The organism is Pantoea eucrina (assembly GCF_002095385.1).
GTDB lineage: Bacteria > Pseudomonadota > Gammaproteobacteria > Enterobacterales > Enterobacteriaceae > Pantoea > Pantoea eucrina.
The window spans coordinates 1-84,798 of sequence record NZ_MIPP01000011.1; the positions used below are offsets into that span (position 1 = coordinate 1).

Consider the following 84,798-nt stretch of genomic DNA (forward strand, 5'->3'; position numbering starts at 1 on the left):
AGCGCCATCAGAGCGGTCACACCGCGTCGCGCCTGCGCTGCGGCCCAGGCCTCAAGCCGCTCACCGATTAAAAACAGCAGCAGCACCATCGCAGCTTCGGCATGAGCGCCCGTTACCAGCGCGCCGGCTGCAGCCGCCGTCATCAGCGTTTCGATTGAGAAAGGCGAGCCGCTGCGGATCCGCTGCCAGGCGCTGTGCGCGACCGGCAGGAGAGCGGCCAGCGCGGTCGCGACAAACAGGCGATCGCCCCAGATCGGTGACTGCTGACTTATCAGCCAGCTCGTCAGCATCAGCAGTGCCAGCAGCAGCAGCGCGGCGCGATCGCGCCAGCGTGAATCAGCCGGCGGGGGAGCGGGGGCATCAGCAGCGTGCAGCCTGAAGCCCGCCTGTTTTACCGCCTGTTCTATGGCGGCCTGCATGGCGGCGGGGGCACAGACTTCCAGCTTTTCACTGGCAAAAATCACGCGCGCCTGCGTGACCTGCGGCAACTTTTGCACGGCGGTTTCGATAGTGCGCGCGCAGCCCGGGCAGTCCATCCCGGTAATTCGCCAGCGCAGTGCAGGCTGCCCGTTAGCAGAGTCTCTGTTTTCATCCGCGTCAGCTGACGCGGCGCTTCCGGCACAGCAGGCGGCGCCGGTCGTGACGGGCGTGGTCAGACGGGTGAAGCGGGCCGCGGGCAGGGGGCGCACGGCAGCGTGTGGCTGCAGTTTGCTACCCGGCCGGTCACAGCCGCAGGGGGAAATCTGTTGATGCATGAAGCCTCCGGTATCAGTAACGGGCAGCTGCCCGTTACTGAAGGCTACACTCTGGAGTCAGCTCCAGAGTCAAGCCCGGAATGGCCGGTGTATCAGGAGAGCCAGAGTGAACGCACGATCATAAAATGACCGGCAAAATAGCAGGCGGCGACAATGGCGCTGTCAGCGCTGAAGCGGCGGCGATAATGTGAAATAAACCAGATAATATTGGCCAGCAGCAGCAGGCCCGCACCAATCAGCAGCGAGAAACTGTAGTCGGTCGGACGGAAAAAGTAGTTTTCAGCCGCCATCCAGTTCATCACCAGCGTCATGCCAATCAGGGTACAGATGGGCCAGCGCAGCTCCTCCAGCCGCGTCCAGAGCAGCGCAATGACCGCAACGCCGATAATCAGAAACGTCAGCGGAATAGGCCAGTAGAAGCTCATGGTCATATGGGCGGTAAAACTGATGGTGTAGAGCAGATGCGAAAGGAAAAACGCGCCCAGCGCATAAAGCATTTGCTGTCGGGGCAGCAGCATCAGCGCATCGCCTGCCAGCGTGGCAATCAGTCCGGCAAGGATCAGATAGTCAGTGGTGTTCACGGCCGGTGCCTGCCAGGCCCAGGCAACCAGCAGCAGCAGGGTAACAGGTTTAAACAGCCAGCGTTGCCACTGCGGACCGCGATAGGAGGCATCCACATAAAGCCAGCCGGAAAAAAGTACTGCAAGGAAAGACCAAAGCATTTTTTCTCCCTTTTGTAGACCAGATGTCCACACTGTTGAAATATCCCAGACTCTCTTTGAGTTTAAGTTACCGCTGGCAAATGTGACAATCGGGCAACTCTGGTTGTATGCTTTAGCTTCTTTTTTAATGATCAAATGAAGTGAAGTGCGAGCAAAAACATGAGCAAACCACCGCTAATCTTTTTTATCGTCCTGGCGATTATCGCCATTCTGGCGACCCGGCAGTTTATCAAGCAGCGGCGGGAAGCTGCGGTTAACGACGCCTCCCCGGTACGATCGCTGACCGTGCAGGTAAAAACCAAGCGTGAATATCCGGCACCGAATCGTCGTTCGCGTCAGCGCGAAGAGATTGCTGGTGAAGAGATGAAATATGAAGCCTGGTTTCATCCGCTGAACGGGGCGAGCGACATTAAAACCGCGGTCAGCGCCAGCGATTATCACCAGATGGATAAGGGCGTAAAAGGCGAGCTGAAGATGCAGGGCAGCCGTTTTGTCAGCTTTACCCCCGCGCGCTGAAACCGGAGCACCGGCAAAGGTGGTCCGGTTAGCGCCGGATCACATCTTCGGATAGTGCTTTTTCTGCCAGGCGAGCAGTTCAAATACCCCGAAAAAGAAAATCTTAGCCTGCGTGGCGCCGCTCAGCTTCGGCGCCTCTTTGGGCTGGGTGGCGCGCAGCAGCACCAGCTGCAGTCCATGCATAATCACCATGAAAAACAGGGCGACATGCACAAAATAGCGCAGCGGTGTGGGGAAAGGGTGCACCAGATTAAGCAGCAGAAAAGCCCAGACGCAAATCATCAGTAACCGTCCCAGATTAAGCCACATCATGCGCCTCCTGTTGGCGTTGATAGAGTCGATAGGCGACCTGACCGGCGATCTTCTCCCGGTAAAGCTGCCAGCTGGCGGGCACGTCAGGGGCCCCCTGTTCCACTTCACTTTCCACATAAATCAGCGCGTCTGCGCTCAGCCACTGATTGCGCTCCAGCAGCGCCAGTGTCTCCGCCAGCAGCCCTTTGCGAAAGGGCGGATCGACAAATACGATATCAAAAGCTTCGCCAGGCTGCGCCAGCCACTGCAGCGCGCTGGTCTGCACCACCGTCGCCTGCGTGGCGCGCAGCGTGTCGACATTGCGCGACAGCTGCTGCGCTACGCTGCGCTCCAGCTCCAGCAGCGTGACTGAACCCGCATAGCGCGACAGCGCTTCGAGACCCAGCGCACCGCTGCCGGCGAAGCAGTCGAGGCAGCGCGCCTGCGGAAGGTCGGGTGCCAGCCAGTTAAACAGGGTTTCGCGTACGCGATCGGTCGTGGGGCGCAGGCCTGCGCTATCCGGCACCGGAAGTTTACGGCCGCGCCACTGGCCGCCAATGATGCGGATCTGGCCAGCGCCGCCGCCGCTGCGGGGTGATTTACTCATTTTGCTCACAACTCGTCATAATTTGTTGCGTAGTTTAACGGGCGCGACAGGCAGAAGAAACGTAAAAAAGGGTGCTGTGGTGCGCTGGCCGGAAAGTGTTAGACTATTGAACGATACAGGCGTGCGTAATTCGCTGATTTTACGCCGCAGAAAGCTAAAAAACTGAATTTATATCCCCTGGGGACAGCGTGCTACCGGGAATAAGCCATCGAGGAGTGTAGTTACACAATGGCAAAAGAGAAAAAACGCGGCTTTTTTTCCTGGCTGGGATTTGGCAAGGAAGAGCAGGCACCCGCCCCGGCTGAAGAGCAGGTAAAAGAGCAGCCTGCAGAGGAGGCTCAGCCCGCTGCCGCTGAAGAGAGTGCGTCAGAGCGTGCCGAAGCGCAGGCAGCAGAAACCGTTGCGCTGACGGAGCAACTGGCGAAAGAGCAGGCGGCAGCAGATCAGGCAGCCCGGCATGCGCTGCCACCTGAAGAGGCCATCATCACCGCTCAGCCGGAGGAGATCCTGCTGGAAGAGGAGCCTGAGCTGACGCCGCTGCCGGTCAATGAAGAGATCCTGCCGGAAGAGGAGCCCGGGCTGGCGCCGCTGCCGGTTAATGAAGAGATCCTGCCGGAAGAGGAGCCTGAACGGGCGCCGCTGCCGGTTGCTGAAGAGACCCTGCCGCAAGAAGAACCTGAACTGGCGCCGCTGCCGGAAGAGATACCGGCTGCCACTGCCGGGGAGCCACCGCTGACAGCCGCCGTCGCGCCGGAACCGGTTCTGCCCGGCGATGAAAGCCAGCTGGCGGAAGCGGAACCTCTGGCAGATGAGGATGCGCCGCTCAGCGATGAAGAGCTGGAGGCACTGGCGCTGGCGGAAACCTACGCTGAAGACGCCGCTGCAGACTCTGCAGACTCTGCAGACACCGTAAGCGATCTTCCGCTGGCGGCCGCGCCTATTGTGGCGCAGGAGCAGGAGCGCCCGACTAAAGAGGGCTTTTTTGCGCGCCTCAAGCGCAGCCTGGTTAAAACGCGCACCAACCTTGGCTCAGGTTTTATCAGCCTGTTTCGCGGTAAAAAGATTGATGACGACCTGTTTGACGAGCTGGAAGAGCAGCTGCTGATTGCGGATGTGGGCGTGGAAACCACTCGCCGGATTATCACCAGCCTGACTCAGCAGGCGAGCCGCAAACAGCTGCGCGATGCTGAAGCGCTCTATGGTCTGCTGAAGGCGGAAATGGCCGGCATTCTCGATAAAGTCGATGCGCCGCTGGATGTCAGTGGCAAAACGCCGTTTGTGATCCTGATGGTCGGCGTAAACGGCGTTGGCAAAACCACCACTATCGGTAAACTGGCGCGCCAGTATCAGGCGGAAGGCAAATCGGTGATGCTGGCTGCCGGCGATACCTTCCGTGCCGCTGCGGTCGAGCAGCTGCAGGTGTGGGGAGAGCGCAATCATATTCCGGTTGTGGCACAGCATACCGGTGCGGATTCCGCCTCGGTGATTTTCGATGCTATTCAGGCGGCGAAGTCGCGCAATGTGGATGTATTAATTGCCGATACCGCTGGTCGCCTGCAGAACAAATCGCACCTGATGGAAGAGCTGAAAAAAATCACCCGCGTGATGAAGAAGCTGGATGAGGATGCGCCGCATGAAGTGATGCTGACGTTAGATGCCAGCACCGGACAGAATGCGGTGAGTCAGGCAAAACTGTTTAATGAAGCGGTAGGACTAACAGGTATCGCCCTGACCAAGCTGGACGGCACGGCGAAGGGGGGCGTTATCTTCTCTATTGCCGATCAGTTCAGCATTCCTATTCGCTATATCGGTGTCGGAGAAGGCATCGAAGATTTACGGCCATTTAAGGCCGAAGACTTTATTGAGGCACTGTTTGCCCGAGAGGAATGATTGGCATGATTCGCTTTGAAGAAGTCAGTAAGGCTTATCTGGGAGGACGCCAGGCGCTGCAGGGGGTCGATTTTCATCTGCGTCCCGGCGAGATGTCCTTCCTGACCGGACACTCCGGCGCGGGTAAAAGTACCCTGCTAAAGCTGATTTGCGGCATTGAGCGTCCGAGCGCCGGGCAGATCTGGTTCAGCGGGCACGATATCTCCCGCCTGCGTCACAGCGAAGTGCCGTTTCTGCGGCGCCAGATTGGCATGATTTTCCAGGATCACCATCTGCTGATGGATCGCTCTGTTTATGACAATGTGGCTATCCCGCTGATTATTTCCGGCGCCAGCGGCGAAGATATCCGCCGTCGTGTTTCAGCGGCCCTGGATAAAGTCGGCCTGCTCGACAAAGCGAAAAGTTACCCGATTCAGCTCTCCGGCGGTGAACAGCAGCGCGTAGGTATTGCGCGCGCGGTGGTTAATAAACCCGCCGTACTGCTGGCAGATGAACCCACCGGTAACCTCGATAATGCACTGTCAGAAGATATCCTGCGCCTGTTTGAAGAGTTTAACCGGGTCGGGGTAACGGTACTGATGGCAACCCACGATCTGGGGCTGATCGCGCGGCGCAACTATCGCGTGATGACGCTGAATCAGGGACGTCTGCACGGAGGCCACGATGGTCAATAAACGCAACAAGCGCCCGGCGGCGGCCAGAGCGGCAAAGCAGCCTAAAACCCCGTCAAAGCGCAAGGCGCTGAAAGGTGGCTGGCAGGAGCAGTGGCGCTACGCCCTGCGCAGTACGCTGTCTGATATGTGGCGCCAGCCGCTGGCAACGCTGCTTACCGTTATGGTTATCGCGATTTCACTGACGCTGCCCAGCGTCTGTTACATGGTGTGGAAAAACGTCAGCCAGGCGGCCACCCAGTGGTATCCGGCGCCGCAGCTGACGGTCTATCTCGACAAGACGCTGGACGACAGTGCGGCAGAAAGCGTCACCGCACAGCTTAAGCAGCTGGAAGGCGTCGACAGTGTGAACTACCTGACGCGCGACGAGGCGCAGAGTGAGTTTCGCAACTGGTCTGGCTTTGGCGGCGCGATGGATCTGCTGGAGCAGAATCCGCTGCCGGCGGTGGCTATCATCACGCCGAAGCTTAATTTCCAGAACTCCGACACTATGGCAAGCCTGCGCGATCGGGTGGCAAAAGTGCAGGGCGTGGATGAAGTACGGATGGATGACAGCTGGTTTGCCCGTCTGGCGGCGCTGACCGGTCTGGTCGGGCAGGTGGCCTCTATGATCGGTCTGCTGATGATTGTGGCAGTGTTCCTGGTGATTGGTAACAGCGTCCGGCTCAGCATCTTTGCCCGGCGTGACACCATCAACGTCCAGAAGCTGATTGGCGCAACGGATGGCTTTATCCTGCGGCCGTTCCTCTATGGCGGTGCGCTGCTCGGTTTTGCCGGTGCGCTGCTGTCGCTGGTGCTGTCTGAAGTACTGGTGCTGCGACTGCAGTCGGTGGTGGCGCAGGTCGCGTCGGTGTTTGGCACCGCCTTTACGCTGGAAGGTTTTGCGTGGGACGAAGGCCTGCTGCTGCTGCTGATTGCCGCCATTATTGGCTGGATTGCTGCCTGGCTTGCCACTGTACAACATTTACGCCGATTTACGCCGCAGTAACCCATGGCAACGATTTTTTGATATACTCTTCCTCTGCCGCCAGCGATGCAGGCGCAGAGGAATGCTCCGATTTTCCCCGCTGTCACCTGTGTGTAAAATATTCACTGCTATAATTGAACTTGTGGATAACCCTGGCGTCTAATTAGCACAGATTGCTGTTGGTTTTCGCCTGACGTTGACATACTGTAGCGTCTGCGTAAGGACACGCGCAGCAACTCCATTGAATTTGTGAGGGTTTGAATGACCAAAGAAATGCAAACTTTAGCGATTGCTCCTCTGGGCAACCTGGAATCTTACGTTCGGGCTGCCAACAACTGGCCGGTATTGACGGCAGAAGAGGAAAAAGCACTGGCTGAGCGGCTGCATTACCAGGGCGATCTGGATGCAGCGAAAACGCTGATCCTGTCACACCTGCGCTTTGTTGTTCACATCGCACGTAACTATGCAGGTTATGGTCTGCCACAGGCGGATCTGATTCAGGAAGGCAACATCGGCCTGATGAAAGCGGTGCGCCGTTTTAATCCGGAAGTCGGCGTGCGCCTGGTCTCATTTGCAGTGCACTGGATCAAAGCAGAGATCCACGAGTACGTGCTGCGCAACTGGCGCATTGTCAAAGTCGCTACCACCAAAGCGCAGCGTAAGCTGTTCTTTAACCTGCGTAAAACCAAGCAGCGTCTGGGCTGGTTTAATCAGGATGAAGTTGACATGGTGGCGCGTGAACTCGGCGTCAGCACGAAAGATGTGCTGGAGATGGAGTCGCGTATGGCGGCACAGGACATGACCTTTGATATGTCCTCTGACGATGAGACGGGCGACGGCAAGCCAATGGCTCCCGTACTCTACCTGCAGGATAAAACATCAGACTTCGCTGACGGTATCGAAGAGGATAACTGGGACGCCCACGCAGCGGATAAGCTGAGTGATGCGATGCTCAGCCTGGATGAGCGCAGTCAGCATATCATCCGTGCCCGCTGGCTGGATGATGACAATAAAACCACGCTGCAGGAGCTGGCCGACCGCTATGGCGTTTCAGCGGAGCGCGTGCGTCAGCTGGAAAAGAATGCGATGAAAAAGCTGCGCATGGCGATTGAAGCCTGACAGTTCGCAGACGGTAATAAGGGCAACCTCAGGGTTGCCCTTTTTTATGTCCGCCGTCCGGCCGCGCAACGCTACTCTGCCACTTTTACCCAGCCATCTGCCTGCGCGCGGAAGCCACACGCCTGCATAAACGCTGCCCGGATCCCCTGGTCAGCATAGCCATCATCCGCAATCCACCAGTGATCCTGCGAACCATTCTGCGCCAGAGTCTCCTCCAGTAAGTAACGCCCGACGCCGCGCCGGCGCGTAGCCTCACGGACTTCAAAGTGCGTGATTTTGCCGTGGGTACCGCGGATTTCCAGCTGCAGCGCGCCCAGCAGCCGATCGTTAAACCGCGCGGCATAGAGCCGCTGCGTATCACTCAATGTCTTTTCCAGCTGCGCAATATCCTGCTGTGGCCAGATTTTAGCGAGATCGATGCGATCCTGCGGCGTAAGTGAAACGATACGCTGAATAGTGAGTTTCATAACCCGTACCTGTACTGGCAGAAAGGGCATAGTGTAGCGAATTTATACAGTCAGAGCGCTGTCACTTTTTTGCGATAAAAACAGGTCAAATGGCAGACACTTTGCCAGGATTGTGGAGTAAGCCCGCAACGATTGCCGAATAAGCCAGCATAACGCGCTACCCTGGTGCACAAATTACGGCCATAACCTCCAGAGTATTATGCTGTTCAGGCCGCTCATTACTGAATATGTCAGTTGATTTACAGCAGAAAATTCCTGTTTAATAACCTGAAAATAAAGCTGTTTTAACAAAAAAAGCCAGATAAGAACGCTAACTCCTTCTATCTGAATCAGTTTCCTCTTTCACTGGCTGAAATAAAACCAATCACAACAGACACGACATAACAGATGGGGAAGTACGCATGAAGATGAGTAAAGGACGCGCGTTACTGGCGGGCTGCGTTGCGCTGGCAATGAGCCATGCCGCGCTGGCTGCCGATATTAAAATCGCTATCGTGGGTGCAGCAACCGGCCCGGTGGCGCAATATGGTGATATGCAGTTCACGGGTGCAGCGCAGGCGATCAAAGATATTAATGCCAAAGGCGGCGTAAACGGCGACAAGCTGGTTGGCGTGGAGTATGACGACGCGTGCGACCCGAAACAGGCGGTTGCGGTGGCGAACAAAGTGGTTAACGACGGCATTAAATATGTTATCGGCCATCTCTGCTCCTCTTCTACGCAGCCTGCATCTGACATCTATAACGATGAAGGCATTCTGATGATTACGCCGGCCGCCACTGCCCCTGAGCTGACCGCGCGTGGCTATGCTGACGTCATGCGTACCACCGGCCTCGACTCCGATCAGGGCCCGACAGCAGCGACCTATATTCTGGAGCAGATCAAGCCGAAGCGTATTGCCGTCGTGCATGACAAGCAGCAGTACGGTCAGGGTCTGGCGGAGTCCGTGCAGAAAACCCTGAAGGCCAAAGGTGGCAACGTGGTGCTGTTTGAGGGCATCACCGCCGGCGATAAAGATTTCTCCACGCTGATTGCCCGCCTGAAGAAAGAGAACGTCGATTTTGTTTACTACGGCGGCTACTACCCGGAGCTGGGGCAGATCCTGCGCCAGGCAAAAACTGCCGACCTGAAAGCGGGCTTTATGGGACCAGAGGGCGTGGGTAACGCCTCACTCTCCAATATTGCTGGCGATGCGTCAGAAGGGCTGTACGTCACGCTGCCAAAGCGTTATGACCAGCTGCCGGAGAACAAAGCGATCGTTGATGCCATTAAGGGCAACAGCGCTTCAAACCGCAAAGATCCGACCGGCCCGTTTGTCTGGACCACCTATGCCGCAATCCAGTCGCTGGTGGCGGGCATTGAGCGCAGCAAAAGCGATGAGCCCGATGCGATTGCCAAAAACCTGAAAGAGGGCGCACCGGTGCCAACCGTGATGGGCAACCTGAGCTGGGATCAGAAAGGCGATCTGAAAGGGTTCGAGTTCGGCGTGTTTAAATGGCACAAAGATGGCTCATCAACCGCAGTGAAATAAGCGCTGTTAACCGGTTCTACCGCATAGCGTAACTATCTCCCCCTCCCGTGCGCGGGCGGGGGCAGGGAGCTGGCAGACGCGCCGCGAGCGGTTTGCTGCCCTGACCCTTTCTTACCCCAGAGAGGGAATCTCTGATCCACTTGCAGGTCCTCATTATGTCCGAGCAGTTTCTCTATTTTATTCAGCAGATGTTCAACGGGGTCACCCTCGGGAGCACCTATGCGCTGATCGCGATTGGCTACACCATGGTCTATGGCATTATCGGCATGATCAACTTCGCCCACGGCGAGGTTTACATGATCGGCAGCTATGTCTCTTTTATTGTCATTGCCGCCCTGATGATGATGGGCATTGATACCGCGTGGCTGATGATCGCCGCCGGTTTTATCATGGCAGTGATCATCTCCAGCGCTTACGGCTGGAGTATTGAACGCGTTGCCTATAAGCCGGTGCGCTCTTCCAAGCGGCTGATTGCGCTTATCTCCGCCATCGGGATGTCTATTTTCCTGCAAAACTACGTCAGCCTGACCCAGGGCTCGCGCGATCTGGCGCTGCCGAGCCTGATCACCGGCCAGTGGACATTGGGTGAAAGCAACGGCTTCGCCGCCACGCTCACCACCATGCAGCTGGTGATCTGGGTAGTGACGTTTCTGGCAATGCTGGCGCTGACGCTGTTTATCCGCTATTCGCGTATGGGTCGCGCCTGTCGCGCCTGTGCGGAAGATCTGAAAATGGCCAGCCTGCTGGGCATCAATACCGATCGCGTTATTTCGCTGACCTTCGTGATCGGCGCGGCGATGGCAGCGGTCGCGGGCGTATTGCTGGGGCAGTTCTACGGCTCAATCAACCCGTTTATCGGCTTTATGGCCGGCATGAAAGCATTTACTGCAGCGGTGCTGGGCGGTATCGGCAGTATTCCGGGCGCTATGATTGGCGGGCTGGTACTCGGCATTGCGGAAGCGCTGACGTCAGCTTACCTCTCGACGGAATATAAAGATGTGGTCTCCTTTGCGCTGCTGATCGTGGTGTTGCTGGTGATGCCAACCGGTATCCTGGGTCGCCCGGAGGTAGAGAAAGTATGAAGCGTCTCGGTCTGCTTAACGCCGTGCTCTCTGCGGCAATGCTGCTGGTGCTGGCCAGCTTCTTTATGGGCATGCGTCTCGACCTGGATGGCACCCGGCTGATTGTGGTCAGCGCGGGCGAGGTTCGCTGGAACTGGATCTTCGCCGGCTGCGCGGTGGTCTTTATCTTTCAGCTGCTGCGTCCGCTGTTTTCAGGCCGGTTTCGCCGCAGCGGTAAAGCCTTTGTGCTGCCGGCGTTTGATGGATCTACCGCGAAGCAGAAACTGCTGATGGCGCTGCTGATCGTCGCTGCCGTTGCGTGGCCGCTGTTTGCCTCACGCGGCAGCATCGACATTGCTACGCTGACGCTGATCTACGTCATGCTGGGACTGGGGCTTAACGTGGTGGTTGGCCTCTCCGGACTGCTGGTGCTGGGCTACGGCGGTTTTTATGCCATTGGCGCCTATACCTTTGCGCTGCTGAACCACTACTACGGTTTTGGCTTCTGGGAGAGCCTGCCGCTGGCGGGCATCGTGGCGGGCGCCTTTGGCCTGATGCTGGGATTTCCGGTGCTGCGCCTGCGCGGCGACTATCTGGCGATTGTCACGCTCGGTTTCGGTGAAATCGTGCGTATTCTGCTGCTGAACAGTACGTCGATTACCGGCGGGCCGAACGGTATCGCGCAAATCCCCAAACCCGGCCTGTTTGGCATTGAGTTTGGCCGCCGCGTCAGCGAAGGGGGCTGGACGACGTTCCACGAGCTGACCGGGCTTGCCTACAACCCCAATCACCGCGTGATTTTCCTCTATCTGGTCGCGCTGCTGCTGGTGGTACTGACGCTGTTTGTGATCAATCGCCTGCTGCGTATGCCGCTGGGGCGCGCATGGGAAGCGCTGCGCGAAGATGAGATCGCCTGCCGCTCGCTGGGGCTGAGCCCGACGCGCATCAAGCTGACCGCCTTTACCATCAGCGCCGTATTTGCCGGTTTTGCCGGGACGCTGTTTGCAGCGCGCCAGGGCTTTGTCAGCCCGGAGTCGTTTACGTTTGTTGAATCCGCTTTTGTGCTGGCTATCGTGGTACTGGGCGGGATGGGGTCTCAGCTGGCGGTGATCCTCGCGGCGATCCTGCTGGTGGTATCGCGTGAACTGATGCGCGATCTTAATGAGTACAGCATGCTGGTGCTGGGCGGCCTGATGGTGCTGATGATGATCTGGCGTCCGCAGGGGTTGCTACCGATGAAGCGTCCGCATCTGAAACTGAAAAAGAGCAAACAGGGAGAGCAGGCATGAGTCAGCCTTTATTAGCCGTTGAAGGCCTGATGATGCGTTTTGGCGGCCTGCTGGCCGTCAACAATGTGGCACTGGCGCTGCATCCGCAGGAAATTGTTTCGCTTATCGGACCCAACGGTGCCGGTAAAACCACCGTGTTTAACTGCCTGACCGGCTTCTATAAGCCGACCGGCGGCACCATTAAATTGCGCGATCGGCCGCTGCAGGGCCTGCCGGGACAGAAAATCGCGCGCATGGGCATTGTGCGCACGTTTCAGCACGTGCGGCTGTTCCGTGAGATGACGGTGATTGAAAATCTGCTGGTGGCGCAGCATCAGCATCTGAAAAGCGGCGTCTTTTCCGGCCTGTTAAAAACACCGGCGTTTCGCCGCGGTGAGAGCGAGGCGCTCGATCGCGCAGCCATCTGGCTGGAGCGTATCGGCCTGCTGGAGCTGGCAAACCGCCAGGCGGGTAATCTGGCTTACGGCCAGCAGCGCCGGCTGGAAATTGCCCGCTGCATGGTCACGCGCCCGGAGATCCTGATGCTGGACGAACCGGCCGCGGGCCTTAACCCGCGTGAAACGCATGAGCTGGATGCGCTGATCGCCGAGCTGCGCAGCGAGCACAAGGTATCAGTACTGCTGATTGAACACGATATGAAGCTGGTGATGGGCATTTCCGACCGCATCTACGTGGTCAATCAGGGAACGCCGCTGGCGAACGGTACACCGGAACAGATCCGCAACAACCCGGACGTGATCCGGGCTTATTTAGGTGAGGCGTAAGATGGCAAACCCGATGTTAACGCTGCAGGGTGTAAGCGCCCACTACGGCCCGATCCAGGCGCTGCACAATATTAATCTGCATATCAGTCAGGGGGAGATTGTCACGCTGATTGGTGCCAACGGCGCCGGTAAAACCACGCTGCTGGGTACGCTGTGCGGCGAGCCGCGCGCCAGCAGCGGCACCATTGTGTTTGACGGAAAAACCATCACCGACTGGCAGACAGCAAAAATTATGCGGGAGGCGATCGCGATCGTGCCGGAAGGGCGTCGGGTGTTTTCCCGCATGACGGTCGAGGAGAACCTGGCGATGGGCGGTTTCTTTGCCAGCCGGCATGAGTATCAGACGCGTATTGAGCGGGTTTACCAGCTGTTTCCCCGGCTGGCAGAACGCAAAGTGCAGCGTGCCGGTACCATGTCCGGCGGTGAACAGCAGATGCTGGCGATTGGTCGTGCGCTGATGAGCCAGCCGCGTCTGCTGCTGCTGGATGAACCCTCGCTCGGGCTGGCGCCTATCATCATCCAGCAGATTTTTGACACCATCGAGCAGCTGCGTAAAGAGGGGATGACCATCTTTCTGGTTGAGCAAAACGCCAATCAGGCGCTGAAGCTCGCCGATCGCGGTTACGTGCTGGAGAACGGTCACGTGGTGCTGGAGGACAGCGGCGAGGCGCTGCTCTCTAACGAAGCGGTGCGCAGCGCCTATCTCGGCGCCTGATCGACCTGCGGTCCGGTATCCTGCCGGGCCGCGGTTTTCCTGCCTGCCGCTTTTTTTGCTGAAAAATGTGCACAGCGTTCACGTTTTACCGTCTGGCTGGCGCGTTTCTGTGTGTCATATCTCTGTCATATTTCGGTTATTTTTCTATCATCTTCCCGTGTCATGTTACTCCGCGAACAAAAAATGCGTGATATTGCGCGTACCTAACAGCACAGGAAAACTTTATGACCGCTTTAACGCTTCGTCCCCGTCTGATGAGTGTGTTGCTTGGTCTGGCGCTCAGCGGTAACGCGCTGGCTGCGACCGAAATCCCTTTCTGGCACTCAATGGAAGGGGAGTTAGGCAAAGAAGTTGACTCTCTGGCACAGCGTTTTAACCAGGCGCATCCCGATTACAAAATTGTGCCCACTTACAAAGGTAACTACGAGCAGAGCCTGGCAGCGGGGATCGCAGCGGTACGCACCGGTAAAGCGCCTGCGCTGCTGCAGGTCTATGAAGTCGGTACGGCAACCATGATGGCCTCGAAAGCGATTGTGCCGGTGCATGACGTGTTCAGCCAGGCTGGCGTGCAGATGGATGCGAAGCAGTTTGTACCAGCCGTGGCGGGTTACTACAGCGACAGCAGCGGTCAGCTGATCTCTCAGCCATTTAACAGCTCAACGCCGGTGCTCTACTACAACAAAGATGCCTTTAAAAAAGCGGGGCTGGATCCGGAGCAGCCGCCGAAAACCTGGCAGGAGCTGGCAAAAGACGCTGCTGCGCTGCGTAAAGCCGGCATGAGCTGCGGCTATGCCAGCGGCTGGCAGGGCTGGATCCAGATTGAAAACTTCAGCGCGTGGCATGCGCTGCCGGTAGCCAGTAAAAACAACGGTTTCGACGGCACGGATGCGGTGCTGGAGTTCAACAAGCCGGTGCAGGTGCGGCATATCCAGATGCTCGAAGAGATGAACAAAAAAGGTGATTTTACCTACTTTGGACGCAAGGATGAGCCGACCGCCAAGTTTTATAACGGCGACTGCGGGATCACGACCGCCTCTTCCGGCTCGCTGGCGGATATCAAGCACTACGCCAAATTTAACTTCGGCGTAGGCATGATGCCGTATGACGAGACCGTGCCTGAAGCACCGCAGAACGCCATCATCGGTGGCGCCAGCCTGTGGGTGATGAAAGGCAAAGATGCGGCCACCTATAAAGGGGCGGCGGAGTTTATGAAGTTCCTCGCGCAGCCGGAGATTGCCGCCGAATGGCATCAGAAAACCGGCTACCTGCCGATCACTACCGCCGCCTACGAGCTGACCAGAAAGCAGGGTTTCTATGAGAAGAACCCGGGCGCGGATATCGCTACCCGGCAGATGCTCAACAAAGATCCGCTGCCATACACCAAAGGGATGCGTCTCGGCAATATGCCGCAGATCCGCACGGTGGTAGATGAAGAGCTGGAAGGCGTCTGGACCGGCAAGCAGACGCCGCAGGCAGCGCTGGATAACGCGGTTAAGCGCGGTAATGCACTGCTGCGCCGCTTTGAACAGCAGGTGAAATAAATCCGATCCACCGGGAGCGACGCTGGGTCGCTCCCGCTTTCAGCGTGAGTTCGCTATGCCCTCATCGTCTCGTCCGGTCTTTCGTGCCCGGCTGCTGCCCTATTTGCTGATGGCACCGCAGCTGATTATCACCGCCATCTTCTTTCTCTGGCCTGCCGGAGAGGCCCTCTGGTATTCGCTGCAGAGCATCGATCCGTTTGGCATCTCCAGCACCTTTGTCGGGCTGGAGAACTTCAGTCGTCTGTTCAGCGATCCCTACTATCTCGACTCCTTCTGGACCACGATAGTGTTCAGCCTGCTGGTCACGGTGCTGGGGATGCTGTTCTCGCTCCTGCTGGCCGCGCTGGTTGACTATGTTGTGCGTCTGCAGAAGCTCTATCAGACCCTGCTGCTGCTGCCGTACGCGGTGGCGCCGGTGGTCGCCGCAGTGCTGTGGATGTTCCTCTTTAATCCAGGGCTTGGGCTGCTCAGCCATCTGCTTAATCAGATGGGCTATAACTGGAACTATGCGCAGAACAGCGGTCAGGCGATGTTTCTGATCGTGCTCGCCTCTATCTGGCAGCAGATGAGCTACAACTTTCTGTTTTTCTTCGCGGCGCTGCAGTCGATTCCGAAGTCGCTGACTGAGGCGGCCGCTATCGACGGGGCCGGGCCGGTACGGCGCTTTTTTCATCTTTCTCTGCCGCTGATTACGCCGGTGAGCTTCTTTCTGCTGGTGGTCAACCTGGTCTACGCCTTCTTTGACACCTTCCCGGTCATTGATGCCGCCACCGGTGGCGGGCCGGTACAGTCCACCACCACGCTTATCTACAAAATTTATCGGGAAGGATTTACCGGTCTCGATCTCTCCTCATCTGCTGCGCAGTCGGTCGTGCTGATGCTGCTGGTGATTGGCCTCACTATTCTGCAGTTCCGCTTTGTTGAGCGTAAGGTGCAATATCAATGATTGAGAACCGACGCGGGCTGGATATTTTCAGCCACACGCTGCTGATTCTGGGCGTGCTGACCATTCTGTTTCCGCTCTATGTCGCCTTTGTCGCCGCCACGCTGGATAACACTGCGGTTTATCAGGTGCCGATGACGCTGTTGCCCGGCACGCATCTGTGGGAGAACATTTCGCGTATCTGGACGCAGGGCGTTAACGGCAGCGCGGCGTTTGGCATGATGTTGCTGAACAGCTTTATCATGGCGCTGGCGATTACGATCGGCAAAATCAGCGTCTCTATGCTCTCAGCTTTTGCGCTGGTCTGGTTTCGCTTTCCGCTGCGCACGCTCTTTTTCTGGCTGATTTTCATTACGCTGATGCTGCCGGTTGAAGTGCGTATCTTTCCGACGGTTGAGGTGATCGCCACCCTTAACCTGCTCGACAGCTACAGCGGGCTGACGCTGCCGCTGATGGCGTCGGCAACGGCCACCTTTCTGTTCCGCCAGTTCTTTCTGTCGCTGCCGGACGAGCTGATTGAAGCCGCGCGCATTGACGGTGCCGGGCCGATGCGCTTCTTTTGGGACATTGTTCTGCCGCTGTCAAAAACCAACCTTGCCGCGCTGTTTGTGATCACCTTTATCTACGGCTGGAATCAGTATCTCTGGCCGCTGCTGATTATCAATGATGCCAGCCTGAGCACCGCCGTAGCGGGGGTAAAAAGTATGATCAACACCAGCGGCGGCCCGACGCAGTGGAATGAAGTGATGGCGGCGATGTTATTAACCCTGATCCCACCGGTTGTGGTGGTTCTTGTAATGCAGCGCGCGTTTGTGCGTGGCCTGGTGGAGAATGAGAAATAGATGGCAGGCGTAACCTTACAGAGCGTGACGAAATCGTATGACGGCAAAAATGCGGTGATCCAGCCGCTGACCATCACCATCAACGAGGGCGAGTTTATGGTGATGGTGGGGCCCTCCGGCTGCGGCAAGTCGACGCTGCTGCGCATGGTGGCCGGACTCGAGCGCGTCAGCTCCGGCGACATTTTTATTGCTGAGCAGCGGGTCACGGAGATGGAGCCGAAAGATCGCGGCATTGCGATGGTGTTTCAGAACTACGCGCTCTACCCGCATATGACGGTAGGCGAAAACATGGGCTATGGCCTGAAAATCCGCGGCATGGGCAAAGCGCAGATCGCCCAGCGCGTGCTGGAGACCGCGCGTAGTCTGGAGCTTGACCACCTGCTGAACCGGCGACCGCGTGAACTCTCGGGCGGGCAGCGGCAGCGTGTGGCGATGGGACGCGCTATCGTGCGTGAACCGGCTGTCTTCCTGTTCGATGAACCCCTCTCCAACCTGGATGCGCGCCTGCGCGTGCAGATGCGTCTTGAACTGCAGCAGCTGCACCGCCGCCTGAAAACCACCAGCCTTTACGTCACGCACGATCAGGTTGAGGCGATGACGCTGGCGGAGCGGGTGATGGTGATGAACAAAGGGATTGTGGAGCAGGTTGGCACGCCGGTAGAGGTTTATGAGCGTCCGGCCAGCCAGTTTGTTGCCGCCTTTATCGGCTCCCCGGCGATGAACCTGCTGCCAGGAGAGATCAGCCGCGACGGCCTGCACTTTACGCTGGATGCGCTGAACAGCCTGCCGCTGGGCGAGAGACGGCCGCAGTGGGCTAACAGGCCGCTGACGCTCGGCATCCGTCCTGAGCATATTCATCTCTCTTCGCGTGAAGCAGGCGGCGTGCCGCTGGTGGTCGATACGCTGGAGATCCTCGGCGCAGATAACCTTGCGCATGGCCATCTGGGCCAGGCGCGGCTGGTGGTCCGGCTGCCGCACAGCGAACGTCCGCAGGCGGGCAGCACGCTGTGGCTGCATCTGCCGCCGGATGCGTTACACTTCTTCGATTCTGTTCATGGAAAACGTCTGGAATGAGTAACCACAACTGGCCCTACCCGAAAATTGTGGCCCATCGCGGCGGCGGTAAACTTGCCCCGGAAAACACGCTGGCGGCAATTGATACCGGCGCGCGTTATGGCCATACCATGATTGAGTTTGATGCCAAACTCTCGCAGGATAAACAGATCTTTCTGCTGCACGATGACACGCTCGATCGCACCAGCAGCGGCTGGGGCGTGGCTGGCGAACAGACGTGGGCGCAGCTGGCACAGCTCGATGCCGGCGACTGGTTCAGCGGGGCGTTTACGGGCGAGCCGCTGGCGCTGCTGACGGACGTGGCGGCGCGCTGTCGTCAGCACCGGATGATGGCGAACATCGAAATTAAACCCACCACCGGCACCGACGCGGAGACGGGCGCTGCCGTGGCGCTCGCCGCCCGTCAGCTCTGGCAGGGGCAGACACCTCCGCTGCTCTCCTCATTCTCACCTGAAGCGCTGGCGGCAGCACAGCAGGCTGCGCCAGAGCTGCCGCGCGGTCTGCTGCTCGATGAGTGGGATGACGCATGGCAGGCGCTGACCAGCCGGCTGGAGTGCGTGTCGATTCACCTGAATTACCGGCTGCTCGACGCGGAGCGCACTGCGCTGCTGAAGGCAGCCGGGTTGCGTATCCTGGCCTATACGGTTAACCGGCCCGCGCGTGCCCGCGAGCTGCTGAGCTGGGGTGTGGATGCCATCTGCACCGATCGCATCGACATTATCGGTCCCGATTTCAGTTAGTTGTTATTCGGCATGGTGCCGTTCTGCTGCGTATTCTGACCCGGCTGCGACTGCAGTACCTGCTGCCGGGTGCTGTCGCGTTTTTCCTGCAGCTGCCGCTGCATATTTTGCGTCTGCCGCTGCTGATCCTGGTGCAGCAGGCGCTGCTGCTGCTGCTGCTGGGTCTGCATCTGGGTCTGCATACGCTGCTGGCTTGGGTTATAGCCGGGCTGATTCACATTATTGTTATTCAGCGTATTTGCCATACCGCTCAGCGGCAGCAGGGCTGCCAGCGCAATAAGCCATGTTTTCATTATTCCCTCCGATCGTCTGACCTGCTGTGTAAACAGGCGGCCCGCAGGTCGTCTGCCTCTTAAGCATAAGTTTATGCGATATCACAAAGCCTGAAATCGGGCGTGCGTGCAATTTGCGTTAAGTGTTATGTTTTTACTGCTTTAGCAAACACTTGCATCGATAAATAACAAATGTAAACAACTGAAAAGGATGGTGGCAGGATGAGGACAGCAGGCAGGTTGCGCCAGTTTAGCTGGGCGATGTTAATGAGTTTTACCGTGGTGCAGGGGGCTGCTGCGGCGCCCGCAAGCGCGCCGCCGATCTCCTATGGCGTTGACAGCGACACCTTTCATCCGGTAAAGGCGCAGCACGGCATGGTCGCTTCGGTGGATGCGATGGCAACGCAGGTGGGCGTGGATATTCTCAGACAGGGCGGCAATGCGGTGGATGCGGCGATCGCCGTGGGCTTTGCGCTGGCCGTTACTCATCCGCAGGCGGGTAATCTCGGCGGTGGCGGCTTTATGCTGCTGCGCACGGCGTCCGGGCGGACTGCTGCTATCGACTTTCGTGAAATGGCGCCGGCGCGCGCCTCGCGCGATATGTTCCTTGATAAGCAGGGCAATGCGGATAGTAAGTTATCACTTACTTCTCACCTGGCGTCTGGCACGCCGGGTACGGTTGCGGGATTTGCGCTGGCGGCAAAGAAGTATGGCACGCTGCCGCTGCGCACGCTGCTGGCCCCGGCTATAAAGCTGGCGCGTGACGGCATTATCGTCAACGATGCGCTGGCGGACGATCTCGCCACCTATGGCAAAGAGAACCTGATCAATCACGCCACCAGCCGGGCAATTTTTTACAAAGCGGATGGCAGACCTTACCAGAAAGGCGATCGGCTGGTGCAGAAGAACCTGGCGCGCAGCCTGCAGCTGATTGCGCAGCAGGGAGCAGACGCATTTTATAAAGGCCGCATCGCTGATGAGATCGCCGGCGAAATGGCACAGCACGGCGGGCTGATTGGCAAAGCGGATCTCGCCGCTTACCGTGCCGTGGAGCGTAAACCGGTCAGCGGCACCTACCGCGGCTATGAAGTGTTCTCCATGCCGCCACCCTCATCGGGCGGGATCCACATTGTGCAGATCCTGAATATTCTGGAGAATTTCGATCTGGCGAAGTGGGGCTTTGGCAGCGCAGACGCCATGCAGGTCATGGCAGAAGCGGAGAAGTACGCTTACGCCGATCGCTCAGAGTATCTTGGCGATCCCGATTTCGTTAAAGTGCCGCAGCAGGCGCTGACCAGCAAAGCCTATGCCAGGACCCTGGCGCAGCAGATCGATGTCAGCAAAGCGCGGCCGTCGTCAGAGATCAAACCGGGTAAGCTGGCACCGTACGAGAGCAATCAGACCACCCACTTCTCGGTGGTGGATAAAGCGGGCAACGCTGTGGCGGTAACCTATACCCTGAACACCTACTTTGGCAGCGGGATCGTGGCAGGCAACAGCGGCATCCTGATGAACAACGAAATGGATGATTTCTCTGCGAAGCCGGGTACGCCAAACGTTTACGGTCTGGTCGGCGGCGAGGCGAATGCGATTCAGCCGGCGAAGCGTCCGCTCTCCTCCATGTCACCGACGATTGTGGCCAAAGAGGGGAAAACCTGGCTGGTCACCGGCAGTCCGGGCGCAGCCGGATCATCACGACCGTGCTGCAGATGGTGGTTAACAGCATCGATTTCGGGATGAACGTGGCGGAAGCGACTAACGCGCCGCGTTTTCATCATCAGTGGCTGCCCGATCAGCTGCGCGTGGAGAAAGGCTTCAGTCCCGATACGCTGCGCCTGCTGGAAGCGAAAGGCCAGCACGTGAAGGTGCTGCCGGCAATGGGCAGCACGCAGAGCATCATGATCGGTCCTGATGGCATGCGCTACGGCGCCTCCGATCCGCGTTCGGTTGACGATCTCAGCGCCGGTTATTAATCGCCGGTAAGTCCGATACTGCTCACGGTATTGTTTAGCCAGCCTGCGTGCTGGCTTTTTTTATTGCCGATCAACCCATCCGGCGTGCGGGCGGGCATCAGACGCGGAAGCGGTAAAAATAGTGATAAACTCAGCCTATCTCTGGCCTCAGGTGCATACGATGAAGAAGAAAAGACCGGTATTACAGGACGTCGCCGATCGCGTCGGCATCACCAAAATGACCGTCAGTCGCTATCTGCGCGACCCGGAGCGGGTCTCTGCCGCGCTGCGTGACAAAATTGCCGTCGCGCTGGATGAGCTGGGCTATATCCCTAATCGTGCACCCGATATGCTCTCAAACGCCACCAGCCGCGCCATTGGCGTGCTGCTGCCTTCCCTGACCAACCAGGTCTTTGCTGACGTGCTGCGCGGCATTGAAACCGTGACCGATGAGGCGGGATATCAGACGCTGGTCGCGCACTTTGGTTACAATCCGGAAAAAGAGGAGCGGCAGTTGCGCTCGCTGCTGGGCTGGAATATTGACGGCGTGATCTTAACCGAACGCACCCACACCACCGGTACGCTGCGCATGCTGGAGGTAGCCGGGATCCCGGTCATTGAGATTATGGACAGCGTCACGCCGTGTCTGGATATGGCGGTGGGATTTGATAATGTCGAAGCGGCGCGACAGATGACGCAGGCTATCCTGAAGAAAGGGCATCGCCATACGGTCTACCTGGGGGCGCGGCTCGATGAACGTACGCTGCAGAAGCAGCAGGGATATGAACAGGCAATGCGCGAGGCGGGGCTGACGCCGCACAGCGTGATGATGGAAGACGCCTCTTCCTTCAGCGCCGGCGCGCAGCTGCTGTGCGAGGCGCAAAAGCGCTATCCGGCAACCGACAGTCTGTTCTGTACTAACGATGACCTGGCCGTAGGCGCCATGTTTGAATGCCAGCGTCAGGGGCTGCGCGTGCCGGAGCAGATGGCGATCGCGGGCTTTCACGGCCACGATATTACGCAGGTCGTGACGCCGCGGCTGGCAACCGTGCTGACGCCGCGCGAACGGATGGGGAGCGCGGCGGCTGCCATGCTGCTGGCGCGCATTGGTGGCGATCGTTCATTTAGCGGCCCGCTCGATATCGGCTTTGAGATTGCTGAAGGTGACAGCATCTGATTTTGGCGATTGTATGAGCCACTTCACACTTTTACGCTTTTCCGGCTGGCGAGGGTTGTCAGCATCGGGACGCACTCCGACAATGAATGACAGATTTGTTATCGGTAACATTGGCAGAATAAGCTGCCGGAGCGCAAAACTATGATCACGCCATCTTCATCACATCACGTTTTTATCCTGATGGGTGTATCCGGCAGCGGAAAGTCTGTCGTTGCTAATCGGGTATCACACGAACTGAATACCGCTTTTCTGGATGGAGATTTCCTTCATCCGCGCAGCAACATCATGAAAATGGCGGAAGGCCACCCGCTGGATGACAACGATCGCCAGCCGTGGCTGCAGGCGCTGAACGACGCGGCTTTTGCCATGCAGCGCACTCAGGCGGTGTCGATTATCGTCTGCTCGGCGCTGAAAAAGTCCTATCGTGACATTTTACGCCAGGGCAATCACAACCTGAAATTTATCTATCTGAAAGGCGATTTCGAAACCATTGAAACCCGCCTCAAAGCCCGTAAGGGTCACTTCTTCAAGCCGCAGATGCTGGTAACGCAGTTTGCCACGCTGCAGGAACCTGGCACAGATGAGGCAGATGTCCTGATGGTGGATATCAATCACTCGCTGGATGACGTTGTTGCAGCTACGGTTGCGACCATCAGGGATGCAATCAACAAGGGCGAGTAATGAGTACCGCAACGCTGGTGTTAACCGCAGCAGGCTCTGTCCTGCTGCTGCTGTTTCTGGTAATGAAAGCGCGGATGCACGCCTTTGTCGCCCTGATGTTAGTTTCTATTGGCGCCGGACTTTTCTCCGGTATGCCACTCGATCAGATCGCCGATACGATGCAGAAAGGCATGGGCGGCACGCTGGGCTTTCTTGCTATCGTCGTAGCGCTTGGCGCAATGTTCGGCAAAATTCTGCATGAAACCGGTGCGGTGGATCAGATCGCTATCCGGATGCTGAAAACCTTTGGCGAGAGCCGGGCGCACTATGCGATGGGGATCGCCGGGCTGATCTGCGCGCTGCCGCTGTTTTTTGAAGTCGCGGTGGTGCTGCTGATCAGCATCGCCTTTGCGGTGGCACGCCGCACGCATGACAACCTGGTGAAGCTGGTGATCCCGCTGTTTGCCGGCGTAGCGGCGGCGGCGGCGTTTCTGCTGCCGGGACCTGCGCCGATGCTGCTGGCGGCACAAATGCACGCTGATTTCGGCTGGATGATCCTGCTGGGACTCTGTGCAGCCATTCCGGGGATGCTGATCGCCGGGCCGCTGTTTGGCAGCCTGATCGCCCGCCACGTCAGCTTCAGCGCGCCGCCGGAAGAGCATCAGCCGGATGTGGATGAGGGCAGGCTGCCCTCATTTGGTTTCAGCCTCTCTCTGATCCTGTTTCCGCTGCTGCTGGTCGGGCTGAAAACCATCGGTGCGCGCTTTACCACGCCGGATACCCGGCTCTACGAATGGCTGGAATTTATTGGCCATCCGTTTACCGCGATTCTGCTGGCGCTGCTGGTGGCGATCTATGGCCTGGCGTACCGGCAGGGCATGGATAAAGAGAAGGTGATGCAGGTGTGCGGCAGCGCGCTGCAGCCCGCCGGCATTATTCTGCTGGTTATCGGTGCCGGCGGCGTCTTTAAGCAGGTGCTGGTTGACTCCGGCGTGGGGCCGGTGCTGGGTCATGCGCTGACCGGCGCTGGTATGCCAATCGCGCTGGCCTGCTTTATTCTGGCAGGCGCTATCCGGGTTATTCAGGGCTCTGCAACCGTGGCCTGTCTGACCACCGTAGGGCTGGTAATGCCGGTGATCGAACCGCTGCACTACAGCGGCGCACAGCTCGCGGCGCTCTCAATCTGTATCGGCGGTGGCTCTATTATTATCAGCCACGTCAACGATGCCGGCTTCTGGCTGTTTGGCCGCTTTACCGGTGCCACCGAGGGCGAGACGCTAAAGACCTGGACGCTGATGGAGACCATCCTCGGCACCACCGGCGCCATCGTCGGCATGATTGCGTTTAGTTTGTTATCGTAAATAACCCAGGGGCGCATAAATGCGCCCCCTACATCGCCCTCGTAGGGGCGTCATTAATGACGCCCTGGCCGATGTCCACACCGGATCCAACGACGCGGTTTATGGCGGTTGATACGGTGCCGCATCACACCAAGAGCGCATAAATGCGCCCCCTACATCGCCCTCGTAGGGGCGTCATTAATGACGCCCTGGCCGATGTCCGCACCGGATCCAACGACGCGGCTTATGGCGATTGATACCGTGCACACCCTAAACCAGGGGCGCATAAATGCGTCTCTGGTTCCTTACCTTAATCTACTTCCCGCTCATCATCTGGCTGGTCGAGAACGGTATAAGCCACCGCGCAGAACAGGGAATTGAGGCGCTTCATATCTCCCAGCAGCCCCAGATGCAGCGAACTGGTCTCAATGCTCTGTACATTATTCAGATGCAGCCGCTCCACGTGCGAGTGAGAGAAGCGGCGGATCAGAATACGGAAGCGATGTTTGGCCCGCCGCAGACGTTTCGCGCTGGTGATATCATGCGACAGAAATACTGAGAGGCTCAGGCGCAGGTTATTCAGCACCTGCTCCTGCAGCGTATTCAGCTCTTCCAGCCCTTCTGCCGAGAAGGCCCGCCGCGCCTGTAACGATTTATCCGCAACGTCACCGCTCATGCGCTCAATGATGTCACCCGCCTGTTCAAGATTCAGCGCCATCTCAATAATTTCAGCCCAGCGCCGCGCATCCTCCTCCGCCAGATCTTCGCGCGGCATGCGGGCCAGATAGAGTTTGATGGCGGTATAGAGCACGTCAACATCATCATCCAGCTGCCGCACCCGGTGCGATTCACGCAGTTCGCCCCGGACTACGCGGCTGAACGACTCCAGCATCTGCTCCAGCACGTCGCCCATGCGCAGGGTCTCACGCGCGGCATTGACCAGCGCCAGCGCAGGCGTATCCAGCGCGCTTTTATCCAGATGTCTGGGCTTGAGGTGCGCCTGATGCTCTGCATCGTCAGAAATCATACGCTGGCAGAGTCGCGCCATCGGTGCGGCAAACGGCACCATGATCAGGCAGCGTGCCAGGTTGTAGAAAACGTGGAAAAAGATCACCAGCTCTTCATCATTCACCGGCAGGCGATCCAGCAGCTCAGCAATAAAATCAACAAACGGCAGTACCGCAATGCTGCCGATAAGCTTGAACAGCAGGCTGCCGAGCGCCACCCGCTTGCCAGCCGCATTGGAACCGCTGGCGTTGATCATCGCCAGCAGGCCGCTGCCGAGATTGGCACCAATGACCAGACAGAGCGCCACCTTAAATGAGATCACGCCAGCGGCCGTCAGGGTCGCGGTGATTAGCACCGCCGCCAGGCTGGAATAGCTGATGATGGCAAAAACAGCGCCAATCAGGGCGTCCAGTAGCGTATCGCCGGTCAGGGTGGAGAAGAGCACCTGTACGCCCGAAGCCTGCGTTATCGGACGTGCTGCGGTGACAATCAGCTGCAGTGCCAGCAGGATCAGCCCGAGACCAATGGCGGCCCGGCCCATCTGTCCGACGCGCGTCTGTTTGCGGCTGAGAAAAAAGACCACGCCAAAAAAGATAAACAGCGGGGAGAGCCAGGAGAGATCGAAGGTCAGCACGCGCGCCATAATGGCCGTGCCGACGTCAGCCCCCAGTACCACCACCAGGGCAGGCGTCAGGCTGACCAGGTTTTGCGCCACAAACGAGGTGACCAGCAGCGTGGTGGCGTTACTGCTCTGTACCAGAGCGGTAACGCCAATGCCGGCCAGAAAAGCCATCGGTTTTTTTTCCACGCTGCGGCTCAGTACCCGGCGCAGATCGGCACCGTACACGCGCATGATGCCGGTGCGCACAATGTGGGTGCCCCAGACCAGCAGTGCGACAGCAGAAAGCAGATTAAGCAGAGTTAGCACGGTCGCAGGCTCCTGTATGCCAGGCAAAAAGCAGCCAGCTGCCTGCCTGGCAAACACGGCAGCGGGGGAAGACCGGTAGCGCACCGCATGAATTTTTCGTTAGATATAAATAACCTGAAGCGGTGTCGACCTGTTAACTGTAGCTGAATCCGGTTCACCGCGATGAGATATCCGCGGCGTTTACGCTGCCCCTGACGGAGAACCGCCACCTTAACGTCATATTGTGATTCAGATCACATTGCAGCATGATAGCGCTCTTCTTATTTGCGCATTAAGGACGCAGCAATGACAGATAAATCAGCCGCCGGTCAGCTCATCGCGACGGTGCTGCAGTGGGTACTTAACATCGGCCTGTTGATCCTGGCCGTGATCCTGGTAGTGTTTCTCGGCAAGGAGACGATTCATCTGGCTAACGTGCTGTTCAGCACCGGTGAACAGGCGTCATCCTATCTGCTGATTGAAGGCATTGTGATCTACTTTCTCTACTTTGAATTTATCGCGCTGATTGTGAAATATTTTCAGTCGGGCTATCACTTTCCGCTGCGCTACTTTGTTTATATCGGCATCACCGCCATTATCCGGCTGATTATCGTTGATCACAAAAATCCGTTCGACACGCTCTGCTATTCCGCTGCGATCCTGATTCTGGTGGTCACGCTGTGGCTGGCAAACAGCAACCGGCTGAAGCGCGAATAAACGGCTCTTATATCTCCGGCGTTCGCGGCCGTGCCAGCGGCCGCGCTCTGCGGTAAACTAAGGCAACTTTTTTGCCGGAGATCGCCTGATGTCGCACGATGCGCTGCGCCAGTTATATGCCTTGCAGTGGTTACCCGCCTCCTCGCTGCTGCCCGCACCGCTGACCGACTGGCTGATGGAAGAAGATTCCATGACGCGCCGTTTTGAGCAGCACTGCCGGCAGGTTACCGTTCAACCCATCCGTGAAGGCTTTGTCAGCGCGGCGGAGGTCGCAGCAGAAGCGGCTTTTCTGCCGGACAATACGCGCTTCTGGCTGCGCGAAATCGTGCTGTGCGGCGACGGCGAGCCGTGGCTGCTGGGCCGCACCGTAGTGCCCGAGAGTACGCTGCAGGGACCGGAGCAGATGCTGCAGCAACTTGGCACACGCCCGCTGGGGCGCTATCTTTTTGCCTCTTCAGCGCTGAGCCGCGATTTTATTCATCCCGGCCAGGCCGGCGATCTGTGGGGACGGCGTTCGCGCCTGCGCCTGTCGGATAAGCCCCTTCTGTTAACTGAACTTTTTTTACCGGCATCGCCGCTTTACCGCGCGCTGCAGCAAGGATGAGACCCGTGCAAAAATCATTATCCGTAAGCAAATGGCAGGCTTACAGCCGCCTGATGCGCATCGACAAACCTATCGGCACGCTGCTGCTGATGTGGCCTACGCTCTGGGCGCTGTGGCTGGCTGGCATGGCGGTGCCGCCGCTGCCGGTGCTGATTGTGTTTGTGCTTGGCGTCATCGTTATGCGCGCTGCCGGCTGCGTCATTAATGATTACGCCGATCGCAAAGTGGATGGTCACGTTAAACGCACCGCCGGCCGGCCGCTGGCGAGCGGGGCGGTTTCAGAGAAAGAGGCAAAGCTGCTGTTTGCTGCGCTGGGCCTGCTGGCGTTTATGCTGGTGCTGACCATGAATCGCATGACCATCCTGCTCTCTTTCGGCGGGCTGGCGCTGGCTTGGGTCTACCCCTTTATGAAACGCTATACCCATCTGCCGCAGGTGGTGCTCGGCGCAGCCTTTGGCTGGGCGATCCCGATGGGGTGGGCTGCAGTAAGTGAGTCCTTACCTTTAGTTTGCTGGCTGGTGTTCTTCGCTAATATCTGCTGGACGGTGGCCTACGATACCCAGTACGCCATGGTGGATCGCGATGACGATTTAAAGATAGGCGTTAAATCTACGGCGATTCTGTTTGGTCGTTTTGACAAGCTGATTATTGGCCTGCTGCAGCTGGCCACGCTGGGGCTGATGGCGCTGGTGGGAAGTATGCTGAATCTGAACGGGGCATTCTACTGGTCACTGCTGGCTGCCGGCGCGCTGTTTGTCTATCAGCAGAGCCTGATCGCCCGCCGCGAACGCGACGCCTGCTTTCAGGCCTTTCTGAACAATAACTATGTGGGACTGGTGCTGTTTGCTGGCGTGCTGCTGAATACGCAGCCGTTTCTGGCGCTGTTCTGAACCGGCAGGGACGCATCCTGCGTCCCTGCCTTGCCTTACTCGTGTGCGACCGCACTCTCTATCGTCAGACGCACATCGCTGGTGACCAGCTCTGCCAGCATCTGCCACATCGCGTGCGTGCGCTCCGCATCGGCATCACCTGAGTCGCTGATATAGCGCTCATCGCGCAGCGTCAGCACCAGCGTGGTAAATACCGCCTTATCAAAGAACTCCGGCGCATTGATACCGTGCAGCACTGACAGACGCTGCGCCAGCGTGCGGCTCTCTTTCTCCAGCGTGCCGCGGTTGATCGTCGGTTTGGCACTGAGAATGGCGAAGGTGATCGCAAAGCGCTGCAGCGTTTCGCGAATACCGGCTGCCAGCAGCTGCAGCGTGCGATAGCGCGCGGCGCTCAGCTTAATCTGCCCATCCAGCTGCGTTACCAGCCCCTGTCGCGCCATCTCCGCGCACAGCGCGCTAAGCAGCGCCGGCAGTTCGGCACTTTCCCAGCGCAGGAACAGTTCACTTTTCAGCATCGGGTAGACCAGGCTTACCTGACGCAGAAGCTCTGCTTCGCTGATTTCGCGGTGCTGCTGCACAATCGCGGCAATCAGCGACGGCATCACCAGCATGTGCTGAATGTTATTCCGGTAGTAGGTCATCAGCACGGCCTGCTCGCGCGGCAGAATAATGATATCGCCGATGCTGTCCTGCTCGGTTTCAAACTTATTCATGCCCATCGCGTGATCCAGCAGCGCTTCGGCGCTCAGATCGGGCACCGTCGCTTCCGGTGAATAGGGCACGTTGCGCAGCAGCTGGGTGTAGCACTCCAGCTGCTCCGTCAGCTGCTCACGCGTCAGCGAGCGCTGACGGGACGCAAGCAGCGCGGTCACACACAGATTCATGGCGTTGGCCGCACCCGCTTCGTTAATGCGCACCATCAGGCGGGCAGCGATATCGTTTACCGCTGGCGTCATCCACGCGGGGCGCTGCGGATCGATCGGGTCGATCGCCTCGCGCCACTCGGGAATATGCTTGTTCAGGTAGTTAACCAGCGGCAGCGGTTCGCCAAAGTTAACGTAGCCCTGACCGAGATTGCGCAGCTTACGCAGGCCGCGCACCATCTGCACAAAGCCCTCTTTCTCTTTCGCTGCGCCGCGCAGCTCTTTGGCGTAAGTACCCACTTCCATTACGTGCTCATAGCCGATGTAGATCGGTACAAACGTAATCGGACGGCTGCCGCCGCGCAGCAGCGCCTGCAGCGTCATTGAAAGCGTGCCGGTTTTGGGATCGAGCAGGCGACCGGTGCGCGAGCGTCCGCCCTCAACAAAGTACTCAACCGAGTAGCCGCGGCTGAACAGCTCGCCCAGATATTCGCGGAATACGGTGGAGTAGAGTTTATTGCCCTTAAAGGTACGGCGAATAAAGAAGGCCCCCAGCCGGCGGAAAATGGGCCCGGCTGGCCAGAAGTTAAGATTGATACCGGCAGCGATGTGCGGCGGCACCAGCCCCTGATGATAAAGCACGTAGGAGAGCAGCAGATAATCCATATGGCTGCGGTGGCAGGGCACATAGACTATTTCATGACCATCCTGCGCCAGCTGACGCACGCGCTCGCCGCCGTTGACGCTAATGCCCTGATAGAGGCGGCTCCAGAGCCAGCCCATGATGCGGTCGGTAACGCGGATCGCCTCATATGAGAAGTCTGCCGCGATCTCTTCCATCATCTCAACGGCGTTTTGCTGCGCTTTTTCATGCGAAATCTTTTTGCTGCGCGCTTCATCTTCAACCGCTTTTTCAATCGCCTTCGACTGCAGCAGCTTGTTGAACAGATCCTGACGGGCGGGCAGGCTTGGTCCCACCGCGGCGAGACGCTGGCGGGCAAAGTGAATACGCGCCACGCGCGCCAGCTTCTGCGCAATCGACTTATCCGTGCCGTGTTCGGTCGCCATCTGGCGCAGCGAGACGGTGGAAGAGAAACGGACAAAGCTGTCGCGACCGTGCCAGAGAATGGCGAAAAACTTCTGTACGCCATTCAGTACGCGCAGATGCGGCGTAGGCTCGCCCTGAATTTCACGACCCGGCGCACGGCCAAACATCACCGCCACCGGCAGCATCTGGACATCCAGCTGCGGGTTATTACGATGCAGATCCAGATAGTCGTGAAACAGTTTCACTGACTCCGGGTTCGCCACGTAGTAAGGAAAGACACGCGGGCCATCATGGATAAACACATGGCGCGGCAGCAGCGTGCCGTCAATCTCCAGCGGCGCGAGCGGATCGGGCAGATCAAGCCGCAGACACTGGTTGCGTAATGTAAGCAGGTCCGCCTTTGAATCATAAGGCAAAACATACATCACGGGACGAGTGGGATCGATACCGTGCTCCGAAACCGGATCGGTCGGTATGACCTTACTTTTTACCAAAATAGAGAGTGGTAAATTCAATAATTTGTAATAGAGTTTACGCCAACCTGACATAGACAACTTGAAGCCTCTTGTTAGCAAAGCGCGGCAAGCATACCAGAAAGTGCAGCGGAGATCTGTGGCTGTGCCATCGCACGCTGCGCACTCATTGACGCCAAAATTACTCAAGGGTTCCCTATTCATGGCAAATAACGTTACCGGCCTGCTGCGTATTATCAAAGCGGCGGGCTACTCCTGGCAGGGAATACGCGCAGCCTGGCAACATGAAGCGGCCTTTCGTCAGGAGGCAGTTGCCGCGGTGATTGCGGTAGTTGTCGCCTGCTGGCTGGATGTGGACGCAGTGACGCGCGTACTGCTAATTGGTTCGGTGATACTGGTGGTGGTGGTGGAGATCCTCAACAGCGCGATTGAGGCGGTGGTCGACCGAATCGGCCAGGAGCGTCATCCGCTGGCGGGCCGCGCTAAGGATATGGGTTCTGCCGCCGTACTGCTGACGATCCTTCTCGCGCTGTTTGTCTGGATAACGCTGCTCTGGCCGCACGCATATTAAGGCCGCCCGTACCGATATATCGCTGATTTTTGCCGCAGCTGCGGTTTTCATTTCGCCAATACCTGTATATACTCACAGCGACTGTATAAACAACCAGGGGGCGGGATGAAAGCGTTAACCAGCAGGCAGCAGCAGGTCTATGACCTGATTCGCGACCATATTAATACAACCGGCATGCCGCCAACGCGTGCTGAAATCGCTTCACAGCTGGGCTTCCGCTCACCCAATGCAGCTGAAGAGCACCTGAAAGCGCTGGCGCGTAAAGGGGTCATTGAGATTGTCTCTGGCGCCTCGCGCGGCATTCGCTTGCTGATGGAAGAAGAGACAAGCGGCGGACTGCCGTTAATCGGGCGTGTCGCTGCCGGCGAGCCGCTGCTGGCTCAGGAGCACATCGAGACCCACTATCAGGTCGATGCTAACCTGTTCAAGCCGAGCGCGGATTTTCTGCTGCGCGTTAGCGGCATGTCGATGAAAGATATCGGGATTATGGATGGCGATCTGCTTGCCGTGCATAAAACCCAGGATGTGCGTAATGGCCAGGTCGTGGTGGCGCGCATTGACGACGAGGTCACCGTAAAACGCTGGAAAAAGCAGGGTGCTATCGTGCATCTGCTGCCGGAAAACAGCGATTTTCAGCCTATCGAAGTGGATACGCGCCAGCAGTCTCTGACCGTTGAAGGTCTGGCTGTCGGTATTGTCCGTACCGGTGAATGGCTGTAATACCTGGTTAGTCCCCCCGCTGCGGTCTGTGCCTGCACAGGCCGCGGTCTGCTATATTACCCCTCTGCTTCCAACCGTGGCGCCGTGCAGCTGCATGAGGCGCGTTGCCCGCAATAACAGGACTGGCTGATGCCGCTGTTTACCTCTTCTGATCGCACGCTCTGGCGCCTGGCGCTGCCCATGATCCTCTCTAACATCAGCGTACCGCTGCTGGGCATTGTGGATACGGCTATCATTGGCCACCTCGACAGCCCGGTTTACCTCGGCGGCGTAGCGTGGGTGCAACGGCCACCAGCTTTGTCTTTATGCTGCTGCTCTTTTTGCGGATGAGCACCACTGGCCTGACGGCGCAGGCGTTCGGCGCCCGCGATAAGCCAGCGCTGGCGCGGGCGCTGATCCAGCCGATGCTGATTGCGCTGACGGCAGGCGTGCTGTTCATTGCGCTACGAACGCCGGTCAGCGAGCTGGCAGCCGCGCTGATGGGCGGCAGCGAGGCGGTGCAGCAGCAGGCACAAACCTTTATCGCTATCCGCTGGCTCAGCGCGCCTGCCACGCTGGCAAATCTGGTGATCCTCGGCTGGCTGCTCGGCGTACAGTATGCGCGCGCGCCGATGGTGCTGCTTATTACCGGCAACGTCGTGAATATCCTGCTCGATCTGCTGTTTGTTCTGCAGTGGCACTGGGGCGTGGCGGGTGCCGCAGCGGCCACCGCCGTCGCGGACTATGTGACGCTGGCCGTGGGGCTATGGATGGTGGCGCGGGTGCTGGCGCTGCGCGGCATATCATTTTCGCTGCTTAAAGCCAGCTGGCGCGGCGACGCCGCGCGCCTGTTCCGGCTTAACCGCGACATCATGCTGCGTTCGCTGCTGCTGCAGCTCTGCTTCGCCTCGCTGACGCTACTGGGCGCGCGACTCGGCGCTGACGTGGTCGCCGTCAATGCGGTATTGCTGATGTTCCTGACTTTTACTGCCTATGCGCTGGATGGTTTTGCGTATGCGGTGGAAGCCTGCTCCGGTGAGGCGACCGGCGCAGGCGATCGCAGCCGGCTGCGGCTGATCTGGTATGCCGCCTGCCGGCAGGCGGGCATTGTGGCGCTGCTGTTCGCTGTGATTTACGCCCTCTGCGGTCCGGCAATTATCGCGCTGCTGACCTCGATTGAGTCGCTGCGTGAGGCGGCTGACCGCTATCTGATCTGGCAGGTGATCCTGCCGCTGGCTGGCGTCTGGTGCTATCTGCTGGATGGGATGTTTATCGGAGCCACGCGCGGCCGGGATATGCGCAACAGCATGCTGCTGGCGGCGCTGGGCTATGCGCTGACGCTGCTGACGCTGCCGTGGCTCGGGAATCATGGTTTATGGCTGGCTATTACCGTATTTCTCGCGCTGAGAGGCATTACGCTCGGGCTGATCTGGCGTCATCACTGGCAGCGCGACAGCTGGTTCAGCGTGTGATAGCAGCCGGTCAGGCGGTAGCCCACAAAACTGGCAGTTTGTGCTGCAGCGGTTAACCTTAACGTGACAGCACGCGGGTTATACGGCGGTTCAGCCCGCGCTGTGGTGGCATACCGTCTGGCTCAGCAAACCGGGGAGAGATGCAATGAACAAAGATGAAGCGAGTGGCAGCTGGAAACAGTTTAAAGGAAAATGCAAAGAGCAGTGGGGCAAGCTGACCGATGATGACCTGAGCGTGATCGAAGGCAGACGCGAGCAGCTGATCGGCAAAATTCAGGAGCGCTACGGCTATGCCAGAGCAGAAGCGGAGCGCGAAGTAAACGAATGGGAAAGCCGGCACAACGATCCACCCAGCTAGTGCCACCCCGCTTCAGAGCATAACCCGCCCGCATGCCTTCAGGCGTGCGCTCAGCCCTTTTTGCCGCGTTTTTTACTCATCGCTTCATGATCGTGCGCGCAGCTGGCGTGCTGTGTACAGGCAGCAATTTCCGCACAGTTTTCGCACAGGCCGTGCGCTTCAATTACCGTATGGCGCAGGCTGAAGTTTGCCTGGTCAGCCAGTCCCGCAATGATTTTTTCCACGCCGTGCGCCTGCTGTTCACTCACTGCGGCACAGCTGTCGCAAACCAGCATGACAGAGCTGTGGGCCGGCTCATTGAAATGATGGCAGACCACATAGCTGTTGTTGGACTCCACGCGGTGGATAAATCCCTGCTCCAGCAAAAAGTCGAGGGCGCGGTAAATCGTGGGCGGCTTCGCCTGAGGCTCACTCATACGCAGCTGATCCAGCAGATCGTAGGCGCTGACAGAACCTTTCTGCTCAGCCATCAGGCGCAGTACTTCGGCACGCTGTGGCGTAAGACGCACGCCGCGATCGAGACAGAGCGCCTCGACCTGGGTCAGCAGCTGCGCTGGGGTAAGAGTTGACATAATGTTCTCCGGCTAACAGGTGATGTTATTTTATCACACTCCATCCGCCCATGCTGTTTTTGCCTGCCCTGGCCGAAGCGTGCTGTCGATCACACTTATCCGGCAATTTTAAGCGTGTTTAGCGCGCTATTTTTGCTTTGCAAGTGACCAGATTCCCGATATGGTTCAGGCAGGCTAAAGTTATCACTGGCCTTATAAGAGCAATAATTCGCCTGAGTGGCTAAAAAAAGCGCAGTGTGACGCAATCGTGTCCAATTCTGCGAACAGCAGTGCTTATCCCTTTCAGTTCACAGCAATGAAGCGTTAGCCGCCATTCAGAATAGCGGTTAACACCATTATTTCGCCTACGCGACACTCAATAATTTTTTAAGGTGATAGCAGCCTCATGATGACAACACGCTTTACGCTGGCCCGGGTGGCTTATTTTGCTGGTTTAAACGCGCTGCTGGTTTCCTCTTCAGCGCTGGCCGCGGGAACCTGGTATGATGCGCGCAATGATGCGATGGGCGGAACCGGTGTCGCATCGTCGCACTGGAGCTCTGCCGTGCTGGCTAACCCCGCGCTGATGACACGCGCGCAGCCGGAAGAGAACGCCGGCATTATTTTTCCCTCTGCCGGGTTACAGGTGACGGATAAAGACAAGCTGGTCGATCGCATTGATGACATCACCGATACGGTTGATCGCTATCGCGACGTGATTGATAACATCAACGCGAATCTCATCTCGGATCCGTTTGCCGCCATCAATGCGGTACCGCAACTGCGTGCCGCAGCCGGTGATATGGCCGATCAGCTGCGCGGGCTTAAAGGTAACAAAGCGGATGCCACCGCTGGCGTTGCGCTGGCCGTCACCGTTCCCAATGCGACGCTGCCGTTTGCTTTTATTACCAAAGCCTATGGCACCGCCCATATCCGGGCCAATGTGGCTCAGAGCGATATCGATTATCTGGATAGTCTGGCAAACGGGGCGTTTCCGCAGCCGGGCGATCAGGATAACCTGCGCTCCAGCGCGAACGGACTGGCAGCGCTGGTCACCGATTATGGTATCGCCATGGCGCATGAGTTCACGGTTGCCGGTCATCCGGTCTCGCTCGGTATTACGCCCAAGCTGCAGAAGACCTGGCTCTATAACTACAGCGCCAGCGTCTATAACTACGATAAAAACGATCTTAAAAACGGACGCTATCGCAGTTCAGACACCGGCTTTAACGTTGATGCCGGTCTCGCAACCGCGTTTGCTGAAAACTGGACGTTTGGTCTGACCGGGCAGAACCTGATCTCACGCGATCTGGAAACCAAAGTCGTCAATGGCTATCGTGATACCTATCAAATCCGTCCGCTGGTGACAACCGGACTGGCATGGGAGCGCGGGCCGGTTACCCTGACCGGCGATGTGGACCTGACGGAAACCAAACGCTTTAAGTCGCAGGAGAGCAGCCAGTATGCGGGCGCAGGCGCGGAATATCGCGTGCTCGACTGGCTGGCACTGCGGGCAGGCTATCGCGCCGATCTGAAATCAAATGACGTTAACGTGGTTACCGCCGGCCTCGGGCTGTCGCCGTTTAATAATGCGGTGCATCTGGATCTCGCGGCTCCGCCGGTAAAGATCGTACCTGGGGTGCGATGGTACAGCTCGGCTTTAACTTCTGACGGGTCTGTCACGGGCGGCTGTGTCGTCCGTGACGGCTGTGGTATCATTGCGCAGTTTCTCATCATTTAACTCCGGATCTACTGCGCTTCATGACTGATAACTTCTCTTCGCAACGCTTCTCTATCGCGCCGATGCTCGACTGGACCGATCGTCACTGCCGCTATTTTCATCGCAAGCTGACCGGCGATACGCTGCTCTATACCGAAATGGTGACGACCGGCGCGATTATTCATGGCAAAGGCGATTACCTTGCCTATAGCGAAGAGGAGCATCCGGTTGCGCTGCAGCTGGGCGGCAGCGATCCGGCGGCGCTGGCGCAGTGTGCCCGACTGGCTGAAGCGCGCGGTTACGATCAGATCAACCTTAACGTGGGCTGTCCTTCCGACCGCGTACAGAACGGTCGTTTTGGTGCCTGCCTGATGGCGGATGCGAACCTGGTGGCTGACTGCATTAAAGCGATGCGCGATGTGGTTTCTATTCCGGTCACGGTAAAAACCCGCATCGGTATTGATGAGCAGGACAGCTACGCGTTTCTGCGCGACTTTACCGGCACCGTGGCAGAGCGGGGCGGCTGCGACACCTTTATCATTCACGCTCGCAAAGCCTGGCTGTCAGGCCTGAGCCCCAAAGAGAACCGGGAGATCCCGCCGCTGGACTATCCGCGCGTTTATCAGCTAAAACGTGATTTTCCGGCGCTGACCATGGCGATCAACGGCGGGGTAAAAACGCTGGAAGAGGCCAAGACGCACCTGATGCATCTGGATGGCGTGATGATGGGCCGCGAAGCGTATCAAAATCCTTCCGTGCTGGCGCAGGTTGACCGCGAGCTTTTTGGCCGCACAACGCCGGCAGTGGATCTGGTCGCCGCTGTGCGTTCAATGTATTCCTATATCGAAGCGGAACTGACGCAGGGCACTTATCTGGGGCACGTCACCCGGCATATGCTGGGGCTGTTTCAGGGTATTCCGGGTGCCCGTCAGTGGCGACGGTATCTGAGCGAAAATGCCCATAAACCGGGTGCTGATGTGCGGGTGCTGGAAGCCGCGCTGGCGCTGGTGGCCGATCGCATCCCCCAGGAAGCGTAATCCGCGCTCTCTGAAAACCGCAGCAGAAATGGTGCGGTTTTATTTTGCCTGAAACCTGGTTTTTCTCACCACTTCTACAGCAGCGCCCTGAATAAATACTTTTCAATCAATATCTTATAAATTAACCAATCTGGCACGAAAATTGTATCTGTCAGCAGAGTCCTGACAGAGGAGAATAGACGTGGAAATTGTATTTGTGCTTGGGTTCTTTGTAATGCTGTTGCTGACCGGCGTTTCCCTGCTGGGGGTGATTGCGGCTTTAGCCGTTGCCACCGTGCTGATGTTTTTAACCGGCCTGTTTGCCTTTGTTATAAAACTGTTACCCTGGCTGCTGCTGGCCGTGGTCGCCGTCTGGGTCTGGCGCAGCGTTACCACACCGGGTAGCAGCACCAGACTGAACCGGCTCAGGAGAAAAATCAGCAGGATGGAGCGACGCGGCTGGTAAAAAATGCGGCTCAGATCACAGCGCTGAATTGCGCTGGCGCTAAATAAAACGTAAACATATTTTTTACTTATGTTTTCTGCCACTATACGTATACAGATTCAGTACCGCTGTCCCTACACAGCGCGAACTAAAAAAAGAATCAGGGGCTTCCTTCAGGAAGCCCTCTTTTTTTGCCTGCATCAGGGCAGCAGCAGGCTGGAGCCCTGGGTCGCACGACTCTCCAGTATCTGATGCGCGCGCATGGCATCGCGCAGCGGGAACTTCTGCTGCTCCGGTACGTTTACCTGAATGGCGCGGCTGGCTATCAGGGAAAAGAGTTCACTGCTCGCCTGCTCCAGCTCCTCACGGTTTGTGATATAGCCAAACAGCGACGGGCGGGTGACAAACAGAGAGCCTTTCTTATTAAGAATCCCTAAATCCACGCCGGTTACCGGGCCGGAGGCGTTGCCAAAGCTGACCAGCAGCCCGTGGCGCTGCAGAGAATCGAGCGATGGTTCCCAGGTATCCTTACCGACAGAGTCATACACCACGGCCACTTTTTTCCCCTGCGTCAGTTCGCTGACGCGCTGTGCAATATCCTCTTCGCGATAGTTGATGGTGGCCCATGCGCCAGCCGCTTTGGCAATCTGCGCTTTTTCGGCAGAACCCACCGTGCCGATAAGATGTGCACCCAGCGCTTTGGCCCACTGGCAGGCAATCAGACCCACACCGCCTGCGGCAGCATGAAACAGAAACGTCTCATCCGCTTTGACTTTCCAGGTTTGTCGCAGCAGATACTGGACCGTCAGCCCTTTAAGAAATGAGGCAGCCGCCGTTTCAAAAGAGATACTCTCCGGCAGCAGCGCCAGCCGCTCTTCCGCAACGTTGTGAAGTTCACTGTAAGCGCCCAGAGCGGCCTGACAGTAAACCACCCGATCGCCAGGCTGAAAACGCGTGACCGCTGCGCCCACTTTGCTGACCACGCCTGCCGCTTCGGTACCGAGTCCGGAAGGAAAGGCTGAAACCGGGTAGAGCCCGCTGCGCACATAGGTGTCGATATAGTTGATGCCTATCGCCCGGTTTTCTACCTGCACCTCATGCTCAGCCGGATCGGCAGGATCAAAATCTGCCCACTGCAAAACCTCCGGACCACCGTGCTGACTGAACTGAATACGCTTTGCCATGCTGACTCCTGTGAATGTTCATCCGGGGGCGGTATACTTGCGCGTCCCTTTCACGATCGGTAATGCATTCACTATGGCAGGAAACAAACCCACCAACAAATCGAACGAACCCCGCGATCGGCAGCTGGAAGGCGTAAAAATGCCGCCGCACTCCATAGAAGCGGAGCAGTCGGTGCTGGGTGGGTTGATGCTGGACAACGAGCGCTGGGACAACGTCTCTGAGCGCGTTGTCGCAGACGATTTTTTTAACCGCTCACACCGCATGATTTTTGCTGAGATGCAGCGGCTGCTGGAGCTGGGCCAGCCTATCGACCTGATCACGCTGTCAGAGTCGCTGGAAACGCGCGGCGAGCTGGAGATGGCGGGCGGCTTTGCCTATCTGGCCGAACTCGCGAAAAATACGCCAAGTGCGGCTAACATCGGCGCCTATGCAGATATCGTGCGCGAACGTGCGGTAGTGCGTGAGATGATTGCGGTTGCCAATCAGATTGCCGACGCCGGTTACGATCCGCAGGGGCGGAGCAGTGAAGATCTGCTCGACTTTGCCGAATCCAACGTCTTTAAAATCGCCGAGCAGCGCGCGAATAAAGATGACGGCCCGCAGAACATTGAGCAGATCCTTGAAGCCACCGTGTCCCGTATTGAAGCGCTGGTCTCAACGCCGCACGATGGCGTAACCGGCGTAGATACCGGCTATCAGGATCTGAACAAAAAAACGGCTGGCCTGCAGGGGTCCGATCTGATTATCGTGGCGGCGCGTCCCTCAATGGGTAAAACCACGTTCGCCATGAACCTGTGCGAAAACGCCGCGATGCTCAATGAGAAACCGGTGCTGATCTTCAGTCTGGAGATGCCCAGCGAGCAGCTGATGATGCGTATGCTGGCATCTCTGTCGCGCGTGGACCAGACGCGTATTCGTACCGGCCAGCTGGAAGATGAGGACTGGGCGCGCATCTCCGCCACGATGGGTATTCTGCTGGAGAAGAAAAACATCTTTATTGATGACTCTTCCGGCCTGACGCCAACCGAAGTACGCTCGCGTGCCCGCCGCGTGTTCCGCGAAAATGGCGGTCTGAGCATGATCATGATCGACTATCTGCAGCTGATGCGCGTGCCGTCGCACTCCGAGAACCGTACGCTGGAGATCGCCGAAATTTCGCGTTCATTGAAAGCGCTGGCCAAAGAGCTGAATGTGCCGGTCGTGGCGCTGTCGCAGCTAAACCGTTCACTGGAGCAGCGCGCCGACAAACGTCCGGTTAACTCCGATCTGCGTGAATCAGGATCGATCGAGCAGGATGCTGACCTGATCATGTTTATCTACCGCGATGAGGTTTATCACGAAAACAGCGATCTGAAAGGCATCGCTGAGATCATCATCGGCAAGCAGCGTAACGGGCCGATCGGTACCGTGCGTCTTACCTTCAACGGCCAGTGGTCGCGCTTTGACAACTACGCCGGCCCGCAATACGACGACGAATAAGCCTTTGCCTGCCAGTGCATGCACGTTTTGTGCATGCATCTCACGTCATCAGAAAATAGTGTTGGACAAGGCGACCCGCTATCAGGTTATCTGTGCCAAAGCGAATGTGACAACGCTGTGGGATCAGAATGACGCAGGTAGATGATTACGATCTTAAGATATTGACGCTATTACAATCTAACGGCCGTCTTACCAATCAGGAACTGAGCGATCTGGTGGGGTTATCCGCATCACAATGCTCACGCCGCCGCATCAACCTTGAACAGGCGAATTTAATCCTTGGCTATCATGCCCGGCTGTCGCCTGATGCGGTGGGTCTCGGCATGGTCGGACTGATTGAAGTGCGGCTGAAAAACCATACGCCTGATTACGAAGATAATTTTTTGCAGATGGTGGAAGCGGAACCCGCCATTGTTGACGCGTTTAAAACCACCGGAGACGCTGACTATCTGCTGAAAGTGGCGGTGGCCGATCTCGCCTCGCTGAGCACGCTGATCAGCCAGCTGGTGGCGGGCCATCAGAGCGTGTCGCACGTTAAAACGGCGGTGGTACTCAACCGGCTGAAAGAGAATGGCCTGATGATGAAGCCTGCGCACAAAGTGCGCCATAAAGGTGCATAATGCGCCATAAAAGTGCATCAGACTCCCTCTCTCTGCTTATTTCTCGCGATTAATACCGAATTTGTGCATGAATCAACGGTTTTATTCTGATTCATGCATAAAACTGTGCAATAAAGCGCCTTAGATATCAATGGGATATTCGCTGGCACCCTCCGGCTAAGCAGCAGCGAGGCCGGAGTGGTGCGTTTTTTGCAGCTATATCGCTTTTATTTGCACAGAGAACTCCTGATGGACAACATCGCTCAGCCAGTGGCGGCTCCTCACTCCCGTATCGAAGATGCGCTGGCTATCGTGCTGGGAACGCTGATGGTCTCATTTGGCGTCATGCTGCTGAAGCAGGCGGGCGCGCTGACCGGCGGAACGGCCGGTATCGCGTTTTTAATCAGCTACCTTTCATCCTCCTCTTTCGGCGCCGCCTTTTTTGCCATCAATCTGCCGTTTTACTGGCTGGCGATACGCCGCATGGGGTGGGAATTTACCTGCAAAACCTTTGGTGCCGTGGCGCTGGTTTCCCTGTTCACACAGCTGCATCCGCTGTTTATCCACTTTTCGGCATTAAATCCTTTTTATGCGACACTGTTCGGTAACGTGGTCATGGGGATCGGGTTTATAGTGTTGTTTCGTCACAAAGCCAGTTTGGGTGGTATCAATATTCTGGCGCTCTGGCTGCAGGATCGCACCGGTCTGCGTGCCGGGAAGCTACAGATGATGGTTGATACCTGTGTGGTATGCGCCTCGCTGTTTGTTGTACCGCTACCGATGCTGCTGGCCTCTGTTGCGGGCGCGGCGATCCTCAACCTTATCATTGCGCTGAACCATCGTCCTGGCCGCTATCAGGTATAAAAGCGCCGTCTTACGCTTACTCATGCATTTTTATGGAGATCTGCACCGTGTTTCAAAACGTTGATGCCTACGCCGGCGATCCGATTCTGTCGCTGATGGAAACCTACAAACAAGATCCGCGCGCGCATAAAGTCAATCTCAGTATCGGCCTGTTCTACAACGAAGCAGGGATCGTTCCGCAGCTGCAGGCCGTTGCGGCAGCTGAAGAGCGTCTGCAGGCGCAGCCGCATCAGGCATCACTCTATCTGCCGATGGAAGGTTTAGGCCCTTACCGTAACGCCATTGCGCCGCTGCTGTTTGGTCACGAACACCCGGTGCTGAAAGCGGGACGCATCGCGTCTATTCAGACGCTGGGTGGTTCCGGTGCGCTGAAAGTGGGGGCTGATTTCCTGAAGCGCTATTTTCCGCACTCAGAGGTCTGGGTCAGCGATCCGACCTGGGAAAATCACGTAGCGATTTTTAACGGCGCGGGCTTCGCGGTAAACACCTACCCCTGGTACGATGCTGAGACCAACGGCGTTAAGTTTGACGCATTTATCCGCTGCCTGAAATCGCTGCCGAAGCATGCCATTGTGCTGCTGCATCCCTGCTGCCATAACCCGACCGGCGCCGATCTCACTGACGCCCAGTGGGATGAGACCACCGCCGTGCTGAAAGCGCAGGAGCTGATCCCGTTCCTCGATATCGCCTATCAGGGCTTTGGTGCAGGAATGGAAGAGGATGCTTACGCCATTCGCGCTATCGCAGCCGCGGGTCTGCCGGCGCTGGTGAGCAACTCATTTTCCAAGATCTTCTCGCTCTATGGCGAGCGCGTGGGCGGGCTCTCTGTGGTCTGCGACAGCGCTGAAGAAGCGGGACGGGTGCTGGGTCAGCTGAAAGCCACCGTGCGCCGCAACTACTCCAGTCCGCCAAATTTTGGTGCGCAGGTAGTCTCCTGCGTGCTGAATGATGCCGTACTACTGAACATGTGGCTGGCAGAAGTTGACGCGATGCGCCTGCGTATTGCGGAGATGCGCCAGGCGCTGGTCAGCGAGCTGCAGGCAATTCTGCCGGGTAAAAATGTCGACTATCTGCTGAAGCAGCGCGGTATGTTCAGCTATACCGGTCTCAGCGCACAGCAGGTTGATCGCCTGCGTGATGAGTTCGGCATCTATCTTATCGCCAGCGGACGTATGTGCGTTGCTGGTCTGAACCACGGTAACGTTAAACGCGTTGCAGAGGCGTTTGCTGCCGTTATGTAACCGCCGGACGCGAAACCAGAAACCATCCGTTTTCATGCGGATGGTTTTTTTTTGCGTCTGCCAGGCAGGCTGATGCTTTTTCCTGCGGCAGGGTTTACCTTTCGCCAACATGCTGCACACTTAAGAGACCTGTTTTTTTAGGACTTTGCTATGTGGCAGCAACAGACCCTCACCCTGAGCGCAAAAGCGCGCGGGTTTCACCTCATTACCGATGAGATCTTAAGCCAGCTTAACGGCCTCAATGGCGTGCGCATCGGCCAGCTGCATCTGCTGTTACAGCATACCTCCGCGTCGCTGACGCTGAATGAAAACTGCGATCCCACCGTGCGCAGCGACATGGAGCAGCATTTCTTACGCCAGGTGCCTGAAAACGCAGGGTGGCAGCACGCTTATGAAGGCGCAGACGATATGCCTGCCCATATCAAGTCGTCACTGCTGGGCGTTTCACTGCTGCTGCCGGTCAGTCGCGGGCGGCTGATGCTGGGGACCTGGCAGGGCATCTGGCTGGGCGAACATCGCATACAGGGCGGTGCCAGACGCATCGTCGCGACTTTACAAGGGGAATAACCAATGACGATTTCTGAGCTATTGACCTACTGTATGAGCAAACCCGCCGCAGAACAGGACATTAAAGAGGCGTGGGATGCAACGCAGATTAAGAGCCACGGTGTGCTGTTTGCCATGCTTTATGAGAAAGCAGGGCGGCCGGCGGTGACGCTGAAAACCTCTCCCGCACTGGCTGAACTGTTGCGTGAAGAGCACAGCGACGTCTTTCCCAGCGAATACCTGAATAAATCCTGCTGGAGCACGCTGTGGCTGGATGGATCGCTGAAGGATTCGCAGATTTACTATCTGGTTGACGCCTCTTACCAGCAGGCCGACGCCACGCACGCGGCGGGCGCCAGCCAGCACAGCGCCTGAGCCGTTACGCCGCAGGCGTATCGCGCAGGGTATTGATATCGATGACAAAGCGATATTTTACATCGCTTTTCAGCATGCGCTCATACGCCTCATTAATTTGATCCATGGCAATCAGTTCAATGTCTGAGGTGATGCCGTGCTTGCCACAGAAATCGAGCATCTCCTGCGTTTCAGCGATGCCGCCGATCAGCGAGCCAGAGACACTGCGGCGTTTGAAAATCAGGTTAACCACCTGAGGTGCCGGATGATCGTGCTCGGGCACACCGACCAGCGTCATATTGCCATCACGCTTCAGCAGGGTGATAAACGGGTTGAGATCGTGCTGTGCGGCTACCGTGTTCAGAATAAAATCGAAACTGTTAGCGTGGGCCGCCATCTGATCGGCATCTTTAGATATCACCACTTCATCAGCGCCAAGACGTTTGCCATCTTCGACTTTTGATGGCGATGTCGTAAACAGCACGACCTGCGCGCCCATCGCATGGGCAATTTTCACCCCCATATGGCCCAGGCCGCCGAGGCCTACGATACCCACTTTTTTGCCCGGCCCGACATTCCAGTGGCGCAGCGGCGAATAGGTGGTGATCCCCGCGCACAGCAGCGGCGCAACGCCTGCCAGGTCGAGGTTTTCCGGCACGCGCAGCACAAAATCTTCGTTGACCACCATGCTGGTGGAGTAGCCACCGTAGGTGACCGCGCCGGTTTCGCGATCCTGGCCGTTGTAGGTGCCCGTCATGCCCTCTTCGCAATACTGCTCCAGCCCTTCGTGACAGCTCGGACAGCTGCGGCAGGAGTCAACCATACAGCCAACGCCCACCAGGTCACCGGGCTGATATTTATGGCTGTGCGCGCCCACGGCGGTTACGCGACCGACAATTTCATGGCCCGGTACGACCGGAAAAATTGTGTTGTTCCATTCGTTGCGCGCCTGGTGCAGATCGGAGTGGCAGACGCCGCAATAGAGCACTTCAATCTCCACATCATGCTCACGCAGTTCGCGCGGTTTGTAGTCGAACGGGGCGAGTTTTGATTTGGCGTCCTGTGCAGCCAGGCATGGGTAATATTCATGGTGTCTCCAGTCGGATGTGTCGTGAGTAGGGTATGCAAACGCCTTACGGAGTTCGAAAGGCCGCAACGCTGAGGCAGCGTTGCAAGCAGACCGCTATAAGCGTAGTCAGCTCGCCTGGATGCGACCATGCCTGAAATTGTCTGATTCTTGCCTGTTTCTGCATTTTGTTGCGTAATCAGGCACGTCTGAATAACCGGCAAATAAAAAGCCGCCCCGGAGGGCGGCCTGATAATGGTAAAGGCGCAGACAGAAAAGCCTTACTTCTTCAGCATCGGTTTCAGGAAGCGTGCGGTATGTGACTTTTCACACTCTGCCACGGTTTCCGGCGTACCGGCGACCAGGATCTCACCGCCGCCGCTGCCGCCTTCGGGACCCAGATCCACGATCCAGTCTGCGGTTTTAATCACATCCAGATTATGCTCAATCACCACAATGGTATTGCCCTGATTACGCAGCTGATGCAGGACTTCCAGCAGCTGCGCAATATCGGCAAAGTGCAGGCCGGTGGTCGGCTCATCCAGAATATAGAGCGTCTGTCCGGTACCGCGCTTCGACAGCTCACGCGCCAGCTTGACGCGCTGCGCCTCACCACCAGAGAGCGTGGTGGCGGACTGGCCGAGACGGATATAGGAGAGGCCGACATCCATCAGCGTCTGCAGCTTGCGTGCCAGCGCCGGGACCGCTTCAAAGAAGTCGCGCGCTTCTTCAATCGTCATCTCCAGCACTTCGTGAATGCTTTTGCCTTTGTACTTGATCTCCAGCGTTTCGCGGTTATAGCGTTTGCCTTTACACTGATCGCACGGCACATAGATGTCGGGCAGGAAGTGCATTTCCACTTTGATCACGCCATCACCCTGGCACGCTTCACAGCGTCCGCCGCGCACGTTAAAGCTGAAGCGGCCCGGATTGTAGCCGCGCGAGCGCGACTCCGGCACACCGGCAAAGAGTTCACGCACCGGCGTAAAAATGCCGGTATAGGTCGCCGGGTTAGATCGTGGCGTACGCCCGATCGGGCTTTGATCGATGTCGATCACTTTATCGAAGTGCTCAAGGCCGGCGATCTCACGATAAGGTGCCGCTTCACCGCTGGTTGCACCGTTAAGCTGCTGCTGCGCGATCGGGAAAAGCGTATCGTTGATAAGCGTTGATTTCCCGGAGCCGGAGACGCCGGTGATGCAGGTAAACAGGCCAACCGGCAGCGTCAGCGTCACATCCTTCAGGTTATTGCCGCGCGCGCCGGTGAGCTTCAGCACTTTAGCCGGATCGCCTTTCACCCGCTCGGCCGGCACTGCGATTTCGCGCTTGCCGCTCAGGAACTGGCCGGTCAGCGACTCTTCATGCGCCATAATGGCGTGTACATCACCTTCAGCCACTATCTGTCCGCCGTGCACGCCCGCGCCCGGACCGATATCAATGATATGGTCAGCCGCTCTGATCGCGTCTTCGTCATGCTCTACCACAATCACGGTATTGCCGAGATCGCGCAGGTGGATCAGGGTCGAGAGCAGGCGTTCGTTATCGCGCTGGTGTAACCCGATAGAGGCTCATCAAGAACGTACATGACGCCAACCAGGCCCGCGCCAATCTGGCTGGCCAGACGAATACGCTGCGCCTCGCCGCCGGAGAGCGTTTCAGCCGAACGTGACATGGAGAGATAGTTCAGGCCGACGTTGACCAGGAAACTCAGCCTATCGCCGATCTCTTTCAGGACTTTCTCAGCAATTTTTGCGCGCTGGCCGCTCAGTTTAAGGTTGGTGAAAAACTCCATCGCATGACCAATACTCATTTCAGAGATGGTAGGCAGGTTAGTATCTTCAACAAACACGTGGCGCGCTTCGCGGCGCAGGCGGGTACCGTGACAGCTGGTGCAGGCGCGGTTGCTGATAAACTTCGCCAGTTCTTCGCGCACCGCATTGGACTCCGTCTCTTTATAACGGCGCTCCATATTATGCAGCACCCCTTCAAACGGATGACGCCGCACGGAAGTATCACCGCGATCGTTGATATATTTGAATTCAATATTCTCTTTGCCCGAGCCATACAGGATCACCTGACGCGCTTTGTCGCTCAGGCTGCTGAACGGCGCCTCCACGTCAAAATCGAGATGCTCAGCGAGCGAGCGCAGCATCTGAAAATAGTAGAAGTTGCGGCGATCCCAGCCGCGAATCGCACCGCCCGCCAGCGACAGCTCAGGGTTCTGCACCACGCGATCGGAATCAAAGTATTGCTGCACGCCAAGGCCGTCACAGGTTGGACAGGCGCGGCCGGGTTGTTGAACGAAAACAGGCGCGGTTCCAGCTCACGCATGCTGTAGCCGCAGATCGGGCAGGCGAAGTTGGCGGAGAAGAGCATCTCTTCGCTGTCAGGATCGTCCATGTCCGCCACGATCGCGGTGCCGCCGCTGAGTTCAAGCGTGGTTTCAAACGACTCCGCCAGACGCGTGGCGAGATCGTCGCGCACGCGAAAACGATCGATGACGACTTCAATAGTGTGCTTTTTCTGCAGCTCAAGTTTCGGCGGATCGGAGAGATCGCACACTTCGCCATCGATGCGGGCACGGATGTAACCCTGCGCCGCCAGGTTTTCCAGCGTTTTAGTGTGCTCACCTTTGCGATCTTTCACCACCGGCGCCAGCAGCATCAGGCGGCGACCCTCTTCCTGCGCCAGCACCTGATCCACCATCTGGCTTACGGTCTGCGCCGCAAGCGCGACGTCGTGATCGGGACAGCGCGGCTCACCCACGCGGGCAAACAGCAGGCGCAGGTAGTCGTGGATTTCAGTAATAGTACCCACCGTCGAGCGCGGGTTATGCGAAGTCGATTTCTGCTCAATGGAAATGGCGGGCGACAGGCCTTCGATATGATCGACATCCGGCTTCTCCATCAGCGAGAGAAACTGGCGCGCGTAAGCAGAGAGGGACTCTACATAGCGCCGCTGACCTTCGGCATAGAGCGTATCAAACGCCAGCGATGACTTCCCGGAACCTGAGAGACCGGTGACAACGATCAGCTTATCGCGTGGAATGATCAGGTTAATATTTTTCAGATTGTGGGTGCGAGCACCGCGGACTTCGATCTTATCCATTCACCTTTCCCGGATTGAACTACACCCGCTATGCCAGCAAAGCATAACGGATAGAAACGCATCATTATGGCACAAAAAATAACCTGAATAAATATCCAGTAGTTTTATCCTTTGGTACACTAGAGGCGCAAAACTGGAAGCACGCTCCAAAGTATCCATCATAGATCAGGACGTGTTAAACTTTGTCGTTTAGACTTATAGCATCAACTCATCGGGAGAGAGCAACATGGCCAGTCGTGGCGTAAACAAAGTGATTCTTGTCGGGAATCTGGGTCAGGATCCGGAAGTGCGTTTCATGCCAAACGGTGGCGCTGTAGCCAACTTTACGCTGGCCACGTCTGAAAGCTGGCGTGACAAGCAGACCGGTGAAAACAAAGAGAACACCGAATGGCACCGCGTTGTGCTGTTTGGCAAACTGGCTGAAGTTGCCGGTGAATATCTGCGTAAAGGCTCACAGGTCTATATTGAAGGTCAGCTGCGTACGCGCAAGTGGCAGGACCAGAGCGGCCAGGAAAAATATACCACCGAGGTTGTTGTCAACGTAGGCGGCACCATGCAGATGCTGGGCGGACGTCAGCAGGGCGGTGCGAATGCAGGTGGCGCACCGATGGGCGGCCAGAGCGGCGGCGGAAATAACAACGGCTGGGGTCAGCCACAGCAGCCGCAGCAGCAGCAGTCTCAGGGCGGCAATCAGTTCAGCGGCGGCGCGCAGCAGCGTCCACAGCAGCAGAGCGCACCGGCGAACAACGAACCGCCAATGGATTTCGACGACGATATCCCGTTCTGAAGCTGACTGATCAGTCACCTTTAAAAATATGTGCGCAAGCCCCTGTTAATACAGGGGCTTTTTATTTTGTACTTTTGGCACTCATCAAATATCAATTCATATCCGTTTTTTGATCCAAAGATCCTGCATGACAGCCAGGAGAAAAAAGAGTGGCATATTTTATCTGTATGGACGCGCCAGCTGATGCAAAGCAGAAAAGACCAATATTAGCCTTAAACTCATTATTAGCTGCGCAGCTAATAACGGGCTGGAAATGAATGTCATGAGCCATTACCCACATTATTCAGAATTCGAACAACAGATGCTGGATGCACTGAGGGAAGCTATTGCTGAAGCCTTCGGCTCCGAAGCTTCTGTACTGAATGCCTCACACGAGCTTCCCGAAGCTGGAGTTGAACTTGATGGCAAGATTGTGATCAAGACTCCGGGTAAAACCCTGCAGGTATTCGTCGAGGTCAAAAAACAGGTCTACCCAAGAGACCTGAGAAATGCTGTCTACCAGCTTCGCAGAGGCATAGATGAAACCAGTGATTGTCACGAAGCGATTGGACTGCTTGCTGCAGGTGAGTTGAGTCCCGGGGCTAAACAGGAGCTCAGGAATCAAAATATCGCCTCATTCGAGCTGGGGGGTAGCCTTTATCTGAAGCATGAAGGCTGGTTCATTAACATCGAAAAGCCTTCCCACCGTAGCAAAAAGAACACTCATGGCATTGAGCTTTTCACTGAGGCTCGGGAAAGTGTAATACATGCGCTTCTGATGAATAGCCATAAGTGGTTGACCGGCGCAGAACTGGCCGAAAAAGCCGAAACATCTCCATACACCTGCTCTCTCGTCCTGCAGGAGCTGACATTGCGTGAATGGGTGGAGTCTACTGGTAGAGGACCGGGCAAGCGCAGAATGCTCACTCACCCTGATAAGCTTTTGGACGCCTGGTCTGAGCAGTGGCAGGGACGTAAAGAAAAGAGGTCAAAGTGGTACACCTTTGTCGAAACGCCCGAGCATCTGCTGGCTCACCTGGCGGAAGAGATAGACCGTCAGAAAGTGGATTATCCGTGGGCATTTACGGGTGCTGCTGCAGCGAATGTTTATGCTCCACTGCTGACCAGTACTGAGGGAGCAGAAATTATTGTGCCCAGGGGCTACGCGGATAAGATGGCTGATAGATTAGGCCTGAAGCCAGTGAGCAGAAGGGCAAACGTTACGCTCATTGAGCGCGAACCTGCGAGTTTGCTTTATCGATATATGCGCTCGGATCAGCCTGTCTTTTTTGCCAGTCCTTACATTCTGTATCTGGACTTATTAGATGGTCGGGGCCGCAACAAGGAACTGGCGCAACATATCAGAGAACGATTGGAGTCTTTATGGCAACGGAATTGAAACCTCGTACAGCGGCTGGATACGATCAAAATGTCACACTGGCATGCGAGAGGACGCTGCTTACACTGTTAAGCGCCTTTGGAAATTTGAGAGAAACTCTGAGACTTGTCGGTGGTTTGGTCCCCCGTTGCCTATGCACGTTTCCATAGCGGGAACGATGAAGACGAAGATGAGCTTGTTAGCCGACAGCGTTTTGCTGCAGGGTTAGTCCAGAAGTTACTGACTGAGATTGAGAGGCAACGGACAGCCTGACGAAAACAGAAGTGCCGTAGCGTCAGCCCGGCAGGTTTACGCTGCGATATAGCCCGCCAGCAGTGACGCGCTTTTTACAGCCAGAGGCGTGCCGGTTTTGCTCTGCGTATTATGTCGCTAACAGCTTTTGCTGAGGTTTCCGGACTCTCTGTTCTTCACGCCTCCTCATTCTGTGGCTACGACCAGCGATGTTCAGGCAGCGTTGATCTGCAGCGTTATACCGGCGTTTTTAAGAATTTAGCCCACCCGTTTTTGCCTGGTTTGCCCGTCTTACCGCCTGAACATTCGCCGCTATATGCTCCTGAGCAGGCAGACAGGTTGTCTTTTAATCACCTTTTGACATAACGCCCGGCTGCTATAGCGTGCTTACCCCGGTGATAGATGTGTCTTGGCGTCTGTTTTTTATGCAGAACAGAGCAGCAGTTGCATATTGATGAGACGAAATGAGAATAAAAATTGGCTGTAACCGCTCTGCGGCCCCCGGTTTTAATCAGAGAGTGGCCCTGTTTAGTGGTAAGAAAAACCATTCAGGTATCAAGCGAGGGCGCTGCGGTTAAGAATGATCCCGGTCACATTCCGCATAAAAATATTAAAACCCGCGACAAATAACCGAATGTTATTTATCGATCATATCGCTTTTTATCTTACATAGTTTAAAGCTCATTACGTTTTTGGGCGGGAAAATTCCTGGAGAAATTAAATCATAAATTGTTTATCCCACGCGACGCGCCGATTTTTAAGCGCAACCGTCAGGGCCAGGATAAATGAGAGGAGAAAAGTGGTGCAGCCGGAGGAGATGTTCAGTTGTGCTAACTAAAAACAACTGTGATTTAAGGTCAGCAACAGCGGCGTTAATGCAATAAACGAAGCGCCAATCTCACCGCAATGAGATTGGGCAACGTCTAAATGACTTAAAATACAAGACTTTTGCTGGTGTGAATCAATTTTACCGCAAAAAAAGAAGCATTTTCCTGCCATTAATCATCAGGAAAAAGAGGTGCGAATTGTTATATTGTGAACGCCGGATTAAATGATCTTCATCTCTTCTGGTAAGAACAAATCTCAGCATTTAGTCAAATAACAGCGGCCTTACAACTATTAGCGATTTTCCGATCCTGACGGATAGTGGTAAACGCTGCGGCTGATGTCGAGCAAACGACAGCTGCGGCGGGTTCCAATATCAAAGGTTGTCTGCAAAAAGTTGACTGCCTGACGCTTTTCATTGGTGGTAAAGAAGTTTTTGAGCACGCTCTGCAGCATCTCTTTATCGGAACTCAGCGTTTGCAGTTCGCGGGTAAGGTTCTGTAGTTTGTCCTCTAACTCTTTGATCTTTCTTCCTTCTTCAGAAGAAAGGCCTGAAAATTTCTTCTTCCAGCTGTAGAAGGTAGCCTCTGAAATGCCGAGCTCTTCACAAATCTCCCTGACTTTTACTCCTGTTTCAGAAGCTTTAATGGCATTTGTGATTTGCTCTTCGCTATATCGTGACTTTCTCATAAATGCTCTTACCTTTCTTATCAATTAGTGGATGAGAATTACTGTATTAATATCTGGTACTGCAAAAACGGTATTAATGCAGTATTAAAGTGCGCGATTTGAATTGCGAGGGATAAATTAAGATATTTAGAATAAATATCATCATGGGATAAATCTTATTTTATTATGAATGCCAATGAACATCTTCCTGGTATTGGCTTTTTGATATAGATTCATTCCATCCCAAATGCAGAAAAATACGACAAACATTGGATATTCGGTACAGCTTTCTTGCAAAAAAGAGAGGGCGTGCCAGTAAACTTTTGTCTCGAATTCGGGTTGAAATCGTTTACATCCGCTGAAATTCGCACCAGATTTAATCAGAATTTTCCTGAATTTCTCTTCTAAATCCTGACGCGAGTCTCATTTTTCGGACCAGCCTGGTTTGAAGTTATTAATTTTTGTCAGGCCCACTGAGCGCTTGTTAATTCATTTCAAGGACGTTTTACCGCAAGGCAGTTGCTGTAAGTAATACTAAGGACCAGTCAATGAAATTGAGCGTAATGTCTAATGCCGTCTGGATGATGTCTGAAAAAGTCGTCTCGGTGTTCGGCGTCATCTTTGTCACCTCCTATGTGGCAAAATCGTTTGGCCCGACCATATTTGGCCAGATGGCATTTTCAGCTTCGCTATTCTCCATGGTGCAGACCGTGGCGATTTTCGGTACCGAAACCATCCTGTTTAAGCGCATCAGCAAAAGTGCGCCTAAAGGTCTGCGTCTGATGGCCGTGGCGCGCACCATGCGCCTCGCGCTGCTGCTGCTGACCTCCATTCCGGTCTTGATTTGGGTCTGGTACAACATGCAGGAGAATTTTCTCGCATTTGCGCTGGCCTCATTTATCTCCTCGGTATTTGTAACGCAGGACACTTTTAGCGTCTACAACAATGCGCGTCTCGCGTCGCGGCTCAATACGCTGGCTAACTCAGTGGGACTGCTGCTTGGCTTCGCGCTGAGCTTTACCATCGCGTGGCTGCATCTCAATCCGCTGTGGCTGACCGTATCCATCGTGGCGGTAACGCTGGTGCCTTATCTCATCAAGCGCATCAATTTTTACCGTGAGCATCAGGACATTGCGCCGCCGCAGCAGAAACGCACTACCTATCTGCGCTACCTGATGTATGCCGGTCTGCCGCTGGCTATCTCCAGCATTTTTATCTCCGTGCAGGTAAAAGCGGCGCAGATGTTTCTGGCCGGTATCGCTTCCGCCCGCGATCTGGGCCTGTTCGCCGCGGCCAACACCATTTCGGCTTCCTGGATTTTTATCCCGGTTGCCATCATCACTTCCTGCTTTTCGGAAATTTTCCGTGAGCGTGGAGCAGCCGCAATCAAACTCACCGCGCGGCTGAACGGCTATGTCATGGGAGTTTCATTGCTGTTATTGGCGGTGATCGCCATGTTTGGCGAGAAGATCATCATCGCGTTATATGGTCACGAGTACACACAATCGGGAAGTCTCGTTACGTTACTGTCGTTAGCAACCTGCTTTTCGGCAATGGGGACCGTAGCTTACCGCTACATGGTCAAAGAGGGCGGGTTTAACTATCTGCTGAAGAAGATCCTCTGCCTGATGGTTATCAGCCTGCCGCTCTCATGGTGGCTGATCCAGGGGTACGGCATTATGGGTGCCGCCTGGAGCGTCTTCATCACTGAGCTGCTCTCCCTTACCGTAATGAATTACTTCTTTAAAAACGGCGTCATTCAAAAAATTCAGGTTTCCTCACTCAACTACAAAACCTACAAATGAGGTCAGATATGCTCAGGTTGAAAGAAGAACTCAGAAGAAGCGTTCAGTATTTTATCAAGAAGATGCCCTGGGCTACGCAGGATCGCATCTACTACTTCCGTAAATTCCGTAAGCTGCCTAATCTGCGCGAGCCAAAGGTGTTTAACGAGAAGGTGCTGTATCGCAAATTTGTGTATGGCGACTATCAAATCTATGGTCGCCTGTCGGACAAGTATTCAGTACGTGAATACATTGCTGAGAAGGTAGGCAGTGAGTATCTGATCCCGCTGGTTTACGAGACCAGCGATCCGCATTCGCTTCACACGCTGTCGCAGTGGAAGAATACTGTGATCAAGCCTAACCATGGTTCCAACATGGTTGAGATCCTGCTGGAAGAGCCGGATGCGCTGAAGAAGCAGCAGATCATCAGCGACTGTCATCGCTGGCTGAAAACGGACTTCGCTAATGAAGCGCGTGAGATCCACTATCGCTACATCAAGCCGCGGATTCTGGTAGAGCAGTACATTGGCGATGGCAAAAGTGCGCCGATTGACTACAAATTTCACATGTTCAATAAGCGCGATGGCAGTTTTGAATATGTGCTGCAGGTGATCTACAACCGCTGCAACCCGCTGTTGTCGATGAACTTTTACGTCAACAATCTGAACGAGGCGTATCATAAGATCCGCGATACCGGTCTGGATGTTGAGCCTATTCTGCCGCAGCTGCAGAAGGCGCTGGCGCTGAGCAAGACGCTGGCCAGCGATTTCGACTATGTCCGCGTTGACTGGTATATCCACGGTGAAGAGATCTACTTTGGTGAGCTGACCTTCACGCCGGGTGCCGGACTGGTAACGGGTCTGGACCGCGGGCTGGACCAGATGATGGGTGATATGTGGATTCAGGATCGTCGCGGTACGAAGAGACCGGGCGTTTCGGTTGCGGAAGTCGGTATTCCCGCCGTGTTGAAGAAAATTTGATCGCACAGCAATATAAAGAACCCCGCAGCGCGGGGTTTTTTATGCATACTATTCAGGGAATTGGCCACTCAGTCGGCGCCTGACTCATCACATCGATAAAAGCCTGTTTGCCAATCTGCATAAAGTTGTGCACGTTCTCCATGCTCAGCGTAATACCCAGCAGTCCGGTCACAAACCAGCACGACATCCCCACGCCCAGACCGCCACACAGCAGCGCCATAATCGGATGGCTCTTTTGCCGCAGTTTTATTTTCATTGAGCTGGCGAGAAACATCAGAACGGCGCTCAGAATACCCCAGCGCATTACCAGTAAACTGGTTGTTAACGTAGCCATTAACGCAAAACCTCTTCGAATCAGTGATATCCCTGACATTAACCGGACATCACTGACGGCAAAGAGCGCGTCAGGAAACGCTCTCACGTCGGATTAAGTGTGATTTGGATCACATTATATCAGCGGATTTGAATTTTTGAACAAATTTTGTACCCGCGAAGGCGGGCTGGGACGCGCGGCTAAAGCTGGAAGAGAGCGCCTGAAGCAGGCGCGCTGATTACCGGACAGGGCAGCATTCACCGGTGGTGCGCTGGGCGAAGCTGTTCATATTGTCGCTGCAGTCAAAGCTAAGCAGGCGAGGCCGTTGCGCAATCGCCTGACGACGCATGGCGTGACGATACGCCGTAGGCGTCTGCGAAAACTGCCGGCGAAACACGCGCGAAAAGGTTTGCTGCGAATCGTAACCATACTGCATAGCGATATCAAAAACCGGTCGCTGCGTCTGCAGCAGCGCTTCTGCCGCCATCGTCAGACGCCGTTCACGAATATAGCCACCCAGCGTCTGTTTCGTCACGGTACGGAACATACGCTGCAGGTGCCATTTTGAGTAACCCGATTTTGCTGCCACATCATCAATCGACAGTGCTTTATCCAGATTCTGATCGATCCAGTTAGTCAGTGAATGAATGATTTCCTGTTGCATCATAGCCTCATCCTTCTGAAGGGGTATCACCCGGTGAGAAATTCGTACTTTTGATGGTGAGCGAGTATAGTTCCTCAAGTTAACTTGAGGTAAAGGCTGATGGTAAAAAAAGAGCGTAACTATCCAAAGCCGGTGCTGACGCCAGGAGAAGTGGCAAAACGTAGCGGCGTAGCGGTCTCGGCACTGCACTTTTATGAAACCAAAGGATTGATCTCCAGCACCCGTAATAATGGTAATCAGCGACGCTACAGCCGTGACGTACTGCGCCGCGTAGCGATTATTAAAATTGCGCAGCGTATCGGTATTCCGCTGGCGACGGTGGGTGAGAGCCTGATGCATGTCCCGGCGAATAAACGGATGTCGACGCAGGAGTGGGATGCACTGACGCAGCACTGGCGTGAAGAGCTGGATAAACGCATAGAGACGCTGACGCGGCTGCGGAACGATCTGGACGGATGTATTGGCTGTGGCTGTTTGTCGATGCGCGACTGTCCGTTACGCAATCCCGGCGACCGGCTGGCGCAGCAGGGTTCAGGCGCCGTGCTGCTTGACCCGGAGCAGGATGAGCAGGGGCGTTAATCCGCTATACTGGTGCGATACCTTTATCAGCAAGGAGCTGTACATGATCACCGTTCATCATCTGGAAAACTCCCGTTCGCATCGTGTGTTATGGCTGCTGGAAGAGCTGGCGGTGCCGTATCAGATCAAACGTTATCAGCGGGAAAATACGATGCTGGCACCCGATGAGCTGAAAAAGGTGCATCCGCTGGGAAAATCACCGGTGATAACCGATGGCAACCGCGTTATTGCTGAATCCGGCGCCATTCTGGAGTATCTGCAGCTGAAGTATGACAGCGAGCAGCAGCTGACGCTGAGCAATGAAGATGAACAGATTCAGGGACGCTACTGGCTGCATTATGCCGAGGGATCGCTGATGCCGCTGCTGATCATCAAGCTGGTTTTTGCGCAGCTAAGCAAAAAACCGGTTCCCTGGCTGCTGCGCCCGATCGGTGGTGCCATGCGTAAAGGAATGGAGAAAGCCTGGCTGAATAAGCAGCTGGCGTTGCATACCCGCGTGATTGAACAGCATTTAAGTCAGCATGCGTTTTTTGCCGGTTCGCGTTTCAGCATCGCTGATGTTCAGATGAGTTTTCCGCTGCTGGCGCTTCAGATGCGCGGCGGCCTGCACAATCTGCCTGCCACCACCCGCTGGCTGGAAGAGATGCAGCAGCGCGCCGCCTGGCAGCGAGCGCTAAAGCAGGGCGGCCCGATTAAATTCAGCGACTGACGCCGGCCCGGAATCCGGTAATCGTAGGGGGCGCATTAATGCGCCCCGAATTAATCCGCCGTCACCGCAGGCGTGCTTTCTCCAGTCCGGTGACGATTAACAGTTGAAAACGTCACCCCAAACGCCAGATAATCGCCTGCCATTTTATCTCCCCCTCTTTGACGGGAAGTACATAGCTGCGTAATCGTTTGCGCCTCTTTTCTCTTTGAGAAATCCCCACCAGGATGATGCGTAAGCGGCAGCTGTGCGGCGACTTACATCTAAAATATGCAGAGGAATAATTATGTCTGGCGACTCACGCCCGGCCAGTGGAAAACTGGACGCCTGGTTCCACATTTCAGCACGCGGCAGCAACGTGCGGCAGGAAGTGCTGGCGGGGCTTACCACCTTCCTGGCCATGGTCTACTCAGTTATTGTGGTACCGGGCATGCTTGGTAAAGCGGGCTTTTCTCCGACGGCGGTATTTGTTGCCACCTGCCTGGTCGCCGGGTTTGGCTCCCTGCTGATGGGACTCTGGGCCAATCTGCCGCTGGCTATCGGCTGTGCTATCTCGCTGACCGCCTTCACTGCATTCAGCCTGGTCCTTGGGCAGCACATCAGCGTACCGGTCGCGCTGGGCGCCGTATTCCTGATGGGATTACTGTTTACGTTTATCTCGGTAACCGGTATCCGCGCCTGGATCTTACGCAATCTGCCGATGGGCGTGGCGCACGGTACCGGGGTTGGTATCGGCCTGTTTTTACTGCTGATTGCAGCAGACGGTATTGGCCTGGTGGTAAAAAACCCGGCCGCAGGCTTGCCGGTGGCGCTGGGCGATTTTACCGCGTTTCCGGTCATCATGTCGCTGGTGGGTCTGGCGGCAATCTTTGGCCTGGAAAAACGCCGCGTACCTGGCGGCATCCTGCTGACTATACTGGCTATCTCACTGATTGGGCTTGTGTTTGATCCGGCGGTGACCTGGCAGGGGCTGTTTGCGATGCCAAGCCTGAAGGATGCCAGCGGTCAGTCAGCGATGTTCAGTCTGGATATCGCAGGCGCGCTGCAGCCAGCCGTACTGCCCAGCGTTCTGGCGCTGGTTATGACAGCGGTATTCGATGCGACCGGCACCATTCGTGCGGTTGCCGGGCAGGCCAATCTGCTGGATAAAGAAGGGCAGATCCTCAATGGCGGCCGGGCGCTGACCAGCGACTCCCTCAGCAGCCTGTTTGCCGGCCTGGTCGGTGCGTCTCCGGCAGCAGTCTATATTGAATCAGCAGCCGGTACGGCAGCGGGTGGCAAAACCGGCTTAACCGCTATCGTCGTAGGCGTACTGTTTCTGCTGATGCTGTTCATGTCGCCGCTTGCCGGTCTGGTGCCGGCCTATGCGACCGCGCCGGCGCTGATGTATGTCGGGCTACTGATGCTGAGCAACGTGGCAAAAATTGATTTCAGCGATTTTGTAGATGCCATGTCAGGCCTGCTGACCGCGGTGTTTATTGTGCTGACCTGTAACATCGTGACCGGCATTATGCTGGGCTTCGCCTCGCTGGTGATTGGCCGTCTGTTTGCCGGGGAGTGGCGCAAACTCAACGTGGGGACGGTAGCGATCGCTGTTGCACTGGTCACCTTTTATGCGGCAGGCTGGGCTATCTGACCACAGGTTCCAGTAATTTCCAGATAATCCCCTGACTTTGCCAGCGCCGCACATCGGGTCCCCCTATGTGCGGCGTTTTGTTTTACACTTTTTAGCGTAACGACCCTCGCTTTTAACCATTTCGATTCGCCTAAGGAAAGCATGGAAATCTTTTTTACTATTCTCATTATGACGCTGGTTGTGTCACTCTCCGGCGTCGCGGCAAGAATCCTGCCGTTTCAAATTCCGCTGCCGCTGGTGCAGATCGCAGCGGGTGCCTTACTTGCCTGGCCCACGTTTGGCCTGCATGTCGATTTCGATCCGGAACTCTTTCTGGTGCTGTTTATCCCGCCGCTGCTGTTTGCTGACGGCTGGAAGACGCCTATCAATGAGTTTCTGAGCCACGGTCGCGAGATCCTCGGGCTGGCGCTGGTACTGGTGCTGATCACCGTGGTCGGTATCGGCTACCTGATCTACTGGCTGGTGCCGGGTATTCCGCTGATCCCGGCTTTTGCGCTGGCAGCCGTGCTGTCACCGACCGACGCCGTGGCGCTGTCGGGTATCGTTGGCGAAGGGCGCATCCCAAAGAAAATCATGTCGATTGTGCAGGGTGAGGCGCTGATGAACGACGCCTCTGGCCTGGTATCGCTGAAATTTGCGGTCGCCGTGGCGATGGGCACCATGGTCTTTACCTGGGGCGGCGCCAGCGTGGAGTTTCTTAAAGTGGCCATTGGCGGACTGATTGCCGGCGTGGCCGTTTGCTGGCTCTATGGCCGCTCGCTGCGCCTGCTGAGCCGCTGGAGCGGAGACGATCCGGCGACGCAGACCGTGCTGCTGCTGCTGCTGCCGTTTGCCTCCTACCTGATTGCTGAACATCTCGGCGTCTCCGGTATCCTTGCCGCCGTCGCGGCCGGGATGACCATCACGCGCTCCGGCATCATCCGTCAGGCGCCGCTGGCGATGCGCCTGCGTGCAAACAGCGTCTGGCAGATGCTGGAGTTTGTGTTCAACGGCATGGTGTTCCTGATGCTCGGCCTGCAGCTGCCGGATATCCTTGCGACGTCCGTTGAGCAGGCGAATGCCGATCCCAACGTCGAGCTGTGGATGCTGTTTACCGATGTCGCGCTGGTGTATGCGGCGCTGATGATTGTGCGTTTTGGCTGGCTCTGGATCATGAAGCGCGCCAGCATGCGCCTGCTGAAGAAAAAACCGCTGGAATTCTCAAACTACTCGCTGCGCGAGCTGCTGATTGCCTCTTTTGCGGGCGTACGCGGTGCGATTACGCTGGCGGGCGTGCTCTCTATTCCGCTGTTTCTCAGTAATGGCGAGCCCTTCCCGGCGCGTTATGAACTGGTATTCATCGCCACCGGCGTGATCCTCTTCTCGCTGTTTGTTGGCGTTATCCTGCTGCCTCTCCTGCTGCGCGGTATCGACAGCCATGATAAAGCAGGCCACCGTCATGAACTGCAGCATGCGCGAGCCGCGATGGCGGGTGTGGCGATTGAAAGCTGCATAAGATGGAGCAGCGGCTGGAGAGTGATACCGAAGAGAATATCGATCCGGAGCTGCTTAAAGAGGTCAGCCTGCGGGTGATTGGCAACCTGCGCCGCCGCGTGGATGGCAAGGATGACGTGGATCAGGCGCTGTTTGCTGAGAACCTGGAGCGTCGTTTCCGTCTGACCGCGCTGCGCGCCGAGCGTGCTGAAGTGTATCACCTGCGCGCAACGCAGCAGATTTCCAATGAAACGATGCAGCGCCTGCTGCGCGATCTCGATCTGCTGGAAGCGCTACTGATCGAGAAAGAGGAGTAACCTCCTTTGCATGCCGCCGCGTCTCACACCTGCAGACGCGGCGCATCATCCGGCCAGTGTGTGCGACAGCAGCTGATCCAGGCTTCCGCACTGCGCGACAGATAGCTCCCTTCACGCCAGATCAACCCGATACGCCACTCCAGCGCAGATGCCAGCGGCAGCCACGCCAGCGACTGCGGATCCAGCCGCTGACAGATAGGTTCCGGCAGTACGGCTACGCCCATCCCCGCCTGCACCATCGCAGCCAGAAAATCCCACTGACCGCTGCGCAGCGCAATCTGAGGCGTTACGCCTTCACGCTGAAATGCCTGCATCAGCTGGCGGTTAAGGGCAAACTCTTCATTCAGGATCAGCAGCGGATGCTGCGCCAGTTCTGTCAGCGTCAGATGCGGGCGGGCGTGCCAGGCCGCGCTGCGCGACACCAGCACGCAGAGCGGATGGCGCATCAGCTCCAGCGTGTTAAGCGGTAAATCGGGCTCAACCGGCAGGGCGGTAAGCGCAATATCCAGCGCGCCGCTCAGCACCGCCTGCTGTGCGGTCAGCCCGCCTGATTCTGCAATATGCAGCTGCACGCCGGGATAGCGGCGCTGAAATGCTGAAATTGAGCCGGCAATCTGCATGCCCACCATCGGCGGAATACCCAGGCGCAGCTCACCGGTTTTCAGCTGATTGATATCACCAATCTGCGCCTCCAACTGATGAAACTCCTGCAGGATCGCGAGACCGCGCTGGTAGACCGCCTGACCGCTGTCGGTGAGATGCAGACGGCGTCCCTCCCGCCGCAGCAGCGCGCACCCCAGCTCCTCTTCCAGCTGGCGCACCATTTTGCTGATGGTGGGCTGCGTAACATAAAGCTGCTCTGCTGCACGGGTAAAGCTCTGCTGCTGTACTACGGCGACAAAGTAGCGCAGGGCACGTATATCCATGATCATTCCTTAATGGCATAGTCCGGATGATTTTAATTCATTTCTTTCACGGTTAGCGGCAGATTTATACTGCGTTTCTCACATTCCTTACCGGAGATCGCCATGCTGCCGCCATTAATCCGCGCCCCCGTCTGTTACAACATCTGATACTGCCGCTGCAGCTGCTGCTTTATATCGGGCTATTCAGCGTCTGCGATCTTCTGGTGCGCTGGCTGCACCTGCCGCTACCGGCAAATGTACTCGGCATGGTTATGCTGCTGTTATTGATTGTTTTGCGCGTATTGCCGCTGGGCTGGGTCCGGGCCGGGGCAAACTGGCTGCTGGCTGAAATGCTGCTGTTTTTTATTCCGGCAGTGGTGGCGGTGGTCAATTACAGCGATCTGCTGCGCAGTGAGGGATGGCGTATTTTTATCGTGATTGCGATCAGCACGCTGCTGGTGCTGGCGGTCACATCGCTGGTGGTTGATCGCCTCTACCGGTTTGAAATGGCGCGTGCGGCACGCAGGCAGGATATCCATGAGTAACGCCATCATCAGTCTGCTCTGTCTGGCACTCACCCTGCTGGTCTATTACCTCAACAAGCGTCTCTACCGGCGCTGGCGGCGGCTGATGCTGATGCCGCTGGTGCTGACGCCGCTGATACTGGTCGGGCTGCTGCTTATTACGCATGTCAGCTGGCAAAACTATATTGCGGAGAGTCACTGGCTGCTCTGGCTGCTGGGACCCGCCACGCTGGCGTTTGCCGTGCCGGTGTATGAAAACATGGCGCTCATCCGGCGTCACTGGCTGTCGCTGAGTGCGGGGGTTCTGTGCGCTACCACGGTTGCCGTGTGTAGCTCAGTCTGGCTGGCGCGATTACTGGCGCTGCCGGAGAGTATTCAGCGTAGTCTGGCCGTGCGTTCAATCACCACGCCATTTGCGCTGGCCGCCGCCGGTCCGATGGGCGGACAGCCCGATCTGGTCGCGCTGTTTGTGGTGATCACAGGCGTGTTTGGCATGGCGGCAGGGGATATTCTTTTTCTGCGCATCGCGATAAAACAGGGGGTGGCGAAAGGCGCCGGGCTGGGTGCTGCCTCTCACGGTGCCGGAACTGCGCGCGCCTATCAGATTGGTCAGCAGGAGGGGGTGGTATCCAGCCTGGTGATGATGCTTTCGGGCGTCGTCACGGTTCTGCTGGCGCCGCTTCTGAGCCATCTGCTGTGGCACGCATGACACGTTTATCGATAAATCGTTCCCATTGTAATTTAATTTTACGTAAAGGTTTCCAATAAAAGTTGTGTCTGACGACTATGCTAACTACTCTTTGCGCCGACTTATTTTTTACTTCATGGAGTGGATTAGCATGATCAAGCAACTTGTTACCGGAAGCGTTTTGGGCCTTGCACTGCTGAGCGGTAGCGTACAGGCGATTGAGGGCAGTGTTGACGTGGGTGAGCACAGCACCAACCTGAACCTTGGCCTCGGTACTACCTCTCCGGGTCTGTTTCTGAAAGGTAACTGGCTGCGCAGCGACCATGACGGCAGCACCTACGGTGCAGGTCTGGGCTATAACATCGATGTTGGCGATCTGCGCGTCGCGCCGACGGCAAAAGCGCTGTTTACGCACCCGGAAGATGGCCGTGATGGCTTCACCATCGCCGTGGGTGCAGGTGCACAGTACAGCTTCAACAGCATGTGGGGCCTGTATGGTGAATATTACTATGCGCCAGAGGCGTTTTCCGATCGTCTGGACAGCTATCAGGAAGCGTCAGGCGGCCTGAGCTTTACGCCAGTTTCACTGCTGAACCTGCGCGTGGGTTACCAGTATATCGAGCTGAACAATAAAGGCAGCCGCAAAGATAACGTGCTGGTAGATGGCCCATACGTAGGTGCCTCACTCCGCTTCTGATCTGCCGCTGCAAACCAGGGGCGCATAAATGCGCCCCCTACATCACCTCGCAGGGGCGCCATTAATGGCGCCCTGGTTGATATCCGCCCCGGTTCCGATGACATCATTAATGACGCCCTGGTCGATTCCCGCACCGGATCCGATGACGCCATTTATAGCGCCCCTGTCGAACCCGGTGCGGCTGCGATCAGTGCGATTTCCCCTGTGAAATACCGATACCGGTTTGCGAACGAATAAACTGTCCGCGGAACCGTGCGCGCTCCTGTGCACCCTGAGCGGAGTGATCGGTGATGGAAAAGAACCAGGTGCAGACAAAAGCGACCAGCATGGAGAACAGCGCCGGGTACTCGTAAGGATAGACCGGGGTAGCGTGACCCAGCACCTGAACCCAGACGGTAGGGCCCAGAATCATCAGCACCACCGCCGTCAGCAGTCCCAGCCAGCCGCCCACCATCGCGCCGCGTGTGGTGAGCTTCGACCAGTACATGGAGAGCAAAATAATCGGGAAATTGCAGCTGGCTGCAATAGAGAAGGCCAGACCGACCATAAAGGCGATGTTCTGCTTCTCAAACAGGATCCCCAGCGCAATGGCAACCACACCCAGCACCAGCACGGTAATTTTAGAGACGCGCAGCTCTTCACGCTCCGTTGCCTGACCTTTGCGGATCACGCTGGCGTAGAGATCGTGCGACACTGCCGACGCGCCCGCCAGCGTCAGCCCGGCGACAACGGCCAGAATCGTGGCGAAAGCCACCGCCGAGATAAAGCCGAGGAACAGGCTGCCGCCTACCGCATTCGATAGATGCACCGCTGCCATATTGGTGCCGCCAATCAGGGCGCCGCTGGCGTCTTTAAACAGCGGGTTTGCACCCACCAGCAGAATCGCACCAAAGCCGATAATAAAGGTCAGGAAATAGAAGTAACCCATAAAGCCGGTGGCCCAGAACACGCTTTTACGCGCCTCGCGCGCATCCGCCACGGTAAAGAAGCGCATCAGAATGTGTGGCAGTCCCGCTGTACCAAACATCAGCCCCAGCCCCAGCGACAGGGCGGAGATAGGATCTTTCACCAGTCCGCCGGGCTGCATAATCGCCGCGCCTTTAGGATGGACCGCCATCGCCTCCGTAAACAGCGTGTTAAAGCTGAAACCGGTAGCTTTCATTACCATAATCGCCATGAAGCTGGCACCAAACAGCAGCAGCACCGCTTTGATGATCTGCACCCAGGTGGTCGCGAGCATGCCGCCGAACAGAACATAGAGCACCATCAGAATGCCAACCAGTACCACGGCGATATGATAATCAAGGCCGAACAGCAGCTGGATAAGCTTGCCGGCCCCCACCATCTGCGCAATCAGATAGAGCGCAACCACCACCAGCGAACCGCAGGCAGAGAGGGTGCGGATCGGCTTCTGCTGCAGCCGGTAGGAGGCCACATCGGCAAAGGTATAGCGTCCAAGATTGCGCAACCGCTCAGCGATCAGAAACAGGATCATCGGCCAGCCGACCAGAAAGCCGAGCGAATAGATCAGCCCGTCATAGCCCGAGGTATAGACCAGCGCCGAGATACCGAGAAATGAGGCGGCGGACATAAAATCGCCCGCCATCGCCAGGCCATTCTGGAAGCCGGTAATATTGCCGCCTGCGGTGTAGTAGTCGCTGCGTGAGCGGGTGCGCTTTGATGCCCACCAGGTAATACCCAGCGTGAACGCGACAAACACCACAAACATGATTATCGCTTCATAGTTGGTCGCCTGCTGCTGGACGTCGCCGGTCAGCGCATCGGCCGCCAGTACGCCCGCTGGCGCCAGCGCCAGCAGAATCGGGAGCGCGCGCTTCATGATTTTACCTCGCTGACGATCTGTTTAGTCAGGCGATCAAACTCGCCATTGGCGCGCCAGACATAGACGCCGGTAAGCAGGAAAGAGACCACAATCAGTCCCACGCCAATCGGAATACCGCGCGTCACATTGGTACCGGCATGCAGCGGCGTGCCGAGCCAGCCGGGCGCAAACGCGATCAGCAGGATAAACCCGACATACAGGACCAGCATAATAATGCTCAGCAGCAGCGCAAAAGACTGGCGCTTATGGACCAGCTCCTGAAAACGGGGGTTATTTTCTATTTGTTGCCAGACGGCTTCCTGTTGATTCAGGGTGTCATTCATCACAGTTTCTCCAGAGGCAAAGCAGACGGAAATCTCACATTAATGTGATTTAACGGATTGAATATTCTGGTTATCAGGGTTGTGCGATGGTGAACAGCATACGGCGTAAGGTGAACTAACGGAGAGAAGCCTGCCGGGGACAGGCTGATGCTCTCCGCTGATAAGGGCAATGATTACGGCATGGCGATCGACTGCTTCTCCTCCAGTAATTTCTCTACTACACCTGGATCGGCCAGCGTAGAGGTATCGCCAAAGTTGCTGGTATCGCCCGCTGCAATTTTGCGCAGAATACGCCGCATAATTTTACCGGAGCGGGTTTTCGGCAGCGAGTCGGTCCAGTGCAGCACGTCCGGCGTGGCGATAGGGCCGATCTCTTTGCGTACCCAGTTGCGCACTTCCGTATACAGCTCCGCTGACGGCTCTTCGCCCTGATTCAGGGTGATATAGGCGTAAATAGCCTGCCCTTTAATGCTGTGCGGAATACCGACCACGGCCGCTTCAGCAATTTTCGGATGTGAAACCAGCGCGGACTCAATCTCTGCCGTGCCCAGACGATGTCCGGAAACGTTCAGGACATCATCCACGCGTCCGGTGATCCAGTAGTAGCCATCTTCATCGCGCCGCGCGCCGTCACCGCTGAAGTAGCGATGCTTAAACGTGGAGAAGTAGGTCTGTTCAAAGCGTTCATGATCGCCAAACAGCGTGCGCGCCTGACCAGGCCAGGAGTCATTAATAACCAGGTTACCCTCGGTTGCGCCCTCAAGCTGATTGCCTTCGTTGTCCACCAGCGCCGGCTGTACGCCAAAGAAGGGTTTGGTGGCCGAGCCCGCTTTCAGCTCGGTTGCGCCCGGCAGCGGCGTGATCATAAAGCCGCCGGTTTCAGTCTGCCACCAGGTATCGACGATGGGACAGCGGCTGTCGCCAATCTTTTTGTAATACCACTCCCAGGCTTCCGGATTGATCGGTTCACCCACGGAGCCCATGATGCGCAGGCTGCTGCGTCGGGTGCCTTCAATCGCCCGATCGCCTTCCGCCATCAGCGCGCGAATCGCGGTGGGCGCCGTGTAGAGCAGGGTAACGTTATGCTTGTCGACGACTTCCGCCATCCGGCTCGGCTTCGGCCAGTTGGGCACCCCTTCAAACATCAGCGTGGTTGCGCCACAGGCCAGCGGCCCGTAGAGCAGATAGCTGTGACCGGTGATCCAGCCGACGTCTGCGGTGCACCAGTAAACGTCGTCGTCATGGTAATCAAAGACATATTTAAAGGTGCTGGCCGCATAGACCAGATAGCCGCCGGTGGTATGCAATACGCCTTTTGGCTTGCCGGTCGAACCGGAGGTGTACAGAATAAACAGCGGGTGTTCCGCTTCAACCGCCACCGCTTCGTGCTCTGCGCTGGCCTGGCTGACGAGATCGTGCCACCAGAGATCGCGTCCCTCATGCCACTCCGTGGTTTTTCCGGTGCGCTTAAATACGATTACCTGCTTCACGCTGGTCACCAGCGGATTTGCCAGCGCGTCATCAACATTCTTTTTCAGCGGAATGGCACGTCCGGCGCGGATACCCTCATCCGCCGTGATCACCAGCTTCGCATTGCTGTCGACCACGCGTCCCGCCACGGCTTCCGGCGAAAAGCCGCCAAAAATCACTGAATGCACGGCACCAATGCGCGCGCAGGCCAGCATGGCGACAGCGGCCTCCGGCACCATCGGCATATAAATGGCCACCACGTCGCCTTTTTTAATCTCAAGCTGCGTTAATACATTTGCCATGCGGCAGACGTCAGCGTGCAGCTCCCGGAAAGTCAGCGTTTTACTTTCACTGGCGTCATCCCCTTCCCAGATAATGGCCGGGCGATCGCCCCGCGTCGCCAGATGGCGATCCAGGCAGTTAGCCGCAAGATTCAGCGTGCCATCTTCATACCAGCGAATAGAGATATTGCCCGGCGCAAACGAGGTATTTTTCACCGTGCTGTAAGGCGTGATCCAGTCGAGAATCTTTCCCTGCTCACCCCAGAAGGCGTCAGGATCGTCCACGGACTGCTGATAGCGCGCCGCATACTCGTCGGCATTAATCAGGGCGTTTGCTGCAATGGCAGCGGGTACAGGATGCTTGTGAATTTGGCTCATGGCTGACCTCCTTGAAGATGTTAATCATATGTCAATCAAAGGTTAATTGAAGAGGGGGCAGGGGCTTTGTTTCGGTTTTGCAGTCTGGATCACGGCCTGCCGGCATGCGCTAAAGCGCGCAAAAACGGCGCTTTTTGCGGCAAAAAAGCAGCGTGCTGAAAGCGGCTGTCAGCAGGCAACAGAGGGTTTTGTGATTAAATGTTAAGCAAACGCGCCGGGCGATAAAATCGTCAGATCTGAATAGCTATGCGGAAAATTATCGAATTAACGCTTTTCATAACAGCGGGTTATAGCCACAGGATAACAGCAGCATTTTATGCTACTGAGCTGCGCACGATTTAAGCTATCGCGCCGGGGGTTGCATTTACCGTAGTGAAAATGGTACTTATCTGGCCGCTGTTCAGCAGGTATCAACTCAGGCTGTATCCTTGCGCTGGCGCAAACCGCCGGCAGAACAAAGCGGAATACAGCCCATTATAACCCTCTATTTTATCGGGCTTTTGCTCACTTCCCTGTGTGTACCATCTCCTGCACCTTCGCAGCAGAGCAAAGGGGTTTTAACTGAGGAAATAACGCGTTATGAAAGGTTTTAAACTCACCCTCGCCTGGCAGATCCTGATTGCCCTGATCCTCGGCATTATCGCAGGAACCGTGCTGCATAATCAGCCAGACGATCGTGAATGGTTAATCACCAATATTCTTACTCCTGCCGGTGATATCTTCATTCATCTGATCAAGATGATTGTGGTGCCGATTGTTATTTCCTCGCTGATTGTTGGCATTGCCGGCGTCGGGGACGCGAAAAAACTCGGGCGTATCGGGGTGAAAACCATTATCTATTTTGAAGTGATCACCACCATTGCCATTGTGGTCGGCATCACGCTGGCTAACGTATTCCAACCCGGCAGCGGCATTGATATGTCAACGCTGGCAACGGTGGACATCTCTAAATATGAAGCTACCACCGAAGCGGTTCAGGGCGCTCCTCATGGCCTGGTCAGTACCATCCTGTCACTGATCCCGCAGAACATCTTCGCCTCGCTGGTCAAAGGCGATATGTTGCCGATTATTTTCTTCTCAGTGCTGTTCGGCCTGGGTCTGTCGGCGCTGCCGTCGGAACATCGCGATCCGCTGGTCGGCCTGTTCCGCTCGGTATCAGAAACCATGTTCAAAGTGACTCATATGATCATGCGGTATGCGCCGGTGGGCGTATTTGCACTGATTGCGGTGACCATTGCGAACTTCGGTTTTGCATCGCTCTACCCGCTGGCGAAACTGGTACTGCTGGTTTATGCCGCCATCCTGTTTTTCGCCTTTGTCGTGCTCGGTGCGGTCGCGCGCTTCTGCAAGCTGCGTATTACGACCCTGATGCGTATTCTGAAGGATGAGCTGATTCTGGCTTACTCTACCTCCAGTTCAGAGACGGTGCTGCCACGCATTATGCAGAAGATGGAGGCGTATGGTGCGCCGAAAGCGATCACCAGCTTTGTGGTGCCTACCGGCTACTCCTTCAACCTGGATGGCTCTACGCTCTATCAGAGTATTGCCGCCATCTTTATTGCCCAGCTTTACGGCATTGACCTGTCGCTGACCGATGAGATCATCCTGGTGCTGACGCTGATGGTAACCTCAAAAGGGATTGCCGGTGTTCCGGGCGTCTCCTTCGTGGTGCTGCTGGCGACGCTGGGCAGTGTGGGGATCCCGCTTGAAGGGCTGGCGTTTATCGCAGGCGTTGACCGCATCATGGATATGGCGCGTACGGCGCTGAACGTGGTGGGAAATGCGCTCGCTGTGCTGGTCATTGCACGCTGGGAAAATCAGTTTGATGCTAAGCAGGCCGCCGCCTACGAGCTGCAGCTGCGTATGCAAAGCGCCACCTGATCCGCTACTAAGCAGAACAAAACCCGCCGCTGGCGGGTTTTTTTATGCCTGCAGTAAAAATAAAAAAATTCTGCGCCGCTGCACATGAATTAACAATTCTTTGTGATATAAGTTTTTCAGAATAAATTATTCATTTGCAGGAGCGTATTATGACCCTTGATCTCAACAAGATGATCACCGAGAGCCGCAATCCGGCCAGCCAGAATATTGACGAGCTCAGCACGGAAGCGATGCTGCGCGTCATTAATGACGAAGATAAAAAAGTGGCGCTGGCGGTAGAGGCGATTGTGCCGCAGATCGCACAGGTTACGGAGGCGATTGCGCACGCCTTTAGCCAGGGCGGGCGACTGATTTACTGCGGCGCCGGTACCTCTGGCCGGCTCGGTATCCTGGATGCCAGTGAGTGCCCGCCTACTTTTGGTACGCCGCGCGGTCAGGTGGTGGGGCTGATTGCCGGCGGGCATACGGCGATCCTGCAGGCGGTTGAGAACGCGGAAGATAACGCCGGACAGGGCGCACAGGATCTGGCGGATATCGGTTTCAGCCCCCGGGACGTGCTGGTCGGAATTGCAGCCAGCGGCCGCACCCCCTATGTGCTGGGCGCGCTCGCTTACGCACGCGAACAGGGCGCGTTTACCGCCGCGCTGACCTGCAATCCCGACAGCGCGATGGCGCAGGCGGCTGATGTCGCGCTGACGCCGGTTGTGGGGCCGGAGATCGTCACCGGATCGTCGCGCATGAAGGCGGGCACGGCACAGAAGCTGGTGCTGAATATGCTGAGCACCGGCGCGATGATCCGCAGCGGCAAGGTGTATGGCAACCTGATGGTAGATGTGGAAGCCACCAACCAGAAACTGGTTCAGCGCCAGATAAACATCGTTAAGCAGGCCACTGAATGCGATGACGCCACGGCTCAGCAGGCGCTGACGGCGTGCGGCGGCCACTGCAAAACCGCTATCGTCATGGTGCTGGCGGGCCTGACGGCGGAAGAGGCGCGCGCGCTGCTGGATCAGAACCGCGGGTTTATCCGCGCCGCATTACGTGACTCAGGAGTACGCTGATGGCCGCAATCACTGAAACGCTGCTGCGCGATATTCTGCGGGCCGTGGACGGGCCGGGTAACGTAGTGATGTGCGGCAATTGCATGACCCGCCTGCGCCTGACGCTGGTGAACGCTGCGCTGGCGGATAGCCCGCAGCTGAAACAGCTGCCGGGCGTACTGGGCGTGATTGTCAGCGACGCCCAGCTGCAGATTGTTCTGGGGCCGGGCAAGGCGCAAACCGCGGCGGAAAAGATGCAGCTATTGCTCAATGACGGCACGCCGGCGCAGGATCTGCAGGCGATAGCCCAGGCGCAAAAGCAGCAGTTAAAAGCGAAACAGAGCAGTGCGCTGCACCGATTCCTCGCCTGCTTTGCCACCATCTTTACGCCGCTTATTCCGGGATTTATCGGAGCTGGCCTGCTGCTCGGTTTTGCCACCCTGACCGAGCAGCTGTTTCACCTTAATCAGCCGGGTGAGCACGCCCCGTGGCTGCTGGCGACCGTGGCCTACATGAAAGTGTTTGGCAAAGGACTGTTTACCTTTCTCAGCATTCTGATTGGCTATAACGCGCAGAAAGCGTTTGGCGGCACCGGCGTCAACGGCGCGATTATCGCCTCGCTGTTTGTGCTTGGCTACAGCCCGGAAGCCACCGTCGGGTACTACAGCGGGATGGAGAACTTTTTCGGGCTGACGATCGATCCGCGCGGCAACATTATCGGCGTGCTGCTGGCCGCGATATTTGGTGCCTGGACAGAGAAGCAGCTGCGTAAAATCATTCCCGATAACCTGGATATGATCCTCACCTCGCTGCTGACGCTGCTTATTACCGGCGCCGTGACGTTTCTGCTCATTATGCCGGTGGGGGGGAGCTGTTTAAAGGAATGTCGTGGCTGTTTATTCACCTCAATAACAATCCGTTTGGCTGTGCCATTCTGGCCGGGCTGTTTTTAATTGCGGTGATGTTTGGTATCCATCAGGGCTTTATTCCGGTCTATTTCGCGCTGATGGAGACGCAGGGCTTTAATTCGCTGTTTCCCATACTGGCTATGGCGGGAGCGGGGCAGGTCGGTGCCTCGCTGGCGCTGTGGTGCAAAGCCGGAAAAGCGTCGCTGCTGCGCAGCCAGATCAAAGGAGCCATTGTGCCGGGGCTGCTGGGCGTGGGGGAACCGCTGATTTACGGGGTCACGCTACCGCGCCTCAAGCCTTTTATCACCGCCTGCTGCGGGGGTGCACTGGGCGGCTTCTTTATCGGTCTGGTGGCCTGGCTCGGCCTGCCGGTGGGGATGAATACGGTGTTTGGCCCCTCCGGCCTGGTGACGCTGCCGCTGATGACGTCAGCACAGGGCATTTTTGCCGGCATGGCGGTCTATCTTGCCGGTCTGCTGGTCGCCTGGACGGGCGGGTTTCTCTTCACCTGGTGGTGGGGCATGAAAAATATCGATTTGGGTTAACGCCCGCTGCGGGCGCTGCTGCGCCCGTAAATATTTACCGTTTCCTCCATTCTGGCTAAATAATGGTGTGAGCCGCAACGCATAATCCTGTTTTCATCTTTCAGTTTTTACTCTTCAATACAGTTATTTATAAAAATTGCTCTTTTTTAGCAGCAAGAAATAAATCATCAGCGCTTAAGTCGTTCCGCTAATCAGCCGATAGATCCGGAATAATGTTTATCAGCCTGAATTGACCAGGGATCTCTGTATGCGCAATAACCAGCCCGTGACACAGCGTGAATTCGTTTTCAATGACGATGCGACGCTGATGTCGACTACCGATCTCAGCAGCCATATTACCTACGCCAACGACGCTTTTATTGAGGTCAGCGGCTTCACGCCGGAAGAGGTAAACGGTCAGCCCCACAACATGGTGCGCCATCCGGATATGCCGCCCGAAGCCTTTGCCGATATGTGGCATACCCTGAAGCAGGGGCAGCCCTGGAGCGCACTGGTGAAAAACCGGCGTAAGAATGGCGATCACTACTGGGTGCGGGCCAATGCGGTGCCGGTGGTACGCGAAGGATGCGTGCGCGGCTATATGTCGGTGCGGACCAAACCTTCAGCAGCGGAAGTGCAGCAGGCTGAAACCCTGTACCGCGATTTTCGCGAAGGGCGCAGCAAAGGACGCTGCTTCTATAAAGGATTGATTATCGGCAGCGGCTGGCGCCGCGCCACCTCACTGCTGAAAACGCTGCCGCTGCGCTGGCGCATTCGTTCAGCGCTGGCGCTGCTGCTGCCGCTGATAGCGGGCAGCGCCTGGGGGGCAGGCCTGACGGCGCTGGCACTCGGCGGCTTCAGCGTTGCGACGGCACTCTGCCTGCTGCTGGCGAGCCTCTGGCTGGAGCAGCAAATTTCACGCCCCATTGAGCGGATGTGCCAGCAGGCGCTGAGCGTGGCGACCGGCAACAGCCATAAAGTCGATCAGCCCGACCGCGTGGATGAAATCGGCATGACGCTGCGCGCTATTGGCCAGCTGGGACTGATGTTCCGCTGGCTGGTGGATGACGTCAGTGGCCAGGCGATCAACGTCCTCAGCGCCAGCGATGCGATGGCGCGCAGTAACAGTGAGCTCTCCCGCCGGACTGAACAGGCAGCCGCTAACGTGCAGCAGACGGCCGCCACCATGAATGAGATGACGGCCACCGTGAAGAGCAACACGGAAACCGCCAGCGAGGTCAATGCGCTGTCGGGCACCACCAGCCACGCTGCTATCAAAGGTGGCGAGGTGATGCAGGAGATGGCAGGCATGATGGGCGATATTGCCGACAGCGCGAAACGCATCGCCAGCATCACCAGCGTGATCGACAGCATCGCCTTTCAGACCAATATCCTCGCGCTCAATGCGGCGGTAGAGGCGGCGCGGGCCGGTGAGCAGGGTAAAGGGTTTGCCGTAGTCGCGGGTGAAGTGCGCAATCTCGCGCAGCGCAGCGCAAAAGCCGCCAGCGAAATCAAAACGCTGGTAGAGACCAGCGCCAGCCGCGTAGCGTCAGGCAACGACTATGCGGCAGCCGCCGGCCGCACCATGCAGGATATTGTCAGCCAGGTGCAGAACGTGACGACGCTGATTGCGCAGATCAGCGCAGCCACCGCCGAGCAGGCCACGGCGCTGAGCGAGGTCAGCACGGCGGTAGAAGATCTGGATGATATCACCCATCAAAACGCCGCGCGCGTGGCTGAAGGCGCAGAAGCCTCAACCCGCATGGCGCATCAGGCGAACCGCCTGGTTGAGGCGATTAGCGTCTTTCGCTAACGCTTATGCTACTTCCCGCCCGGCGCGCAGCGCGCCGGGTGACGTGCCCGTTATACGTTTAAAGGCGCGGCTGAACGCAGCCAGCGATCCGTAGCCAAGCTCAAACGCAACGCTCTCTACCGCCTCGCCCTGATCAACGATACGCTCTTTCGCCAGCCGCATACGCAGTTCGGTAAGATAGCGCAGCGGCGTCATGCCGGTGGCGTTCTGAAAGCGGGCAGCAAACACCGAGCGCGAGCTGCCGGACGCACGCGCCAGCCGCTCCACCGTCCAGTTTTCTCCCGGCGCACGGTGCATCGCCGCCATCGCCAGGCTCAGGCGCGGATCGCGCAGCGCCTGGACCAGACCGCTGCCGGCGCCGCAGCCGTTCTCTACCCAGCCGCGCACGATCTGCGCGGCCACCACATCCGCCAGCCGCGACAGAATACCGGCGAAGCCCGCTTTGCGCTGGCGGGTTTCCCGCTCCATCGCATCCAGAATCGGCTGGATTTCCGGATACTGTCCCAGCAGGGTGCTGACCAGCATGACATCCGGCATGGTGTGTACCAGCGGCTGCATACCGCCCAGTTCAAACGCCATGCAGGCGCTGAACAGGATCACATCGCTATCCGCCGGACAGAGATCGGCATCTGCCGCATCGTTGATCGCGCAGACGCTGGGGCAGATGGGCTTACTGTTAAACGTGGTGATCGGTTCACAGTGCGCCGTCTCATCTGAGATCAGCGCATGCGCTTTTCCGTGCGGGATCAGTAACGCATCGCCTGCCTGCAGCGGATAGATCGTACCGGAAGCGGCGCGCAGCAGCAGCGTACCGCGCCCGACAAAATGCAGCTGCGCCCGGCCAGGCGCGTCGTCATACTGCAGGCCAAAAGGCGCATGCAGCGCAATACGCTGATATTTTACGCCGTACAGGCGCATGCCCATCAGCAGCTCGCTGGTTAAATCTTCATAACGGCTCATCGCAATCCAGACGAATTATCAACTAATAAACTTTCTGTATCATAGATCGTCTTACCGCAGCGCTCTATCCTTAGCGAAACTATTTTTTTGTGATGGGGATCGCAAATGAGTCTGGAAACTGAACTGACAGCTGCCCGCGCGGTGGCAGAAAAACCCGCGTGGGGCGCGGTATTTGCCATGGCATTTGGCGTGTTTGGCCTGATCACCGCTGAGTTCCTGCCGGTCAGCCTGCTGACGCCGATAGCCGCGTCGCTGCAGGTCAGCGAAGGTCAGGCGGGGCAGACGGTGACGGTAACCGCGCTGGTTGCGCTGCTCACCAGTCTGGTGATCGGCACGCTTACGCGGCGGTTTGATCGTCGTCTGGTGATGCTGGCATTTACCCTGCTGCTTATCGCCTCGGCGCTGCTGGTGGCGCTGGCGGACAGTCTGCCGATGATCCTGCTGGCACGTGTGCTGCTGGGTATGGCGATTGGCGGCTTCTGGACGCTGTCAACCGCCATTACCATGCGACTGGTGCCGGCGGAGCAGGTGCCGCGCGCGCTATCGATTGTCTTTAGCGGCATCTCGCTGGCGACAATTATTGCGGCACCGCTCGGCAGCTATCTCGGCGATGTGATTGGCTGGCGCAACATTTTTCTGATGACGGGGCTGCTGGGCGTGCTGGCGCTGCTGTGGCAGTTCTTCACGCTGCCGGCAATGCCGCCGGAAAACCGGACGCAAAGCGGCGGCGTGCTTGATCTGCTGCGCCAGGGCGTCATGCGCTGGGGCATGCTGGCGGTGATCCTGATGTTTACCGGACATTTTGCTTTCTTTACCTACCTGCGACCTTATCTGGAGGGCAGCGCGCAGCTTAACGTTAATCAGCTGTCGCTCGCGCTGCTGGCGTTTGGAATAGCTAACTTCTTTGGCACCTCGCTGGCGGGCGTGCTGGTTACGCGCAGCGTCTCGCTGACGCTGACCGGCATGGCGCTGCTGATGAGCGTGACGGCGGTGGTACTCTCCGCAATGGCGCAGCTGCCGTGGCTGGTGGGAGCCGGCGTGGCGCTATGGGGACTGGCATTTGGCTCCATGCCCACCGGCTGGTCAGCATGGATTTCGCGTGCCGTGCCTGATGATGCAGAGTCGGGCGGCGGACTGCTGGTGGCGACCATTCAGCTGGCGATCACGGCGGGCGCGGCGGCCGGCGGCTGGATGTTTGACCTGCAGGGCGCGGGCGGCGTCTTTATGGCAAGCGGCGTCATGATGCTGCTGGCGGCGGTAACCATCTATACGCGCGTCAGGCAGCATGGCTAAGGTGCAGCGGCAGGGCTTTTTCTGATTCAGGGGCGGCGTGTGCCGCCCTTTGCATTTCCGCGCGTTGCTTTGACGGTTTTCTGCACAGATGCGCTACCTTTAGTGACAACTACACCAGGGGGAAAAAAGCGATGAGCCAGTTTTTTATGCATGAAAAGAACGATCTGATTAACGAAGCCATCGAAGGTATTTTACTCAGCACGCCGTGGCGTAACCTGCGTCGTCTCGATTTGGGCGATGATATCCGCGTTGTGGTGCGTTCAGACTGGGATAAAAGCCGGGTGGCGCTGATCTCAGGTGGCGGATCGGGCCATGAGCCGGCGCACGCCGGGTTCGTCGGCAAAGGGATGCTGACTGCGGCCGTCTGCGGTGATATTTTCGCATCGCCCAGCGTGGAGGCGGTGCTTAACGCCATTATCAACGTGACCGGTGACGCGGGCTGTCTGCTGATCGTTAAAAACTATACCGGCGATCGCCTTAATTTTGGTCTGGCGGCTGAGAAAGCCAAAAACCTGGGCTATCACGTAGAACTGGTCATGGTCGAGGATGATATTGCGCTGCCTGAAAACCCGCAGCCGCGCGGTCTCGCCGGCACCGCACTGGTGCATAAGATTGCTGGCTACGCGGCTGAGCACGGGCATTCACTGCAGGAGGTGAAGGCGCTGGCGCAGCGGGCGATTGAGTCTGTTTTCTCTATTGGTCTGGCGTTTGCGACCTGCCATCTTCCGGGTGAGAAGCGCGAAGCGCGCGTGGCGCCAGGCCACAGTGAACTCGGTATGGGGATCCACGGCGAGCCGGGGGTCATTACGCTGGATACGCAGGACAGCGGAAAAATCACCGCTCTGATGACGGATAAACTGGCGCAGGCGCTGCCGGACGGTAAGCTGGCGCTATTGCTTATCAACAATTTAGGCGGTTTTTCGCAGCTGGAGCTGGCGCTGCTGACGCGTGAAGTCCTGCGCACGCCGCTGGCCGCGCGTATTACCCATCTTATCGGTCCCGCTACGCTGGTCAGCGCGCTGGATATGAAAGGCTTTTCACTCTCCGTGCTGGCGCTGGAAGAGCCGTTCCTGCTGGCGCTGCAGGCACCGGTTCAGGTGCAGGGCTGGGTTGCGCCCTATGAGTTTGCGCCCATCAATCTGCAGACGGCAGAGAAAGTCAGCAGCGCGCTCGACTTCGATCCCTCTGAAAATGATGAGGTGGCGGGCTGGATCACGCGCGTCACGCAGACGCTCATCGATCTGGAGAGTGAACTGAATGCGCTGGATGCAAAAGTGGGCGATGGTGATACCGGCTCCACGTTTGCTGCGGGTGCAAAACGTATTCAGCGCGCGCTGCAGGAGAAGCAGCTGCCGCTGAACGAGCTGCCGACGCTGATCGCGCTGATTGGCGAGCAGCTGGCAGGGGCGATGGGCGGCTCCAGCGGCGTACTGATGTCGATTCTGTTTACCTCCGCCGGACAGCATCTGGAAGAGGGCAGCTCACTGCCAGAGGCGCTGATGCAGGGGCTGGAGCGCATGAAGCACTATGGCGGCGCGCAGCCGGGCGATCGCACGCTGATTGATGCGCTGCAGCCGGCGCTGGAAAAACTGGTGGCGGGCGAATCGCTGACGGCGGCCGCGCAGGCGGCGGCGCAGGGCGCAGAGGCTACGGCGCAGATGAACAGTGCGAAAGCGGGACGCTCAGCCTATCTCAACCAGCAGAGTCTGGATGGGGTAAAAGATCCCGGTGCGTATGCGGTAGAGAAAGTGTTTCAGGTGATGGCAGGCTGAGTTGCCTGCCAGGGTGACACCGCACCAGGCTGCGCCCGCCTTCCCGGCCATGCAGAAGGCGGGCGCAGGATGCCGTTACTCGCCGGCTGGCTCTTTCGCCGCCTCGCGCAGCATCTCCTGATGCGGGATATCCTGCAGGATCTGCTCAAAGCTGCGCAGACGCTTGTAGATAGACATCAGCTCGACCAGCGTCGACCAGGAGGTGATCAGATACTGGAAGGAGGAGCGTACCTGGTCAAACACGTTGAGGATCTGATTCATCAGGCCCAGCGTCAGCGCACCGGCCACGATCGCCGGAAACAGCAGAAACACGCCAAAGACATTATCTACCTGCAGATAGAGAAAACGCGTGACGTTGAAATAGAGGTAGTGGAAGTAGAGCCGGAAATAGTTGTAGCGCACCCGGCTGAACAGCGCCTGCACCGTGGGCGGTGACGCGCGCGACGGATCGTCTTCGCCATAGACCAGCTCTTTACGGTAGGCCGCTTCCACCCGCTGATTGCGGAACTCCAGTCCCGGCAGCTTAATGCCGACCAGCGCCAGCAGCGCGGTGCCGAACACCGACCAGAGAATAGCGGCGATCACCAGGCCATAGGGTATCGAACCGAGAATCGGTATATCTTTCACATGTTTCGACAGCGCCAGCAGCACCGGCAGGAACGCTACCAGCGTCATGATCGCCTTAATAAAGCTGACGCCCCAGTCCTCCAGCGTGGTGGAGAAACGCATCGTATCTTCCTGCACACGCTGTGCCGCCCCCTCCACATGCCGCAGACGCTGCCAGTTGTGCATGTAGTAGCTGTTCATCGCGGTACGCCAGCGGAAAATCCAGTGGCTGATGAAAAAGACGTTGGCGACCAGAATCGTCACGGCGATAAGCGCTATACCGAGAAAGTCGCTGATTTCGCTGTAAAACTGGTTAATTTGTACGGCACCCGCTTTGGTCAGCGCTTTCTGAATCAGATCGTAAAACGGCTCATACCAGGCGTTGACCGCCACGTTGACCTGGACGTTGAACCAGGTGACAAAGATGATGAGCGCCGTGCCCCAGACCGACCAGCGCTGCCAAGGATGGCGATCGATTATCATCCACGCCAGGGCAAACAGCGCAACCGCAGACCAGTAGTAGCCGTAAAACCAGAGCTGGCTGGCGTGAATAAACCGGCTGGCATTGGTAGGCAGCGGCTGCTGCATCGCGGCCTGCAGTGCGGGCCAGCGCGCCGGCAGGTCGCTGAAAAAGCCAAACCAGGCAAAAATAACAAGCACGCTCCAAATCGCTGCCGAGCTGAAAAATGCGCCGGGCCGCGGAAAAAAGGATTTAAACATAAGCACTCCGCTGTGGTGTAGACACGTTTATACCGCTATTTCTGTTTATCTGTCTGTAGTGGGTTGTTTCCGGGCATGACAATTCCGTCGCCGGAATGTAAACCAGCGCGGGAAAATGTTAAGTATTTTGTACGTAATTGTTTCGGAAAACTAAATTCGTTACCGTTTCGGTGTTACAATTGTCATCTTGTTACCGGTAACAAACGTGCTGTATCCCTTAAGTCAAGAATAAAAACCATTACAACGCAACTACTTAACCTTCCATGCCGCATTATATGCGGTACTGAGGCAATGTCATGTCAGAACAAAAAAAGGGTCATTCACGTCGTGATTTCCTGCTGAGGACGATCACCCTCGCACCCGCTATGGCGGTCGGTTCAACCGCCATGGGCGTGCTGGTCGCGCCTGCTGCTGCCAGCGATGCAGCAGCGCCAGCGCAGCCGGCACGCGACTATCAGCCAGGCTGGTTTACCGCCGAAGAGTTTGCCTTCATCACCGCCGCCGTGGCGCGGCTGATCCCCAGCGACGAGCGCGGACCAGGCGCGCTGGAAGCAGGCGTACCGGAATTTATCGATCGTCAGATGAATACGCCTTACGCCACCGGCAGCAACTGGTATATGCAGGGACCTTTTCACCCGGATATGCCGAAAGAGCTGGGCTACCAGCTGCCGCTGGTGCCGCAGCAGATTTATCGCTTAGGCATTGCCGACGCCAATGCCTGGAGTCAGAAACAGCATGGCAAGGTGTTCGCCAGCCTGAGCGGCGAACAGCAGGATGCGCTGCTGAGCGCCTTCGAAACCGGTAAGGCTGAGTTTGCCCAGCTGCCGGCAAAAACCTTTTTCTCTTACCTGCTGCAGAATACCCGCGAAGGCTTTTTCTGCGACCCGATTCATGGCGGCAACCAGGGCATGGTGGGCTGGAAGCTGATTGGCTTCCCGGGCGCCCGCGCCGACTTTATGGATTGGGTAGAGCGCGGTGAACGTTATCCGTTCCCGTCAGTCGACATTCGCGGAGCGAGGGCGTAAGCGTGGCAAACGAATTAAAACAAGTTGATGCAGTGATTGTGGGCTTTGGCTGGGCGGGCGCCATTATGGCGAAAGAGCTGACCGAAGCGGGTCTTAACGTCGTTGCGCTGGAGCGCGGTCCGCATCGCGACACCTATCCGGACGGCTCTTATCCGCAGTCGATTGATGAACTGACCTACAACGTTCGCAAAAAGCTGTTTCAGGACCTCTCTAAAAGCACCGTGACTATCCGTCACGATGCGTCGCAGACCGCGGTGCCTTATCGCCAGCTGGCCGCTTTTCTGCCCGGCACCGGCACCGGCGGTGCGGGCCTGCACTGGTCCGGCGTGCATTTCCGCGTCGATCCGGTTGAGCTGAATCTGCGCAGCCACTATGAGCAGCGCTACGGTAAAAGCTTTATTCCGGAAGGCATGACCATTCAGGATTTTGGCGTCAGCTACGATGAGCTGGAACCGTTCTTCGACAAAGCCGAAAAGGTGTTTGGCACCTCCGGCAGCGCCTGGTCAATCAAGGGCAAAGTGGTCAATAACGCACACGGCGGCAACCCGTTTGCGCCGGATCGCTCCAGCGACTTTCCGCTGCCGGCACAGAAGCGTACTTACTCTGCGCAGCTGTTTGCGCAGGCGGCGGAGTCGGTTGGCTATCACCCTTATGATATGCCATCAGCGAACACCTCCGGACCCTATACTAATACCTACGGTGCACAGATGGGGCCGTGCAACTTCTGCGGCTTCTGCAGCGGCTACGCCTGCTACATGTATTCCAAAGCGTCGCCTAACGTCAATATCCTGCCGGCACTGCGTCAGGAGCCGAAGTTTGAGCTGCGCAACAATTCATACGTTCTGCGCGTCAATCTGACCGATGATAAAAAGCGCGCTACCGGCGTAACCTACCTTGATGGTCAGGGACGTGAAGTGGTGCAGCCGGCCGATCTGGTGATCCTCTCCGCCTTCCAGTTCCACAATGTTCACCTGATGCTGCTCTCCGGGATCGGCAAACCTTACAATCCGATCACTAATGAGGGCGTGGTGGGGCGCAACTTCGCCTATCAGAATCTCTCCACGCTGAAAGCGCTGTTTGATAAAAACACCACCACCAACCCGTTTATCGGCGCAGGCGGGGCGGGTGTGGCGGTAGATGATTTTAACGCGGACAACTTTGATCACGGGCCGCACGGTTTTGTTGGCGGGTCTCCTTTCTGGGTTAACCAGGCCGGCACCAAGCCTATCTCCGGCGTGCCGGTGCCAGCCGGTACGCCAGGCTGGGGCAGCCAGTGGAAAGCGGCGGTAGCCGATACCTATACGCACCATGTTTCCATGGATGCGCACGGTGCGCACCAGTCCTATCGCGCTAACTATCTCGATCTCGATCCCAACTATAAAGATGCGTACGGCCAGCCGCTGCTGCGTATGACCTTTGACTGGCAGGATAACGACATCAAAATGGCGCAGTTTATGATTGGCAAGATGCGCAAGATCACCGAGGCGATGAACCCGAAAACCATTATCGGCTCCGCCAAAGCGCCGGGAACCCATTTTGATACGACCTCCTATCAGACCACACATATGAGCGGCGGTGCGATCATGGGTGAAGATCCGCAGACCAGCGCGGTCAACCGCTATCTGCAGAGCTGGGATGTGCCCAACGTCTTTGTGCCGGGGGCGTCAGCTTTCCCGCAGGGGCTGGGCTATAACCCGACCGGTATGGTCGCTGCACTGAGCTACTGGTCAGCGAAAGCGATCCGCGAACAGTATCTGAAAAACCCGGGTCCGCTGGTACAGGCATAAGGAACATGACGATGATGAAATCAGTTTTGGCCCTGATGCTGGGCACCCTGACGTTCAGCGCGCTGGCTGACGATGTGGCCGCCGAATCACTGATCAAACGCGGTGAATATCTGGCGCGCGCCGGGGACTGCGTGGCCTGCCATAGCGCGGCCGGCGGCAAGCCGTTTGCCGGCGGACTGGCAATGGCGACGCCGATTGGCACCATCTACTCCACCAATATCACACCTGATAAAGCGACCGGCATTGGTGACTACAGCTATGACGACTTTCAGAAAGCAGTGCGTCATGGCGTAGCGAAAAATGGCGATACGCTCTATCCGGCGATGCCTTATCCCTCCTACGCGGTTGTCAGCGACGAGGATATGAAAGCGCTTTACGCTTATTTTATGCACGGCGTGGCGCCGGTCAGCCAGGCGAACAAAGAGAGCGACATTCCCTGGCCGCTCTCCATGCGCTGGCCGCTGGCGATCTGGCGCGGCATCTTTGCACCGGACGTGAAAGCGTTCCAGCCCGCCGCACAGGAAGATCCGGCGCTGGCGCGCGGACGCTATCTGGTTGAAGGGCTCGGACACTGCGGAGCGTGCCATACGCCGCGCAGCATTACGATGCAGGAGAAAGCGCTGAACAACGGTGACGGCAGCGACTACCTTGCCGGCAGCAACGCACCAATTGATGGCTGGACCGCCAGCAATCTGCGCGGTGACAACCGTGACGGGCTGGGCCGCTGGAGCGAAGAGGAGCTGAAGCAGTTCCTGCGCTTTGGCCGTAACGATCACACCGCGGCGTTTGGCGGTATGACCGAGGTGGTGGAACACAGCCTGCAGCATCTCAGCGATGAGGATATCAGCGCGATTGCGAAGTATCTGAAGTCGCTGGGCGCCAAAGATCCGCAGCAGGCGGTATTTACCCCGGATGATACGGTAGCGAAAGCGCTGTGGCACGGCGATGACAGCCAGCCGGGCGCGTCAGTCTACGTAGACAGCTGTGCTGCCTGCCATAAAACTGACGGTTCAGGCTATCAGCGCTTCTATCCGGCGCTGCGCGGCAACCCGGTTGTGATGGCTGACGATCCGGCTTCGCTGATCCACATTGTGCTGGTGGGCGGTACGCTCCCAGGCGTGAAAGGCGCGCCGACGGCCATCACCATGCCGGCATTTGGCTGGCGTCTCAGCGACCAGCAGGTTGCGGATGTGGTGAACTTTATTCGCAGCAGCTGGGGCAACGGCGTTACCACCCGCGTAACGGCTGGCGACGTGGCGAAGCAGCGTAAGGATAAAACGGTACAGCCTTATCAGGGCAGCGCGGATATCCACGCATTAGAGAAGTAAGCGCGCCTGCGGAGCGTTAATTATCCGGGCCTGGTGCCCGGATTTTTTATGGGCGAAAAACAGCGACGGATCAGCCAAAGCCAGCGCGGGCGGGGGCTGAACGCGATCGTCTACACTTAGTGGTGAGTGCAAAAGCTCACTAACTGATAAGCGGAGGGAACGATGCAAGTAAGTCCTTATTTGTTTCTGTATGGTCGCTGTGAAGAAGCCATCGAATTTTACCTGCAGGCCACCGGCGGCAAAGTGCTGCAAAAAATGACCTTCGGCGATAATCCGGAGCAGGGAGAGCAGGTGGGCGATAAATCCGCACCGCCGCTGCCACCGGAAAAAATCATGCATGCACATCTGCAGATTGGTCAGGGCGAGCTGATGCTGAGCGACGGCGATACCAGCAAGCCACCGGCGTCTGAGCACGCGGGTTATGCGGTAAGCCTGGCAACCACTGACGAGAAAGAGGGCAAAGAGTGGTTTGATAAACTCTCTGCTGGCGGCAAAATCACGACCGAATGGCAGAAGACATTCTGGTCAGACGGCTTCGGCATGTTTATCGATAAGTTCAACATTCCGTGGCGCATCAACGTCGTGAAATCGCAGGATTAACGCCTCTGTTTTTGCCCCTCCGGCGCTGCATCCGGCGGGGCAAAAATGCCGTACTTAGAAGTTGTAACCTGCCACCAGATAGTAACCCCAGCCGGTTGATTTCACTTCAAACGGACCATTGCCAAAATTCAGCTCCTGACCATCCGCCCACTGACCGCCGTTATGGAAATAACGCGCAACGGCAGAGACGTGCCAGTGATCGTAGTTCAGCGATAAAATATGGCTTGAGGCAACAGAGTTGCTGGTGCGCGAGCGGTCAGATTTATCGCGCAGATCGGAGCCCCAGTCAAAGTTGGTAAAGCCGATATAGCTCAGCTTGCCGCCCCACAGGTCGGTAATTGGCACAAAATATTTTACCTTGAAGCGGTAACCATCCCAGCTGTTCTCGTTGGCCGCGCCATAGTTTTCCCACTGATATTTGGCGTAAACGTTAAGCGAGAGACCGACATCGCTGTGGGTGTCGATATCGGTACCGAGACCCATATACCAGGTGTTCTGCCGGTTGTCGCTGTTGCGGCCCATATCGTAGATATAGTTGTTGGCAAAGAACCACTCTTTAAACGGACCGAATGCCAGGCTGGTGCCCGCCAGCTTGTCGAGCGACAGGCGCGGCTCAATTTCCATAAACAGTGGCGTGCCGTGATCGAAGATGCCATTGGCGTTGCTGTTGCCCGCACCGAAGAAGTTTGGCAAATCGATGTAGCCGTAAAAATCGAACCACTCCTGTTTGGTAAAGGCTTCATATTCCAGGTAGACGTCGTTATTAAACTGCGGCCCGAAACGGGTATGGGTGCTGCCCACCACGTTTACGCTCTGATGCCACCAGTCAGACAGATATTGCGGGTCGCTCTCTGCCTGCGCTGCGCCCATTCCGCTACCAATCAGTAATGCACCTGCTATCAACGATTTAAATTTCATTATTGTTTGACCACTTGCTGAGGATCGCCGCAGAGATGCCACGATCGAATGAGTACGTTCCCGGGTATTGAGCAGTATGCGGCGATAACGCGTGCTGACTGCCAGCCTTCAGGCCCGCGTAATGTGCCTGTAACAGAGCGTTAGAAAATAGATTTTCATCACATTTGTCAAAAAGTGTTGCAATAGGATTCAGTTATTTTGTGACAATTGTCACATATTCTATCTGCAGCGAACGGAACTCCGCAACCGTTTACGTGGTCGCGAAGAGATACGATTGGGAGTGGGGCGTGGACGCCGGTTCCGTTTGCTACGGGCACCGGTTCCGGGTTAAGCGCCGGTTCCGTTCGCCACGGAGGCGGTTCCGTTCGCCGTCAGCGGCGGCAGCAGCCTGTGCTCCGGTCCTGCGCCGGGGCGTATGTTAAGCGCCAATTCCGTTCGCTACGGGGCGCTGGGGCCGGTTCCGTTCGCCGTCAGCGCCGGCAGC

At 56.9% G+C, this 84,798-nt stretch carries 71 protein-coding genes and 7 pseudogenes; 56 read left to right on the forward strand and 22 right to left on the reverse strand.

Going from position 1 to position 84,798, the window contains the following annotated elements:
* A partial coding sequence (locus HA43_RS06890; protein WP_211279573.1) for a cation transporter occupies window positions 1-755 on the reverse strand: 755 nt, incomplete at its 3' end.
* Between the two features lie 92 nt (window positions 756-847).
* Window positions 848-1,477, reverse strand: a complete 630-nt coding sequence (locus HA43_RS06895) for a lysoplasmalogenase (protein WP_039381901.1) — start codon at window positions 1,475-1,477, stop codon at window positions 848-850.
* A 159-nt stretch (window positions 1,478-1,636) separates the two neighbouring features.
* Between HA43_RS06895 and HA43_RS06900 the strand changes: the two genes are divergently transcribed.
* Window positions 1,637-1,993, forward strand: coding sequence for a DUF2500 domain-containing protein (locus HA43_RS06900; RefSeq protein WP_039381903.1), 357 nt, complete (start codon window positions 1,637-1,639; stop codon window positions 1,991-1,993).
* Between the two features lie 39 nt (window positions 1,994-2,032).
* Here HA43_RS06900 and HA43_RS06905 read toward each other — a convergent pair whose 3' ends face one another.
* Both HA43_RS06905 and rsmD read right to left on the reverse strand, forming a co-directional pair.
* Window positions 2,033-2,302 carry a DUF1145 family protein gene (locus HA43_RS06905; protein WP_039331733.1) on the reverse strand — a complete coding sequence of 90 codons (270 nt, stop codon included), beginning with the start codon at window positions 2,300-2,302 and terminating at the stop codon, window positions 2,033-2,035.
* Window positions 2,292-2,891 (reverse strand): 16S rRNA (guanine(966)-N(2))-methyltransferase, encoded by a 600-nt coding sequence (gene rsmD, locus HA43_RS06910; protein WP_039381905.1) that lies wholly within the window; start codon window positions 2,889-2,891, stop codon window positions 2,292-2,294. Before rsmD ends, HA43_RS06905 begins: the two co-directional genes overlap by 11 nt.
* A 228-nt stretch (window positions 2,892-3,119) precedes the next feature.
* Between rsmD and ftsY the strand changes: the two genes are divergently transcribed.
* The 4 genes from ftsY to rpoH all read left to right on the forward strand — a co-directional run bounded on the left by ftsY (window position 3,120) and on the right by rpoH (window position 7,538).
* On the forward strand, window positions 3,120-4,781 hold the full coding sequence (gene ftsY / locus HA43_RS06915; RefSeq protein ID WP_094111284.1) for a signal recognition particle-docking protein FtsY: 1,662 nt from the start codon (window positions 3,120-3,122) through the stop codon (window positions 4,779-4,781).
* A 5-nt stretch (window positions 4,782-4,786) separates the two neighbouring features.
* Window positions 4,787-5,455 carry a cell division ATP-binding protein FtsE gene (gene ftsE, locus HA43_RS06920; protein ID WP_065650521.1) on the forward strand — a complete coding sequence of 223 codons (669 nt, stop codon included), beginning with the start codon at window positions 4,787-4,789 and terminating at the stop codon, window positions 5,453-5,455.
* Window positions 5,445-6,440: a permease-like cell division protein FtsX gene (gene ftsX, locus HA43_RS06925; protein WP_094111285.1), complete on the forward strand. Its 996-nt coding sequence runs from the start codon at window positions 5,445-5,447 to the stop codon at window positions 6,438-6,440. The genes ftsE and ftsX overlap by 11 nt, the downstream gene beginning before the upstream one ends.
* Window positions 6,441-6,680: 240 nt before the next feature.
* Window positions 6,681-7,538 carry an RNA polymerase sigma factor RpoH gene (rpoH, locus tag HA43_RS06930; protein WP_094111286.1) on the forward strand — a complete coding sequence of 286 codons (858 nt, stop codon included), beginning with the start codon at window positions 6,681-6,683 and terminating at the stop codon, window positions 7,536-7,538.
* A gap of 71 nt (window positions 7,539-7,609) precedes the next feature.
* Here rpoH and panM read toward each other — a convergent pair whose 3' ends face one another.
* Window positions 7,610-8,005: an aspartate 1-decarboxylase autocleavage activator PanM gene (gene panM / locus HA43_RS06935; RefSeq protein ID WP_039381914.1), complete on the reverse strand. Its 396-nt coding sequence runs from the start codon at window positions 8,003-8,005 to the stop codon at window positions 7,610-7,612.
* 401 nt (window positions 8,006-8,406) lie between these two features.
* Here panM and HA43_RS06940 point away from each other — a divergent pair, with 401 nt between their 5' ends.
* The 10 genes from HA43_RS06940 to ugpQ all read left to right on the forward strand — a co-directional run bounded on the left by HA43_RS06940 (window position 8,407) and on the right by ugpQ (window position 18,503).
* On the forward strand, window positions 8,407-9,534 hold the full coding sequence (locus HA43_RS06940) for a branched-chain amino acid ABC transporter substrate-binding protein (protein ID WP_094111287.1): 1,128 nt from the start codon (window positions 8,407-8,409) through the stop codon (window positions 9,532-9,534).
* 155 nt (window positions 9,535-9,689) lie between these two features.
* The gene (gene livH, locus HA43_RS06945; RefSeq protein ID WP_094111288.1) at window positions 9,690-10,616 is read left to right on the forward strand and encodes a high-affinity branched-chain amino acid ABC transporter permease LivH; all 927 of its coding nucleotides are present in this window, start codon (window positions 9,690-9,692) and stop codon (window positions 10,614-10,616) included.
* On the forward strand, window positions 10,613-11,884 hold the full coding sequence (locus HA43_RS06950; RefSeq protein WP_094111289.1) for a high-affinity branched-chain amino acid ABC transporter permease LivM: 1,272 nt from the start codon (window positions 10,613-10,615) through the stop codon (window positions 11,882-11,884). Before livH ends, HA43_RS06950 begins: the two co-directional genes overlap by 4 nt.
* On the forward strand, window positions 11,881-12,648 hold the full coding sequence (livG, locus tag HA43_RS06955) for a high-affinity branched-chain amino acid ABC transporter ATP-binding protein LivG (RefSeq protein WP_039381923.1): 768 nt from the start codon (window positions 11,881-11,883) through the stop codon (window positions 12,646-12,648). The genes HA43_RS06950 and livG overlap by 4 nt, the downstream gene beginning before the upstream one ends.
* A gap of 1 nt (window position 12,649) precedes the next feature.
* Window positions 12,650-13,363: a high-affinity branched-chain amino acid ABC transporter ATP-binding protein LivF gene (gene livF, locus HA43_RS06960; protein ID WP_094111290.1), complete on the forward strand. Its 714-nt coding sequence runs from the start codon at window positions 12,650-12,652 to the stop codon at window positions 13,361-13,363.
* A 224-nt stretch (window positions 13,364-13,587) separates the two neighbouring features.
* Complete coding sequence (gene ugpB, locus HA43_RS06965; protein ID WP_071668456.1) at window positions 13,588-14,904, forward strand: sn-glycerol-3-phosphate ABC transporter substrate-binding protein UgpB; 1,317 nt, start codon at window positions 13,588-13,590, stop codon at window positions 14,902-14,904.
* A gap of 55 nt (window positions 14,905-14,959) precedes the next feature.
* Entirely contained in the window at window positions 14,960-15,850 is an 891-nt protein-coding gene (ugpA, locus tag HA43_RS06970) for a sn-glycerol-3-phosphate ABC transporter permease UgpA (protein WP_039381930.1), read from the forward strand.
* Window positions 15,847-16,689 (forward strand): sn-glycerol-3-phosphate ABC transporter permease UgpE, encoded by an 843-nt coding sequence (gene ugpE / locus HA43_RS06975; protein ID WP_094111291.1) that lies wholly within the window; start codon window positions 15,847-15,849, stop codon window positions 16,687-16,689. Before ugpA ends, ugpE begins: the two co-directional genes overlap by 4 nt.
* Complete coding sequence (locus tag HA43_RS06980; RefSeq protein WP_094111292.1) at window positions 16,690-17,763, forward strand: sn-glycerol-3-phosphate import ATP-binding protein UgpC; 1,074 nt, start codon at window positions 16,690-16,692, stop codon at window positions 17,761-17,763.
* Window positions 17,760-18,503, forward strand: a complete 744-nt coding sequence (ugpQ, locus tag HA43_RS06985; protein WP_094111293.1) for a glycerophosphodiester phosphodiesterase — start codon at window positions 17,760-17,762, stop codon at window positions 18,501-18,503. Before HA43_RS06980 ends, ugpQ begins: the two co-directional genes overlap by 4 nt.
* Here the strand turns inward: ugpQ and HA43_RS06990 are convergent.
* The gene (locus tag HA43_RS06990; RefSeq protein WP_039381941.1) at window positions 18,500-18,796 is read right to left on the reverse strand and encodes a DUF2756 domain-containing protein; all 297 of its coding nucleotides are present in this window, start codon (window positions 18,794-18,796) and stop codon (window positions 18,500-18,502) included. The genes ugpQ and HA43_RS06990 overlap by 4 nt on opposite strands.
* A gap of 201 nt (window positions 18,797-18,997) precedes the next feature.
* On the opposite strand from HA43_RS06990, the pseudogene ggt reads away from it, so the two are divergent.
* From ggt to gntU, 4 genes and pseudogenes are all read left to right on the forward strand, one after another.
* Window positions 18,998-20,748 (forward strand): annotated as a pseudogene (ggt, locus tag HA43_RS06995) (gamma-glutamyltransferase).
* Window positions 20,749-20,908: 160 nt separating this feature from the next.
* Window positions 20,909-21,904, forward strand: a complete 996-nt coding sequence (gene gntR / locus HA43_RS07000) for a gluconate operon transcriptional repressor GntR (protein ID WP_094111294.1) — start codon at window positions 20,909-20,911, stop codon at window positions 21,902-21,904.
* A gap of 141 nt (window positions 21,905-22,045) precedes the next feature.
* Window positions 22,046-22,585, forward strand: coding sequence for a gluconokinase (gene gntK, locus HA43_RS07005; protein WP_039381948.1), 540 nt, complete (start codon window positions 22,046-22,048; stop codon window positions 22,583-22,585).
* Window positions 22,585-23,925, forward strand: coding sequence for a gluconate transporter (gntU, locus tag HA43_RS07010; protein WP_094111295.1), 1,341 nt, complete (start codon window positions 22,585-22,587; stop codon window positions 23,923-23,925). The genes gntK and gntU overlap by 1 nt, the downstream gene beginning before the upstream one ends.
* A 289-nt stretch (window positions 23,926-24,214) precedes the next feature.
* Here gntU and HA43_RS07015 read toward each other — a convergent pair whose 3' ends face one another.
* Window positions 24,215-25,840, reverse strand: coding sequence for a Na/Pi cotransporter family protein (locus HA43_RS07015; protein WP_039381952.1), 1,626 nt, complete (start codon window positions 25,838-25,840; stop codon window positions 24,215-24,217).
* Window positions 25,841-26,125: 285 nt separating this feature from the next.
* Here HA43_RS07015 and psiE point away from each other — a divergent pair, with 285 nt between their 5' ends.
* The 3 genes from psiE to ubiA all read left to right on the forward strand — a co-directional run bounded on the left by psiE (window position 26,126) and on the right by ubiA (window position 28,030).
* Complete coding sequence (psiE, locus tag HA43_RS07020; protein WP_065650366.1) at window positions 26,126-26,536, forward strand: phosphate-starvation-inducible protein PsiE; 411 nt, start codon at window positions 26,126-26,128, stop codon at window positions 26,534-26,536.
* 88 nt (window positions 26,537-26,624) lie between these two features.
* Window positions 26,625-27,140: a chorismate lyase gene (gene ubiC / locus HA43_RS07025; protein ID WP_094111296.1), complete on the forward strand. Its 516-nt coding sequence runs from the start codon at window positions 26,625-26,627 to the stop codon at window positions 27,138-27,140.
* Window positions 27,137-28,030 (forward strand): 4-hydroxybenzoate octaprenyltransferase, encoded by an 894-nt coding sequence (ubiA, locus tag HA43_RS07030; RefSeq protein WP_211049635.1) that lies wholly within the window; start codon window positions 27,137-27,139, stop codon window positions 28,028-28,030. Before ubiC ends, ubiA begins: the two co-directional genes overlap by 4 nt.
* 35 nt (window positions 28,031-28,065) lie before the next feature.
* Here the strand turns inward: ubiA and plsB are convergent, their stop codons facing one another.
* Window positions 28,066-30,489: a glycerol-3-phosphate 1-O-acyltransferase PlsB gene (plsB, locus tag HA43_RS07035; protein WP_039381961.1), complete on the reverse strand. Its 2,424-nt coding sequence runs from the start codon at window positions 30,487-30,489 to the stop codon at window positions 28,066-28,068.
* 127 nt (window positions 30,490-30,616) lie between these two features.
* On the opposite strand from plsB, the gene HA43_RS07040 reads away from it, so the two are divergent.
* The 4 genes and pseudogenes from HA43_RS07040 (at window position 30,617) to HA43_RS07055 (ending at window position 33,514) form a co-directional block, all read left to right on the forward strand.
* Window positions 30,617-30,985: a diacylglycerol kinase gene (locus HA43_RS07040; RefSeq protein ID WP_039381963.1), complete on the forward strand. Its 369-nt coding sequence runs from the start codon at window positions 30,617-30,619 to the stop codon at window positions 30,983-30,985.
* A 105-nt stretch (window positions 30,986-31,090) separates the two neighbouring features.
* Window positions 31,091-31,705: a transcriptional repressor LexA gene (lexA, locus tag HA43_RS07045; protein ID WP_039381966.1), complete on the forward strand. Its 615-nt coding sequence runs from the start codon at window positions 31,091-31,093 to the stop codon at window positions 31,703-31,705.
* Between the two features lie 129 nt (window positions 31,706-31,834).
* A pseudogene (gene dinF / locus HA43_RS07050) lies at window positions 31,835-33,156 on the forward strand (MATE family efflux transporter DinF).
* A gap of 145 nt (window positions 33,157-33,301) precedes the next feature.
* On the forward strand, window positions 33,302-33,514 hold the full coding sequence (locus HA43_RS07055) for a CsbD family protein (RefSeq protein ID WP_094111297.1): 213 nt from the start codon (window positions 33,302-33,304) through the stop codon (window positions 33,512-33,514).
* Window positions 33,515-33,564: 50 nt separating this feature from the next.
* Here HA43_RS07055 and zur read toward each other — a convergent pair whose 3' ends face one another.
* Window positions 33,565-34,086 (reverse strand): zinc uptake transcriptional repressor Zur, encoded by a 522-nt coding sequence (zur, locus tag HA43_RS07060; RefSeq protein ID WP_071668451.1) that lies wholly within the window; start codon window positions 34,084-34,086, stop codon window positions 33,565-33,567.
* A 388-nt stretch (window positions 34,087-34,474) separates the two neighbouring features.
* Between zur and HA43_RS07065 the strand changes: the two are divergent.
* From HA43_RS07065 to pspG, 3 genes and pseudogenes are all read left to right on the forward strand, one after another.
* Window positions 34,475-35,736, forward strand: a pseudogene (locus tag HA43_RS07065) (conjugal transfer protein TraF).
* 90 nt (window positions 35,737-35,826) lie between these two features.
* The gene (dusA, locus tag HA43_RS07070; protein ID WP_094111298.1) at window positions 35,827-36,822 is read left to right on the forward strand and encodes a tRNA dihydrouridine(20/20a) synthase DusA; all 996 of its coding nucleotides are present in this window, start codon (window positions 35,827-35,829) and stop codon (window positions 36,820-36,822) included.
* 181 nt (window positions 36,823-37,003) lie between these two features.
* Window positions 37,004-37,267, forward strand: coding sequence for an envelope stress response protein PspG (gene pspG, locus HA43_RS07075; protein ID WP_094111299.1), 264 nt, complete (start codon window positions 37,004-37,006; stop codon window positions 37,265-37,267).
* A 179-nt stretch (window positions 37,268-37,446) separates the two neighbouring features.
* Here pspG and HA43_RS07080 read toward each other — a convergent pair whose 3' ends face one another.
* The gene (locus HA43_RS07080; RefSeq protein WP_039381983.1) at window positions 37,447-38,430 is read right to left on the reverse strand and encodes a quinone oxidoreductase; all 984 of its coding nucleotides are present in this window, start codon (window positions 38,428-38,430) and stop codon (window positions 37,447-37,449) included.
* A 73-nt stretch (window positions 38,431-38,503) separates the two neighbouring features.
* On the opposite strand from HA43_RS07080, the gene dnaB reads away from it, so the two are divergent.
* The 6 genes from dnaB (at window position 38,504) to HA43_RS07110 (ending at window position 43,535) form a co-directional block, all read left to right on the forward strand.
* Window positions 38,504-39,910, forward strand: a complete 1,407-nt coding sequence (gene dnaB, locus HA43_RS07085) for a replicative DNA helicase (RefSeq protein ID WP_039381986.1) — start codon at window positions 38,504-38,506, stop codon at window positions 39,908-39,910.
* A gap of 128 nt (window positions 39,911-40,038) precedes the next feature.
* Entirely contained in the window at window positions 40,039-40,530 is a 492-nt protein-coding gene (locus HA43_RS07090; RefSeq protein WP_094111300.1) for an Lrp/AsnC family transcriptional regulator, read from the forward strand.
* Window positions 40,531-40,758: 228 nt separating this feature from the next.
* Window positions 40,759-41,373, forward strand: coding sequence for a YitT family protein (locus HA43_RS07095; protein WP_039381991.1), 615 nt, complete (start codon window positions 40,759-40,761; stop codon window positions 41,371-41,373).
* 47 nt (window positions 41,374-41,420) lie between these two features.
* Window positions 41,421-42,614: an amino acid aminotransferase gene (locus tag HA43_RS07100; protein ID WP_128083787.1), complete on the forward strand. Its 1,194-nt coding sequence runs from the start codon at window positions 41,421-41,423 to the stop codon at window positions 42,612-42,614.
* 150 nt (window positions 42,615-42,764) lie between these two features.
* Entirely contained in the window at window positions 42,765-43,181 is a 417-nt protein-coding gene (locus HA43_RS07105; protein WP_094111302.1) for a secondary thiamine-phosphate synthase enzyme YjbQ, read from the forward strand.
* A gap of 3 nt (window positions 43,182-43,184) precedes the next feature.
* A complete protein-coding gene (locus HA43_RS07110; RefSeq protein ID WP_094111303.1) occupies window positions 43,185-43,535 on the forward strand; it encodes an MmcQ/YjbR family DNA-binding protein in 351 nt (116 codons plus the stop codon).
* A gap of 4 nt (window positions 43,536-43,539) precedes the next feature.
* Here HA43_RS07110 and HA43_RS07115 read toward each other — a convergent pair.
* Window positions 43,540-44,603, reverse strand: a pseudogene (locus HA43_RS07115) (NAD(P)-dependent alcohol dehydrogenase).
* A gap of 258 nt (window positions 44,604-44,861) precedes the next feature.
* Window positions 44,862-47,688, reverse strand: a pseudogene (uvrA, locus tag HA43_RS07120) (excinuclease ABC subunit UvrA).
* 226 nt (window positions 47,689-47,914) lie between these two features.
* Between uvrA and HA43_RS07125 the strand changes: the two are divergent.
* Window positions 47,915-48,475: a single-stranded DNA-binding protein gene (locus HA43_RS07125; RefSeq protein ID WP_039382009.1), complete on the forward strand. Its 561-nt coding sequence runs from the start codon at window positions 47,915-47,917 to the stop codon at window positions 48,473-48,475.
* 262 nt (window positions 48,476-48,737) lie between these two features.
* Window positions 48,738-49,853 carry a type IV toxin-antitoxin system AbiEi family antitoxin gene (locus HA43_RS07130; protein WP_094111304.1) on the forward strand — a complete coding sequence of 372 codons (1,116 nt, stop codon included), beginning with the start codon at window positions 48,738-48,740 and terminating at the stop codon, window positions 49,851-49,853.
* A gap of 1,350 nt (window positions 49,854-51,203) precedes the next feature.
* Here HA43_RS07130 and HA43_RS07135 read toward each other — a convergent pair.
* Window positions 51,204-51,599 (reverse strand): transposase, encoded by a 396-nt coding sequence (locus HA43_RS07135; RefSeq protein ID WP_039382017.1) that lies wholly within the window; start codon window positions 51,597-51,599, stop codon window positions 51,204-51,206.
* Between the two features lie 527 nt (window positions 51,600-52,126).
* On the opposite strand from HA43_RS07135, the gene HA43_RS07140 reads away from it, so the two are divergent.
* Together HA43_RS07140 and HA43_RS07145 are read left to right on the forward strand one after the other, a co-directional pair.
* On the forward strand, window positions 52,127-53,383 hold the full coding sequence (locus tag HA43_RS07140) for an MATE family efflux transporter (RefSeq protein ID WP_039382019.1): 1,257 nt from the start codon (window positions 52,127-52,129) through the stop codon (window positions 53,381-53,383).
* Window positions 53,384-53,391: 8 nt separating this feature from the next.
* The gene (locus tag HA43_RS07145) at window positions 53,392-54,342 is read left to right on the forward strand and encodes an ATP-grasp fold amidoligase family protein (protein WP_039382021.1); all 951 of its coding nucleotides are present in this window, start codon (window positions 53,392-53,394) and stop codon (window positions 54,340-54,342) included.
* Between the two features lie 52 nt (window positions 54,343-54,394).
* Here HA43_RS07145 and HA43_RS07150 read toward each other — a convergent pair whose 3' ends face one another.
* Together HA43_RS07150 and soxS are read right to left on the reverse strand one after the other, a co-directional pair.
* Window positions 54,395-54,676 (reverse strand): YjcB family protein, encoded by a 282-nt coding sequence (locus HA43_RS07150; protein WP_039382023.1) that lies wholly within the window; start codon window positions 54,674-54,676, stop codon window positions 54,395-54,397.
* A 217-nt stretch (window positions 54,677-54,893) separates the two neighbouring features.
* Window positions 54,894-55,322, reverse strand: coding sequence for a superoxide response transcriptional regulator SoxS (soxS, locus tag HA43_RS07155; protein WP_039382026.1), 429 nt, complete (start codon window positions 55,320-55,322; stop codon window positions 54,894-54,896).
* Between the two features lie 96 nt (window positions 55,323-55,418).
* Between soxS and soxR the strand changes: the two genes are divergently transcribed.
* The 4 genes and pseudogenes from soxR to HA43_RS07175 all read left to right on the forward strand — a co-directional run bounded on the left by soxR (window position 55,419) and on the right by HA43_RS07175 (window position 60,030).
* Window positions 55,419-55,898: a redox-sensitive transcriptional activator SoxR gene (gene soxR / locus HA43_RS07160; protein ID WP_094111305.1), complete on the forward strand. Its 480-nt coding sequence runs from the start codon at window positions 55,419-55,421 to the stop codon at window positions 55,896-55,898.
* A gap of 43 nt (window positions 55,899-55,941) precedes the next feature.
* Window positions 55,942-56,607 (forward strand): glutathione S-transferase family protein, encoded by a 666-nt coding sequence (locus HA43_RS07165; RefSeq protein ID WP_071668472.1) that lies wholly within the window; start codon window positions 55,942-55,944, stop codon window positions 56,605-56,607.
* A 283-nt stretch (window positions 56,608-56,890) separates the two neighbouring features.
* Complete coding sequence (locus HA43_RS07170) at window positions 56,891-58,240, forward strand: NCS2 family permease (RefSeq protein ID WP_094111306.1); 1,350 nt, start codon at window positions 56,891-56,893, stop codon at window positions 58,238-58,240.
* Between the two features lie 141 nt (window positions 58,241-58,381).
* Window positions 58,382-60,030: pseudogene (locus tag HA43_RS07175) on the forward strand (Na+/H+ antiporter).
* Between the two features lie 23 nt (window positions 60,031-60,053).
* On the opposite strand, the gene HA43_RS07180 reads toward HA43_RS07175, so the two are convergent.
* Window positions 60,054-60,956: a LysR family transcriptional regulator gene (locus tag HA43_RS07180; protein ID WP_071668445.1), complete on the reverse strand. Its 903-nt coding sequence runs from the start codon at window positions 60,954-60,956 to the stop codon at window positions 60,054-60,056.
* A gap of 113 nt (window positions 60,957-61,069) precedes the next feature.
* Between HA43_RS07180 and HA43_RS07185 the strand changes: the two genes are divergently transcribed.
* The 3 genes from HA43_RS07185 (at window position 61,070) to HA43_RS07195 (ending at window position 62,844) form a co-directional block, all read left to right on the forward strand.
* Entirely contained in the window at window positions 61,070-61,480 is a 411-nt protein-coding gene (locus HA43_RS07185) for a CidA/LrgA family protein (protein ID WP_211279574.1), read from the forward strand.
* Window positions 61,473-62,168 (forward strand): LrgB family protein, encoded by a 696-nt coding sequence (locus HA43_RS07190; protein WP_071668443.1) that lies wholly within the window; start codon window positions 61,473-61,475, stop codon window positions 62,166-62,168. Before HA43_RS07185 ends, HA43_RS07190 begins: the two co-directional genes overlap by 8 nt.
* A gap of 130 nt (window positions 62,169-62,298) precedes the next feature.
* The gene (locus HA43_RS07195; protein WP_039382044.1) at window positions 62,299-62,844 is read left to right on the forward strand and encodes a YfaZ family outer membrane protein; all 546 of its coding nucleotides are present in this window, start codon (window positions 62,299-62,301) and stop codon (window positions 62,842-62,844) included.
* Window positions 62,845-63,031: 187 nt separating this feature from the next.
* Here HA43_RS07195 and HA43_RS07200 read toward each other — a convergent pair whose 3' ends face one another.
* The 3 genes from HA43_RS07200 to acs all read right to left on the reverse strand — a co-directional run bounded on the left by HA43_RS07200 (window position 63,032) and on the right by acs (window position 67,139).
* Window positions 63,032-64,684 carry a cation acetate symporter gene (locus tag HA43_RS07200; RefSeq protein WP_094111308.1) on the reverse strand — a complete coding sequence of 551 codons (1,653 nt, stop codon included), beginning with the start codon at window positions 64,682-64,684 and terminating at the stop codon, window positions 63,032-63,034.
* The gene (locus tag HA43_RS07205; RefSeq protein ID WP_094111309.1) at window positions 64,681-65,010 is read right to left on the reverse strand and encodes a DUF485 domain-containing protein; all 330 of its coding nucleotides are present in this window, start codon (window positions 65,008-65,010) and stop codon (window positions 64,681-64,683) included. The genes HA43_RS07200 and HA43_RS07205 overlap by 4 nt, the downstream gene beginning before the upstream one ends.
* A 173-nt stretch (window positions 65,011-65,183) precedes the next feature.
* A complete protein-coding gene (gene acs, locus HA43_RS07210) occupies window positions 65,184-67,139 on the reverse strand; it encodes an acetate--CoA ligase (protein WP_071668441.1) in 1,956 nt (651 codons plus the stop codon).
* Window positions 67,140-67,718: 579 nt separating this feature from the next.
* On the opposite strand from acs, the gene gltP reads away from it, so the two are divergent.
* The 4 genes and pseudogenes from gltP (at window position 67,719) to HA43_RS07230 (ending at window position 73,305) form a co-directional block, all read left to right on the forward strand.
* The gene (gene gltP / locus HA43_RS07215; protein WP_071668440.1) at window positions 67,719-69,020 is read left to right on the forward strand and encodes a glutamate/aspartate:proton symporter GltP; all 1,302 of its coding nucleotides are present in this window, start codon (window positions 67,719-67,721) and stop codon (window positions 69,018-69,020) included.
* A 149-nt stretch (window positions 69,021-69,169) separates the two neighbouring features.
* Window positions 69,170-70,081, forward strand: coding sequence for an N-acetylmuramic acid 6-phosphate etherase (gene murQ, locus HA43_RS07220; RefSeq protein ID WP_094111310.1), 912 nt, complete (start codon window positions 69,170-69,172; stop codon window positions 70,079-70,081).
* Window positions 70,081-71,513 (forward strand): annotated as a pseudogene (murP, locus tag HA43_RS07225) (PTS N-acetylmuramic acid transporter subunit IIBC). Before murQ ends, murP begins: the two are co-directional and overlap by 1 nt.
* A gap of 247 nt (window positions 71,514-71,760) precedes the next feature.
* Window positions 71,761-73,305 carry a methyl-accepting chemotaxis protein gene (locus tag HA43_RS07230; protein ID WP_094111311.1) on the forward strand — a complete coding sequence of 515 codons (1,545 nt, stop codon included), beginning with the start codon at window positions 71,761-71,763 and terminating at the stop codon, window positions 73,303-73,305.
* Window positions 73,306-73,308: 3 nt separating this feature from the next.
* Here HA43_RS07230 and HA43_RS07235 read toward each other — a convergent pair whose 3' ends face one another.
* On the reverse strand, window positions 73,309-74,265 hold the full coding sequence (locus HA43_RS07235; protein WP_094111312.1) for an AraC family transcriptional regulator: 957 nt from the start codon (window positions 74,263-74,265) through the stop codon (window positions 73,309-73,311).
* Window positions 74,266-74,370: 105 nt separating this feature from the next.
* On the opposite strand from HA43_RS07235, the gene HA43_RS07240 reads away from it, so the two are divergent.
* Window positions 74,371-75,558 (forward strand): MFS transporter, encoded by a 1,188-nt coding sequence (locus HA43_RS07240; RefSeq protein ID WP_094111313.1) that lies wholly within the window; start codon window positions 74,371-74,373, stop codon window positions 75,556-75,558.
* Window positions 75,559-75,689: 131 nt separating this feature from the next.
* Window positions 75,690-77,330 (forward strand): dihydroxyacetone kinase subunit DhaK, encoded by a 1,641-nt coding sequence (locus HA43_RS07245; protein WP_094111314.1) that lies wholly within the window; start codon window positions 75,690-75,692, stop codon window positions 77,328-77,330.
* Window positions 77,331-77,405: 75 nt separating this feature from the next.
* Here the strand turns inward: HA43_RS07245 and sbmA are convergent, their stop codons facing one another.
* Entirely contained in the window at window positions 77,406-78,656 is a 1,251-nt protein-coding gene (gene sbmA, locus HA43_RS07250; protein WP_094111315.1) for a peptide antibiotic transporter SbmA, read from the reverse strand.
* Between the two features lie 296 nt (window positions 78,657-78,952).
* Here sbmA and HA43_RS07255 point away from each other — a divergent pair, with 296 nt between their 5' ends.
* The 4 genes from HA43_RS07255 (at window position 78,953) to yjdN (ending at window position 83,396) form a co-directional block, all read left to right on the forward strand.
* Complete coding sequence (locus tag HA43_RS07255; RefSeq protein ID WP_094111316.1) at window positions 78,953-79,681, forward strand: gluconate 2-dehydrogenase subunit 3 family protein; 729 nt, start codon at window positions 78,953-78,955, stop codon at window positions 79,679-79,681.
* Between the two features lie 2 nt (window positions 79,682-79,683).
* Complete coding sequence (locus HA43_RS07260) at window positions 79,684-81,468, forward strand: GMC family oxidoreductase (RefSeq protein WP_071668433.1); 1,785 nt, start codon at window positions 79,684-79,686, stop codon at window positions 81,466-81,468.
* Window positions 81,469-81,479: 11 nt separating this feature from the next.
* Window positions 81,480-82,796 carry a c-type cytochrome gene (locus HA43_RS07265; RefSeq protein ID WP_039382082.1) on the forward strand — a complete coding sequence of 439 codons (1,317 nt, stop codon included), beginning with the start codon at window positions 81,480-81,482 and terminating at the stop codon, window positions 82,794-82,796.
* 162 nt (window positions 82,797-82,958) lie between these two features.
* Window positions 82,959-83,396 carry a VOC family metalloprotein YjdN gene (gene yjdN, locus HA43_RS07270; RefSeq protein WP_039382083.1) on the forward strand — a complete coding sequence of 146 codons (438 nt, stop codon included), beginning with the start codon at window positions 82,959-82,961 and terminating at the stop codon, window positions 83,394-83,396.
* 54 nt (window positions 83,397-83,450) lie between these two features.
* Here the strand turns inward: yjdN and HA43_RS07275 are convergent, their stop codons facing one another.
* Window positions 83,451-84,314 (reverse strand): nucleoside-specific channel-forming protein Tsx, encoded by an 864-nt coding sequence (locus tag HA43_RS07275; protein ID WP_039382084.1) that lies wholly within the window; start codon window positions 84,312-84,314, stop codon window positions 83,451-83,453.
* Between the last annotated feature and the right edge of the window lie 484 nt (window positions 84,315-84,798).

Bases quoted from the DNA above. Each gene is read 5' to 3' on its own strand.
- HA43_RS07230 (WP_094111311.1), top strand. From the start codon at position 71,761: ATGCGCAATAACCAGCCCGTGACACAGCGTGAATTCGTTTTCAATGAC.
- HA43_RS07205 (WP_094111309.1), bottom strand. From the start codon at position 65,010: ATGAATGACACCCTGAATCAACAGGAAGCCGTCTGGCAACAAATAGAA.
- HA43_RS07190 (WP_071668443.1), top strand. From the start codon at position 61,473: ATGAGTAACGCCATCATCAGTCTGCTCTGTCTGGCACTCACCCTGCTG.
- HA43_RS07140 (WP_039382019.1), top strand. From the start codon at position 52,127: ATGAAATTGAGCGTAATGTCTAATGCCGTCTGGATGATGTCTGAAAAA.
- HA43_RS07055 (WP_094111297.1), top strand. From the start codon at position 33,302: ATGAACAAAGATGAAGCGAGTGGCAGCTGGAAACAGTTTAAAGGAAAA.
- HA43_RS07170 (WP_094111306.1), top strand. From the start codon at position 56,891: ATGTCTGGCGACTCACGCCCGGCCAGTGGAAAACTGGACGCCTGGTTC.
- HA43_RS07165 (WP_071668472.1), top strand. From the start codon at position 55,942: ATGATCACCGTTCATCATCTGGAAAACTCCCGTTCGCATCGTGTGTTA.
- HA43_RS06905 (WP_039331733.1), bottom strand. From the start codon at position 2,302: ATGTGGCTTAATCTGGGACGGTTACTGATGATTTGCGTCTGGGCTTTT.
- rpoH (WP_094111286.1), top strand. From the start codon at position 6,681: ATGACCAAAGAAATGCAAACTTTAGCGATTGCTCCTCTGGGCAACCTG.
- lexA (WP_039381966.1), top strand. From the start codon at position 31,091: ATGAAAGCGTTAACCAGCAGGCAGCAGCAGGTCTATGACCTGATTCGC.
- HA43_RS06990 (WP_039381941.1), bottom strand. From the start codon at position 18,796: ATGAAAACATGGCTTATTGCGCTGGCAGCCCTGCTGCCGCTGAGCGGT.
- panM (WP_039381914.1), bottom strand. From the start codon at position 8,005: ATGAAACTCACTATTCAGCGTATCGTTTCACTTACGCCGCAGGATCGC.
- HA43_RS07090 (WP_094111300.1), top strand. From the start codon at position 40,039: ATGACGCAGGTAGATGATTACGATCTTAAGATATTGACGCTATTACAA.
- soxR (WP_094111305.1), top strand. From the start codon at position 55,419: ATGGTAAAAAAAGAGCGTAACTATCCAAAGCCGGTGCTGACGCCAGGA.
- HA43_RS07105 (WP_094111302.1), top strand. From the start codon at position 42,765: ATGTGGCAGCAACAGACCCTCACCCTGAGCGCAAAAGCGCGCGGGTTT.
- HA43_RS07255 (WP_094111316.1), top strand. From the start codon at position 78,953: ATGTCAGAACAAAAAAAGGGTCATTCACGTCGTGATTTCCTGCTGAGG.
- yjdN (WP_039382083.1), top strand. From the start codon at position 82,959: ATGCAAGTAAGTCCTTATTTGTTTCTGTATGGTCGCTGTGAAGAAGCC.
- ftsY (WP_094111284.1), top strand. From the start codon at position 3,120: ATGGCAAAAGAGAAAAAACGCGGCTTTTTTTCCTGGCTGGGATTTGGC.
- acs (WP_071668441.1), bottom strand. From the start codon at position 67,139: ATGAGCCAAATTCACAAGCATCCTGTACCCGCTGCCATTGCAGCAAAC.
- ugpE (WP_094111291.1), top strand. From the start codon at position 15,847: ATGATTGAGAACCGACGCGGGCTGGATATTTTCAGCCACACGCTGCTG.
- HA43_RS07125 (WP_039382009.1), top strand. From the start codon at position 47,915: ATGGCCAGTCGTGGCGTAAACAAAGTGATTCTTGTCGGGAATCTGGGT.
- HA43_RS07145 (WP_039382021.1), top strand. From the start codon at position 53,392: ATGCTCAGGTTGAAAGAAGAACTCAGAAGAAGCGTTCAGTATTTTATC.
- rsmD (WP_039381905.1), bottom strand. From the start codon at position 2,891: ATGAGTAAATCACCCCGCAGCGGCGGCGGCGCTGGCCAGATCCGCATC.
- HA43_RS07135 (WP_039382017.1), bottom strand. From the start codon at position 51,599: ATGAGAAAGTCACGATATAGCGAAGAGCAAATCACAAATGCCATTAAA.
- HA43_RS06950 (WP_094111289.1), top strand. From the start codon at position 10,613: ATGAAGCGTCTCGGTCTGCTTAACGCCGTGCTCTCTGCGGCAATGCTG.
- HA43_RS07130 (WP_094111304.1), top strand. From the start codon at position 48,738: ATGAGCCATTACCCACATTATTCAGAATTCGAACAACAGATGCTGGAT.
- HA43_RS06940 (WP_094111287.1), top strand. From the start codon at position 8,407: ATGAAGATGAGTAAAGGACGCGCGTTACTGGCGGGCTGCGTTGCGCTG.
- ubiC (WP_094111296.1), top strand. From the start codon at position 26,625: ATGTCGCACGATGCGCTGCGCCAGTTATATGCCTTGCAGTGGTTACCC.
- gntR (WP_094111294.1), top strand. From the start codon at position 20,909: ATGAAGAAGAAAAGACCGGTATTACAGGACGTCGCCGATCGCGTCGGC.
- livG (WP_039381923.1), top strand. From the start codon at position 11,881: ATGAGTCAGCCTTTATTAGCCGTTGAAGGCCTGATGATGCGTTTTGGC.
- HA43_RS06900 (WP_039381903.1), top strand. From the start codon at position 1,637: ATGAGCAAACCACCGCTAATCTTTTTTATCGTCCTGGCGATTATCGCC.
- plsB (WP_039381961.1), bottom strand. From the start codon at position 30,489: ATGTCAGGTTGGCGTAAACTCTATTACAAATTATTGAATTTACCACTC.
- HA43_RS07265 (WP_039382082.1), top strand. From the start codon at position 81,480: ATGATGAAATCAGTTTTGGCCCTGATGCTGGGCACCCTGACGTTCAGC.
- gntU (WP_094111295.1), top strand. From the start codon at position 22,585: ATGAGTACCGCAACGCTGGTGTTAACCGCAGCAGGCTCTGTCCTGCTG.
- ugpA (WP_039381930.1), top strand. From the start codon at position 14,960: ATGCCCTCATCGTCTCGTCCGGTCTTTCGTGCCCGGCTGCTGCCCTAT.
- dnaB (WP_039381986.1), top strand. From the start codon at position 38,504: ATGGCAGGAAACAAACCCACCAACAAATCGAACGAACCCCGCGATCGG.
- HA43_RS06980 (WP_094111292.1), top strand. From the start codon at position 16,690: ATGGCAGGCGTAACCTTACAGAGCGTGACGAAATCGTATGACGGCAAA.
- livF (WP_094111290.1), top strand. From the start codon at position 12,650: ATGGCAAACCCGATGTTAACGCTGCAGGGTGTAAGCGCCCACTACGGC.
- HA43_RS07095 (WP_039381991.1), top strand. From the start codon at position 40,759: ATGGACAACATCGCTCAGCCAGTGGCGGCTCCTCACTCCCGTATCGAA.
- HA43_RS07180 (WP_071668445.1), bottom strand. From the start codon at position 60,956: ATGGATATACGTGCCCTGCGCTACTTTGTCGCCGTAGTACAGCAGCAG.
- HA43_RS07235 (WP_094111312.1), bottom strand. From the start codon at position 74,265: ATGAGCCGTTATGAAGATTTAACCAGCGAGCTGCTGATGGGCATGCGC.
- HA43_RS07080 (WP_039381983.1), bottom strand. From the start codon at position 38,430: ATGGCAAAGCGTATTCAGTTCAGTCAGCACGGTGGTCCGGAGGTTTTG.
- HA43_RS07200 (WP_094111308.1), bottom strand. From the start codon at position 64,684: ATGAAGCGCGCGCTCCCGATTCTGCTGGCGCTGGCGCCAGCGGGCGTA.
- psiE (WP_065650366.1), top strand. From the start codon at position 26,126: ATGACAGATAAATCAGCCGCCGGTCAGCTCATCGCGACGGTGCTGCAG.
- dusA (WP_094111298.1), top strand. From the start codon at position 35,827: ATGACTGATAACTTCTCTTCGCAACGCTTCTCTATCGCGCCGATGCTC.
- HA43_RS07275 (WP_039382084.1), bottom strand. From the start codon at position 84,314: ATGAAATTTAAATCGTTGATAGCAGGTGCATTACTGATTGGTAGCGGA.
- HA43_RS07245 (WP_094111314.1), top strand. From the start codon at position 75,690: ATGAGCCAGTTTTTTATGCATGAAAAGAACGATCTGATTAACGAAGCC.
- ugpB (WP_071668456.1), top strand. From the start codon at position 13,588: ATGACCGCTTTAACGCTTCGTCCCCGTCTGATGAGTGTGTTGCTTGGT.
- HA43_RS07040 (WP_039381963.1), top strand. From the start codon at position 30,617: ATGGCAAATAACGTTACCGGCCTGCTGCGTATTATCAAAGCGGCGGGC.
- HA43_RS07110 (WP_094111303.1), top strand. From the start codon at position 43,185: ATGACGATTTCTGAGCTATTGACCTACTGTATGAGCAAACCCGCCGCA.
- HA43_RS07150 (WP_039382023.1), bottom strand. From the start codon at position 54,676: ATGGCTACGTTAACAACCAGTTTACTGGTAATGCGCTGGGGTATTCTG.
- gltP (WP_071668440.1), top strand. From the start codon at position 67,719: ATGAAAGGTTTTAAACTCACCCTCGCCTGGCAGATCCTGATTGCCCTG.
- ftsX (WP_094111285.1), top strand. From the start codon at position 5,445: ATGGTCAATAAACGCAACAAGCGCCCGGCGGCGGCCAGAGCGGCAAAG.
- sbmA (WP_094111315.1), bottom strand. From the start codon at position 78,656: ATGTTTAAATCCTTTTTTCCGCGGCCCGGCGCATTTTTCAGCTCGGCA.
- ugpQ (WP_094111293.1), top strand. From the start codon at position 17,760: ATGAGTAACCACAACTGGCCCTACCCGAAAATTGTGGCCCATCGCGGC.
- HA43_RS06895 (WP_039381901.1), bottom strand. From the start codon at position 1,477: ATGCTTTGGTCTTTCCTTGCAGTACTTTTTTCCGGCTGGCTTTATGTG.
- soxS (WP_039382026.1), bottom strand. From the start codon at position 55,322: ATGATGCAACAGGAAATCATTCATTCACTGACTAACTGGATCGATCAG.
- HA43_RS07195 (WP_039382044.1), top strand. From the start codon at position 62,299: ATGATCAAGCAACTTGTTACCGGAAGCGTTTTGGGCCTTGCACTGCTG.
- ftsE (WP_065650521.1), top strand. From the start codon at position 4,787: ATGATTCGCTTTGAAGAAGTCAGTAAGGCTTATCTGGGAGGACGCCAG.
- livH (WP_094111288.1), top strand. From the start codon at position 9,690: ATGTCCGAGCAGTTTCTCTATTTTATTCAGCAGATGTTCAACGGGGTC.
- ubiA (WP_211049635.1), top strand. From the start codon at position 27,137: ATGAGACCCGTGCAAAAATCATTATCCGTAAGCAAATGGCAGGCTTAC.
- HA43_RS07240 (WP_094111313.1), top strand. From the start codon at position 74,371: ATGAGTCTGGAAACTGAACTGACAGCTGCCCGCGCGGTGGCAGAAAAA.
- gntK (WP_039381948.1), top strand. From the start codon at position 22,046: ATGATCACGCCATCTTCATCACATCACGTTTTTATCCTGATGGGTGTA.
- zur (WP_071668451.1), bottom strand. From the start codon at position 34,086: ATGTCAACTCTTACCCCAGCGCAGCTGCTGACCCAGGTCGAGGCGCTC.
- murQ (WP_094111310.1), top strand. From the start codon at position 69,170: ATGACCCTTGATCTCAACAAGATGATCACCGAGAGCCGCAATCCGGCC.